84 protein-coding genes (2 of these 84 cut by a window edge) are annotated in these 87158 nt (G+C 62.5%); 38 read left to right on the top strand and 46 right to left on the bottom strand.

Annotated features, from left to right (window positions below; genetic code table 11):
* Positions 1-369, top strand: partial view of a heavy metal translocating P-type ATPase gene (locus tag AXF13_RS03335; RefSeq protein ID WP_062251640.1) — the 3' end only. Its footprint begins 1581 nt before the window's first position; 369 of the gene's 1950 nt are visible here — the last part of the coding sequence; its start codon lies beyond the left edge, outside the window; its stop codon occupies positions 367-369.
* A gap of 75 nt (positions 370-444) precedes the next feature.
* Here AXF13_RS03335 and AXF13_RS03330 read toward each other — a convergent pair whose 3' ends face one another.
* The 7 genes from AXF13_RS03330 to moaA all read right to left on the bottom strand — a co-directional run bounded on the left by AXF13_RS03330 (position 445) and on the right by moaA (position 6451).
* On the bottom strand, positions 445-1674 hold the full coding sequence (locus AXF13_RS03330; protein WP_062251639.1) for a metallophosphoesterase: 1230 nt from the start codon (positions 1672-1674) through the stop codon (positions 445-447).
* A 66-nt stretch (positions 1675-1740) separates the two neighbouring features.
* On the bottom strand, positions 1741-2106 hold the full coding sequence (locus AXF13_RS03325) for an ACT domain-containing protein (RefSeq protein ID WP_008685992.1): 366 nt from the start codon (positions 2104-2106) through the stop codon (positions 1741-1743).
* Between the two features lie 226 nt (positions 2107-2332).
* Positions 2333-2995 (bottom strand): YczE/YyaS/YitT family protein, encoded by a 663-nt coding sequence (locus tag AXF13_RS03320; RefSeq protein WP_062251638.1) that lies wholly within the window; start codon positions 2993-2995, stop codon positions 2333-2335.
* Between the two features lie 13 nt (positions 2996-3008).
* Positions 3009-3983: a Holliday junction branch migration DNA helicase RuvB gene (gene ruvB, locus AXF13_RS03315; protein WP_008685996.1), complete on the bottom strand. Its 975-nt coding sequence runs from the start codon at positions 3981-3983 to the stop codon at positions 3009-3011.
* Between the two features lie 41 nt (positions 3984-4024).
* Entirely contained in the window at positions 4025-4636 is a 612-nt protein-coding gene (gene ruvA / locus AXF13_RS03310; protein ID WP_062251636.1) for a Holliday junction branch migration protein RuvA, read from the bottom strand.
* 382 nt (positions 4637-5018) lie between these two features.
* Positions 5019-5432 carry an EamA family transporter gene (locus tag AXF13_RS03305; RefSeq protein ID WP_008685998.1) on the bottom strand — a complete coding sequence of 138 codons (414 nt, stop codon included), beginning with the start codon at positions 5430-5432 and terminating at the stop codon, positions 5019-5021.
* Positions 5433-5437: 5 nt separating this feature from the next.
* Positions 5438-6451, bottom strand: coding sequence for a GTP 3',8-cyclase MoaA (moaA, locus tag AXF13_RS03300; protein WP_062251635.1), 1014 nt, complete (start codon positions 6449-6451; stop codon positions 5438-5440).
* 65 nt (positions 6452-6516) lie between these two features.
* On the opposite strand from moaA, the gene AXF13_RS03295 reads away from it, so the two are divergent.
* Positions 6517-6795 carry a DUF5334 domain-containing protein gene (locus tag AXF13_RS03295; RefSeq protein ID WP_008686000.1) on the top strand — a complete coding sequence of 93 codons (279 nt, stop codon included), beginning with the start codon at positions 6517-6519 and terminating at the stop codon, positions 6793-6795.
* A gap of 551 nt (positions 6796-7346) precedes the next feature.
* Here AXF13_RS03295 and AXF13_RS03290 read toward each other — a convergent pair.
* On the bottom strand, positions 7347-7925 hold the full coding sequence (locus AXF13_RS03290; protein WP_062251634.1) for a hypothetical protein: 579 nt from the start codon (positions 7923-7925) through the stop codon (positions 7347-7349).
* A gap of 220 nt (positions 7926-8145) precedes the next feature.
* Here AXF13_RS03290 and AXF13_RS03285 point away from each other — a divergent pair, with 220 nt between their 5' ends.
* The 5 genes from AXF13_RS03285 (at position 8146) to AXF13_RS03265 (ending at position 13293) form a co-directional block, all read left to right on the top strand.
* A complete protein-coding gene (locus AXF13_RS03285; protein ID WP_062251633.1) occupies positions 8146-8520 on the top strand; it encodes a hypothetical protein in 375 nt (124 codons plus the stop codon).
* Positions 8521-8846: 326 nt separating this feature from the next.
* The gene (gene miaB, locus AXF13_RS03280) at positions 8847-10196 is read left to right on the top strand and encodes a tRNA (N6-isopentenyl adenosine(37)-C2)-methylthiotransferase MiaB (protein WP_062251632.1); all 1350 of its coding nucleotides are present in this window, start codon (positions 8847-8849) and stop codon (positions 10194-10196) included.
* On the top strand, positions 10190-10807 hold the full coding sequence (locus AXF13_RS03275) for a bifunctional nuclease family protein (protein ID WP_062251631.1): 618 nt from the start codon (positions 10190-10192) through the stop codon (positions 10805-10807). The genes miaB and AXF13_RS03275 overlap by 7 nt, the downstream gene beginning before the upstream one ends.
* Before the next feature lie 301 nt (positions 10808-11108).
* Positions 11109-11516, top strand: coding sequence for a hypothetical protein (locus AXF13_RS03270; protein ID WP_062251630.1), 408 nt, complete (start codon positions 11109-11111; stop codon positions 11514-11516).
* 232 nt (positions 11517-11748) lie between these two features.
* Complete coding sequence (locus AXF13_RS03265) at positions 11749-13293, top strand: response regulator (protein ID WP_062251629.1); 1545 nt, start codon at positions 11749-11751, stop codon at positions 13291-13293.
* 353 nt (positions 13294-13646) lie between these two features.
* Here the strand turns inward: AXF13_RS03265 and AXF13_RS03260 are convergent, their stop codons facing one another.
* The gene (locus AXF13_RS03260; protein WP_062254700.1) at positions 13647-15077 is read right to left on the bottom strand and encodes an MATE family efflux transporter; all 1431 of its coding nucleotides are present in this window, start codon (positions 15075-15077) and stop codon (positions 13647-13649) included.
* Between the two features lie 513 nt (positions 15078-15590).
* The gene (locus AXF13_RS03255) at positions 15591-16436 is read right to left on the bottom strand and encodes a 1,4-dihydroxy-6-naphthoate synthase (protein WP_062251628.1); all 846 of its coding nucleotides are present in this window, start codon (positions 16434-16436) and stop codon (positions 15591-15593) included.
* A gap of 89 nt (positions 16437-16525) precedes the next feature.
* Here AXF13_RS03255 and mqnE point away from each other — a divergent pair, with 89 nt between their 5' ends.
* The 3 genes from mqnE to AXF13_RS03240 are packed head-to-tail and all read left to right on the top strand — an operon-like array spanning position 16526 to position 19649.
* The gene (gene mqnE, locus AXF13_RS03250) at positions 16526-17683 is read left to right on the top strand and encodes an aminofutalosine synthase MqnE (protein WP_062251627.1); all 1158 of its coding nucleotides are present in this window, start codon (positions 16526-16528) and stop codon (positions 17681-17683) included.
* On the top strand, positions 17680-18807 hold the full coding sequence (gene mqnC / locus AXF13_RS03245) for a cyclic dehypoxanthinyl futalosine synthase (RefSeq protein ID WP_062251626.1): 1128 nt from the start codon (positions 17680-17682) through the stop codon (positions 18805-18807). The genes mqnE and mqnC overlap by 4 nt, the downstream gene beginning before the upstream one ends.
* A gap of 2 nt (positions 18808-18809) precedes the next feature.
* A complete protein-coding gene (locus tag AXF13_RS03240) occupies positions 18810-19649 on the top strand; it encodes a menaquinone biosynthetic enzyme MqnA/MqnD family protein (protein WP_062251625.1) in 840 nt (279 codons plus the stop codon).
* Between the two features lie 101 nt (positions 19650-19750).
* Here the strand turns inward: AXF13_RS03240 and AXF13_RS03235 are convergent, their stop codons facing one another.
* Both AXF13_RS03235 and AXF13_RS03230 read right to left on the bottom strand, forming a co-directional pair.
* Positions 19751-20614, bottom strand: coding sequence for a hypothetical protein (locus AXF13_RS03235; protein ID WP_062251624.1), 864 nt, complete (start codon positions 20612-20614; stop codon positions 19751-19753).
* 215 nt (positions 20615-20829) lie between these two features.
* Positions 20830-21639, bottom strand: a complete 810-nt coding sequence (locus AXF13_RS03230; RefSeq protein WP_008686015.1) for a sirohydrochlorin cobaltochelatase — start codon at positions 21637-21639, stop codon at positions 20830-20832.
* A gap of 188 nt (positions 21640-21827) precedes the next feature.
* Here AXF13_RS03230 and rfbD point away from each other — a divergent pair, with 188 nt between their 5' ends.
* Both rfbD and AXF13_RS03220 read left to right on the top strand, forming a co-directional pair.
* Complete coding sequence (gene rfbD / locus AXF13_RS03225) at positions 21828-22718, top strand: dTDP-4-dehydrorhamnose reductase (RefSeq protein ID WP_062251623.1); 891 nt, start codon at positions 21828-21830, stop codon at positions 22716-22718.
* The gene (locus AXF13_RS03220) at positions 22715-23941 is read left to right on the top strand and encodes a DUF3179 domain-containing protein (RefSeq protein ID WP_062251622.1); all 1227 of its coding nucleotides are present in this window, start codon (positions 22715-22717) and stop codon (positions 23939-23941) included. The genes rfbD and AXF13_RS03220 overlap by 4 nt, the downstream gene beginning before the upstream one ends.
* 25 nt (positions 23942-23966) lie before the next feature.
* On the opposite strand, the gene AXF13_RS03215 is transcribed toward AXF13_RS03220, so the two are convergent.
* Together AXF13_RS03215 and AXF13_RS03210 are read right to left on the bottom strand one after the other, a co-directional pair.
* Entirely contained in the window at positions 23967-24446 is a 480-nt protein-coding gene (locus AXF13_RS03215) for a hypothetical protein (protein WP_223299967.1), read from the bottom strand.
* Positions 24439-25224: an HD domain-containing protein gene (locus AXF13_RS03210; protein ID WP_062251621.1), complete on the bottom strand. Its 786-nt coding sequence runs from the start codon at positions 25222-25224 to the stop codon at positions 24439-24441. Before AXF13_RS03210 ends, AXF13_RS03215 begins: the two co-directional genes overlap by 8 nt.
* Positions 25225-25401: 177 nt before the next feature.
* On the opposite strand from AXF13_RS03210, the gene dnaE reads away from it, so the two are divergent.
* Positions 25402-28881, top strand: a complete 3480-nt coding sequence (gene dnaE, locus AXF13_RS03205; RefSeq protein ID WP_062251620.1) for a DNA polymerase III subunit alpha — start codon at positions 25402-25404, stop codon at positions 28879-28881.
* Between the two features lie 98 nt (positions 28882-28979).
* Here the strand turns inward: dnaE and AXF13_RS03200 are convergent, their stop codons facing one another.
* Complete coding sequence (locus AXF13_RS03200; protein ID WP_223299966.1) at positions 28980-30767, bottom strand: sensor domain-containing diguanylate cyclase; 1788 nt, start codon at positions 30765-30767, stop codon at positions 28980-28982.
* A gap of 423 nt (positions 30768-31190) precedes the next feature.
* Here AXF13_RS03200 and AXF13_RS03195 point away from each other — a divergent pair, with 423 nt between their 5' ends.
* Positions 31191-31430 (top strand): hypothetical protein, encoded by a 240-nt coding sequence (locus AXF13_RS03195; protein WP_223299965.1) that lies wholly within the window; start codon positions 31191-31193, stop codon positions 31428-31430.
* Between the two features lie 23 nt (positions 31431-31453).
* On the opposite strand, the gene AXF13_RS03190 is transcribed toward AXF13_RS03195, so the two are convergent.
* Positions 31454-31900 (bottom strand): DUF6056 family protein, encoded by a 447-nt coding sequence (locus AXF13_RS03190; RefSeq protein WP_062251617.1) that lies wholly within the window; start codon positions 31898-31900, stop codon positions 31454-31456.
* A gap of 136 nt (positions 31901-32036) precedes the next feature.
* Between AXF13_RS03190 and AXF13_RS03185 the strand changes: the two genes are divergently transcribed.
* The 6 genes from AXF13_RS03185 (at position 32037) to AXF13_RS03165 (ending at position 35797) form a co-directional block, all read left to right on the top strand.
* Entirely contained in the window at positions 32037-32495 is a 459-nt protein-coding gene (locus AXF13_RS03185) for a hypothetical protein (RefSeq protein ID WP_062251616.1), read from the top strand.
* Between the two features lie 245 nt (positions 32496-32740).
* A complete protein-coding gene (locus AXF13_RS17005) occupies positions 32741-32908 on the top strand; it encodes a hypothetical protein (protein ID WP_008686038.1) in 168 nt (55 codons plus the stop codon).
* Positions 32905-33336 carry a 6-pyruvoyl trahydropterin synthase family protein gene (locus AXF13_RS03180; RefSeq protein ID WP_062251615.1) on the top strand — a complete coding sequence of 144 codons (432 nt, stop codon included), beginning with the start codon at positions 32905-32907 and terminating at the stop codon, positions 33334-33336. The genes AXF13_RS17005 and AXF13_RS03180 overlap by 4 nt, the downstream gene beginning before the upstream one ends.
* Positions 33317-34192, top strand: coding sequence for a WcbI family polysaccharide biosynthesis putative acetyltransferase (locus AXF13_RS03175; protein WP_223299964.1), 876 nt, complete (start codon positions 33317-33319; stop codon positions 34190-34192). The genes AXF13_RS03180 and AXF13_RS03175 overlap by 20 nt, the downstream gene beginning before the upstream one ends.
* Positions 34193-34218: 26 nt before the next feature.
* Positions 34219-35055 carry a hypothetical protein gene (locus AXF13_RS03170; protein WP_062254696.1) on the top strand — a complete coding sequence of 279 codons (837 nt, stop codon included), beginning with the start codon at positions 34219-34221 and terminating at the stop codon, positions 35053-35055.
* A 118-nt stretch (positions 35056-35173) separates the two neighbouring features.
* The gene (locus tag AXF13_RS03165; RefSeq protein WP_008686042.1) at positions 35174-35797 is read left to right on the top strand and encodes a flavodoxin family protein; all 624 of its coding nucleotides are present in this window, start codon (positions 35174-35176) and stop codon (positions 35795-35797) included.
* A 274-nt stretch (positions 35798-36071) separates the two neighbouring features.
* Here AXF13_RS03165 and AXF13_RS03160 read toward each other — a convergent pair whose 3' ends face one another.
* Positions 36072-36539, bottom strand: a complete 468-nt coding sequence (locus AXF13_RS03160) for a hypothetical protein (protein WP_062251613.1) — start codon at positions 36537-36539, stop codon at positions 36072-36074.
* Between the two features lie 169 nt (positions 36540-36708).
* Here AXF13_RS03160 and AXF13_RS03155 point away from each other — a divergent pair, with 169 nt between their 5' ends.
* A complete protein-coding gene (locus tag AXF13_RS03155) occupies positions 36709-37404 on the top strand; it encodes a potassium channel family protein (RefSeq protein ID WP_062251612.1) in 696 nt (231 codons plus the stop codon).
* Between the two features lie 118 nt (positions 37405-37522).
* On the opposite strand, the gene AXF13_RS03150 is transcribed toward AXF13_RS03155, so the two are convergent.
* The 6 genes from AXF13_RS03150 to hlyD all read right to left on the bottom strand — a co-directional run bounded on the left by AXF13_RS03150 (position 37523) and on the right by hlyD (position 47702).
* Positions 37523-38671 carry an ABC transporter permease gene (locus AXF13_RS03150; protein ID WP_062251611.1) on the bottom strand — a complete coding sequence of 383 codons (1149 nt, stop codon included), beginning with the start codon at positions 38669-38671 and terminating at the stop codon, positions 37523-37525.
* Positions 38672-38673: 2 nt separating this feature from the next.
* Complete coding sequence (locus tag AXF13_RS03145; RefSeq protein WP_062254694.1) at positions 38674-39801, bottom strand: ABC transporter permease; 1128 nt, start codon at positions 39799-39801, stop codon at positions 38674-38676.
* 190 nt (positions 39802-39991) lie between these two features.
* Complete coding sequence (locus tag AXF13_RS03140; protein WP_062251610.1) at positions 39992-44032, bottom strand: MFS transporter; 4041 nt, start codon at positions 44030-44032, stop codon at positions 39992-39994.
* Positions 44033-44059: 27 nt separating this feature from the next.
* The gene (locus AXF13_RS03135; protein WP_008686052.1) at positions 44060-44395 is read right to left on the bottom strand and encodes an ArsR/SmtB family transcription factor; all 336 of its coding nucleotides are present in this window, start codon (positions 44393-44395) and stop codon (positions 44060-44062) included.
* A gap of 500 nt (positions 44396-44895) precedes the next feature.
* On the bottom strand, positions 44896-46710 hold the full coding sequence (locus AXF13_RS03130; protein ID WP_062251609.1) for an ATP-binding cassette domain-containing protein: 1815 nt from the start codon (positions 46708-46710) through the stop codon (positions 44896-44898).
* On the bottom strand, positions 46707-47702 hold the full coding sequence (hlyD, locus tag AXF13_RS03125) for a secretion protein HlyD (RefSeq protein ID WP_062251608.1): 996 nt from the start codon (positions 47700-47702) through the stop codon (positions 46707-46709). Before hlyD ends, AXF13_RS03130 begins: the two co-directional genes overlap by 4 nt.
* A 172-nt stretch (positions 47703-47874) precedes the next feature.
* Here hlyD and AXF13_RS03120 point away from each other — a divergent pair, with 172 nt between their 5' ends.
* Positions 47875-48357: a hypothetical protein gene (locus AXF13_RS03120; RefSeq protein WP_150116059.1), complete on the top strand. Its 483-nt coding sequence runs from the start codon at positions 47875-47877 to the stop codon at positions 48355-48357.
* A 76-nt stretch (positions 48358-48433) separates the two neighbouring features.
* On the opposite strand, the gene AXF13_RS03115 is transcribed toward AXF13_RS03120, so the two are convergent.
* The 10 genes from AXF13_RS03115 to AXF13_RS03070 all read right to left on the bottom strand — a co-directional run bounded on the left by AXF13_RS03115 (position 48434) and on the right by AXF13_RS03070 (position 59138).
* Entirely contained in the window at positions 48434-48697 is a 264-nt protein-coding gene (locus AXF13_RS03115; RefSeq protein ID WP_062251606.1) for an RNA recognition motif domain-containing protein, read from the bottom strand.
* 162 nt (positions 48698-48859) lie between these two features.
* Positions 48860-49117, bottom strand: a complete 258-nt coding sequence (locus tag AXF13_RS03110; RefSeq protein ID WP_062251605.1) for a CBU_0592 family membrane protein — start codon at positions 49115-49117, stop codon at positions 48860-48862.
* Positions 49118-49202: 85 nt separating this feature from the next.
* Positions 49203-50222 (bottom strand): ABC transporter substrate-binding protein, encoded by a 1020-nt coding sequence (locus AXF13_RS03105; RefSeq protein ID WP_062251604.1) that lies wholly within the window; start codon positions 50220-50222, stop codon positions 49203-49205.
* A gap of 84 nt (positions 50223-50306) precedes the next feature.
* Positions 50307-51089, bottom strand: a complete 783-nt coding sequence (locus AXF13_RS03100; RefSeq protein ID WP_062251603.1) for an ABC transporter permease — start codon at positions 51087-51089, stop codon at positions 50307-50309.
* 99 nt (positions 51090-51188) lie between these two features.
* Positions 51189-51998 (bottom strand): ABC transporter ATP-binding protein, encoded by an 810-nt coding sequence (locus tag AXF13_RS03095; RefSeq protein ID WP_062251602.1) that lies wholly within the window; start codon positions 51996-51998, stop codon positions 51189-51191.
* 27 nt (positions 51999-52025) lie between these two features.
* The gene (locus AXF13_RS03090; RefSeq protein WP_083521932.1) at positions 52026-52853 is read right to left on the bottom strand and encodes an ABC transporter ATP-binding protein; all 828 of its coding nucleotides are present in this window, start codon (positions 52851-52853) and stop codon (positions 52026-52028) included.
* A gap of 250 nt (positions 52854-53103) precedes the next feature.
* Positions 53104-53907, bottom strand: coding sequence for a sulfotransferase-like domain-containing protein (locus AXF13_RS03085; RefSeq protein ID WP_062251600.1), 804 nt, complete (start codon positions 53905-53907; stop codon positions 53104-53106).
* A gap of 247 nt (positions 53908-54154) precedes the next feature.
* Positions 54155-56014 carry a sigma 54-interacting transcriptional regulator gene (locus AXF13_RS03080; protein WP_062251599.1) on the bottom strand — a complete coding sequence of 620 codons (1860 nt, stop codon included), beginning with the start codon at positions 56012-56014 and terminating at the stop codon, positions 54155-54157.
* Positions 56015-56709: 695 nt separating this feature from the next.
* Entirely contained in the window at positions 56710-58176 is a 1467-nt protein-coding gene (locus tag AXF13_RS03075; RefSeq protein ID WP_009303843.1) for a catalase, read from the bottom strand.
* Between the two features lie 206 nt (positions 58177-58382).
* Positions 58383-59138 carry an SPOR domain-containing protein gene (locus tag AXF13_RS03070; protein ID WP_062251598.1) on the bottom strand — a complete coding sequence of 252 codons (756 nt, stop codon included), beginning with the start codon at positions 59136-59138 and terminating at the stop codon, positions 58383-58385.
* A 222-nt stretch (positions 59139-59360) separates the two neighbouring features.
* Here AXF13_RS03070 and AXF13_RS03065 point away from each other — a divergent pair, with 222 nt between their 5' ends.
* Positions 59361-60335 carry a hypothetical protein gene (locus AXF13_RS03065; protein ID WP_062251597.1) on the top strand — a complete coding sequence of 325 codons (975 nt, stop codon included), beginning with the start codon at positions 59361-59363 and terminating at the stop codon, positions 60333-60335.
* Between the two features lie 499 nt (positions 60336-60834).
* Here AXF13_RS03065 and hypB read toward each other — a convergent pair whose 3' ends face one another.
* Together hypB and AXF13_RS03055 are read right to left on the bottom strand one after the other, a co-directional pair.
* The gene (gene hypB / locus AXF13_RS03060) at positions 60835-61494 is read right to left on the bottom strand and encodes a hydrogenase nickel incorporation protein HypB (protein ID WP_062251596.1); all 660 of its coding nucleotides are present in this window, start codon (positions 61492-61494) and stop codon (positions 60835-60837) included.
* 106 nt (positions 61495-61600) lie between these two features.
* Positions 61601-61945: a hydrogenase maturation nickel metallochaperone HypA gene (locus AXF13_RS03055; RefSeq protein WP_223299963.1), complete on the bottom strand. Its 345-nt coding sequence runs from the start codon at positions 61943-61945 to the stop codon at positions 61601-61603.
* A gap of 93 nt (positions 61946-62038) precedes the next feature.
* Between AXF13_RS03055 and AXF13_RS03050 the strand changes: the two genes are divergently transcribed.
* Together AXF13_RS03050 and AXF13_RS03045 are read left to right on the top strand one after the other, a co-directional pair.
* Positions 62039-62806: a tetratricopeptide repeat protein gene (locus tag AXF13_RS03050; protein ID WP_062254692.1), complete on the top strand. Its 768-nt coding sequence runs from the start codon at positions 62039-62041 to the stop codon at positions 62804-62806.
* Between the two features lie 41 nt (positions 62807-62847).
* Positions 62848-63690: an AMIN domain-containing protein gene (locus AXF13_RS03045; RefSeq protein ID WP_062251594.1), complete on the top strand. Its 843-nt coding sequence runs from the start codon at positions 62848-62850 to the stop codon at positions 63688-63690.
* Between the two features lie 261 nt (positions 63691-63951).
* Here the strand turns inward: AXF13_RS03045 and AXF13_RS03040 are convergent, their stop codons facing one another.
* Entirely contained in the window at positions 63952-65178 is a 1227-nt protein-coding gene (locus AXF13_RS03040) for an MFS transporter (protein WP_062251593.1), read from the bottom strand.
* Between the two features lie 632 nt (positions 65179-65810).
* Between AXF13_RS03040 and AXF13_RS03030 the strand changes: the two genes are divergently transcribed.
* The gene (locus tag AXF13_RS03030; protein WP_062251591.1) at positions 65811-66272 is read left to right on the top strand and encodes a MarR family winged helix-turn-helix transcriptional regulator; all 462 of its coding nucleotides are present in this window, start codon (positions 65811-65813) and stop codon (positions 66270-66272) included.
* Between the two features lie 78 nt (positions 66273-66350).
* Here the strand turns inward: AXF13_RS03030 and proC are convergent, their stop codons facing one another.
* The 5 genes from proC to AXF13_RS03005 all read right to left on the bottom strand — a co-directional run bounded on the left by proC (position 66351) and on the right by AXF13_RS03005 (position 71390).
* Positions 66351-67157, bottom strand: a complete 807-nt coding sequence (proC, locus tag AXF13_RS03025; RefSeq protein WP_062251590.1) for a pyrroline-5-carboxylate reductase — start codon at positions 67155-67157, stop codon at positions 66351-66353.
* Positions 67158-67160: 3 nt separating this feature from the next.
* Complete coding sequence (gene ndk, locus AXF13_RS03020; RefSeq protein WP_062251589.1) at positions 67161-67580, bottom strand: nucleoside-diphosphate kinase; 420 nt, start codon at positions 67578-67580, stop codon at positions 67161-67163.
* Positions 67581-67686: 106 nt separating this feature from the next.
* Positions 67687-69009, bottom strand: a complete 1323-nt coding sequence (locus AXF13_RS03015) for a divergent polysaccharide deacetylase family protein (protein WP_062251588.1) — start codon at positions 69007-69009, stop codon at positions 67687-67689.
* A gap of 57 nt (positions 69010-69066) precedes the next feature.
* Positions 69067-70395, bottom strand: a complete 1329-nt coding sequence (locus AXF13_RS03010; protein ID WP_062254689.1) for a S41 family peptidase — start codon at positions 70393-70395, stop codon at positions 69067-69069.
* A gap of 491 nt (positions 70396-70886) precedes the next feature.
* Complete coding sequence (locus AXF13_RS03005) at positions 70887-71390, bottom strand: rubrerythrin family protein (RefSeq protein ID WP_008686080.1); 504 nt, start codon at positions 71388-71390, stop codon at positions 70887-70889.
* A 254-nt stretch (positions 71391-71644) separates the two neighbouring features.
* Here AXF13_RS03005 and AXF13_RS03000 point away from each other — a divergent pair, with 254 nt between their 5' ends.
* Positions 71645-72184, top strand: a complete 540-nt coding sequence (locus AXF13_RS03000) for a cupin domain-containing protein (RefSeq protein WP_223299962.1) — start codon at positions 71645-71647, stop codon at positions 72182-72184.
* Complete coding sequence (locus AXF13_RS02995; protein ID WP_062251586.1) at positions 72184-72813, top strand: YigZ family protein; 630 nt, start codon at positions 72184-72186, stop codon at positions 72811-72813. The genes AXF13_RS03000 and AXF13_RS02995 overlap by 1 nt, the downstream gene beginning before the upstream one ends.
* Positions 72814-72850: 37 nt before the next feature.
* Here the strand turns inward: AXF13_RS02995 and AXF13_RS02990 are convergent, their stop codons facing one another.
* Entirely contained in the window at positions 72851-73954 is a 1104-nt protein-coding gene (locus tag AXF13_RS02990; protein ID WP_062251585.1) for an efflux RND transporter periplasmic adaptor subunit, read from the bottom strand.
* A 449-nt stretch (positions 73955-74403) separates the two neighbouring features.
* On the opposite strand from AXF13_RS02990, the gene speA reads away from it, so the two are divergent.
* The gene (speA, locus tag AXF13_RS02985) at positions 74404-76320 is read left to right on the top strand and encodes a biosynthetic arginine decarboxylase (protein ID WP_062251584.1); all 1917 of its coding nucleotides are present in this window, start codon (positions 74404-74406) and stop codon (positions 76318-76320) included.
* Between the two features lie 67 nt (positions 76321-76387).
* On the opposite strand, the gene AXF13_RS02980 is transcribed toward speA, so the two are convergent.
* The 3 genes from AXF13_RS02980 to cobT form a co-directional block, all read right to left on the bottom strand.
* Entirely contained in the window at positions 76388-77356 is a 969-nt protein-coding gene (locus AXF13_RS02980; protein ID WP_062251583.1) for a radical SAM protein, read from the bottom strand.
* Positions 77357-77423: 67 nt separating this feature from the next.
* Positions 77424-78389 carry an ABC transporter ATP-binding protein gene (locus tag AXF13_RS02975; RefSeq protein ID WP_062251582.1) on the bottom strand — a complete coding sequence of 322 codons (966 nt, stop codon included), beginning with the start codon at positions 78387-78389 and terminating at the stop codon, positions 77424-77426.
* Positions 78390-79514 carry a nicotinate-nucleotide--dimethylbenzimidazole phosphoribosyltransferase gene (cobT, locus tag AXF13_RS02970; RefSeq protein WP_062251581.1) on the bottom strand — a complete coding sequence of 375 codons (1125 nt, stop codon included), beginning with the start codon at positions 79512-79514 and terminating at the stop codon, positions 78390-78392. It abuts the gene before it with no gap.
* 174 nt (positions 79515-79688) lie between these two features.
* On the opposite strand from cobT, the gene AXF13_RS02965 reads away from it, so the two are divergent.
* From AXF13_RS02965 to AXF13_RS02935, 7 genes are all read left to right on the top strand, one after another.
* Positions 79689-79931 carry a hypothetical protein gene (locus AXF13_RS02965; protein WP_008686094.1) on the top strand — a complete coding sequence of 81 codons (243 nt, stop codon included), beginning with the start codon at positions 79689-79691 and terminating at the stop codon, positions 79929-79931.
* Between the two features lie 2 nt (positions 79932-79933).
* Entirely contained in the window at positions 79934-81316 is a 1383-nt protein-coding gene (locus AXF13_RS02960; protein ID WP_083521930.1) for a trypsin-like peptidase domain-containing protein, read from the top strand.
* Between the two features lie 189 nt (positions 81317-81505).
* The gene (locus tag AXF13_RS02955) at positions 81506-81694 is read left to right on the top strand and encodes a ferredoxin (protein ID WP_008686096.1); all 189 of its coding nucleotides are present in this window, start codon (positions 81506-81508) and stop codon (positions 81692-81694) included.
* A 346-nt stretch (positions 81695-82040) separates the two neighbouring features.
* Positions 82041-82709 (top strand): YkgJ family cysteine cluster protein, encoded by a 669-nt coding sequence (locus AXF13_RS02950; protein ID WP_009303857.1) that lies wholly within the window; start codon positions 82041-82043, stop codon positions 82707-82709.
* An 84-nt stretch (positions 82710-82793) separates the two neighbouring features.
* Positions 82794-83186 carry a hypothetical protein gene (locus tag AXF13_RS02945; protein ID WP_008686099.1) on the top strand — a complete coding sequence of 131 codons (393 nt, stop codon included), beginning with the start codon at positions 82794-82796 and terminating at the stop codon, positions 83184-83186.
* Positions 83183-83809, top strand: a complete 627-nt coding sequence (locus AXF13_RS02940) for a tetratricopeptide repeat protein (RefSeq protein ID WP_062251580.1) — start codon at positions 83183-83185, stop codon at positions 83807-83809. The genes AXF13_RS02945 and AXF13_RS02940 overlap by 4 nt, the downstream gene beginning before the upstream one ends.
* 188 nt (positions 83810-83997) lie before the next feature.
* Positions 83998-84309, top strand: a complete 312-nt coding sequence (locus tag AXF13_RS02935) for a hypothetical protein (RefSeq protein WP_008686102.1) — start codon at positions 83998-84000, stop codon at positions 84307-84309.
* A gap of 155 nt (positions 84310-84464) precedes the next feature.
* Here AXF13_RS02935 and AXF13_RS02930 read toward each other — a convergent pair whose 3' ends face one another.
* On the bottom strand, positions 84465-85271 hold the full coding sequence (locus AXF13_RS02930; protein ID WP_062251579.1) for an exodeoxyribonuclease III: 807 nt from the start codon (positions 85269-85271) through the stop codon (positions 84465-84467).
* Between the two features lie 389 nt (positions 85272-85660).
* On the opposite strand from AXF13_RS02930, the gene AXF13_RS02925 reads away from it, so the two are divergent.
* Together AXF13_RS02925 and hflX are read left to right on the top strand one after the other, a co-directional pair.
* Positions 85661-86251 (top strand): IMP cyclohydrolase, encoded by a 591-nt coding sequence (locus AXF13_RS02925; RefSeq protein WP_008686106.1) that lies wholly within the window; start codon positions 85661-85663, stop codon positions 86249-86251.
* Positions 86252-86507: 256 nt separating this feature from the next.
* Positions 86508-87158: the 5' portion of a GTPase HflX gene (gene hflX / locus AXF13_RS02920; RefSeq protein WP_062251578.1), read on the top strand. The gene runs 999 nt beyond the window's last position; the window shows 651 of its 1650 coding nt (coding positions 1-651); it begins with the start codon at positions 86508-86510; its stop codon lies off the right edge, out of view.

Genomic DNA, 87158 nt, shown 5'->3' with positions numbered 1-87158 from the left:
GCCAGCGCCCTGGAAGCCCTGGGCCCCACGCGCCAGACTCTGATGGTGGGCGACGGCATCAACGACGCGCCCGTGCTGGCCACCGCCGGAGTGGGCGTGGCCATGGGCGGCCTGGGTTCGGAAGCGGCCATTGAAACCGCGGACGTGGTCATTCTGGATGACAATCCCCTGCGCCTGCCGGAACTGCTGCGTATCGCCCGGCGTACCCGGCGCATTGTCTGGGAAAACATCGTCCTGGCCCTGGGCATCAAGGGCCTGTTCATGGGACTGGGCATTGTGGGCCTTTCCGGCCTGTGGGAAGCGGTCTTCGCGGATGTGGGCGTGGCTCTGTTGGCCGTGCTCAACGCTTCCCGCGCCGGGCGGATCTGAGCGCGGCCACGGCCGTGGCGGTTTGCGTGGAAAAGGGCGGGGGTTTTGGTCCCCGCCCTTTCTTCATATCCGGCCTCACATCCGGCTCCCCGCTGAGGCGGCCCCGGCCGGACCGCGCCGCAGCGTGATAAGCGCGATTTCCGAGGGCACATCCACGCGCAGGGGAAAGCCGTTCCAGAGCCCCGCGCCGGAACTGACATACAGAGGCATGCCCTCAACCCGGTACCAACCCCGCACATACCCATGATTGAACAGGGCCACCAGGGCGCTCAAGCCCGGCGCGTGACCGCCGTGGGTATGGCCGGAGAGCTGCAAATCCACATCTTGCCGGGCGTTGCGTGGGGCATTACCCGGCCTGTGGTCAAGCAGAATGCGCGCCGTCCTGTCCGGCGCTCCGGCCAGGGCCGTAGCCAGGTCCGGTTCGGGCAGGCCGAAGCGGGCGGCCACCGGGTCGGTGACGCCGGCCAGCACCAGCTCCCGGCCGCGTATGCCGAGCACCTGATGGCCGTTCAACAGCATGGTGATGCCCAAATCGGAAAAAATCTCCGTCCACGCTTTGAATCCACTGTAATACTCATGGTTGCCCGCGCAGGCCAGCACGCCGTGCCGGGCGCGCAACCGGCGGAGCTCGGCCGCGCTCTCAGCGCGCGCCGCGGGCAACCCGTCCACGAGGTCGCCGGTCAGAACCACCACATCCGCAGCCTGGGCGTTGACCCTGTCCACCACGGCCCTGACCCAGTCCTTGCCCAGCAGCGGGCTCATATGCAAATCGCTGATCTGCGCCAGCCTGAGGCCGTCCAGGGCTTCGGGCAACCGGGGCAGGACGACTTCCCTTTGGCGGACCTCGGGGACGGCCACGGCTTCGTAAACCCCGTAAGCCGTGGGGGCCAAAACCAGCCCGGCCAGCGAGGCGCGGCCCAGAACGGAAGCCGGAGCGGCGGCCAGACCCGAAGTCAGAAAACGTCTTCTACCGACGGAAAAAGCCGGGCCTTGCCGTTTGTCCCGCCGCAAAGCGCGCCTCATCAGGCGCACGAGCCGGACGCCCAGGCAGAAAACATCCCGGACCAGCACCAGCACGAAAAGAAAAAGCAGGCTGGTGAACAGCCAGCCCTGGAGCATCAGCACCCACGACGGCAGATCGGGCGCGGACAATCCCCCGAAAAAAAGCCCGTTCAAAAGATGCTCCTGCGAAGCGAGAAAAAGCGCGGCTCCCGCCGCGGCCTTACCCGCACGGCTCAGGCCCGACGGCAGCACCAGCCGAAAAAAGAGATACAGAAAAAGAAATGCGGCAGGCAGATAGAGCATCACAGTGCGGCCTCCTCGACGGGGCAGGATCAGGGGTTTAGCCGAAGGCTGGGAACAACAACACGTTCAAACCAACCCGTGGCCAGCTTGTTCCAGGGCGGCCAGAGCTTCGGAGAATTTCTCCCGCTTCACCAGGATGTAATCCGTGGCATAGGTGGACACGGCAAAAATGCTGATGCCGCGACGCGCCAGCAATCCGGCCAGTTCCGCCAACACGCCCACCAGAGAGAAATCCAGCGCCCCTTCGATGCGGAAGGCTTTCCAGCCGTCCTCACGGGCCAGGGCATTGTCCGGCGCTGTTTCGCTCCGGCAGACCAGGGAAAGTTCCTGATCCGTCTTGCCCAGAAAAAGGAAATCGTCCGCAAAGGAAATGCCTTCCGGGCCGCCGAGTTGGCAGACGGAAAAATCCCCGTCCAGAACCTTGATGATCATCCCGACTCCCGTCTGTTTAGAGCGTTTCAACTTTGAAAATGTTGAAGTGCTCTGGTGGCCGAATGAGCGGACGCCCGCGCCTGAAGCCAAGGCGGGACCACGTTCCCGCCGCGCGTCAGCCGTTGCCGCTGGCGGCTTGCGGATGACGACAGCAACGATAGGGTGAGGGCAGCGTCAGCTTTGAAATTGGCACAATTTCAAAGCGAATTCGCTCTAAAAACAGCCTCTAGTGCCGGATCAGTTTCCGGCAGTGGAAAAAAGGCGTCAGATGCCGGGTCCAGCGGGAAAAGAAGCGCACGCAGAAGCCGGTCAGCACGGCGGCGATCACCGTGCCCTCGCGCAGCCCCACCACATTGTGCAGTACGGCAAAGGACAGACCGGCGGCCAGGGCAACCAGGGAAAGGTCAAAGAGCACCTTGATGTTGCCGAAAATTTTACGGGCACGGTAGGCAATGGCGATGACGATGCCCTCACCGGGCTGCACTGTGGCATTGCTGACGATCTCCAGGCTGATGCCCAGGCCCAGCACGCCGCAACCGGTCAGGCAGAGCAGAATCTGCAGGGGGTAGACATCGGTGACCAGAGGTCTGGTCAACCACATGCAGATGTCGATGAACACGCTGAACAGCAGCACCGCCGGTAGTTGCAGGAGATGGGCCGGGGAGAATTCCTTCCGGAGCAGTACCTTCTGCAAAGCCACGAACAGCAGGTTGAGCAGAAAGGTGGCCGTGCCCAGGCTGAGCGCGAAAATGGCCCCCAGGGCATACGGCAGGCTGGTGATGGGTGTAGTGCCCAGATTTGAATTGGTAACTAGGGCGATGCCCAGGGCCATGACAAAAGATGCAAAGCAAAAACCCGTGTAACGTCGAACGAATTCTTTTTTCTTCATAAAGGCCAGTCTTTCAGGAAAGCAGCAGCTTCAAATGCTTATAAGCCCTAGCTGTGGCCATGCGGCCGCGCGGGGTGCGCTTGAGAAAGCCGCACTGAATCAGATAGGGCTCATAAATGTCCTCAATGGTCCGCACTTCCTCGGAGCAGGCCACGGCCAGGGTTTTGATGCCCACGGGCCCGCCGTCATAGTGGGTGATCAGCACTTCCAGGAGCTTGCGGTCCATCTGGTCCAGGCCGTGCTCGTCCACGTCCATGCGCTTGAGGGCCGCCGAGGCCTCCCCGCCCGTGACCTGCCCGTTGCCGCGAATCAGGGCGAAATCCCGTACCCGGCGCAGCAGGCGGTTGGCGATGCGCGGCGTGCCGCGCGAACGGCGGCCGATCTCCTCCGCGCCATCCGGGGTCACTTCCACGCCCAGAATGCGCGCCGTGCGCCGCACCACCCGGGCCAGATCCGTGGGGCTGTAGTACTCCAGTCGGGCCACAATGCCGAAACGGTCCCGCAGGGGCGAGGAAATCAGTCCCATGCGCGTGGTGGCCCCCACCAGGGTAAAGGGTTCCAGGTCGATCTTCACCGTGCGGGCCGCCGGGCCCTGGCCGATGACCAGGTCCAGCTTGAAATCCTCCATGGCCGGGTAAAGCACTTCCTCCACGGCAATGGGCATGCGGTGGATTTCATCCACAAACAAGATGTCGTGGCGGCCGAGATTGGTCAGAATGGCCGCCAGATCGCCGCTGCGTTCCAGCACCGGCCCGGAGGTGCAGACCAGATTGACGCCCAGTTCGGAAGCCATGATCTGGGCCAGCGTGGTCTTGCCCAAGCCAGGATTGCCGTAAAACAGGGTATGGTCCAAGGCCTTGCCCCGCTCCCGCGCGGCGTCCAGATAGACGCGCAGGTTGGCGCGCAATTCGTCCTGGCCGATGAAATCGTCCAGACTGCGCGGCCTGACGCTCTCGTCCAGACCCGCTCCGGAGTCCGGGGCGCTCATGCCGCACTCCGGCCCCGGCGGCGTCCCATCCCATTCCGCCATCACGATCTCCCCTTGGCCAGCGCCTTGAGCGCGGCCCTGAGCGCGCCGGTCACATCCAGATCCGGCTCTTCATGCAGGATCTTTTTGACCAGAGGCGCGCATTCCTCTTCGGCATAGCCAAGATTGGCAAGGCCATCAAGCACATCCCGGAAGACCGAGCCGGGCCGCCCGGAGGCGGCCAGCACGGCGGCCTGGGGCACATCCTCAACCTTGAGCTTGTACTTGAGCTCCAGAAAAACATGCTGGGCCGTCTTCTTGCCGATGCCCGACACGCGCGTGAGGGCCAGCACGTCGTCCTCCAGCACCAGACGGCGCAGATCGTCGGGTCGGAAAATGGACAGGATGGCCAGGGCCGTGCGCGCCCCCACCTTGGAAATGGACACCAGCACCTCAAAGGTCTGGCGTTCCTCAAAACTGGCGAAGCCGAACAGCTCCAGGGCGTCCTCGCGCACGGCAAGGCTCGTGTACAGGGCCAGCGGTTCGCCCCGGTCGGGCAGGGCCGCCAGCGTATGGGCGGGCAGGGCCACTTCATAGCCCACGCCCCCTTCAGTGACGATGAGGCAGGCATTGCCCCAGGTTTCGGCCAGGCGGCCTTCAAGATAGGCGATCATACAACTCTCGGATTAAGGTCCCACCTCACGGCAAAAGCCGCGCGCCCCCAGAGCAGATTAACTTTGAAATTTTACAAAGTTCAAAGTTGGCATTCTGGCGAAAAACGTGGTTTTCGCCAGAATCCACGCCGCGTTGCTCTCGATGCCTGTACGCCCTTTGGGCTACAGGCACGGCCCTACGGGCCGCCCGTCGGGTCGGTCTTCGTGGCGGCTGCCGCCTTCGCGTCAGCAGAGCAATTTCAAAGTGAAATTGCTCTAAGAAGCGCGGCCGCAATGCGGGCGTGGAGACCGCATTAAATGAATGCAAAACAATGGTTTTGGCAAGTCCCCTGCACAGAGCTCCCGTTTCCGGCCCCGGATTCCACGGGCGGCGGAGGCGGGCTCAGAACAGAAGCAACAGGGAGCCCGCAGTGATCAGCAGACCGCCCGCAATGACCTTCAGGCTGACGGGCTCGTGCAGAAAGACCATCGCCAGTATCATGGCCAGGGGGACGCTGAGCTTGTCCACGGGCGCGACCCTGGAAACGTCGCCCAGCTGCATGGCCTTGAAATAACACAGCCAGGAAAGCCCCGTTGCCAGGGCCGAAAGCAGCAGAAAAAACAGCGTGTGGCCGTCAAGGCTTCTAAGGCCTCTGGCCGCGCCGGTACAGAGCACAATACCCCAGGTCAGCACCAGGATGAAACTGGTTCTGATGGCCGTAGCCAGGTTGGAATCCACATTTCCGACGCCGAGTTTGGCAAAAATGGCGGTCAGGGCCGCGAAGAAGGCGGCGCCAACGGCATAGACGCTCCACATGGACGTCAGCCTCCGATGCCCACCATCTGTCTGTCCGCCACAGCCGCGCCCGCGCGCCGCGTGCGCAGCAGATCCGCGCCCACGGGCTTGTCCGCGCAGGCCCGGCGGATCACTCCCGCCAGGATCTCGTCCGTGATCCGGGGATGGCGCAGCAGGCCGCGCAAACGGTATTCCTTGTCCGCGAACAGACAGGTGCGCAATGCCCCCTCACTGGTCAGGCGCAGGCGGTTGCAGGTCAGACAGAAATGATTGGTCAGGGGCGAAATAAAGCCCAGCCGCCCTTGGCCGCCCTCAATGCGGTACATGCGGGCCGGGCCGGATTCGGCCTCCGCGCCGGGCTCGTCGGGGGATACGGGAATCAGGCGCGCGCGGCGCGCGGCTTCCTCCCGGATGTCATCGGCGGACCAGAAATTTTCCGGGCTCCAGAGCGTGCCGCTGCCCATGGGCATGAATTCGATGAAGCGCAGATCCAGGGGCATGGTCCGGGCCGCGTGCACAAAATCGTCCATCTGCCCGTCGTTGACGCCCCGCATGGCCACCACATTGATTTTCACCCGCACGCCCGCAGCCAGCAGGCCGTCCAGCGCGGCCAATACCGGGGGCAACAGGTCCCGGCCCGTGACCCGCGCGAAGGTTTCGCGGTCAAAGCTGTCCAGGGAAAGGTTGACCGCGCTCACGCCGATCCGCCTCAACAGGGGAATATGCGGCTCCAGCAGGGTGCCGTTGGTGGTCACGCGCAGATCCATGTCCGGAAAACGCGCGTGCAGCATAGCCAGGAACTGGCCGCACCCCTTGCGGGCAAAAGGCTCCCCGCCGGTCAGGCGCACTTTGCCGATGCCCAGGGAAGCGGCGATGCCCACCATGCGCGCCATTTCCTCATAGCGCAGGACCTGCTCATGGGGAATGCAGCGCTGTTTGGCGTTGCTGCGGCAGTACAGGCAGCGCAGATTGCAGCGGTCCGTCACTGAAAGGCGCAGATAGCGCACGCTGCGGCCGTGGCCGTCATGCAAGGCGCGCATAAGCCTCCCCGCCGCCCGGAAGCGGCCAGTTGCCAAGAACGCGAAATGGATTTACATCTGCCTGCATGAAACACCTGCTGCTTTGGGCGGCCATCGCGGGCTGCCTGGTTGTGCCGCTGACGGTTCTGGCCTGGGACGGTTTTGACGCCGCCACCACCGATCTTGTGGAAATCACGCCCGACAGGCTGCCCTCCCAGGGCGACACAGTGGACGTCCGCAACTACGATACCGACACCAGCCAGACCTGCCTTGTGGAAACCGTGACCCGCAACGCCCGCACGGTGGAGGTGGTGGTGCGCACGCCCAAGGGGCTCAAGCGCACCCTGGTCATGGAAGGCCGTTAGGGAAACACTGATTAACGGCCTTTTTGCCCTCTGCCTGCGTCCGGCCCACTCCGTGCGAAGGTTGAATATGTTTTGAATATACGCCCTCCGTCCGGAGTTCCCCGTCCTTGGCAGAGAACAAACATCTTCATTAATCAGCGCGCCCTTAAGAGCATTCCAACGTTGGCATTCTGGCGAAAAACGCGGTTATCGTTGTTGTCGATCCCCGTATGGTTCTGTTGTCGCCAACGGGGACAGCCCTTCGGGAGGCCTTCGGTCGCTTCGCCGGAATCCACGCCGCGTCGCTCTCGATGCCTGTGTGCCCTTTGGGCTACAGGCCCGGCCTTACGGGCCGCCCGTCGGGTCGGTCTTCGCGGCGCGCCGCACCGTATGCGGCGCTAGGGTCTGTTAACACTATAGAATTTTTGTTCGCCTGCAAGGAAGATAAACCTGCTTTGAGGGAGTGTACTCTTCTGGTACTCGACCGAAAAAGCAGGTGAAATCTGACGCGGCAGGAGGGCAAAAAGGCATAGCGTTAACAGACCCTAGAGCAATTTCACATTGAAGTTGCTCTAGCTTTTCCCTTCTTCCTCTTCTTCCCGCTCATAGCCCGGCAGCAGTATGCTGGCGCTTTCGGTCTGCCCCTGGCCCTTGGGGCAGTGGCTCTGCATGTGGCAGATCTCACAGCCGCCCCGGAAGGGGAAATGGGTCACCACCGCGTAGCGGCGGCTGAGCAGGGATGATTCCTCACTCTTGTAGGGCAGCCCCAGACCGACCAGAGCCTCGCGCAGCGCCGACGTGGGACGCGGCGACGGCGCGCAGCCCCCGTCCTCCACCTCGGGCAAGAGTTCCTGCACGGCGGCCATGCACAAAAACTGGGCCAGATTATTGATCAGAAAGCCGTCGGACGGGGATTTGCCCCAGGCTTCATCCACGGCTTGTTCCACGCTCTCCGGCAGCCAGATCGCCAGATAGGAAATCTTGCCCGTGCCCACTTCATACGCCTTCAGCTCCGGCAGCCATTCTCCCCAGAGCTTCACAAGCCGTTCCAGAACGGCTCCGCCCAGGCGCGTTTCCCGGCTCATGTTCATGAAGGCTTCCATGTCGAAATACGGCTGGATCTGACGCTCGGCAATGCTGGTCTCGCTCACAGGATCTCCTTAAAAGAAGAGGACAGGATTGGAGTTCAAAGCGTGCCGGAAGCGGCTGACTGCGGGCACGCCCTCTCACGCTATTGTAACCAAGGGACGGGCATCGTCAAGAGCGCGGGCGCGGACAATCCGCCGGGGCGCGTCGGCTTTACTTCCCCACGCGCCTTGCGTATTTATGGGGCGCATGTATTCCGGCGACCTTTCATCAAAAGGAACTTCCATGAACAAAAACGACGCTCCGCCCTCCAAAATCCGCTACAAATATGAAATGGCGTCCGAAGCCCGCCTGCAGACAGCCCACGGCGTCTGGGGGGGGATCAACCCCCAGGGCGAAATCGAGATGAATTTCTACCATGAGAGCGATTGTCTGCCCGCCTATTCCGAGCGGCTGATCGCGCCGGACGGCTCCATCGGCCACGAAATCACGCCCGAGGATGACGAGCAGCGCGGGGTCACCCGCCATATCCACAGCCGCGTGCTGCTTAATTACCACACGGCCCGCGCCGTTCTGGAATGGCTGGAAGACCGGGTGGCCGCCCTGGAAGAGGAAGGGCCGCCGGACATGTACGATACGGACTCGGGCATTGAACAGTAGGGGCTGTTTCTAAATTGTCCTTTCGCCCCCTGCCTGCGTCAGGCTCGCCCCGTGCGACGGTCGGGTTTGAATATGCTCCCTCCGCCCAGGACTCGCCTTGCTTTAGCCGCAGGCGAACTTGTGAGCCGTACGGATAACGGCGGCAATTGGTTACGCAAAATGTGATCCGGGGAAATTGCAGTCGCTATCCGTAGTGATGCTGTCTTGATCCGCAATACGGCTGCGCCGTGAACGGCTCAAGCAAGCCGCCGGCGCGGCAGCGGCCAGCGCCCTTGGCAGAGAACAAAAATCCTCATTTAGAAACAGCCCCTGGCAAACGTGCGACCATGACTGAAAAAAGTTTCCATATTATCACCTTCGGCTGCCAGATGAACGTGCACGATTCCCTGTGGCTCGCGCGCGCCCTCACAGCGCGCGGTTTCACGGAAGCGCCGCTGGAAGAGGCCGGGGTGGTGGTGGTCAATACCTGCTCGGTGCGCGAAAAACCGGAACAAAAGGTCATGAGCGCGCTGGGGCGGATACGCCAGGTCACGGGCGGCAATTCCGGCGTGCTGGTGGCCGTGGCCGGCTGCGTGGCCCAGCAACTGGGCACGGCCTTTTTCGAACGTGAAAGCCAGGTGCGCCTGGTGGCGGGCAGCGACGGCATCAGCGGCGCACCCGCGGCCATTGAGCGCCTGCTGGCCGAACCGGATCTGCGCCTTTCCCTGCTGGACTTCACCAGCCATTACGTGGAGCGCGAGCCAGGCGCGGACGGCCCCTCCGGCCCGGTGGCCTACGTGAACATCATGCAGGGCTGCGACAATTTCTGCGCCTACTGCATCGTGCCCTTCACCCGAGGCCGCCAGAAATCACGCGCCACCCCGGCCATTCTGGACGAATGCCGGACCCGCCTGGACCAGGGCGCGCGCGAAATCACCCTGCTGGGCCAGAACGTCAACGCCTTCGGGCACGACAAGAGCGGCGACGGCGTGAGCTTCGCTCAACTGCTGGCCCAAGTGGCCGCCCTGCCCGGCCTGGAACGCCTGCGCTTCGTGACTCCGCACCCCAAGGACATGGGTCTGGAGGACGTGGCCGCCTTCGCGGAACTGGCCCCGCTCTGCCCGCGTCTGCACCTGCCCCTCCAGGCCGGTTCCGACGCGGTACTCACGCGCATGCGGCGCAGATACGACCGGCGCGGCTTTCTGGAACTGGTGGACAGCCTGCGCAACGCCCGGCCGGACCTGGCTCTTTCCACGGATCTGATTGTGGGCTTTCCCGGCGAGAGCGAGGAAGATTTTCAGGCGACTCTGGAGATGATGGAAGCCTGCGGCTTCATGTCCAGCTTTTCCTTCTGTTACTCGGACCGCCCCGGTGCGCGGGCCGCGCTTTTCCCGGACAAAATTCCGCCTGAAGTCCAGCAGGAGCGTCTGCTGCGCCTTCAGGCCCTGCAGGATCGGCTCAGCCAGCGCTGGCTGGACGCCCGCGTGGACCGGGAAACCTGCCTGCTCATCGAGGGCAGAAGCCGCAAGGATGGCCCGGACGGGGAAAGCAGCTGGCAGGGGCGCGATCCCTACGGCGCGTTGGTCCATATGGCCCTGCCGCCGGAGGCGGACCATACCGGGCGCATGGTGCCGGTGCGCATCATCGAGGCCAAGAAGCACAGCCTCATGGCCCGACGGGCGGGTGATATATGGTAGAAATGCGCGTATTCGGCCTGACCATTGATCCCCAGACCAAAACGCCCATCGTCATCCTGCGGGAGATGGACGGGGATGTGGTGCTGCCCATCTGGGTGGGAGCCATGGAGGCCATGGCCGTTTCCCTGGTGCTCAACAACGAGCGCCTGCCCCGCCCCCTGACCCACGACCTGCTGCTGATGAGCATCAGCGCGCTCAAGGCCGAGTTGGTCAACGTGGAAATCACAGACCTGAAGGACGGCGTCTACTACGCCCTGCTGGTGCTGCGCGGCCCCGAAGGCCGGGTGCGCGTGGACTGCCGCCCCTCGGACGCCATTGCCCTGGCCCTGCGGGCGGGCGCGTCCATCCTGGTCAATCCGGATGTGCTGCGCCGCTCGGCTGAAGCCCAGAGCAAAGCTGAAGAGCGCCTGCGCGAGGAGACCCCGCCGGTCCAGCCCGCCGACGCGGCCACGGACATGGTGCGCAAGGCCGGCGCGCGCAAAGAGGTGGACATGCTCAACGGCCTGTTGAGCCGCCACGGCAGCCTGCCCGGAGAGGATGACACTACCGAGGACCAGAAATTCCGCGACCTTCTGCGCTCCCTGGACCCTGTTTCCCGCCGTAAAATGTAAGGCCGCCCCCTCCGCCGCTGCCGCCGCTTTCCGCGCGTCCTTTCCGGCTCGCCAGGCCGCGCTTCTCAATGCCGCCGGACCATATCCGGCGCGCGCCGCTTCAGAAAAAATTTACTTGGCCGCCAGGCCGCGCCATATGCCCTTACCCCTCCAATACTAGTTTTTTTCTAGAAAATTTCAAATATTAATATATTGATATAATTATTTATTTTAGTCTTATCAGACTCCCGCCCCATAGCCGTCCCTAAAGATTTTACCCTTATATTCCGATAGGCAGGGCATACCACGGATGGAAAAAACTATGTTGGATTACCGCCGTTTTAAAGAAATCAACGACCTCTTCGCCTCCGGCCAGCCGGAAAAAGCCCGCCGCCTGCTCATGGAGATGCAGTCCCGCTGCATCGCCCTGCGCGATGAAATGAGCATGCTCAAAATCCGGCTGCAAACCCTTGAGGATATTCTCTACCTCTCCCAAAATCTCTATGAGGAAAACGGTTTTTACTGGTTGCGTACCGCCGGGGTCAAACAGGGACCGTTCTGCCCGCATTGCTATGAAAGCGAAGGCGGCCTGATCCGCCTGGAAAAACAGAGAAAAGGCCTGAGCTGTCCCTACTGCAATGCCGGATACAAAAGCCGCATCAGTATCATAGCCGAAGCGGACGAGCCTTTTAGCGGCCGCCAGGCCCGAATACTTCCCTTCGCCAGATAGAGCATGTAACGCTTGAAGTGCTCGTTTGCGGCGAGCAAAGCCGGTTTATCCGCGTTTCGCGGCGAGAAGCCGTAGACAAACTTGCGGAGCCGAAGCCCCGCGAGAACAGGCGGCGAAAAAGCCGGGTCCGGCACTTGCCGGACGACAAAAGCGGCTATACTATTATGTATAAGGTAAAGGCCACGGCGGCCGATGCGGCGCCGTGGCCTTTCGTGTATGCAAGGAAGACCCCATGACCAGCCGAAACAGCAGCCTGCCCGGCGTTCTTCTGCTCAGCGAAAGCGAGGCTCTCGCCGCTCTGGACAGACGCGCCCTGCGCGACGCGGGCGTGGCCCGGATCCGGGTCATGACCTCGGGCATCCAGGCGGCCCGCATTCTGGCGGGCCTGGCCACGGACAGCCAGGGCTTCCAGCCGGACATCATCGTTTGCGGCCAAAAACTGGCGGATATGGACGGTGAACAATTCTGCGCCATTCTGCGTCTGCATCCCCGCCTGCTGGCCGTGCCCATCCTGCTGATCTTGCCCAATGACAGCGAAGTGGAGCAGCTCAGAACCCTGGGCTGCGGCGCCAGCGCACTGCTGGGCAGGCCCTATTCGGTGACTTCGCTCAAGGAGCAGCTGGTCACGCTCGCCGCCTCGCAGCCCCGCCTGACGCAATTGCAGCAAGCCGCGCGCTATACCGACACCAAGGCCTTTGACGCGGCCGTGGCGACCTATGGCATACTGCTCAAGCCCGTACGCCAGCCCGAGGATTATTTCCGCGTGGGCATGCAGTGCCTCCAGCAGAACCGCTGGAACAACGCCATCAATGCCTTTCAACGGGCTTTGCGCAACGCCCAGATCAAGGGCGAGGCGGAGCTGGGCATGGCCGTGGCCTGGAAAGGCAAGGGCGACCTTTCGCGCTTCCGCGCCTGGCTGGCCAAGGCGGCCGCCACTTTCGTACGCGCCCGCCGCTGGCACCGCGCCCGCGCCGCTTACGCCCGCCTGCTCCAGGAAGATCCCACGGCCAAAAGCCCCTTCCTCAGCCAAGCCCGGCAGCTCATGCGCCAAGGCCTGTACGACGAGGCCGCCGACACCTTGGCCCAGGGTTTCGAAGTGACGCCCAAGGCCCAGGTCTGCGACAAGATAGCCCAGACCTGCCTGGCCGCAGACGAGCCCGAGCGCATGCTGCGGGATCTGGAGGCCAGTCTGGGGCGCGCCATGGGCGCGCGGGGCAACCGCCTGAGCGACGACATTCGCGACAGCCTGGAAGCCCTGGTCCGCGAGCAGGAAAACCGCCGCCGCCAGGCTGCGGCGGAACGGCAGTGGAAAGTGTCGCGCCTGCTGGCCGGGCAGAAGGAAGACGCGGAGGAAACAGAAGCCGCGCCCGCTCCGGAAGCCACGGCGGAAAGCGAAACAAAACCGGCAACCGAGGCACAGGTGGAGACGCCGGAAACAGAGACTCCGGAACAGGCGGCGCCCAAATCTCCGGCAGCGGGCCGGGCGCGCACCAGCCGGATTATTGCCACCAGCGTCATGCCGCCGGAGGAAGGCGCTTCCCGCCCCGCCCTGGATCTGGGCCTAGACGAACTTCCGCCGCCCGGCGGTGCCCGGCCCGGAGCAGGAGCGAACGGACGCGGCGCGAACCGTTCCGGTTCGCCGGATCAGACCGGGATTCTGTCTCCCCTCAGTGAAGCCGAGGCCACCAGCGGGCTCTTCACGGGCCGCCCCAGACTCAATGAATTCCTTTCGGTCATGAAGCTGACCTGGAAGCTGGCCCGCCGCGACAAGAAGTAAAGCTCAACTCCAGGGGCTATTTCTAAATCAGGATTTTCGTTCTCCGCCAAGGGCGCAAGCCGTTGCCGCGCCGACGGCTTGCTTGAGCCGTTCACGGCGAAGCCGTGTTGCTTTAGCTGTAGCCGCAGGGCGGCGTACAGATAGGGACAGCACCGCTACGGATAGCGACAGCAATTTCCCTGGATCACATTTTGCGTAACCAATTGCTGCCGTTATCCGTAGGGCTCACAAGTTCGCCTGCGGCCAAAGCAAGGCGAGTCCTGGGCTGAGGGAACATATTCAAACAGATCCGGCCTTCGCACGGGGCGAGCCTGACGCAGGCAGAGGGCGAAAGGACAATTTAAAAACAGCCCCTAGCGGCGCACGCGCGCCCGAATGGCCGCATCCCCCAGATGGTGCAGAAAACGCACCCGCCAGAGATAGCAGCAGGCCCCAAAGCTCAGCGCCGTAATGTAGGCGATCCAGAAACCCGCCGGGCCCATGGCCGGAACGATCCAGTTCGTGCGGGCCAGGGTAAAGCCCAGGGGCAGGCCGATGACCCAGTAGGCCAGAAAGCAGATCACGCTGATGATCCGCGTGTCGTTATAGCCGCGCAGGACGCCCAGAGCCACGGTTTGCAGGCCGTCCACCACCTGATAGCAGGCCGCGTAGAATAAAAGATGCGCGGCCAGGGCCGTGACCACGGGATCATCGTTGTAAATCCGCACAATGCCGTAACGGAAGGCCACCGTGCAGACGGCGATAGCCAGAGCGAACAGCACGCTCAGGCCCAGGGCCGTGCGCGCGGCCACCCGGGCCTGCTCCATTTTGTCCGCGCCCAGGCAGTGCCCCACCCGGATGGTGGCGGTCATGCCCAGCGCCAGAGGAAACATGAACATCAGGGTGCTGAAGTTGGTGGCGATCTGATGCCCGGCCACGGCCACCGTGCCCAGTGGGGCCAGCAGGATGGCTGTCACGGCAAAAAGCGAGACTTCAAAGAACAACGCCAGAGCGCTGGGCAGGCCGATGCGCAGGATACGGAGAATCAAGGCCGGGTCGAAACGCGGATAGTCCGGGGCGGAACCGTCCCTTTGGCGCGCGGCGCGCCGGGAAAATAGAGGCGCGTAGATGGGGTGCAGATCCCGATACTGCGGGTCGCGGCGCAGATAGTAGAACATGGCCAGGGCCATGAACCAGTAACAGAGCGCCGTGGCCACGCCGCAGCCCACCGCGCCCAGGGCGGGCAGGCCGAATTTGCCGTAAATCAGCACATAGTTGCAGGGCACGTTGAAGGTCAGACCCAGCATGCCGATGATCATGGCCGGGCGCGTGCGCGAAAAGCCCTCCAGGAAGCTGCGCTGGTTGACGAAAAGCATGAAGCCCGGCATGCCCCAGAGAATGGCCCGCAGATAGCCCCCGGCTAGGCGGGCCAGCTCCGGCTCCAGACCGAAGGCGGCCATGTGCCAGGACACGGCGTAAAACAGACTCATGAACAGCACGCTGATGCCGCAGGTGAGCCAGATGCCCTGGCGCAGCAGATGCGCCGCGCCGTTGCGGTCCCCCGCGCCCACCATCTGGGCGGTCAGGGGCGGCAGCGCGAACAGGCTGCCCAGGCCCAAAAGGGAAAGCGGCGCCCAGATGGAACCGGCCACGGCCACGGCGGCCATATCCTCGGCGCTGGCCTGGCCGGTCATGGCCGTGTCCGCGAAGTTCATGCCCACCTGGGAAAGCTGGGCGATAAAGATGGGCAGACCGATGGCGTAGAAACGCCGGGCCTCGGTCCAGGAAAAAAAGCGTCGGCTCATATGCGGGGCCTCTGAAAAATAAAGTGTACTTTCCGGCCAGCGCTCCGGCCAGTCGGCGGCAATGCGCCGCGGTCCGCGCCTGCCGTGAAAAAATCGGGCGAGATCCACAGGGCTCCACAGGACGATGACGAGCATTGCCTTGTCAGGCCATATGGGTGGGCGGTTTGTCCGAAGGCGCTTTGCGGGACAAATTCCGGGGCCGTCTCCCAAAAGACGGATCAGAGCAGTGCAAGTGTCAAATACTCTGGGCTCAGCTCTCCCTGCAAGAAAACAGCCAGGCACGGCCTAAGAGGCAAAAGACGCTCTCAGGAGAAGCCCCCTGGGGCTGTTAACACTATAGAATTTTTGTTCGCCTGCAAGGCGAGATAAACCCGCTTTAAGGGAGTGTACTCTTGCCTCAGTCGTTGCAGCGAAGCTGCTTACGAATGAGGACAGAGCGATCTGGTACTCGACCGAAAAAGCAGGGAAAATCTGACGCAGCAGGCGGGCAAAAATGCATAGCGTCAACAGATCCTAACGCAAAAACAACCCCTCATCGGGAATCCGTCGCCCTTCCAGGGCGGCGGCGCGGCCCACCAACAGTTCAATGGCTTTCCGGCCCGCCTCGCCGAGATCAAGGCTGTAGTCCGTGACAAAGGTTTCGATATGGGCCCGGGTCACGGCGTCGTCCAATTCCTGGGCGTGGGAGCGGATAAAATCCCGCGAGGCCGCGGGATGGGCGCGGGCGTAGCGCAGGCTTCCGGCTATAGCCGTCTGCACGGCTTTGGCGGTTGCCGGAGGCACGTCGCGACGCACGGCAATGGCTCCCAGCGGCAGCGGCATGTGGAACGCGCCTTCCCACCATTCCCCCAGATCCAGAATCCTGGTCAGGCCCATGCGCTGATAGGTGAAACGCCCCTCGTGGATGATCACTCCCAGGTCCGCGTCGCCGCGCGCCACGGCGGGCATGACTTCGCTGAAAAGCATCTCCCGACGCGGCCCCTGAAAACCGCCATGCAGGGTGAGCAGCAGGTTGGCCGTGGTCAGCAGGCCGGGCACGGCCACCCGCGCCGTGGCCCAGGCTTCCGGCTGCAGCGCTTCGCGGGCCACCACCAGCGGGCCGCAGCCCCAGCCCAGGGCCGCGCCCGAGGCCAGCAGGGCGTAGTCGTCCATGATCCGCGCGGCCGCGCCCAGAGACATCTTGGTCACATCCAGTTCTTTGCGCCGGGCCAGGCCGTTGAGTTCCTCCACATCGGCCAGATGCGGCCTGAAGGCCACGGGCGCGGGCACCAGGCCGTGCAGCAGGGCATGGAAAATAAAAGTGTCGTTGGGACAGGGCGAAAGGCCCAGGGAGAGCGTTTCAGACATAGGGGCGGACATTTTTTCCCTCACATTGACAGCGCACGCCGGGCGGGCTTAGTCTTGCCGACGGCCGTTTTGGCCGCCACTCCAGCGTACAGGACTTGCACATGCTTGACGCCGCACACTACGCCGCACTGGGCCTTTCGTCCATCCATGAAAAAGTGCTGGCCGGCCAGCGTCTGAGTTTCGACGACGGCCTGGCCCTGTTCAGCTGTCCGGACATCACCGCCGTGGGGGCCCTCGCCCTGCACGTACGCCGCCGCCTGCACGGCGACGCGGCCTTTTACGTGGTCAACCGGCAGATCAACTATACCAACGTCTGCGTCAACGGCTGCACGTTCTGCGCCTTCCGCCGCGACGAGGACAGCGAGCCCGGCGCGTTCCGCCTGAGCAAAGAGGATATCCTGGAGCGGCTGCGCGCGGCCCGGCAAGGCTCCCTGCACCTGGACGAGCTGCACATCGTGGGCGGCTGTCATCCCAAACTGCGCCTGGGCTGGTTTGAGGACGTGCTGCGCACGGTGCGGGAAGTCTACCCCGACCTGCCGCTCAAGGCCTTCACGCCCGTGGAAATCGAGCATTTCGCCAGGCTGGAGGGCATCAGCAGTCTGGAAGTGCTCCAGCGCCTCAAGGCCGTCGGTCTGGTCATGATGCCCGGCGGCGGCGCGGAAATTTTCGACGAGGAACTGCGCCCGCAAATCTGCCCGCACAAGGCCGACGCCAAGGCCTGGCTGCGCATTTCCGGCGAGGCGCACGGCCTGGGCATCAAGACCAACTGCACCATGCTTTACGGCCATCTGGAAAATCACGCCCAGCGCGTGGACCATCTCTGCCGTTTGCGCGAGCAGCAGGACAAAAGCGGCGGCTTCACCTGTTTCATCCCGCTGCCCTTCCTCACTGAAAACAGCCGCCTCAAGTTGCCCGAGGACCGGCTGGGGCCCCAGCGCGGGCTGGACCAGCTGCGCACCGTGGCCGTGTCCCGGCTGATGCTGGACAACATTCCGCACCTCAAGGCCTACTGGATCATGATGGGGCCCAAACTGGCCCAGACCGCGCTCTGGTACGGGGCCGACGATCTGGACGGCACCATCGTGGAGGAGCGCATCGGGCATATGGCCGGGGCCGAATCCGCCCAAGGGCTGACCATCCCGGAGCTGGAAGACATGATCCGCCAGTCGGGCTTCAGGCCGGTGCGGCGTAACGCCGTTTTTGAAACCATGTTGCCGGACGCCCCCGGCGAAAGCAGACACGCGGAGGCGCGCTCATGAATTTCGCTCCCGCCCACAGCCCTTTTGAGGAAAACGCGCCCGAATTTGCGGATGTCCGCGAGGCGGCCGCGCTGGCCGCCGCCGGCCAACGCCTGGACCGCGCCGCCGCCGAAGCCCTCTACTACAAGGCCAGCCTGCACACCCTCGCCGCTCTGGCCCACGCCATGCGCCTGCGCCTGCACCCCGAGCCGGTGGTGACCTATGTGGGCGACCGCAATATCAACTATTCCAATGTCTGTGTCTGCGGCTGCCGTTTCTGCGCCTTTTTCCGTCCCCCGGAAAGCGGCGAAGGCTATGTCATCAGCCGGGAGGAACTGGCCGAAAAGGTGGAGGAAACCCTGCGCCTGGGCGGCACCCAGATTCTGCTCCAGGGCGGGCACCATCCGGACCTGCCTCTGGAATGGTATGAAGACCTGCTGCGCTGGCTGCGCGAAACCTGGCCGGAACTGCACATTCACGCCTTTTCGCCGCCGGAGATCTTTTTCTGGTCCGAAAAATTCGGCCTGACCGTGCCTGAAGTGCTCCGCCGCCTCAAGGCGGCCGGGCTGCACTCCCTGCCCGGCGGCGGCGCGGAAATACTGCATAACGAAGTGCGGGCGCGGGTTTCGCCCAACAAATGCACGGCCGACCAGTGGCTGATGGTCATGGAAGAAGCCCACAAACTGGGCATGCGCACCACGGCCACCATGATGTTCGGCCATGAGGAGGAACCCTCCCACCGGCTGGACCACCTCTTTGCCGTGCGCGCCAGCCAGGACCGCACCCACGGCTTCACGGCCTTCATCCCCTGGACCTTCCAGCCCGCGCACACCCGCATCCACTGCGCGTCCCTGCCCGCTCCCGCCTATCTGCGGCTGCTGGCCGTTTCGCGCCTGGTGCTGGACAACGTGCCCAATATCCAGTCCTCCTGGGTGACCATGGGGCCGCAGGTGGCGCAGCTGGCGCTCTTCTACGGGGCCAATGATTTCGGCTCGCTGATGATTGAGGAGAACGTGGTGGCCGCTGCGGGCGTGTCCTACCGCCTGAGTCGCGGGGAAATCCACAAAATCATCCGCGCGGCGGGCTTCACGCCCGTGCAGCGCACCATGAACTACACGCCCGTGCGGCCTCAGCCCGAGGTTTAACCATGAGCACCCCCCACGTCCTGCGCATGGGCCGCATCAGCTATCTGAACGTGCTGCCCGTGTATCATCCCCTGGAAGCGGGCATCCTGCCCCACGACTTCGAGCTGGTCTCCGGGCCGCCCGCCCTGCTCAATGAGATGATGTCACGGGGCGAACTGCACGTCTCGTCCTGTTCCTGCTTCGAGTATGCCCGGCGGCCCGAGCGTTACTATCTGGTGGGGGATCTCTCCATCGGCTCGCGCGGCCCGGTCATGAGCGTGCTGCTGCTCTCGCGCCTGCCTGTTGAAGAGCTGGGCGGGCACGAGATTCTGATCAGCGGCGAAAGCCACACCTCCGTGGCCCTGCTGCGTTTGCTCATGCGCGACCGCTACAAGCTCGACGTGCGCTTTTCCACCGGGCCGGTCACTCCGGCCCTGCGCTCGGACAACCCGCCCACGGCCTTTCTGGCCATCGGCGACGAAGCCCTGCGCCTGCGCAACCATCCGGACTATCCCTACCGCCTGGATCTGGCCGAAGCCTGGCGTGACTGGACAGGCCTGCCCTTCATTTTCGGGCTCTGGGTGGTCAGCCGGGAAGCCGCGGAACAGGGCCTGTTCAGCAGCGACCCCGGCGCCCTGCTACGCCGGGGGCGGGACTGGGGCCTGTCCCACATGGATGTGATTCTGGATCTCACCGGCCTGGGCTGCCCGTTGTCGCGCGAGGAACTGCGCATCTATTACCGCGACGGCCTGGTCTACAGCCTGGGCGAAGAGGAATTGCAGGGCCTGCGACTCTTTTACAAAAAACTCGCATTCGCGGACATGATCCCCGCCGCGCCGCCCCTCCGTTTTTTCAGCATGTAACATTGCGACCGCCATGACAAAGAAGCCGGGAGCGCTGATATGCGTCCCGGCTTCTTGTCGTACAGACCGCGTCTCCGCGTCCGTCGTCTTGCTTTTGGCGTCTACTTCATGGCATCGACAATGGCCTTGGCGCTGACCTGTCCCAGCACCTTGCCGTCCACCACCACTGCGGGCAGGCTTTTGACGCCGTAATAGCGGCAGAGCTGAACCGTCTGGTACATGTTCACATTGCCCGCATTATAACAGTATTTGGCCACCGCCAGTTCATCCTTGGCGGGCACGGGCGGGCGCAGTTTGGACAGGTACCCGTAATGAATGGGATAGTCCGTAGCCGTGGCCGTGGCGTCGTATTCATTGGTAAAGGGCTTCACGTCGCCGGAACGCTTTTGCGCCGCCTTGACTGCGTTCCAGCGTTCAAGGGCGTAGCTCAGGTAGGGCATGGCCTGGCCGGGCCGGGAATAGGAAACCCAGATGGCAAGGCCCATCAGGTCCGTGCCGTAATTTTCCCGGCTGTTGCCGAACACGGCGATCTTACACTGCTTGGGCGATAAAGAGCGGCTGGCCTCAACCACCGCATGCCAGACCTTTTCGCTCTGGGGCGCGGAAAAATCGAGCAGGACCAGGACTTCATGAGGGGCCTTGGGATCGCCGAAAACCACGGGATAGAGTTCCTGACGCCAGTGCCCGCGGTAAGCGGCCTCGCCCTCGATGCTCTGAGTGTGCGCGCCCATCTTGCCGAGCATCTGCGAGGCTTCGGCGGACATCAGGCGGGTGTTGGGCAGGCGGTCATGCATATACGGGTTGAAGGCATTGGCCCCGCCGCCCGGCGTTCCCGGCGCAAGGGCGGCTTCCGTTTCCGCGCCGGGGGCGGGATCGCCCGATGCGGCGGTTCCGCCGGTTCCGGCCGCGCCGCAACCGGCCAGCAACAAACCCAGAAGCACTGTGGACACAAGAAGTCCGCGCATGATTCACCTCTTTGCTTAGAAAAATGACACAAACGCGCCGTCCGGCCCTGCCGGGGCGCGGTTCCGGATCAGATTAACTTTGAGATTTTACAATCTCAAAATTTTGAAGACGCCCGCTTCGGCATTCAACAGCGCAAATAAATTGCGCTTATGCCTCGCGGCGGCCGTCTGCTCATGCAGTCGCCGGAGCAATTTCACTTTGAAATTGTTCCGGATCACGCTTCAGATCCAGCTGCTCCGTTGTCTGCCGCCGCGTCGAAAGAACGCGCGGCGTCCTCAAGATGGCGCAGCCAGATTTCGGCAAATCCGGCATATTCCGCCGTGCCCTTGAGCACCGGCACACATTGGCGGCCGTCGGCCTCAATGCGTGAACGCCAGGATTGCGCCTGTTCCCCGGCCATGTCCTGCAGGGCATGACGGCCCACCACCGAAAGCAGGGGCATAAGCCAGACCCGTTCCGACGTAAGTCGGGGCAAAATATCTTCCAGCACCACCGCGCCGTTCATGGTGCCCACATGCACGCGCGGGTCCAGGGCGCTCACGGCCTGTGCCAGGTCCCCATAACGGGCCACAGCCGCGTGCCGGGCTCCGTGCCCCATGAGCACCACATCCTCTCCGGGCGCGCGTTCCGGCGGCAGATGGCGCGTCAGGGCCAGAGCCGCCTGGGCCACATCCTCCGGCTCGGCCAGCAAAGGCGCGCCCACCCGGCAGACAAGGCCTTCTTGCGCGGCCACCTCATCCACTGCGGCGCAGACCTCGGCATGCTCGCGCCCGGGAATGGTCTGGAGCGGCTGCACGGCCACTTCGGTAAATTTTTCAAAACACAGCCGCCGCAAGGCCTTGAGCACGGAATCGCTTTTCTGCCTGGCTTTGGCCAGGCGTTCGCGCAGCAACAGCGAGGTATAGGCCCAGCGCACCGGCAGACCGGGAAAACGCGCGCGCACGCGGGCGTCAAAATTTTTCAGGGCGCTCTGGCCCTGGGCGCTGCTCGCGCCGAAAGCCACCAGAAGAATTGCGCGTTTCATACCGCTGTGTTGTACGTCACTTGCCCGGGTCAGGCAAGGCGACTCGTGCCGCAACAGCGCCGTCCGCCGGAAACTCTCAGATATTGACCCGGCTCCCCCAACAAGGCTACAGTGCCCGCAACATGGTTACTCCGCCCGTTCCGTCGCGCCGTCAGGCCCCGGGGGCGGGAGAAGCCGGGGAGGTTCAGATGGCTAAGGCCTTGGTTCTGGGGGGCGCTACCGGTCTTTTGGGTCAGGCGCTCACACGCGTGCTCACGGAACGCGGCTGGCAGGTGGAAACCCTGGGCCGCGCCGACGGCAATCTGCTGGAGATGCCCTTTCTTGAGGAACGCCTGGCCAAGGCGGACGCGGACGCGGTGTTCAACGCCGTGGCCTGGACGCAGGTGGACGACGCCGAGGACCATCCCGAGGACGCCCTGCTCATGAACCGCACCCTGCCCGACGCTCTGGCCCGCGTGCTCAAGGCGCTGGGGCGGGGACATCTGGTGCATTTCAGCACGGATTTCGTCTTTTCCGGCCCGCATCAGACCCCCTGGCGCGAGGACGACGCGCCGCATCCGGCCGGGGTCTACGGCCGCACCAAACTGGCCGGCGAGGAAGCCGTGCTGCGCGTGCTGCCCGAACGAAGCTGCGTGGTGCGCACGGCATGGCTGTTCGGACCGGGCCGCAAAAATTTCGTGGACACCATTCTGGCGGCCTGCCAGAAACGCGACGCCATCAGCGTGGTGCACGACCAATTCGGTTCGCCCACCTACAGTCTGGATCTGGCCCAATGGAGCGCAAGCCTGGCGGAAAAGGAGGCCACGGGCATCTGGCACGCGGTCAACAGCGGCCAGGCCAGCTGGTGCGAACTGGCCTGCGAGGCCATTGCCCTGACCGCCGGTCCCTGCCGTCTGGAGCCCATCGCCAGTTCCCAATGGCCCCAGAAGGCGCAGCGCCCGGTCTATTCCGTGCTGGACACCAGCAAGCTCAGCGAATTTCTGGGCAAGAAGCCACGCCCCTGGCCCCAGGCCCTGCGCGATTTTCTGTTCAGCGAATACGTGCCCGGCGCGCACGCCGACAAAGAGGGCACGCATTGAGCCGCAAACGTCCTTCCGGCGCCTGCGCCGCATGGAGGCGGCGGCTGCCCGCCCCGGCGGTTCTGGCTACACTGGTCTGCCTGATGTGGGGTCTTTGGGCCACGCCGCTTTCAGCCCGCCCGCAAAATCTGCGGCAACTGTCCGAGATCACCAATAAACTGACCGAAACCAGCGTCAGTTACGGGGCCATTCCCGCGCTCTACCGCCCGCGCTACGACCGCGTGCAGGACGCGGATCTGAACATGAGCCAGGAGGACGTGGTCTTTGTGGTCATGCTGCCGGGCGGGCCGCGCATTTATCCGCAGCGCTTCATGGTCTGGCATCAGGTGGTCAACGAACTTATCGACGATGTGGCCTATGCCGTCACCTACTGCCCGATCACCGGCACGCTGATGGCCTACAACGCCTCCATGAACGGCCTGAACCTGATTTTTGATCTGGAGGGTCGCCTCTATGACGGCAACAGCGTGCTCATTGACCGCAATTCCGGCAGCCTCTGGCTCCAGGAGACGGGCATGGCCTTTGACGGACCGCTGCTGGGCCGGGGCATGCCCACCATTCCCGTGTTCTGGACGACCTGGGGCGCGGCGCGCCGGGTCTACCCCGACGCCCCGGTGCTGGCCCAGCCGCGCGGCAGCCGCCCCTACGGCCGCGATCCTTACGGGAGTTATCTCAAAAAAAACACATACTACAACAACGATATCCTGGTCTATCCGGTGCAGCGTCTGGACCGGCGTTTTGCCCGCAAAACGCCCATGCTCTGTCTGGAATACGAAAATTTTCTGTTGGCTGTCGATATCGCCTACGTCAAAAAGAAAGGCGCGGTGAACTTTTTTCTGGGACCGTCGGCCCTGCTGGCCGTGCATGATCCCCAACTGGACGTGGTCCGCATCTATAACCGCCAGATCTGGGCCGAGCCCTTTCTCTTCGTAAGCCAGTACGGCCGCCTTATGGACATCAATACGCGCAGCGTCTGGGATCCGGCCACGGGCAAGGCCCTGGACGGCAATATGCGGGGCGCGTCCATGAAGCAGTATTTCGGCGGCTATTCCATGTGGTTCGCCTGGTACAGCCTGAACCCGGAAACCCTTGTGATTCCCGGCCCCGGCGAAGTGCCCGCCGATCTGCTTTCGCTCACCCCGCCGGGCGTGGATGATCCGGCCGGGAAGAGCCCTCCAGCGAAGAACGGCGATGCGGCGGGTACGAGAAGCTCACAGCCGTAGGCTATCCGCTTCAGTCATCCACCAGTCAGTCTGCCAAGCGCAACAAAACCGCCGCGCCGCCCAGCAGGGGCCGACGTTCCGACACGCGCAGGCCCGCCCGCTGGACGCAGCCTTCAAGACCGCCCTGCTTTAGAAAAGACGCAAACGCCGCGCCGCCACGCCTACTTGGCCACAGGTCAGGCCAGAAGCCCAGCAAGGCGCGCGCCAGCAGACAGGCGGGCAGTTCCAGATTGCGCTCCGGCGGTTTGAAATCCGCCGCCAGCACTTCCCCCCCTGTCCGGGCGGCCAGGTTCAGCAGGGCCGCGCCCTCATCCAGAGGCAAGTACCACAGAGCGAATGCCAGGCGGATGTACGCCGCGCTTCCCGGAACCGCGGCCTGCAACCATGCCTTGGAAGGATTGAGCGGCCCGCTCGTCGGCATGTCCAGCGCCGCCTTTGGCCAGGGCACGCGCGCGGCAAGAAAATTTCGGGGAAAGCGGGGCGGCGTGGAGAGAGTGTCAGTCACGCTTACGGGCTCCGTCAAGCCGCTTCAGCAGGGCCACGCGCACGGGGCCGTAGGTCGCGTTTTGCGGCAGGCCTTCCAGAAGCCGCCGGGCATGGCCGTCCTCCACAAACTGACGGCGGCTGGCCGCGAAGTGCATGTCGAAAAACCAGGTGCCGAGCAGCACGCGAAAGTCATTGACGCTGCGCAGATCGGCATAGGCCGCCACCTGTCCCGCCAGGGCCGCGCGCAACACCGCCTCTCCGGCCAAGGCGGGATCATCCGGCAGATTCAGGACCACGGTGGGACTGTACGGGCCGGGACCGCCCAGATGTTCATCCATGACCCGCAGAATATCCAGCTTGTCCGCGTCGCGCACCACATGGGCGGCCAGTTCCGTTTCGCGCGGCAGATGCGCGGGCAGGGAAAAGCGGTTGTGCATGCCCACGGCGGCCGGCACGATCTTGCGCGTGGCGTTGTCTTCCCCGGCCAGACGCGCCTCGCGCTTGAGGATTTTCACGCCCAGCAAGCCGTGATTGCAGGATTCCCGGTCCCGGAAGGTATGATAGAGCAGATACTGCTCAAAGCGGGCCACGTCGTGATACAACGCGGCCAGCAGGCAGGCACGGGTCAGGGCGGCGTCAAAGCCTTCGCTGGCCGTTACGCGGCGGGCGTTGTCCAGCACGGCCATGGTGTGCCTGAGCTTGAGATCCATGGGCGCGGGGTCGCCCTGTTCCTTGGCGCGCTCTCGCGCGGCATAGGCCGCGAACCACTGTTCATGCGGGCTGATATCCGGATTCATGGCCTTGGATGTACGCCGGGGCGGCCCGCAAGGCAAGTCCGGGCCGTCTTGAGTCTGCGTCTCTGATCTGGTATAGAACTGTCTCCGCTTCCGGCGCTCATGGCCAGGACGCACGCCCTGCCGCAGCCGCCGTCATCCCCGCACCAGTGCGTTTCAGCCCCCTTTCAGGAGCCTCCCATGTCCGATTTCGTCCATCTGCATTGCCATACCGAATACAGCCTGCTGGACGGCGCCATCCGCATCAAGGATCTCTGCGCCCGCGCCAAGGATTACGGCATGCCCGCCTGCGCCATCACCGACCACGGCAACATGTTCGGCGCGGCCTATTTCTACGCGGCCTGCAAGGATTTCGGCATCAAGCCTATTTTCGGCTGCGAGGTTTACGTCTGCCACGATCATACGGACAAGACCTCGGAACTGGCGCGCCGCCGTCACCACCTGATCCTCCTGGCCCAGAACGAGCAAGGCTATCATAATCTGGTCAAGCTGGTCAGCCACGGCTTTCTGGACGGTTTTTACTACAAGCCGCGCGTGGACAAGGAGCTGCTGCGCCGCTACGCCGAGGGCCTCACCTGCCTTTCGGCCTGCATCGCGGGCGAAATTCCCCGCGCCATCCTGGCCAAGGACATGGACAAGGCCTTGAGCCTGACCAGGGAATACGCGGACATCTATCCCGGCCGCTTCTACCTGGAATTGCAGTCCAACGGTCTGGCCGAACAGGAAGTCGTCAACAACGCCCTGCTGGAGATCGCGGAGACCGCCAACCTGCCCCTGGTGGCCACCAATGACTGCCACTATCTCAACGCCGACGACGCGGATGCCCATGAGGTTCTGCTCTGCATCCAGACCCAGACCACCATGGACGACCCCAAGCGCATGCGCTTTGAAACGCGCGAGCTCTACTACAAGTCCATCGAGGAGATGGAAAAGCCTTTCGCCCATGTGCCGGAGGCCCTCGCCAATACCATGCGCATCGCGGAAACCTGCAATGTGGAGCTGGATTTCGGCCACCACTACTTCCCGGTCTACCAGCTGCCCGAAGGGGCCAGCATGGAGTCCGAATTCCGCCGCCTGGCAGAGGAAGGCCTGGAAAAACGTCTGGAAAAGCACCCGGATCGCGAAAATATTGATCCGGCGCGCTACCGCGAGCGCCTGCAATACGAGCTCGGCGTCATTCTGGAAATGGGCTTTCCCGGCTATTTCCTCATCGTGCAGGAATTCATCAACTGGGCCAAGAACCACGGCATCCCGGTGGGGCCGGGGCGCGGCTCGGCGGCCGGTTCCCTGGTGGCCTGGTCCCTGCGCATCACCAACCTGGACCCCCTGCCCTACAATCTGCTGTTTGAACGCTTTCTGAACAACGAACGTGTCTCCCTGCCCGATATCGACGTGGACTTCTGCGAACGCCGCCGTGGCGACGTGATCCGCCACATGGTGGACACCTACGGCGAGGGCTCGGTGGCCCAGATCACCACCTTCGGCACCATGAAGGCCAAGGGCGTGGTGCGCGACGTGGGCCGCGCCCTCGGCATGACCTTCGCGGAGACGGACCGCATCGCCAAGCTGGTGCCCGACGACCTCAAAATGACCATCAAGAAGGCTCTGGACCTGGAGCCGGACCTGAGGAAACTCTATGAGGAGGACCAGCAGGTCCGGCATCTGCTGGACACGGCCCGCCGCCTGGAAGGCCTGGCCCGGCACGCCTCCACCCACGCCGCCGGGCTGGTGGTCTCTGACAAGCCCATGGAGGAATACCTGCCCCTCTATCTGGGCAAACGCGGCGAACTTGTGACCCAGTTCGACGGCCCCATGACCGAAAAGGCCGGGCTGGTCAAATTCGACTTTCTGGGCCTGAAGACCATGACCCTGATCCAGGACACCCTGGACAACATCAGCCTGCAGGGCCAGACCCCGCCGGATCTGGACAACCTGCCGCTCACGGACGCCGAGACCTACGAACTTTACGCGCGCGGCGACACGGACGGCGTCTTCCAGGTGGAAAGTTCGGGCATGCGCCAGTATCTGCGCATGCTCAGGCCCACCTGCTTCGAGGACGTCATCGCCATGCTGGCCCTTTACCGGCCCGGCCCGCTGGGTTCGGGCATGGTGGACGAATTCATCAAGCGCAAACACGGCCAGGTGCCGGTGGTCTATCCGCATGACTCGCTCACCGAATGCCTGCGCGATACCTACGGGGTCATCGTCTACCAGGAACAGGTCATGCAGATCGCCCAGATTATCGCCAGCTACACGCTGGGCGGGGCCGACCTGCTGCGCCGGGCCATGGGCAAGAAAAAAGCCGAAGCCATGGCCAAGGAGCGCGTAACCTTTGTGGCCGGGGCGGAAAAGAACGGCATCGCCAAGGAAAAAGCCAACGAAATCTTTGACTTGATGGAAAAATTCGCCGAATACGGCTTCAACAAGTCGCATTCGGCGGCCTATGCCCTGATCTCCTACTTCACGGCCTATCTCAAGGTGCACTATAAGGTGGAGTTCATGGCCGCCCTGCTCACCTCGGAAATGGGCAACCAGGACAAGCTGCTCAAATACGTCTCCTGCTGCAAGGACATGGGCATCGACGTGGTCCAGCCCTCGGTGAACCAGAGCCAGCGGGAATTCACGGCCCACGGCGGCCAGGTGGTCTTCGGCTTGGGCGGCATCAAGAACGTGGGCGACGAAGCCATTCGCGAAATTGTGGAGGCCCGCAAAGAAGGCGGCGACTACATTTCCCTGCTGGATCTCTGCTGCCGGGTCAATCTGCGCAAGGTCACCAAGCGCGTGCTGGAATCCCTGATCAAGGGCGGGGCCTGCGACTGCTTCAATGTTTCCAGAGCGGGCATGCTGGCCGCCCTGGAAATTGTGGTGGCCCGCGCCCAGAAAAAGGCTAAGGACAAGAGCTCCAACCAGGTTTCCCTGCTGGCCATGGCCCCGGTGGTGGAGGCCGCGCCCCAGCCCGGCGTGGGCCTGGACTGCCCGGAAGCCATGCTGCCGGAAATGGAGGACGACCTGAAACTGCGGGCCGAAAAGGAAGCTCTGGGCTTCTTCCTCACCAGCCACCCCCTGCAGCCTTACAGCCGCGAGATACGCCGCCTGCGTCTGACCACTCTGGAGGACGCGCGCGAGCTCTTCCCCGGCGCGGAAATCAACTGTGCCGTGCTGGTGACCACCATCAAGGAAGTGCTCACCAAGTCCAAGGGTGAGCGCATGGCCTTTGTGGGCGTGGAGGATCTCACCGGCCACGCGGAAGTGACTTTTTTCCCGCGCTCCTATGCCGAGGCCCGGGAGCTGATCCGGGCTGAGCAGCCCCTCTGTCTGACGGCTCGCCTGGACAGCCAGGGCGACGCCGCCCAGGATGCGGATGAGGAAAATACCGAGGACGCCCCGCGCGAACTCAAGCTCCTGGGCCAGAGCGTGCGGTCCCTGGCAGAAGCCTGCGGCCAGAACGACACGCCGGTCTGCGTGCAGATTCCGGCGCACCGCCTGGGCCGTGAGGATATGCTGGCCCTGAAAAACATTCTGGAAACCTACCCCGGCCCGGTGGAAGCCGAAGCCCTGGTCTGCCTGGACGGCTGCCAGTGCCATCTGCGCCTGGACAAGGCGCTCAAGGTGCGGCCCGGGCCGGAGCTGGACAAGGCCCTGGCCGCCTGGGCTTCATAGGCTCCGACTCTTCTGAAAGGCAACGCCTGCCCGCAGTGTGGGCAGGCGTTTTATTTTCAGCCGCTCCTGAATCCCTTCGGACGGTGTACCGGTATGGCTCAGGGCCGATAGATGGTAAAGCCGTTTTTACCACGCTGTTTGGTATGGTACAGCGCACTGTCCGCATTCTTGTACAACGTTTCAAACTCCGTACCCGCCTCCGGCACCATGGCCACGCCGATGCTGGTGGAAATGGAGCAGGTGGTTACGCCGTCCGTAAAGTCATGGCGTAAATCCACCACCAGATCCCGGGCCTTTTTCTCCCCCCATTCCCGTGACGGCGCAGGAGCGAACACCACAAATTCATCTCCGCCGATCCTGCCGACGATGTCGGTATTCCGGAATTCGTTTTTGAGCATTTCCGCAAAACCCGCGATGACCATATCGCCGGCGGCATGCCCGCAGGTATCATTCACATTCTTGAAGTTATCGATATCAAGAATGAAAAAAGCGAAGAGCTTGTCGGGATGCTGCAGAAGGCCTCGCTGAATATGCTCTTGTGTGGCCACCTTGTTGTATAACCCGGTCAGGGAATCGCTCTCCATTTTTTCAACCAGATGCTGTTCATGTTCTTTTTCCTTATCCACATTCTGACGGTACACGAACATGCGCACCGAATCGTCATCATCCCAATAAAAAATACGGGCCGTAATACGCATCCAGTAATAACTCCGTCCCGCGTTATTGGAAATCATAAAATCATAGCGCAGGCATTCCCTGCCCGCCTGATAAGCCCGCAAGATATTGTCCGGGCTGAACGTATCGAGATAGCTCCGGCGATATTCGGTTTTTATATGTTTCCGGGCAATAATCCGCAGGGCTTCGTTATACGGCGTGCTCCTCGGCACGCCCAGACTTTCGAAATAGACTTCGGTAGCCTCGCTGGCCGCGCGGTTATGGGTGATGTCAATCTCATAAATATTTTCATACAGCTTTCCGGTTTCAGCCTGAAAAACCGAGCTGCGTCTTTTCTCTTGCTCCACTGCCAAGTTGACGATCCGCACATTATACTTGCGGAGAATATATGTAATAACGAATAAGACAGGGACTACAACCCCAAAAACAACCATAACACCTGTAAAAAACTGCTGTCTTGTCTGTTCCGTCAAGACAGATGCATCATTGTCGACAATCAAATACCATTCTAAATTCTGCACATATTGTACAACAAGATAGCCTTTTCGTTCTTCTTTACCATACCAAAAATATTGGTATTTTTCTTTTTCAGAGATAATCCGCTCTCGCAAGCAACTGAAGTCGCAGAAAGAAAATAAATCCGTCTGTTGATAACCTGTCTGATCCGAAGAAACTTCAATCATTCCATCTCCATTGACCAAATAGGATTTGACGCCGAATTTAGTTTCGTATTGCTTGAATATTTCCTGCAAATAATCGACATGGAAGCCGACTCCCACAACTCCGATTGTCTTTCCAGCCTGATCTGTAATCTTACAGTTAATAAAAATCACTATTTCATTATGGGCTGCTTCATCGTTGTCAATATTCAATGCGTAATCCGCAGGATTTTTTAAAAAAGAATAATACCATACGTTTTCTGGATTATCCGGCGTCAGGATCCGATTGATACCGTTAAAGTTGTAATAGCGGTTCGTTCCAGTGGACACCAGAAACACGGAATCATAATGATATTTATTTTTGTAGGCCAAAAGATAACTCTGAAGTGTTTGTATAAATATTCCTTCGTCCGCCATTTGTTCTTCATCAATAAGGAAGTTCTTCAGCAGATTGTCATTGGCCATTGTCAATGAGATATTGATAGGTTTTACAAAAATTGAATCTATCTGATGGTAGATTCCCTCTGCCGTCAGCAGGGCAATATGCTCCATATCCTGCTTAAAAATTTTTCTATTGTATTGATAATTATAAATCGATATGAGAATAAATCCTGAAAGAATTAGTATAAAAATAAGAAGATTTGTTCTTAGCAGAACATGCCTTTTCATATCCCCCCCATATCAGCAGGAGTCCCCTTTTGCGCGGACACGACGTACCGCCCCATGACCTGCCCCCCCAATATCCGCTCATATCCTTGATTCCCTATCACGTTCAGGATATTTGCGGACGATGTAAATTTTGTTTTTTACACTATAAATTTTACTCTGTGTATCACTCTCGTTCCATCGTAGGCAGGTGTATATCTTCCATAGACAGTAAGACATAGACAAAGAGATGGCGTTATTGTGCGGGTACAGCCCGGCGACGCCATGTGCCCCCGCGTACATGGCTTTTACTTTCCCTTGAATGACGCCATGTCCACCTGCATTATGACGCAGGCAGTGAGCAGTGCCCTGTATTTCCTTTTTGACGGAATATGGCAGATGCCATTTGCGCTGCTGTCAGCGCCTGAAGCGGAAAAGAGTGGAGAAAACCGGAAGGATGGCGATGTCTGGCGGGATTCGGGAAAATATATGCCGGTCACTTGCCAAAGGCGCTTGGGAGACAAAAATATGCGGCTCAACGATAAATCAGTGACAGGCTATATTTCATAATTACAATCATTGTACACCATATTTCAGACAATATCGCTATAATTCATGCACTCCTGAATCGCCGCCACAACGACGTGTGGACATACCGAAAACCGGTCTATTCCACCGGCGGAGAATACGGGAATGAATCCGGAAAACGCATGACCGCGTTTCTCCACAGTCTCCCGAGTCTGGCGGATTTTCTCGCGCCAACCCACCCCCAGACTCAGCAGCACCCCGGAAAAAACAAGGTCCGTGAAAATGACGGACGTCAGCAGCGGATGCAGCCAGGCGGGCCCGTGCAACAGCACACGCGCCATAAAGTGCCCTGCGAATTTCCCGCTCCAGCTCCTGTACTCCTGAATCTGGGCCGCGAACATGGTTCCCGGGCCGCCGTCACCCGCCCCATAATTGAAATCATCATAGCCCCAGGGCGTCATGGCGCAAAAAAAAGCCATCACCGCCGTGATACCTATGGCGGCCCCCAACACAGGGACATATCCAGACTACACAGGAGCCTCCTCATTGCATCCGCACCATTGCCTCAAGGCCGGGGGCAGGCCAATTTATATATGAAACTTTTAATGTATCAATGTGTTTCATAAAGTTTCATGGCAATCTGCGGCAATGAAAGAACTGCTGGCGGCATTGGGGGATCTTGTAGCGCTGGAGCGCCTGAACAGGAACAAGCTGGCCGAAAAGATCGGACTGAGCCGCCCTAACATGATTTCGGCCTTCAGCGGACGCCGGGCTATGCCGGACACGGCCCTCCCCAGATTGCGGGCCGCCCTGTCCCTGGATGAGCGCTATCGCCTTGATCCGGCGCGGATCCATTGCCTGCAGGCACGTGCCGGGCATTACGACGCCGCTTCCATCACGGCGGTGGCCAACCGTTTCGCAACGCTTCCACTGCGCATTCGCTGGCTGGTGCGCGGCGTGGGGGAACTGGGATATGAGGGCCTGGCCCTGATTGGGAAGACGCCGCCCAGGCCCTGCTTCTGCTTCGCAATGACGATGCCGTGCTTGTGGAGGCAATGCTGTCTGCCCAGGGAGGGCCGGCGCCCGAAGAGAGGGAAATTTCCCTGAAGGATTTTTCCAGAATCACACAGGGAGAAATTTCTCCCCACGCGGCAAGGGAGCTTCTGGACAGGCGGACTGAAGTGTGGACATGGGCGCGGGTGCGCGACCATGCGGAACAGCGCGGCCTCTCGCCCCGGGATGTGGTGGAGGCCATTGCGGCATGGAGGCGGATACGGCCTTTTGACAAAAAACGGCCACTTGATATGTTATAAGCCTAACGCGCGCTGTGCAAACCATCCTGTGGAAAAAGCATGTCCTTTACATCCTGGCTGCAACGCATGTTCAGCCCTCCCTCCACCGGCGATCCCGATCTGGAGGATGAAATTTCCGGCTTTGAATGGAACCAGAACGTCCGCATCGTTCTGGCGATTCTTGTTGTCTTTATTTCGGCCCTGGTGGTCTGGTGGATTGTCTCATGACAGTACGGCATTGCTGGCGCCTTACGGTGCGCGACGAATTTTCCGCAGGGCATGCCCTGCGCCACTATCAGGGCAAGTGCGAACGCCTGCACGGTCACAACTTCGGCGTGGAGCTCTGTGTGGAGGGCCGCGATCTTACGCCGGGCACCGAACTGCTGCTTGATTTCAAGGTTCTGAAAACTGCGCTCAAGGATGCGCTGCGCGAGCTGGACCACTGCGTGCTCAACGACACGCCGCCCTTTGACCGCATCAACCCCTCCTCGGAAAATCTTTCCCGCCACATCTGGCGGAACGTGGCCGCCCGTCTGGCCGAAAGCCCGGACCCGCAGGCCCGCGCCGTGCGTCTGGTCAGCGTGAGCGTGTCGGAAAAGGGCAGCCAGAGCGCCACATATCTGGAGTGGGCCGAGGGTGACCCTCCGGTCCGCTGATGCCATGCCCCAGGCCCTCTGCCTCCTGCACGCCAACTGCCAGGGCGACGCCCTGCGCCCCCTGCTGGAAACCGCCCCGGCGTTCGCCCGGCATTTCCACATCCGGCAATATCTAAACTACACCCGCCAAAGCATCGCCGAAGCGGATCTGGAACAATGCGCGCTCTTTCTGTATCAGCGTCTGGCCCCGCGCTGGGGTACGCTGTCCACGGAGCAGATGCTGCCGCGCCTGCCCGCCGCCTGCCCGCGTATTGAAATTCCCAACCTTTTTTTCAAGGGCTACTGGCCGTTCTGGACCAATGCGGCACAGGGCATCGACTTTGCCGACAGCCTGCTGGAACGCTTGCTGTCTCAGGGCCTTGCGCCCGAAGAAGCCCTGAACCTCTATCTGCGCGGCGATCCGGCCCTGTTGGGCGATGTGGCCGCCGTGGCCGAAGCATCCCTGGCGCGGGAGGAAGGCAAGGAGGCGGATGCTCTTATTCGTTGCGCCCCCCTCGTGCGTGAACGCTGGCGTGAGGAACAGCTCTTCATCACCGTCAACCATCCGGGCAGAAGCCTGCTTTTTCATGTGGCGGACAGCCTGTTGCGCCTGCTGGGCCTGGGCGGCCTGCCGGAAGAAACACGCCGCGCCTACATCCATCCGCAGGAAGATTTCTGGCTGCCCATTCACCCCGCGCTGGGACCGTTGCTGGGCCTGCCCTTTGCCCACCGCGACCGGCGATACCCGGCCTTCGCCGCCCGGCTTACCCATCGGGAATACACTTCCTGCTATCTGGCCTGCCGCCGCCACGGGGTGGACGACCTGCTGACCCTGCTGCGCAACCTGCCGCCCGGATGCGCCAAGCGGACGGCCTGAGGCCCCGGTCGCGCCCCGTGTCAGCCATGCCCGCCGCCCGCCCGCCGCATCCGCATGCTCCGCTTCGGGCGGCGCTCTGCCTGTTTCTGCTCGCTCTGCTCCAGCTTCATGCCTGCGCCGGAGGCGATTCCCGGCAGGCGGCCCGCGCGTTGGGCGCGTCCCGAGGCTTTGCCGAAACGCTCTATCCCACGCCGTATTTTATCCTCTACGGCCAGTTCCGGCCCGGCACCGGGGATGTGCTGCGCGTCTACATCGAGGGCGACGGCCATGCCTGGCAAAGCCGCACCCGGCCTTCCGCCGACCCCACGCCGCATAATCCCGTGGGTCTGCGCCTGGCCCTGGCCGACCCCTCGCCCGCGCCTCTGCTCTATCTGGCCCGGCCCTGCCAGTACGCGCGGGGCGAGGTCCTGCGCCACTGCGCCACGCGCTACTGGACTTCCGCCCGCCTGAGCGAGGAGGTCATCAGCAGCCTGGATGCCGCCGTCAGTGCGGCAAAGGCCCACAGCGGCGCGCGACACGTGGCGCTGGTGGGCTTTTCCGGCGGAGGCGGCGCGGCGGCCCTGCTGGCGGCCCGGAGGCGGGACGTGGTTTTTCTGGGCAGCGTGGCGGGCAATCTGCATCTCTCGGCCTGGACCGGCCTGCACAGGCTGAGCCCGCTTTCGGAATCGTTGGAGCCCTTTGCCGTGGCCCCGGCCCTGCACGGCCTGCCCCAGCGCCATCTGAGCAGCCGGGGCGACAAGGCCATGCCGCCGGAACTCAGCGCGGGCTTCTGCCGCGCCGCCCGGCAGCCCGAAAGCTGCCGCGTGGTTGAAGGCATCCCCCACAGCGGTCCCTGGACCCAAGCCTGGGACTACACATACTGACGCCTTGCTCCTTGGCCCGCCATTCCGTAAACTGAGCGCCGGTTCACAATCCATATGCGGACCGTTTCCCATGGACAGGCGCAAACGCCCATACCAGCACTATTGCAAGGAGATTTTCATGAAGGTTCTTTTGATCAACGGCAGTCCGCACCCCAAGGGCTGTACCTATACGGCCCTGTCAACGGTGGCGAAGCAGCTGGAAAAACACGGCCTTTCCACCCAAATGCTCCACATCGGGCATAAAGCCGTGCGCGGCTGCATCGCCTGCGGCAAATGCGCGGAGACCGGACGCTGTATTTTTACGGACGATCCCGTCAATGAGGGTATTGACCTGTTGCGCGAGTCCGACGCCCTGGTGGTGGGTTCGCCGGTCTATTACGCCGGGCCCAACGCCACCCTGTGCGCCTTTCTGGACCGGGTGTTCTACATGAAATCCGCGCCGTACGCCTTTAAGCCCGCGGCTGCCGTGGTCAGCTGCCGCCGGGGCGGGGCCAGCGCCTCTTTCGACCGGTTGAACAAATACTTCACCATCGCCCGCATGCCCGTGGTCTCTTCCCAATACTGGAACTCCATCCACGGCAATACGGCGGAACAGGCTCTCCAGGACAAGGAAGGCCTCCAGATCATGCGCACTTTAGGCGACAACATGGCCTGGCTGGTCAAATGCATTGCCGCGGGCAAGGCCGCCGGGATCGACCATCCCACGCCGGAACCCTGGGAAGCCACCAACTTCATTCGCTGAGCGCCTTTTTCTCAAGAAACGTCAACGCGCCTCATCCGGCCGGATGGGGCGCGTTGACGCGCTCAGAACAGCTCTCCGCTTTTCAGCGACAGTCCCTGGAGCAGATTAACTCAAAAGTTAAACCGCTCTAGGGTCTGTTAACACTATAGAATTTTTGTTCGCCTGCAAGGAAGATAAACCTGCTTTGAGGGAGTGTACTCTTCTGGTACTCGACCGAAAAAACAGGTGAAATCTGACGCGGCAGGAGGGCAAAAAGGCATAGCGTTAACAGGCCCTAAGGTTGATGAGGCATCAACGCCTTATACGGCCCGCGCATTTTATAGATGAAATCCGCCTGCCGCACGTCGCCGCTGACGATGAGCACCAGCAGCAGTTTGGAAATCGGGTCTTCACGCACCACGCTGTAGCCCTTGATGCCCTTCTGTTCAAAGCTGAACTGCAACTGGCCGTCGCGGGCCACGGGCTTGCTGCCTTTCAGGCGCTGGGAACCGGCTTCAGCCGCTTTTTCGGCGTCGCCCGGCTTGGCGGGCCCCACAATGATGGCCGCCGAGGTTTTATGGTCCTTCTGGCCCAGCAACACCTGCACCGCGTCATTCTGTTTCGTGGGGCCGTTGACCACTACCCAGTCCGGCGGCAGATCCAGGCTGTAATACTTGGTGGTCAGCGGCGCCGCGGAAATCCGCCCGGCAAAAGCGGGCAGCAGCAGGGCCAGCAAAAGGACGACACGCGCGACTATTTTCATGACAACTCCCTGTTCGTATTCGTAACCACACGCGGCAATACGCGCATCAGCGTTATGACAAAAACCGCTTCGCGGCCTCCGCGCCGCCACCTGCCGCGCGGCCCGCGAAAAACTTGCCCCCTTCCGGCAAGCCTTGTACCATGCACAGCCAGATTCACGAGGCATAATTATGAACAAAACTACTCTTCCGACCTTTCGGGCCAAGCTCTACTCCTACCGTTTCGAGTTGCTCATGGCCTCACTTCTCTGCGTGTTTGTACTGAATATCTTCTTCCCAGACAACATTTACGGCGGCATGGCCCAGGCCGTGTACCTGCCCTTCCAGCTCCTGGCCGCCACAGTGCTGTTTGAATCCAAACGCAATCTCCTGCGCCTGGTGCTGCTTTTCGCCGTGCTGCTGGTGATCTGCCGGGCTCTGGATCTTTTTTTCATCAAAAATATCCAGAACGAGCTGCTGCTGCTCTATATCTGCTTTTTCGGCAGCGTCATGCTGGAAGTCTTCCGGCAGATCTACCGCGCCCATCTCATCACTACCAAGATCGTCTACGCCGCTGTCTGCGGCCTGCTGCTCATCGGCTATTGCGGCTTCTACATCTTCCTGACCATTGAATTCCACGAACCCGGCTCCTTCAACGGCCTGGGCCAGGGCGTGCAGGCCATGAACGACCTGTTCTACTTCAGCTACGTCACCATTCTGACCGTGGGCTACGGCGACATTACCCCACACACCTGGATCGCCAAAAACGCCACGGTGCTGGTGGCTTTCACGGCCTACATCTATTCCCTGGTGGTCATCGCCACCATCGTGGGCGAGGCAACGCGCTCCAAAAAGAAAAACGGCAACGGGGAAACGGGAAATTCCTGATCCGCGCCCTGCCGACCGTACTTCAGGAGGACAGCAGAGCACAGCGCCGGACGCGGCCTCCCGGCCGGTGATGCTCTACCGGCCGGGCGAAGCCGACCCTGCGCGCTTTTGCGGCCGCTTACGTCCGGCGCTTGAACATCCACACGGCCACGCCCACGGTGGCCATGCTGATCAGGGTGATCTTGCCCAGGCTCAAGGCCGCCGCCGCAAAGGTGATGTCCTTCAGAAAGACGCCCTGGCTGATGACCGTAAAGTGCCGCAGGGGGTTGAGCTGGCTGGCGTGCTGCAAAAAGACCGGCATGTTGATGATGGGCGTCACCGCGCCGGAAATCAGAATGCAGGGCACGCCCACGGTGAAGGCCCCCAGAAAGGCCTGCTGCTGGGTGGAGGACAGGGAGGAGACCATCAGCCCGACCCCGCCCGAAGCCACGGCGAAGATCAGCATGGCGAGGTAGAGTAGGGCCACGGAGCCCGTGAAGGGCACGCCGAAGCCGAAGACCGTGATCAGCAGAAAGATGGTGCCGTGGACCAGACCCACAATGCAGCCCGGCACCAGCTTGGCCAGGGCGATTTCCGTGGGCGTGGCCGGAGAAACCAGAAGCTGGTCAAAGGTGCCCACCTCCCGCTCGCGCGCCACGGACAGGCCCGTGACCACCAGGCCCAGCATAAGGCTGAGCATGCCGATGAGATTGGGCAGAAAAAACCACTGAAATTCCAGGTTGGGGTTGAACCAGCAGCGCATCCGCACGTCCAGGCGGGGCGCGCTGGCCGCCGCCGTGGCCGCGGCCCGACCCAGCGGCGTGTCCCCAGCCATGCCCTCGATGATCCGGTTGAGGTAATAGGCCGCGATCTGGGCCGCGTTGGAGCGCCGCCCGTCCAGAATCACCTGTGCCTGGGCGGATTCGCCTCTGTCCACTCGGCGGGAAAATTCCTGGTCAAACACCAGGATGAAGAGCGCCCGCTGCCCTTCCAGTACGGGCCGGATGCTCTCCTCCGCCGGGAGAAAACGCACGCTGCGGAAGGTGGGCGAGCCCTCCAGGCGGTGGACGATCTCGCGGCTCCAACGCCCGTTGTCGTGATCCAGCACGGCCACGTCCACATTGCGCACCTCCATGGTGGCGGCCCAGCCGAAAATCACGATCTGCATCAGAGGCGGCACGATGATCAGGACGCGCGAAACGCGGTTGCAGAGCAGGACCAGCAGTTCCTTGCGCACGATGGTGACCACGCGCCGCCAGTTCAGCCGGGGAAGCTCGAAAAAAGCCATATTCAGACATCCAGACGTTTGACGAGATTTTTATACACCAGGCCCAGCAGCACGGCGGCCAGCAGGCCCATGAACAGCAGGCTCGGCCCGAAGATGCTCCAGACGTCGCCGGTCAGAAAGATGGTCCGCAGGCAGGTGTTGAAATAGCTGGCGGGCAGCAGTTTGGTGATAGCCTGGAGAATGGGCGGCATGCTGTTGATGTCGAAAACAAAGCCCGAAAGCAGCAGGGCCGGGAGAAAGCCGGAAAACAGCCCGGCCTCGGCCGCCACCAGTTGGCCGCGCAGGCTCACGGAAATAAACAGGCCCTGGCCCAGAGCGCTGAGCATGAACACCGAGGACAGAAGCAGCAAGGCCCAGAGCGAACCCCGGAAAGGCACGGCGAACAACGTCACCGCGGCCACAGCGCAGAGCGCCATGCTGAACATGCCCATGCAGAAATAGGGGATCAGCTTGCCCAGCAGCAACTGCATGCGGCTCACGGGCGTGGCGAACATGGCCTCCATGGTGCCCCGCTCCCATTCGCGGGCAAAGACCAGGGAGGTCAGCAGGGTGCCGATGAGGGTCATGATGACGGTAATGGCTCCCGGCACCAGGAACTGCACGCTCTTGGCCGTGGGATTGTACCAGAAACGCGTTTCCAGATTGACGGGCGGCTCCAGGGCCGTGCCGCCGGGCAGGGAGGTGCGTTGCCAGTTGGAGATCAGGCCCTGGCTGTAGCTCTGGATGAACTGGGCAGTGTTCGGCTCGGAGCCGTCCACCAGAAGCTGCAGGCTGCCCGCGCCGCCGCGCGCCAGCTCCTGGTCGAAATCCTGGCGGATGACCAGAATGCCCAGCACGTCCGAATCGCGCATCAGGCGCGCGCCCTGCTCCATGTTGCCCACGGGACGGGTTTCAAACCAGGGCGAGTGGGCGAAATCCGCCGCCAGCGTCAGGGAACGGCTGCCGCCGCTCTGGTCCAGCACTGCCAGACGCAGAATGCCCGCGTCCAGCGTGATGCCGAAACCGAACAGCAGCAGAAAGATCAGCGGCAGCACCCCGGCCACCAGGTAGGATGAGGGATCGCGCGCGATCTGCTGAAATTCCTTGCTCATCAGGGCCATAAGCTGGCGCAGCCAGAGATTCCGCTTCATGCTTTTACCGCGCCTCTCCACCGGCCTGTTCACGCCTCCCGTCCGCGCCCCCATATTGCACTCCGCCACGGGCGGAATGCCTGCCCTTTCTTGTGGTAGACCGAATCGCCGCCGTCTTCAAGAGGCTGTGCGGCCCCGACCGCAATAAGCCGGGGCCGCCCCATAACCGAATCCGGGACAGAAGCATTCGTCACTCCCCGTCCGCCGCCAGCGCCTTGAGCGCGCGATAGTCGGTCTTGCCCGTGCCCAGCACCGGGACGGCCTCGAGCCGCAACACGCGCCGCACGACATACAGGGCGGACAGCCCGGCCTCGCGCAGGGCCGCATTGGCCTCCTCACGGGTGAAGGGCACGGCGCTGCACAGCACGATTTCCGGCAGGCCGTCGCGCTCCACGCTTTCCACGGCCAGAGCCGGACCGCTCTCACCGGCCAGATGCGGCGTTGCGGCGTCGCGCCGGGCCTGATAGTCCAGCAGGGCATTTTCCATCTGCGGCAGGGAAATCATTTCTCCACCGAGCTTCACAAAACGGCCCAGGCGCCCGGCAAAGGTCAGACGCCCTTGGGCGTCGGCCCGGACGAGATCGCCGGTGCGGTACCAGCGCAGGCCCTCAAACGCCACAAAGGGATCAGGCGGCGTCTGCCCCGGTCCGGCCAGGTACCCCGCAAAGACATTGGGGCCGCGCACCAGCAGCATGCCCGCCTCGCCCCCGGCCACCCGGCGCAGGGGGCCTTGGGTGCTGACCAGGGCCACTTCCACCGAAGGCAGGGGCAGGCCGATGCTGCCGGGCACGGGATCTTCAGGGCGGTTGACGCTGACGGCCGGAGCGCATTCGGTGACGCCGTAGCCTTCGCACAAAACCCCGCCGCTCTGCGCCGCAAAGGCGTCATAAATCCGTTGCGGGCAGGCTTCCGCACCCACAAAACCCAGACGCAGCGAGGCCAGATCGCCGGGCGCGGCCTGTTGCAGCATGCCGTCCAGAAACGTGGGCGGAGCCACGGTGAGCGTGGGCCGCCAGCGGCGGCAGATACGGTTGAGGCGGGCCGCCTCCGTGGGATTGGGGTGAAAAACCACGGGCAGGCCGAAGCACAGCGGCATGGCGATATTGCCGGTGAGCCCCAGGGAATGGAAAGGCGGCAGCATGCCCAGCATACGATCCTGCCCGGTCACGGAAAGCACCGCGGCGATGTCCCGGCAATTGGCCAGAATATTGGCATGGCTCAGGGGCACGCCCTTGGGCGCGGTCTCGGAACCGGAGGTGAACAGCACGGCCGCCGTTTCGGCCATGCGGCCCGGCATGGCCGCCCGCTCCCAGCCCAGCAGGGCCAGACGGCCGCGCACCAAGGCCGCGAGCTTGAGCCCCCAGGGCATGGCGGCGGCCGCGTCCTCCAGGCAGAGCCACGTCGCGCCCGCCCGCGCCGCCGCATGGGCGTCAAAGCCCTGCCCGTCCAGACGCTCCAGCAGTTGCCGGGCCGTGAGAATGGTCCGGACTTCCGCCAGCCGCGCGCAATGGCTGAAATTGGCCGGGCCGGTGGTCCAGTTGAACATCACCGGCGTCTTTCCGGCCAGCAGCACGGCCAGCCAGCTCATAGCCGCCGCTCCGGAAGCGGGCAGCATCACGCCCACGCGCTCCTGCCCGGCGCAACGGCGGCGCAGCAGCAAGGCCAGAGCCAGGGCGCGCGTCCAGAACTCGCGCCAGCTCACAGCGCCGCCAGCGTCGGCCAGGATCAGGCTCGTGGGGCTGCGCCGGGCCTGGCGCAGAATCGCCAGGGGCAGATGCGGGGCGTCGGGCACGTCCAGACGCCGGGCCGGAGTATGGGAAGCGTCCGCGGCCCAGCCTTCGGGCGCGGGGGCCGCGTCCTCGCCGTCCTCCAGCAGCCCGGCGGCGGCCAGCGCGCAATCCCCGGCAGTGAGCAGCAGGTCCAGGCGGCTCACGCTGTGCCCGGCCACGTCCTCCAGCTTCAGGCTCAACTCGGTCAGGGCCAGGCTGTCGATGCCCAGATCCGCCGCCAGCCGCGTTTCAGGCGTCAGGGAGGCCGGGTCCGCCTCCACGGCGGCGCTGTCCGCCAGGATGTCATAGACCTGTTCACGCACGACCCTGTCCACGCTGTGAAGCGCGTCCGCCGGATTCCGGACGGAACCGGCTTCCGTTTCCACGCGCGGCAGGGGCCGGGGCGCGTCGCCCTGCCAGAAATAATAGGGCACGGCCCTGGCTTCTTCCGGTTCCGCGTCGTACCAGGCCTCCAGGATCCGGTTCAGGGCCGGAGCTCCGCCTTCGGCGGCGGGCAGGTCCCGCAGTTCATGCAGGCTGATGCGCACCTCGCGCCGGGGCATGAAGAAAAGCAGATTGCAGAGCAGACGCCGCGCGCCGCGCGCGAGACCGCGCAGCATGTCGGGATGCTTCCCCGCGGCATGGCTGAACGAGGAGCCCCAGAGGCCCCGGCTGCGCACCAGCACCACCCGACAGTGGGGAACCTGCTGCAACAGCCAGTGCGCCCCGCTGTTGGCGCCGAGATGCTCCTGTCCGTCACGGCTGAGGCCGCCAGCCGGGTAAAACAGCAGATTGTCGCCGGCCTTGAGCGCCTCGGCGCAACGCGTGAGGGCCTCCAGCACGGCTCCGCGCGCAGTGCGGCCCTGGGCCCGCAGATCGGGCAGGGGCACGGGCCGGGCCAGGGGCGCGATGCGGCGCACCAGGGGGCGGCTGATCTGCCACTCGTCGGCCAGGGGCCGGGGGCGGAAGGCGATCAAATGGCTGTAAACCAGCACGGGGTCCATAAGAGCCGGATGGTTGGGCATGAACAGAATGGGCCGGTCGTCGTTGGCGGCGCTCACAGCTTCCAGACCGTCCACGCGCACACGGTAGCGCAGGGACAACAGCCCGCGCAGCAGGGCGGCCAGAATGTCCAAGGCCCGCCCGCCGCTATTGCGCTTTTCCGAGCCGGACGCGGGCGGCATGCCGCCCCGCTCCGCCGTTTCCGGTTCGCCGGAAGGCTCGCTGCCATCGGGAGCGGGCAGGGAACGCAGCCCCCAGGCCAGGCAGACGGCCGCCGCCAGAGCCATGCCGCCCAGGATCATGTGCCCCGTGGAGGGCGCAAAGAATTCCAGGCCCCAGTACACGGCGCTGGCCAGAAGAATGCCGGAAAACACCAGGCAGTTGTCCGTGCCGAGCACGCGGCCCTTTTCCTCGGGAGCCGGGCGCACCTGAATGAAGCTGGACACGGGGATCAGATACAGGCCGCCGCACATGCCCGCCGCGCCGTACATCAGCAGCAGGCTCCAGAAGCGCGCGCCCTGGGGCAGCTGCGGCGCGAAGCCCGCCGCCAGCAGGGCGCAGCTGATGCCGCAGCAGGAAGGCACGAGCCAGCGCCGCCAGCTCCGGGGCGTGCCGCGCGCGGCCAGCAGCGAACCGGCGCAGATGCCCAGCATCAGAGCCGTGGGCAACAGGCTGGTGACGGTTTTGCTGAAGCCCAGCTCACGCACGCCCAGGGCGTTGATTTCCAACAGCACCAGAGTGGAAATAAAGTAGAAAAAGGCATCGGCCGCGATAACCAGGGCCAGAGCCCGGTCCCGCCGCAGCCGCAGAAAATCGTTCAGGGAATCCCAGGTCCCCAGCCAGGGGAAAGGCGGGCGCTCACGGCAGGGCACGGCCGGACGATACGGAACCAGGGCCGCCCCGGCAAGGCCCAGCACGGCCACCAGCACCACGCCCACGGCCACCAGCCAGCGCCCGAAAGGAATCAGGGTATCCACCCACTGCCTGTCCAGGGCCGCTCCGGCCAGCATCACGCCCAGCAAAATGGACGCCGTGGTGAAGAGCTTGAACAGCGCATTGACGCGCGGCACGCTGTGAGGCGGAAATATTTCGGGGATGGAGCCGTTGAGCGCCGGGCTGAACAGGGTGGAGCTGGCCCCCATGCAGAACAGCATAAGCAGCATGGCTGTCCAGTTCAGGGACAGAATGCCCCAGGCCCCGGCCAGCATGGCGGCCAGTTCCAGGCACTTGGCCGCCGTCACCAGATACTTCTTGGGGAAGCGGTCGGCCAGCCAGCCGGCCCAGGCGGAAAACAGCACGAACGGCAGGGCGAACAGAAACGTGCCCCAGGCCTGAAAGCCGCTGTAGCCCAGGCTGACCGCCAGCAGCAGGGCCGCCTGCTTGAAAAAGTTGTCGTTGAACGTGCCCAGCGTGTAGCTGGCCCCCAGAGCCGCCGCCTGCTTCAACAAAACGCCTGCCATCCGCTTTCCCTCCGCGGAGAGGCGGGCTCAGGGCATTTGTTCCCCGGAAGCCGCCAGCATCTCCGCCGCATAGGTTCTGACCTTGTCCAGGGCCTCAATAGCCAGTTCAAGATCAAGACTGTAGTAGACTTCCCGCCCTCGTTTCGAGGGTTGCAGCAGTCCGGCCCGCACCAGGGTGGTCACATGGTGGGTCACGGCCGTCCGGCTCAGGGGCAGGAGTTCGGTCAGACTTTTGAGGCTGATGCTCTCCCCCGGTTCGAACAGGAGCAGAATTTTCTGCCGCGTGGCGTCGCCAAGGGCCGAAAATACCCGGGCCACGGCTTCCCAGTCATCCGGCAGGGTTTGCAGATATTGCGTGTTCATGCCCTGTCATAGGGAAGCCGTCCGGCTGCTGTCAAGAAAAAACTATAAAACTAGTTTTTAATTGTCAACTAAAAAATTAGTTTTATAGTTTTATTACGAAGATCACCCGGATGCCCGGCTCCTCACGCGGTCGGGAGATGCGCCGCCGTGAGGGAGAGAGGAGGTATCCCGGAGACTGGAAAAGGCCGCTCCATGAGGAACAGCCTTTTACTGGAAGCGGCAATATACTACGATATGGCACTAGGGTCTGTTAACACTATAGAATTTTTGTTCGCCTGCAAGGAAGATAAACCTGCTTTGAGGGAGTGTACTCTTCTGGTACTCGACCGAAAAAGCAGGTGAAATCTGACGCGGCAGGAGGGCAAAAAGGCATAGCGTTAACAGGCCCTAGCGCGTTGATATATTTTCAATATCAAAGCACTCTAAAAAGCGTGAAGGGCATAGTGCGAAAGCCGTGGATGCACATCACGTCTTTTCTGTACCCGGCTCCGCCTGCGGCGCTACAGGGGATGCTCCTTGTCATAGCGCTCAATGCTGGCGATAAACGCTTCCTCCAGCGTGGGGTCGGTGAGGCCCGTGGCCGAGGCCTTGAGTTCGTCCGGCGTGCCCACGCTGATCATGGCTCCCCGGTAGATCAGGGCGATACGGTCGCAGTATTCGGCTTCTTCCATGAAGTGGGTGGTCACCAGCACGGCGGCCCCGGCCGAGGTCATGGCCAGGATGTGTTTCCAGAAGTCGCGCCGGGTGCGGGCGTCCACTCCGGAGGTGGGTTCGTCCAAAAAAAGCACCGGCGGTTCGTGCAGGGTGGCGCAGAGCAGCGCCAGGCGTTGCTTCAGGCCCAGCGGCAGGGCCCCGGTGCGGCTGCGCAGAAAATCCTTGAGCTCCAGGGCCTCGGCCAGCACGGGCAGCAGTTCGTCCCGGCGTTTTTTGTCCAGGCCGTAGAGATCCGCGAAAATGCTGATATTGTCCTTCACCGCGATGTCGGGATAGAGCGAGAATTTCTGGGCCATATAGCCCAGGCGCGAACGCGCGGCGCTGCCCGCGCTGAGCAGATCCACGCCGTCCACCGCGCAGTCGCCCGAAGTGGGCCGGGACAGGCCGCAGAGCATGCGGAAAGTGGTGGACTTGCCCGCGCCGTTGGGCCCCAGCAGGCCGAAGATCTCACCGGCCCGCACCTCAAAGCTGATTTCATGCGCTGCCGTGAAGTCCCCGAATTTTTTGGTCAGCTTGTGGGCGGCGATGCGCGGCCGCGCCGCGTCCCCGGATTCGCGGGGGCCGTGGCCGTGATTCACGGCAATACGGCCGTAAGGCGAGGGCTTCTGGTTGATGCCGCCCACGGCGCTCATATAGGCGTCTTCCAGATCCGGGGGCGTGGGTTCCCCGCCCTGGGCCAGCACCTCCTCGCGCAGGGCGGCGGGCGCGTCGGCGGCCAGCACCAGACGCAGACGGCTGCCCTGAATCAGGGCGTCCTCCACGCCGGGGCGCATGCTCCAGCGGGCCAGGGCCTCGCGGTGCCCCCCGCCGCGCTCCCGGCCCCGCTTGTCCGCAGCGCCGCGCAGCAGAAACACCCTGCCCTCGGCCCGTCGGGTCAGATCCTCCGGCGGCCCGGCAAAAAGCACCTTGCCCGCGTCCAGCATGATCACGCCGGGACAGCGCGCGGCCTCGTCCAGATAGGCGGTGGACCAGATCACGGTCATGCCGCCGTGGCTCAGTTCCTGCACCATGCTCCAGAGTTCACGGCGCGACTGCGGGTCCACGCCCACGCCCGGCTCGTCCAGCAAAAGCAGGCGCGGCGAGCCCAACAGGGCGCAGGCAATGCCCAGCTTCTGCTTCATGCCGCCGGAAAGCCGCCCGGCCAGCCGTTCGGTGAACGGTCCCAAAGAGGTAAAGCCCAGCAGCCTGGCAAAAAGTTCGTCCCGGGCCTGGCCCGTGAGCCCGCGCAGGCTGGCGTGCAGGCGCAGATTCGCCATGACCGTGAGATCTTCATACAGGCCGAAGCGCTGGGGCATGTAGCCGATGCTGTTGGGCTCGCGCCGGGCCAGCTCCATGGCCGGGCGGCCGAACACCAGAGCCCGGCCGCCGGTGGGCTGCATCAGGCCGGCCAGAATGCGGATCAGGGTGGTCTTGCCCGCCGCGTCCGGCCCCACCAGTCCGGTGATCCGCCCGGCGGGAATACGCGCGTCGATGCCTTTGAGCGCTTCCACCGCCGTTGCGCCCTTGCCGAAACTCATGCCCAGATCTTCCAGGCGCACCGCGATGCCTGGTTCGTCCGGCCCCGGCTTTTCCGGCGTGGCGGGCCCGACGGCGGGCCTCATGGCGTCACCGGCTCCAGGGTAATGGTCACGGGCATGCCCTGGCGCATGACGTTTTCCGGATCCTCAACCTGGACACGCAGACGGTAGACCAGAGCCGTGCGCACTTCGCGGGTTTCCACGGTCTTGGGGGTGAACTCGGCCGTGGGCGAAATAAAGCCCACCGTGCCGGGGAACGTCTTGCCCGGCGCGGCGTCCACGGCCACGCGCACAGACATGCCCGGCTTGACCTTGCCCAGATTGGGTTCGTCCACATAGGCCCGCAGCCAGACCGGATTGGTCAGGGTGAGGGTGTAGACGGTCTGTCCCGCCTGGACAATGGCCCCGGCCTCGCGGGCGCGCGTCAGAATAATGCCCTTCTGCGGCGCGGCGAGCACCGCGTCGCGCACCTGGATTTCCGCGTGGTTCAGTTCGGCGTCCGCAGCGGCCACGGCGGCGCGCTGGGCCAGCACGTCCTCCTCGCGGTAGCCGGAGGTAAGCATATCCAGCTGGTCCTGGGCCGAACGCAGCTTGGCCGCCGCCTCCCGCTCCGCCGCGCGGGCGTTGTCCAGTTCCTTCTGGGAAATGGCATTGGAGGCGCGCATGGCCGCGACGCGCTTCAGATTGATGCTCGCATTTTCCGCCACGGCGGTGGCTGCCACCACCGAGGCGCGGGCCTGAGCGATTTCCTCCACGCGGTAGCCGCGTTCCAGGCGGGCCAGATCGGCCTTCTGCCCGGCCAGTTTGGCGGCGGCCTGGTCCCGCTGCTGGCGCAGCAGATCATCGTCCAGCCGGGCCAGGGGCTGGCCCTCGCTCACCGCATCGCCTTCATCCACCAGCACCGCGGCGATACGCCCGCCCACGCGAAAGCCCAGATCCACCTGCCGGATATCCACATTGCCGTACAGGGTCAGATCGCCGCTCTGCCGCGCTCCGAACAGGTGCCAGGCCAGGAACCCGGCCCCGGCCAGAATGGCCAGAACGGCAATGACTTGTATTTTACGGGGAATATGCATGCCTTTTATCCCGGATAATATAATTAACGCTGCCGCCTTCCGTGCCCGGATGGCGGTATGGCGGGGCGTCGGCCCGCTTTTCCGAAATATAACGCCGGAAACAGGGAGCGTCCAGCCGCGCGCCCGGTTTCCGTCCTTGACAGCGCAAGCCGGGCATGCTGTGCTGCCCTCCATGATTCCTCTTTTCCGCGAAATTCGCCCCTTCTTCCGCCTGTCGGGCATGCTGCTGCTTCTGTCGGCCGCCATACCGGCTTCAGCACAAGACTTCGGCTGGTTTGAACTTGATATTCCGCCGGGCTGGCAGGTTGAAGAGCCCCGCCGACTGGGCGGAACCTGGGTGCTGAGCCTGCGCAACGCCGAGGCCGGTTCACAGGTGAGCATTCTGGTGGGCAAAACCGCCGGGCCGCCGGACGCCGCCGACGTAGCCGGCCTGCTGCGCGCGGCCACGGGCGTGCCTGAACCCGCGCGCCGCCTGAACGGGCGCTGGCTGTTCGCGGGCAAGGACGTCCAGGGCGTGGACACGGCCTGCGTCGTCAGCGCGGACCGCAAGGCCGGGCTCTATCTCGCCGTGCTGCGCTCCGGCGGGGCGGCCCCGGCAGAGGCCCTGCTGGCGGGCCTGCGCAGCAAAAAATATCCCGCCCTGCTGCCGCGCTGAACGGCATTCTCCCTCAAAAACAAAGAAAAGGCCGTGGAAAAAATCCACGGCCTTTGAGATTACTTTGGGAACAGGCTTACCAGCGGCGGGGCGCGGGACGCTTTTCAGCTTCGTTGACGCGCAGGGTACGGCCTTCAAATTCCACGCCGTTGAGACCGGCGATGGCATTGCGGGCGTCGCCCTCTTCCATTTCCACAAAACCGAAGCCGCGCGGGCGACCGGTGACGCGGTCCATGATCAGATTCACGGACAGCGGCGTGCCGTACTGGGAGAAAAGATTCTCAAGACCGGCCTGGGTGCTGGAAAAAGACAGATTACCGACATAGATAGAAGTAGCCATGGTAAAACTCCAAACGTTACGGGGATGTACACTTTCCGCTTGAAGCCTTACCCATGCAAAGTCTCTGGCAAAAAAGAAATACGTACGCCCAATCAATCAACGGCGGGAATATACATGCGGATGGAAAGCGGGTCAAGTTTTTTTTGTGATATGCTCTTTTTTTCACTGTCGGGCCGACCGACGGCGCAGGCAGTTGATGATGCCGTACAGGCTGATCACGAACCAGAAGGCCTCCACCAGAAAAGCGGACATATTGAAGGCGAAAAGCAGGGAAACGCCGATCAGCAGCGCGGCCAGCGCATTGAGCAGAGAATAGAGCGGCCGTGTACTGTCGATTTTGCCCATTTGCAGCAGCAGATAGGTTCCCAACAACAGGACAAGGCCGATATTGCCGATAAAATCATGAAAGGCATAATGCATGACAACCTCGCGCTCCGCTCTCTCCTGTCCCGCCGGAACGCGGGGACGGCAACCGCCCGCCGCGTTCCGGCGTCCGGAGGAGGGTTTACTTTATATTCCGTCCGTCGCGCAGGGCCTCAAGGAATTCCGGATGCAGGAAGTCCTCGGCCTTCTGTCGCGGCACCTCATTCTTGATACGGCCCTGTTCCAGCAGGAAGGCGGCCACATTTATGATATCCCCGGCCGACCGGCCCTTGTGGGCGCTGGTGCCCAGGAAAGCGGGACTCAGCTGCTCGTCCAGGCCGATGAGCCGGGTCCCGGCCATCATGCGCTCGGCGTCCTCCACGGAAATGCCGCCCAGCTCCTTGGCAATGATTTTTGCCGCCTCTTCCGGGTGCTCCCGCCAGTACTCCATGGCCGCCAGTTCGCTTTTGATGAACTTCATGACCAGTTCGGGATACTTCCGGGCAAATTCCGGTTGTACGCTGATCACATCCCAGGTCAGATGCCCCTTTTCGGCCATCTGCTCGCTGGTCAGCAGGATCTTGCCGCCGTTTTGCACCACCAGGCCGAGGCCGGGCTCCCAGATATAGGCGGCGTCGATGTCGCCCCGAATAAAGGGGGCCAGGGCTTCGCCGGGGGCCATGTCCATGATCTTGACCTTGCCCATGTCCACCCCGGCCTCGCGCAGGGCTTTGATCAGCAGATAGTGGGTGGTGGAGCCGAAGGGGGCCACCACGGTCTTGCCCTCCAGATCCTTGAGACTGTTGATGTCCTTGCGCACCACCAGGGATTCCACCGCGCCCAGCACATTGGCGTTCATGATGCCCCAGTAGTTCATGCCTCCGGCCAGGCCGATCGTGGCCGGGGGCAGGCCCACATTGCCGAAGTCGATGCTTTTGGAGGCCATGGCCGTGTTGACGTCCCGCCCGGAATTGAAGCGGAACCACTCCACGGGTACGCCCATTTCTTTCTCATGCAGTTGCAGGTACTTGGAAAGAAGCTGCCCGTTGACCAGGGAGAGATAGCCGATGCGCACCTTTTCCGGTTTGTCCGCCGCTTGAAGCGGCTGAGCGGCCGACACAACGAACAGCGCCAGGAACGCCAGGCAAATGAATTTCTTCATGGCAGTACTCCCGATAGGTTTATGTGCATGAATGTCCGCGTGACCTTTACAGACGGATTTTGTTTTTCGGCAGGGAAACAGGCGCTACTGCCGCTTCCAGCGCAGAAGATGCTTCGCCGCAAAGCGCAGGCAGGCGTCCAGGCCGATGCCGGTGACGCCCATGGTGATGATGCCCACAAAAATGATGTCCGACCGCATAAACTTGCTGGCGTCCCAGACCATCCAGCCGATGCCCTCCGTGGCGGCCACGATTTCGGCGGCCACCAGCACGGTGTAGGTAAAGCCCAGGCTGATGCGCATGGAGGTGATGATGGCCGGGGTGGTGGCGGGCAGAATGATCCTGCAGAAGACCTGCCGGCTGTCCGCGCCCAGGGAGCGCGCGGCCTGGATCACCGAAGGGCCGACCTCCTTGACGCCTTCCACCGCGCCGATGGTCAGGGGCGGAATGGCCGCCAGGAAGAGCAGCAGAATCTTGGAAAATTCACCGATGCCGAACCAGAGCACCAGCAGGGTGTAATAGGCCAGAGGCGGCAGCGGACGGTAGAACTCGATGAGATAGTCGAATACGGCCCGCACCTTGGAACTCAGGCCCATGGCCAGGCCCAGGGGGATGGCGATCACGCAGGCGGCCAGCCAGCCCAGCAGCACCCGGCCCAGGCTGACCATGCAGTGGTAGAAAAGCCCTCGGCCATGGTAGCCCTGGAAAATGGTTTCCTCAAATCCCTGCCAGACATCATAGGGCGAGGGGATGAAAATTTTGGGCACAACGCCCCGGCGGGTCACTTCATACCAGGCCAGAAAAATAATCAGCAGGGTCGCCAGGGTGATCCAGTTTTCCACCCTGAACTTGAAACGCGTGCCGCTCATAGCTACCTCCGCAACGCCGCAGCTTGTCAGATTTTGCCGTCCGGGCAGGCGGCGAGCCAAGCCCGGAGCGGACAGATTGCAACCGCCCTTCCCCGGGGCTCAGCGCCCGCCGGGAACATGCTCGAAGGATTTCAGCGCCTCGGACTCCAACACCTCAAAGGCTTCGCCCTGAATCTCCGCGAATTCCGGGCAGGTCTGGTGCTCCACCAGGCGCGGCCGGGGCAGATCCACGCGCATTTCTTTCTTGATGGCCGTGGGCATGGTGGACAAGAGATAGAGCACGTCGCCCATGAACACGGCCTCATCCAGCTCCGAGGTGATCAGCAGCATGCTGATGCGCGTGCTTTCAAAAACCCGCAGAAAATATTCCTGCATCATGCCCCTGGTCATGGCGTCCAGGCCCCGGAACGGCTCGTCCATGAGCAAAATCCTGGGCTCGTTGATCAGGGCCCGGATCAACTCGGCCCGGCGCTGCATGCCGCCGGAAAGCTGGCCGGGGAACTTGCCCTCAAAGCCGTCCAGACCGGTAAGGTGAATAAGCTCCCTGGCCTTTTCCCCGGCTTCTTTCAGGTTTTTGCCCTGAATACGCGGGCCGAACAGGGTATTGTCCCAGAGGGTCATCCACTGGAAGAGCGTATTTTCCTGAAAGACGACCAGGCGGTCCGGGCTGGGCCCGCTGACCGGCTGCCCGTCGAAGAGGCAGGAGCCGCTCTGCGGCGCGAGATAACCGGCCAGTACGGACATGATGGTGGTTTTGCCGCAGCCCGACGGGCCGCAGATGCAGGTGAAGTTTCCCTCTTCCATGCTGAAGGACAGATCGTCCAGAATTTTCCTATCGCCGAAGCTGACGCTGACATGGTCAACCCGCATGATGGCCGGCGTCGCCGCCGCCTGAGCCGCATCCGACATGGCTTTTCCTCCGCTTGTTCCCGCAGGTTACGCGCCCTCGCGCTCGCCGCGCTCAAAGGATTTCCGGGCTTCCTCCCGCACCGCTTCGATGGTCTGGCGTTTGTAATCGAGAAATTCCGGCATCTTCTTGGTGCCGAAAGTACGCGGCCGGGGCAGATCCACATGAATCCATTTTTTGAAACGGCCCGGCCGGGTGGTCATGATGCCCACCTTGTCCGAGAGATAGATGGCCTCATCCAGGTCATGCGTGATGAAAAGCACGGTCTTGTGCACCCTGTCGAACATATCCAGCAGAAACTGGTGCATCACTGATTTGGTGATGGCGTCCATGGCCCGGTAGGGCTCGTCCAGCAGCAGGGTCTTGGGTTCATTGATCAGGGCCCGCAGAATTTCCACGCGCCGCTTCATGCCCGATGAAATGCGGATGGGGTAGGCGTCCTCATAGCCTTTCAGCCCGGCCATGCGGATCAGCTCCATGGCCCGCGCTTTGGCCTGGGCCTCATTCATGGCGCCGGTGGACAGCGGGCCGAACATGATGTTCTGCCGCACTGTCATCCAGTCGAACAGGGCCCCGGCCTGAAAGACCACCACCCGGTCCGGGCCCGGCTGCGGCCTGCGGCCCGGCGCGGCAATGACCTGGCCGTCCATGCGGATCTCGCCCCTGGAGATGTCCTCGAAACCGGCGGTCATGTTCAGCAGCGTGGTTTTGCCGCAACCCGAAGGCCCCACAATGGCTACAAATTCCCCGGCCCGGATCTCAAAACTGCAATTGTCCACCGCGAGCACATTGACCCCCTCGGGATCGTAGATCTTGCTCGCATTGATGATCTCCAGATGTCCTTCCTTGGTGTCCACGGCATTCCCCCTGATGGTTCAGGCACGGCCGGGTCTGGGCCCGGACGGAATATGGCGGGAAGAAGCTCTGCGCCCCCTGCTCCACCTCCTGGAACGAGGTAAGCGGATCGGACGAGGGGCAGTCCCTAAAATGATGCATTTTGTTTCCCGGCAAGGAAACAGGCGGTTGCAGGCCAGGGATAGTACTCTAATGGTACAGCCCTGGCCCGCAACCGCCTGTTGACGCAGTCCAGGGGACAAAAGACGCTTTTTAGAGACTGTCACTGATTTTTTTGGGCTTCAGGCGATACTGATGCAGCTTTTCGTAGTACGGCAGGCAATGCTCGTAGAGCATTTTGAGCATGGGCAGATCCTCGAAGATGGCGTCCACCACCTTGTCATCGTAGAGGAAGGCCTCCATGTTCTTCTGGATGCCGGTGCTGCCGCTCACATCGTAGTAAAAATCCTTGCAGTGGTCGTATTCGGGACGCCATTCCGGGACCCAGCGCAGGGTTTCGGGCTTGAATTCCAGGCCCACGGCCTCGCACCATGCGGCCATGATGCCCGCCGGGTCGTTCTGGAAGTCGTCGCCGTCAATGACCAGCGGGGTTTTACCGTTGTCCAGGGCATGCAGGCCCAGCTCGCTGAGCCGGTTGAAGACCCTGTCCGAGGCTAGAGGCCCTATGTCCTCAATACGCATGGAGCGTTGCGAACCGATGACCTTCCAGAAAGACAGAACCACATACTTGGGGTTGCGGATCTGGAACATGTGGGTGCAGCGGCGCAGATAATTTTCGTCGGCCAGGTAGTTGTCGATGGCGTGGTAGGGGCATTCCTTGATGAAGGTGGGCGTCTGTTCCGCGATGCCGTAGATCTTCCGGATGATTTCCTCATAGACCACGGGCCAGCCCTCATAGTCCTGATGCGACTGCACGCCGGGCTCGTTTCTGTTGCGCCAGTATAAAGGCAGAGTGGGTTCAAAAATAGTGTGGAAATCCCCCCGGTTGGTGATGGCCCGCATAAAGACCGTGGTGAGCGAGCGCGGGTACATCCAATTGACGATGATTCTGTTCATGCCAGCCTCCTGAAGTTTCCTGTAAATACGAGCTCCGGAATCAGGCGGGCGAATAAAAATCCGGACCGATGCCGCCAGCCGGGCTCTGCACGGGGAAGAGCAAGGAGCATGCCAGGAGCATGGCCTGGAACTGAAAAATTATTTAGTTATTTTAATGGATTATAAAATAAAGATAAAAAGCGCGGCACCAATGCTTGTGCGACTGTAGCAATCCGCACACTTTTGGTGCAACAAAAGTGTGCGAATGCTACAGTTCTTCGCCCGGCCGCTCCAGACCATGGCGAAGCAGGCGGCGGTAGAGGGTCCAGCGACTGACGCCCAGCAGCCGGGCGCTCTTGCTGATATTCCAGGCGGCTTTTTCCAGCGCGACCAGGAGACGCTGTTTTTCATCGGCGGGCGACGCCGCGACCGTTTCCTCCCGCCGGGCCGGGCGCGCGGCGGCCTCCAGGGCGATATGCTCGGGCCGGATCATTTCCCCGCCGCAGAGCACAAAGGCCCGCTCAATGACGTGTTCCAGTTCGCGCACATTGCCCGGCCAGGGATGGCCCATGAAGATCTCCATGACCTCCGTGGACACCCCGGCAATGGACTTGGCGTACTGGCCGTTGAATTTGAGGCGGAAATGCTCCGCCAGCAGGGGAATGTCCTCCACCCGATCGCGCAACGGCGGAATGCGGATGTTCATGACGTTGAGCCGGTAGTAGAGATCCTCGCGGAAGGTTCCCTCGGCAATGGCTTTTTTGAGATCGCGGTGGGTGGCGGCCAGAACGCGCACATCCACCTTGCGGGGCGTGGCTTCGCCCACGCGTTCGATCTCCTTTTCTTCCAGTACCCGCAGCAGCTTGAGCTGGATCAGCGGCGAAATGTCGCCGATTTCGTCCAGCAGAATGGTGCCGCCGTGGGCGGCCTCAAAACGCCCCACACTCTCCCGGTCCGCGCCGGTAAAAGCCCCTTTGGCATGGCCGAACAATTCGCTTTCCAGCAGGCTCTCGGCCAGGGCCGAGCAGTTGACCCGGATGAAGGGCCGCCCGGCCCGTCGCCCGCCGTAGTGCAGGGCGTGGGCGATTTTCTCCTTGCCGGTGCCCGATTCGCCGGTGATCAGCACCGTAGTGTTCATGTCCGCCAGCGTGTGCAGCAAATCATAGACTTTCTGCATTTTCTCGCTTTGGCCGATGATGCCCTGGTAGTTGCGTCGTTCGCGCAGGGCGTTTTCCAGGCGAGCCAGGCGGGTGATGTCGCGGATGACCAGAACCCCGCCCAGAAAGCCGCCTTCGCCGTTAAGCAGGGGGGAACAGTTGACCGCCGCCATCTGTTCCCTGCCTCCGCCCCGGAAACAGCAGATCTGCGAGTCGCGCAGGCTGCGCTGTGTCTGCAGGGTTTCCTTGAGCAAGGCGAGACAGGCCCTGGTGCAATCGCTGGCGCAGAGATCAAAGCGCTTGCCCGCCGCGATATTCCTGTGGCAGATGCCGGCGGCCGCGCGGTTGGCGGTGATGATGCGCAGAGAGGCGTCCACCGTGATGATGGCGTCCTGTACGCTGCCGAAAATGGATTCCAGCAGATTTTTGTTTTCGACGAGCTCACGCTCGTAAATCTTGTTTTCAATGGCCCGCGACAGGATCTGGGCCGCCGTGGTCAGAATGTAGAGGTCGGAATCGTGCCACTGGCGGTGGAATCTGTGTTCGTCAAAGCCGATGAAGCCGTACATGCTTCCGTAGACGAAAAGCGGCACGTTCAGGGTGGATTTCACCCCTGAGGCGAGCAGATGGTCCCTGTAGTTTTTGAAGGGCATGGTCGCCGTATCAGGATAATTGAGCACCGTGCCGGAGGTCAGCTCCCCGGCGGCGTCGGGAATGTGCAGCACAATGCCCCCGGAACCGCGCCTGACGCCCAGTTCCGGGTCGTCCCAGCCGCAGCGGCAGGCGAAGGTGCGGTCTTCATGCTGATAGCCGAACATGAACACGCGGCTGACATGCAGCGTTACACCCATGCGCTGTAAGGCCTGTTGCAGAAAGGCGTCCATATCATTGACGCGTACGGCCATTTCAGAAATCTCGGCAAGCATTTTTTCATAGGAAATACGCTTTTCCAACATTTCTTTACTGTGCATGGCTCACCCCGTTCGCAGTGCGCTGCGTGAAACCATCTTTATATATAGAATAATAATTATGTAAATAATACAATTAAAGAGATACAGAGGTCAAATCCAGCGCCACGCACAGAGCGTTTTGATATTGAAAATATCTCAACGCTCTGTGCGGATTTTCCGTGAAAAGCCGTACCGCGAAAGTATCGCAAGGCGAATTTACTTCGCCGTTAAGCGATAATTTCAAGCGCAAACCGCTCTAGGGCCTGTTAACGCTATGCCTTTTTGCCCTCCTGCCGCGTCAGATTTCACCTGCTTTTTCGGTCGAGTACCAGAAGAGTACACTCCCTCAAAGCAGGTTTATCTTCCTTGCAGGCGAACAAAAATTCTATAGTGTTAACAGACCCTAACGCCGCACACGGTGCGGCACGCCGCGAAGACCGACCCGACGGGCAGCCCGAAGGGCTGTCCCCGTTGGCGACAACGGAGCCATACGGGGATCGACAGCAACGATAACCACGTTTTTCGCCCGAATGTTAACTTTGAAATTTGTAAAATTTCAAAGTTAATCTGCTCTAGTCCGCGCGGCACGAAAAACCCCTCCGGAAAAATCCGGAGGGGTTCGGGGATCAGCGCCGGCGGCGCGGGCATGCCGCCGCGAGAGCAATTCATGTTTGAAATAAGTGAATTGCGTTAAGGAGAGCTTACGCTGAAAAGGCTCAGATTTCGCTTTCAGGAATGCCGCAGGCCTTGGCCACACCGGCGCCGTAAGCCGGATCGGCTTTGGCGCAGTTGCGGATGTGGCGCAGCTTGATTTCCTTGGGCGCGTCGCCCAGGGCACGGGCCGTATTGCCGAACAGGGCTTCTTTCTGTTCCGGGCTCATCAGCCGGAAGAGCTTGCCGGGCTGTTCAAAGTAGTCGGCATCGTCGCAGGGATAATTCCAGCGGGCCGCATCGCCGCTGATCTTCAGCGGCGGCTCGGCGAACTCGGGCTGTTCCTGCCAGGCGCCCTCGCTGTTGGGCTCATAGCTGGTGTAGCTGCCGTAGTTGCCGTCCACGCGCATCTGGCCGTCGCGGTGGAAGCTGTGATAGGGGCAGCGCGACTTGTTCACCGGGATCAGATGGTGATTGACGCCCAGGCGGTACCGCTGCGCGTCGCCGTAGGAGAACAGGCGGCCCTGAAGCATCTTGTCCGGCGAAACGCCGATGCCGGGCACCAGATTGGAGGGGTTGAAAGCGGCCTGTTCCACTTCCGCGAAATAGTTTTCCGGATTGCGGTTCAGTTCCAGCACGCCCACTTCCATGAGCGGATAATCCTTGTGGTACCAGACCTTGGTCAAATCAAAGGGATGGTAGGGCAGCTTCTCGGCGTCTTCCTCGGGCATGATCTGGAAGTACAGGGTCCAGCGGGGATAGTCGCCCTTTTCGATGTGCTCGTACAGATCGCGCTGATGGCTGTCGCGGTCGCGCCCGATAAGTTCCTGGGCCTCGGCGTCCGTGAGATTTTTGATGCCCTGCTGGGTTCTGAAGTGGAATTTGACCCAGAAGCGTTCGTTTTTGGCGTTGATCAGGCTGTAGGTATGACTGCCGAAACCGTGCATGTGCCGGTAGGAAGCCGGAATGCCCCGGTCGCTCATGACCACGGTGACCTGGTGCAGGGCTTCGGGCAGCAGGGTCCAGAAGTCCCAGTTGTCCTTGGCGCTGTGCATATTGGTGCGCGGGTTGCGCTTGACCACGTGGTTCAGGTCCGGGAAATTAAGCGGGTCGCGCAAAAAGAAGACCGGCGTGTTATTGCCAACCATGTCCCAGTTGCCCTGATCCGTATAAAATTTGAGGGCAAAGCCGCGGATGTCGCGCTCCGCGTCAGCGGCGCCGCGCTCGCCCGCCACGGTGGAGAATCGGGCGAACACATCGGTTTTTTTGCCGATTTCAGCAAACAGCGAAGCCCTGGTGTATTTGGTGAGGTCATGGGTCACCGTAAAGGTGCCGTACGCGCCGGAACCACGGGCATGCATGCGCCGTTCCGGAATCACTTCACGGTCGAAATGGGCCAGCTTCTCCTGAAACCAGACGTCCTGCATAAGCATGGGGCCGCGCGGACCGGCGGTCAGGGCATGATTATTATTGGGCACCGGCGCGCCGGCATTGGTGGTGAGCGAGTCTTTATTTTTCATATTATCTGCCATGATGCTTTTCTCCTTGGTTTATCCGAAGGGATCGGGTGAGAAAAAACGGCTCCGTACCTGCTTGTATTGCGTTGGAAAAAGCATGGCACGGCTGACGATTTTTGTAAATAGTAATTGTTACTATTTTTAAGAAAAAATCGATCTCCGCTTGGTTTATTGAAAAATCTCTATTGCTTATGAAGGAAATCTTATTTCATGGCCCCAGCTTAAGGCATGGCTGGCTTGCGGCTGCGCACAATGGGCTGCCCCAGATGCAGCTCCTGCATGATCTGCGGCACTTCCGCCGCGCGGGCGGCGTCGCCGCGCAGCAGCACCAGGACCAGAAAGAGCTTGCCGTCGCGTTGCATACGGGTGCGCAGCCCCCGGCCCTCCAACCGCTGACGCAGGCTGTCCACGCTGTCCTCATCCTTGAAGGCCGCTACCTGAAAGACGTAGTCGAACATGGTGGCCGCCGGAGCGGGCGGCGGGGTCTGGCCTTCCGGCACGGCCGGGGCGAAGGGCGAGGCGGGAACGCCGCCCGGCGCGTTTTGGCCGGGTTGCGTGTTTTGCGCGCCCTGGCCGGGCGCTGCGGCGGTCGCCTGCGGCATTGCCGGAGCGGGCCGGGCCGGGTCCGGCTCGGAGGCATTGGCGGAATCATTGCGCAGAGCCCGAGCGAAACGCAGATCTTCCGGAGCCAGTATCCGCTGGCCCGCGTCCGCGCCGTCCTGTACCGCTTCCGCGCCCTGGCTGATGAGGTCCACGGGCTTTTCACCGGCGTCCGCCCGCGCGCCGGGCTGCGTCGCCGCAGCCGGAACCGCGTGCCTGACCGCGTATGCGCGCCCACTCATAACCCCGCCCACATAGGCCAGGGCAACGGCCGCCAGCACCAGAAAACACGCCGCCACCAGCGACGACGGGCGCAGGCGCGGACCGGTTTTGGGGCTGTCTTGCCCGGATGCGGACGAACGGGAAGCGGAGGCCATAGATTCTCCTTGTATTCTTACTGATATACTACTGCCCGCGCGCCATCCGGCACGAGCAATGCCAGCACCATAGCAGTCCGGCCCGCCAGCGTAAAGGGAGGAAAACCCGGCGCGCCCTGCACGGCTCCGCACCGGGCCGAGCCCCTGCGCATGCCGCCTTGACAGGCGGCCCCCGCACTCTGCTACAGTACGGGCGTACCCATCTCCAACCGGAGTTCCGCCATGAAAAATACGCGTTGCCGCATTGTCGCGCTTCTGCTGCTCGCCCTTCTCTGCGTCTTTCCGGCGCGCGGCTCGTCGGCCGCCGAAACGCCTGCCTGCCTGACCGTCAGCAATCAGACCAGCCGGGACCTGCTTAATATCCGCTTCCGCCAGGGCCGGACCACATATTTCGTGCGTCTGGACATGGCCCCCGGCGCACGGGACGATATTGAAAATCCCGGAGTCACGGCGGACCTGCGCGTGGATACGGGCCTGGCCTTCTGGTTTTTCAAGGCCGTGCCCCTGGCCCAGGCGCGCCGCCTGACCTTCTGCGGCGACCATACGGCCTGTCTGATTCTGGAACAGAAGAACAATATCTCACGGCATATCAACGGCAATGCCCAAAGCCTGCTGCCCGGCGAACTCAGCAGGCCGGTCTGCACCCTGGACCAGTTCCGCCCCGGCATGACCATGAATGACGTCTGTTCCCTGCTGGAGCCCGATCCCCCTCGGGACGACAATGACGCGGTGCTGACCAGCCTGGGCTTTGCGGGCATGGTCTGGGCCGCGCGCCTCGCGCCGAGCCAGTCCTCCGGCGGAAGCGGCACCCTTTCCGGACGCGACCGCCTTGGGCATCTGGAGCTGCGGCAGCACCTGACCGACGCCAATCTGGCCGCCCTGCTGCGGACGCTCTACAGCCAGGGCTATGCGCCCTGGCAGGCTGAGCTGCCCGGCCTGGACATGAATTTTACGGAAATGACGGATATGGATACGGCCAAGCAGAAGGACATCCTGCAACGGGCCCTGGAGTATTTTCTGCAATCCGGTCGGGGTGAGGCCACCCTGATGCTGGCCCCGGCCGCCATGCTGCCCGCTCTGGCCGACGCCGACGCGCCGCAGCGCGACGTACAACTCTTCACGCTGACCCTGCGCCAGAGTTCCAGAACCCTGGTCGTGGATGTGGCGGCCTATCAGGGCGGCGAAGGCGGCCGCTAGGGCCTGTTGACACTACGTTCTTTTGCCTGCGGGCTTTGTTGAACTTCGCCTTTTATTCCAGTCGAGTACCATAGCTCTGCTGTCCTCATCCGTAAGCAGCTTCGCCGCAACGGCTGAGGCAAGAGTACACTCCTTTCATGCTTTAGCCGTTATGCGAGGAACGAGCATTACGGATAAAGACAGCAGCGATAAAAGGCTCGTTCTCCTCGCCAGCGAACAAAATCTCAGTAGTGTCAACAGGCCCCAGAGCAATTTCACTTTAAAATTGCTTTGGCGGCTGCATAGGCAGACGCCCGCCACGAGCGTCAGCCGCTGGCGGCTATGCCGCCTTACGGATGACGACAGCAGAGCGAGCGGCTTAAAAACTTTGGGAATGCCAACTCTCAAAGTTAATCTGCTCTAAAAACCGTTGGCGCTCTGGAAAATTTGCTTTCCTTGCCGGAGAACAAATTTTCCAGAGCGCCAACGGTTTTTATAAAATCGGCGCGGCTTCGTCTCGCTACGACGCCTTCTTCTCCGCACGCATCTTGCGCAGCCAGTCATACCATGCATCAAGGCCCTCACCGCTGCGGCAGGAAACCTCAAGCACGCGAAGATCCTTGTTCAGCTTGGTGGCAAAGGCGCGGGCGCGGTCCATATCGAAATCCACATGGGGCAGCAGGTCCACCTTGTTCAGCACCATGGCCTTGGCCAGGTTGAACAGCAGGGGATATTTCTCGGGCTTGTCGTCGCCCTCGGTCACGCTGAGCAGGGCCACCTTGGCATCCTCGCCGCAGTCGAATTCCACCGGGCAGACCAGATTGCCCACATTTTCGATGAAGAGGATATCCAAGCCGTCCAGCTCCAGATTGTCCAGAGCCGTGAGAATCATATTGCTGTCCAGGTGGCAGCCGCCGTCGGTGTTGATCTGTACGGCCTGGGCCCCGGTCGCCGCTACCCGGCGGGCGTCGTTGTCGGTCTGCAGGTCGCCCTCAATGACCGCCATGCGGAATTCCCCGGCCAGGTCGCGCAGAGTGCGCTCCAGGAGAGAGGTTTTGCCCGCGCCCGGAGAGCTGATCAGGTTGAGGGTCAGAATCTTGCGCCCGCTCAGCTGCCGCCGCACATGGGCGGCCATTTTTTCATTGGCTTCCAGGACGTTGCGCACCACAGGAATCTGCATATTTTTCTCCTTATCTCCAAATTCTGCCGGTATCCGAGTGAGATATACATTTTGCGGGCTTCAGCTCCCGCCGCCGGAGCATTGCCGATTTCAACGCGAAAATATTTTAGCGGGCTTCCAGGCGGCTCAAAATCAATTCCTTGCCCTGCTCCACCACATGCCCGAACTGCTCGCCGCAACCGGGGCAGGGCTGCCAGAGAGCGTCCTGCCCTTCGCCGCCGAACACTTCGCCGCAAAACGGACAGCGCAATCGCAAAGGCAGACAGATCAACTCCAGTCTGGCCCCTTCATGGGGCGTGCCCTTGATCATGGTTTCAAAACAGAACTGCAACGATTCGGGCACCACACCCGAAAGCGCGCCGTATTCCACGCGCACCAGTTCAAGACGGCTGCAATTCCGGCGGCCGATTTCTTCCTCTGCCATAGCCAGAAGGCTTTGTGCAATGGCCATTTCGTGCATCCCCCATGCTAGCCCAAAGGCCCGGCTGCGTAAAGGGCGCGGGGGGAATCTTGCCATTCGGCGCAAATGATGTACATTTCGCCTATGCGTCCTCCCAAATATCTTGGCGTATATTCCCAGCCTTTGGCCAAGGCGGACGGCACCCGCAAGACACTCTTCTTCGCCTGGGACCTGGCGGAGCAAGGCTACGCGGTGCAACAACTGGACAATGCCTTCCAGCCCAAGGCGGAGGCGCGACGCGTCAGCGCCGCCCAGTTTGCCGCGCAGTTCCGGTCCGAGCCCTCCATCCTGGCCATGCCCATGACCATGCTGGACGTCCGCGCCCTGGCGGACCTTCCGGACGCGCGCGCCGTCGCGCCCGCTCCGGTTGCGGATGCGCCGGAACTGGACGACGAGCTGCTGCGGCATTTGGACACGGCGCGCCGGACCAAACAGGTGGAAATCACTCTGCGGGAGAGTTTCCGCAAGGCTCTGCTGCGCCTGAAGCGCCCGCGCGAACGGCAGGCCGCCATTACCGCCCTGGAACAACTGGCGTCCACCACGGAGAATATCTCATCCGCCCACAAGCATATGTTCCGCGATTTCGGCGCGAAACTGCGCAAAAACGCCATGCCGGATCTGGCCCTGCGTTTCGGCAAACGGGTTCTGGAACTCTCTCCGGAGGACGACCACGCCCATTTCAACCTGGCCCGCATCCTCTGCGCCATGGGCGCATACGACGAAGCCGCTGAACACGTCCGCACGGCCATGCGCCTGGACGCCCGCGAAGCAGTCTACCCCAGGATGCTGGCCCATATCAGCAAGGAAAAACAGCTTCGGCCCGGCAAAAACCGCCCCCGGCGGCTACGCTGAGCCCGAGCGAGCAACTCGCCTTTCGGCAGGAGCCATACGGCATGAACAAAGTCATTCTCAGTCTTCTTCTGGCGGTCTGCATCTTGGGCATGGCGCTGATCATGCTCAATGAACGCCTGGGCCGCAAATCCGAACCTGTTCCGGCCCCCACGGCGGAAGCCGGCGAACCGGCCGCGCCGGACAGCGGCGCCGGTCTGCCTCCCCTGTCGACGGATGCCGCCCGGAACGGTTTTACCGCGCCCGCCGCACCGCAGGAAGCGGCCCGCGAAGAACCCAAATTGCCGCCCCTGCCCAGGGACGACGCCGCCGAGGCCGCGCCCGTGGTGGAAGATGTCAGCGAACGGGCCCAGATGCCCCAGGCCGCGCCCGTGGCCCCCGGCCCGCAGGCCGCCACACGTGAGAATATGAGCACGCCTCCGGCGATGGAGCGCACGGCCCAAAGCGCCAAAACGGAAAGCAGCGCCCCGGCCCGCGCCGAAACCCAAAAAGAAGAACGCCCGGCTCAGACGGACAAGCCCAAAGCCGAAAAGGCAAAGACCGAAAAGCCCAGGGCGGAAAAAGCCGCCGCGCCGCGTGAGCGCAACATCAGCCGCTTTGTGGTCTTCGCGCGGGACAAGGGAGCCACGGTGCGCCTGGAGGGCAACGCGCCTCTCCGCTACAAGAGCATGAATCTGACCAATCCCGACCGCGTGGTGGTGGACCTGGACGGCCAGTGGCAGATCAAGGCTCCGGGCGTGCCCAAGAATCCCCTGGTGAGCAATGTGCGCATCGGCAAAATGGCGGACAAGACCCGTGTGGTCATCGACCTCAAGGCAAAGCCCCAAAATACCCGCTTTGTGCTTGCCAAAGACGGCAACACCCTGGACGTGCGGGTGGATCAGTAAACTCGTTTTTCCGTTTACAGCACCAAAGCAAAGCCCTTCCGAATGCTCGGAAGGGCTTTGCTTTTTTCGGCGTATCCACGTTCTCAGAACAGATTAACGTTGAGAATTGGCACTTTCAGCATTGACGCCGCCTTCAGGCTATCATTGCTGTCGCCACCCGTAAGTCCTTCGGACAACGGCTGCCGCACGTAGCGAGCGGGCAAAAAGGGATAGTGCCAACAGGTCCCACAGGATTCCGGGGAGTGCCGTTCGGGATGACGTTCAGGCCCCGCCGCCCGCGAGCCTCCCGTGCAAAACATAGTAAAGGCCCAGCCCGGCAAGCACGGTGAAGGCCAGGGACTGATACATGCCGTCATAGCCCAGAGTGGGGACGAGAAAACCGAAAATATAGGGCCCCAGGCCGATGCCCAGGTCAAAAAATATGAAGAAAGTTGTGGTGGCCTGGGCAAAACGCGAACGCGACACCAGCGAAAGCGATACGGCCTGCCCCACGGACTGGAAGTTGCCGAAGCCCATGCCGAGCACCAGGCCGGAGAGCAGCAGCATCCAGCTGCTGTGCGCGCGGGCCAGCATGATCAGGGAGAGCGCGGTCAACAGCAGAATGGGATAAAAAATGACGTTCTCGCCGCGGGTATCGAACAGGCGGCCCGTCAGCGGGCGGGTAGCCAGGGCCGCCACGGCATACAGCAGAAAGAAGAGACTCGCCGGGCCGGAAAGGGAGCGCACGGCGGCAAAGGAGGTCATGAAGGCCTGCACGCAGCCGTAGCTCAAGCAGACCACCAGTGCCACCAGGGAAAAACGCACCACACGCGGGTCAATGTAACTGTTGAGGCTGAAGAGCGAGCGATGTCGGTGACGCATGAAAGGCAGGGCCGCCAGCCCGAAAAAGATGAGCAGGCAGACCAGGGCAATGCCCACATTGATCCGCATCAGCGCCGCATAACTTATGTGGTTGCTCAGGCTGATGCCGAGAAACGGCCCCAGGGCCAGGGCCAGAGCCGTGCTCATGCTGAACAGGCTCACGCCGAGCCCGTGATGCCGCTGCGGGATCACATAGGCCACAATGGTTCCCGTGGCCGTGCCGATGACGCCGACGCCGACGCCCGCCCAGAGGCGTTGCACGAACAGCCAGGGCAAGGAATCCACCAGGAAAAAACCCGCGATGCTGGCCGTGTACAGCACGATCCCGGCGAGAAGAACGGCGCGGCAACCGAAAAACGAAAGCAGATTGCCGGTGACGAAACGCCCTGCCAGGCAGCCGATGACCATAATGCCCGCGGTGAAACCAGCCGTGCTCAGGCTTGCCAGATAAGCCTCTCTGGCATAGGAGGTGCTGGTGACGAAGATCAGGTAGTAGGCCGTCATGACCAGAAGGTTGATCAGCGTCACCACATTGAAGTTGCGATTGCAAATCTCCCGCAACGCCCCACCGGCCCCCACGTTGGATACGCCCGCCGTTTGCTTGCGGCGGATGCGGCGATCAAGCATCTCATATCTCCTGTTCATAAAAATCGTTGCGTGGGCAACGATTATGTGTTTTCTCTCTCGTGTCAAGCAGAGGTTTGGAGCTGTCGTCCGGCCCGGCCTGGAGGGTCTCGTCATGAGATGGATTTTTGTGTTATATCAAGGAGAACGAGCCTTTCAGCGCTGCTGTCTTTATCCGTAATGCCCGTTCCTCGCATAACGGCTAACGCATGGAGGAAGTGTACTCCTGCCTCAGTCGTTGCAGCGAAGCTGCTTACGAATGAGGACAGCAGAGATCTGGTACTCGCTTCAGCCGTTGGACGAAGGAGCTATAGCCGTAGGCGAACTTGTGAGCCGTACGGATAAAGACAGCAACGCCAGCACGGATGAGGACAGCAATGAGTTACACAAAACCCCTCTCATCGAAATCACTGTCGCTATCCGTAACACAGCAGAGCTGTGAACAGCCAGCGCGACCGGAATAAAAGGCGATGTTCGACGTAGAGATGACCGAGAAGACACTCATGACGTGACGACACCCGCCAAGGATTCATCCGCAACTCCTTGCGGACAAACCCTTGCCGCGAAATGCGAACAGGCGGGCTTTGCCCGCCGTAACCGAACATTTCAAGTGTTAAATGCTCCGGGAGCGTACTTTGGAACTGACCTGCAAATGGATCACCCTGGCCAACCGCTATTACTACATGTATCTCGCCAAGGCCCTCGCGCCATACGGCATCAACACCAGTCAATATCTCTTCATTGCCGTGCTGTGCAGAGAGCCGGGCATCACGCAGGACAAGCTGCCCGAGCGTATCGGCATCAACAAGAGCAACGTGACGCGGGTGCTGGCGCAACTGGAGGAGGCAGGCTTCATCCGCCGGGAAAGCAATCCGCAAGACAAGCGCACGACCACCGTGCATCCGACGCAGCGTGCCTATGAGGCATATCCGCATATCATGAAAGTCGTTGCGGAATGGGATGCCGCCACCACCAGCATGTTTTCCGAAGAGGAAAAACAGACGTTACAGGCGCTGTTGCGACGTCTGGCGCAATCCGCCAGGGAATACAGGGGACAAGGCGAAGCGCGCACCGGCGGCGAGGTGGAGGAAGGTTGAAAAAAACAGGAGGGAATCTGACTACTCAGATTCCCTCGGCGGAGTTGACGGTCCGAGCAAACGCCAGGGCTCACAGATTCAGCTTTCCATCTCCCGGCCCCGCGCATCGGCCGCCAGCACGGCGTCCACCAATTGGCCCAGCAGGCCCACGCGATCCAGGTGATTGACCCCGGCGATGGTCAGGCCGCCGGGCGAACAGACTTCGTCACGCAACTGCATCAGCGGCGCGGGGCTCTGCTCGGCCATGCGCGCCGAACCCACAAACAGGGCGGCCACCATGCGCTTGGCCTCCTTGTGCTGAAAGCCCAGGGTCACCCCGGCCTGCACCAGGCCCTGCATCATTTCGAAAACATAGGCCGGGCCCGCGCCGATCAGCGCGGAAAAGGCGGTAAAGCGTGCTTCGGGCATTTCCAGGCAAAGGCCCAGAACCCCGAAAAGTTCCAGTAATTCGAGTTTGCCTTCCCGGTCCAGCGCCGGGTCCTCAAAGCAGAGGGCAAAAACCCCCTCCCCCACCAGCGCCGGGGTATTGGGCATGCAGCGGACCACCGGGCACTGCCCGCCCACGGCCTCGCGCAGGCTCTTCAGGCTCACGCCCGCCGCCACGGAAACCAGTACCTTGCCGCCGTCGAGGGCCGGACGCATTTCCTCCAGCACGGCAGCCACCTGGTATGGCTTGACCGCCAGCAACAGCACATCGGATTTGCGCGCGGTTTCCAGAACGTCGGGCATGACCCGCACGCCCTTGTCCGCCAAGGGGCGCATGCGTTCCGGCGTGCGGTTATAGCCGCAGAAGCTATAGCCCTTGTCCCCCAGCCTGTCCGCGAAACCGGCCAGAATGGCCCCGCCCATATTGCCGCAGCCAATGCAGCCGATTGTTCTGCTCATACGTTACTCCGTCATTTCCAAGGCATTGAAGAAATATGCAAGCTCAACAGCGGCGTTCTCCGGGCAGTCGGAACCGTGCACGGCGTTGGCTTCAAGGTTCTGCCCATATTTGCGGCGCAGGGTGCCGGGCTCGGCCTGGGTCGGATTCGTGGCGCCCATCAGCGCCCGGTAGCGGGCCACCGCGTCCTCGCCGCGCAAGGCCGCGCAGACCACCGGTCCGGAAGACATATAGTCCATAAGGCTGTCAAAAAAGGGGCGCTCTTTGTGCACGGCATAAAAGCCCTGGGCCTGGGCCTTGCTCAACCGCAGCATTTTCAAAGCCACGGGGCGAAGGCCCTCAGCTTCCACGGCGGCCAGAATTTCCCCGGCAAGGCCGCGCGCCACGGCGTCCGGCTTGATGATGGCAAGAGTGGTTTGCAGCATGTCCGCTCCTTAGAGTTTAACACTTGAAATGTTCACTTACGACGAGCAAAGCCCGCCTACCCGCATTTCGCGGCAAGGATTTGTCTGAAGCCGTGTTCGTAAAAAATCAACGCTTGCCGCCGCGCGCTCCGTCCCGCGCCTGAAGTTGCGCCAGGTACCAGACCAGACGGCGCAGAGGCACCACGGCCACACCTGCCTTGTCCTGCCAGCGGCGCAAAGCGCTCAGAGTTTCCGCGTACGGATGGCCGATGGCGACGGCGAAACCGGCACTGCGGGCTTTGGCCGCCGCCGCGTCCAAGGCGGCCAGTACGGCGGAAACATCCCGGCGCGTATCCAGAAAAACAGCACGGGCCACGCTGACCAGCCCGGCGGCACGGGCTTCCTCCGCCAGCCGGGAATGGGGCTGGGTCAGACTGTCCAGCACAAAGAAACCGCGCCCGGCCAGTTGCGCGCTGAGCAGGCGGCAGGCGGCGGCGCTGCCCGTAAAACGGGAACCCATATGGTTGTTCAGCCCCAGTGCCGTGGGCAGTGCCGCCAGATCCGGTTCCAGCACGGAGGCCAGGGCGTGCTGGCTCATATCCGCGAACAGCGCGCCCGGACCCGGCCTGGGACGGAAGCCGTCGGCGCGGGGCTGAGGCTCCATGGGCAGATGCACCAGGCAATCCAGGCCCATCTGTCCGGCTAGGTCGGCCGTCGCGCCCGCCCTGGGCGCGTGCGGCCAGACGGCCAATGCCACGGGAAAGGGCAAGGCGGCCAGATCCTCGGCGGGCTCCAGGCTCTGCCCCAGGTCATCAATGACCAGAATCAGGGCGGCCTGAGGCAGGGGGCGGGCCAGATCCGCCAGAGCCCGTTCCTTGCCGGGAAAATGAAAACGGTGCGTCGGCCGCCCGTTCAGGCGAATTTCCAGCGCGCCTTGGTCCGTCCAGGCAAGGCGCGGGCGGAAACGCTCCGGGTCAACGGCGGAAAGATGAGGAAAATCCGGATCAGCGGCGGAGCGCAACTTTTCCAACAGGGCCACACCCAGGCGCAGCGGCGCGCAAGACCCTGTAACCCGGTAAGCACGGGCAGCCGCTCCTTCGTCCTCCACGGGCAGCCCTTCTTCGCGCTGCCAGCGGGCGAGCGGCAGGGCCAGGGGCAGCGTCTGGATAACCAGAGCATCCAGGCGGGCCAGTATCATTCGCTCGGCCCGCGCCTCAGGCTCCTCGGTCGCGTCCCGTCCTCCGCCGGTTTGCTGGAGCGACAGCGCGCGACCGGCGGAACCGGAAAAATTCCCCGGCGACATGGACCCGTTGCCCAGCCAGAGCGAAAAGGCCAGGGAGCACAGCAGCCAGGCCAGACCACCCAAGCCCAGGCGAGTGGAAGCGCGCAGCCCCCCGCCGGACCCGTGGGGTCCGGTCAGGGGGCCGGTATCTGTTCCTTTATTTTGCACGCTGAACGTATGCCGTCTCGCGGAACCCGCCCCGGCAAGGGGATCGGGCCACGCGCCCTAGTTTCTGATCTCCCGCATCTTGGGCAGACTCTTCACGACCTGGAGGGCCATGCGCAACTGGTTGTCACGGGCCAGCTGCTCCTTGCCTTCGTCTTTTTTGACCTTGCTTTGGCCGCCCTTCTTGTCCTTGCCGTTTTCCAGATGGCGGTTGAGATCCTGTTCGCGCAGGAGAAAACGCGGATTGTCCTTGTCATCGGTGCGCGGCGGCTCGAAGACCACTTCCAGGTCGGGCACGATGCCCTCGGCCTGGATGGAGCTGCCGTTGGGCGTGTAATACAGGGCTACCGTGAGCTTGAGGCCGGACCCGTCGGACAGGGGAATGATGTTCTGCACCGAACCCTTGCCGAAGGAGCGTTCGCCCAGAATCAGGGCGCGCTTCTGGTCGCGCAGCGCACCGGCCACGATTTCCGAGGCCGAGGCAGAACCGGCGTTGACCAGCACCACCATGGGCACGCGCACGTCGTCGGCCTGCTTTTTGGCCTCATAAACGCGGTCCGTGCTGTCCCGGCGGCCCTTGATGGAAACGATCACGCCCTTGTCCAGGAAAGTGTCGGACACGCTGACCGCCTGGTCCAGCAACCCACCGGGATTGTTACGCAGATCCAGCACAATGCCCTTGAGCCCGCCCGTGGCCTTGCTTTCCTTGGCCGCATCCTTGAGCGCGTCCTTGAGTTCCTCGGTGGTGCGTTCGGAGAAACGGGTCAGGCGCACCCAGTAGTAACCGTCTTCCAGCTTTTTGGACTTGACGCTGATCAGGGGGATGGCGTCGCGCACGATGCGCACGGTCTGCGGCGTCTTGGCGTCGCTGTGCAGAATGGCCAGCTCCACTTCCGTGCCTTTGGCCCCGCGGATGCGCGACACCACTTCCTGCAGCGAAAGTTCCTGCGTGGCCTGGCCGTTGATGGACAGGATCACGTCGCCGGACTGAAGACCGGCGCGGAAAGCCGGGGTGTCCTCAATGGGCGTGACCACCACAACCTGGCCGTTTTCCATGGAAATTTCAATGCCCACCCCGTAGAATTCGCCGGAGGTGGTTTCCTGCATTTCCTTGTATTCTTCGGCATTCATGAAGGTGGAGTGCGGGTCGAGCCCCTGCAGCAAGCCCTTGACGGCCCCGTTGATCAGGTCGTTCTGGGTCACATCCTTCACATAATAACGCTCCACCAGATCAAGCACCTGACTGAAACGCTTCAAGGCCTCGAATTTGCTGGGAGCTTCCTTGGCGGGCTCTTTTTTGGCCTCCGGCGCGGACGCGGCCTGGGCCGCGGTCAAGCCGCACAGAGCCAGAAGCAATGCAAGAATGCAGGAACGGACAAAAACGCGCATAAGAAGGCCTCCGCGGCGCTGCGCATGCCCGGTTTCCCGGAATGAATCCGGGGGGCCGGAGTGCGGGCGGACGCCCGCGCCGCCGCCGTTAGTGTTGGTATAACCGCGCCAAAAGCGCTGATGGCTGCAAAACGCCATGCGGATACTGACTCTTTTCAAGCCAAAATGCAATGCCGCTGGCAGCGCTCCGGAGGCGGCGCAGCCGTGCCCGTCAGCCCACAAGGGCTACGGGCATCGAATCCGTGCGGCTCGAAGACTCGCCAACGGCTGTCGCTTCCGCGGCACGCGGGCGGCACAGCGTTTGAAATATGTCATGTTTCAAACGCTCACTCCATGTCGCGGAATCGAGGACTCGCCATACCCGGACCATCGCGGCCCCGGAATGTCAAATGACAAAGGAGCCGCCTTACGGCGGCCCCTCCAACCATCACAGTCGCGCATCCGGCGTCAATGCCGCCCCCAAAGCGGCATGGAGCGGCGCGCGGGATCGGTTACTTGCAGCATTCTTCCACTTTGAAGAAAGCCGCCGCGCCCGCGCCGCACACGGGACAGGCTTCACAGGGGCCTTCGTGGGTGTAGCCGCAGATCTTGCAGACGTAGTAGTCCACATTGGCAAGAGCGGAAGGATTGGCAATGGCCTTCTTGTACAGATTGGCGTGCACTTCTTCCACCTTGTTGGCGAATTCAAAATACTTGGCAACGGCGGTCTTGCCTTCGGCCTCGGCGTCCTTGATCATTTCGGGATACATCTTGGTGAATTCGTAGGTTTCACCTTCCAGAGCGGACTGCAGATTGGCGGCCGTGTCGCCGATCTTGCCCGCGTTCTTGAGATGCGCGTGGGCGTGAATGGTTTCAGCGGCGGCGGCAGCGCGGAACAGCTTGGCGACCTGAGGCAGGCCTTCCTTGTCGGCCACCTGGGCGAAAGCAAGATATTTGCGGTTGGCCTGGGACTCACCGGCGAAAGCGGCCATCAAATTTTCCTGGGTCTTGCTCATTGTTTGCTCCTTTTGCGTATCTGAAGTTTATTGTTTCCATTAATGCGAACGATTACTGTTTATAGAAAGCCGTCCGCCTTGTAAAGCCTTTTCTGCGCATTTCCTCGAAAAAATTGGAGAGAATTAGATAACCTATTAATATAATGTAATTTTATAAAAATCCTTCCATTACAACTTTCCAGCACCGCATTTCGCCCTCCCTCGCGAGCCTGGACGAAAAAGAAAAGCCTATTTTCCCATTGCCCTTGGCGGCATTGCACGCTACTAAAATTCTGATGAACCCCGAAGAGCTGATCGCCCATTTCGCGCTTGCCCCCCATCCGGAAGGCGGTTTTTACCGCCGCACGTATTGCAGCAGCGGCACTATTCCTCAGGCCGCCCTGCCGCCGGGCTTTGCCGGGCCGCGCCCGTTCGGCACGGCCATCCTCTTCCTGTTGCGCGAAGGCGACTATTCCCGCCTGCATCGCATCCGGCAGGACGAGATCTGGCATTTTTATCTGGGCGGCCCCCTGCGTCTGGCCCTGCTGGGGCCGGACGGCGCGGCGCGGGAAGTCATGCTGGGGCAGAAGCCTTTGGACGGCCAGCACCTCCAGTACGCCGTGCCCGCCGGTTTCTGGTTCGGGGCCACGCCCTGCCCCGGTTCCGGCTTTTCCCTGGTGGGCTGTAGCGTATCGCCGGGCTTTGACTTCGCGGACCTGAAGTTGGGCCGCAGAAAAGAACTGCTGGCCACATTTCCGGCGGCCGCGGCCTGCATCCGCGAATTCTGCCCGGCAAAAGACAGCGAAGCGGACTGATGACGCGCTACCCCATTCCCGCCGCCGGACCGGACCGGCCCCACCGCACGGAGCTGCTCATCCGCCGCAGCCGCTTTCTGGCCCAATGCGCCCACACGCCGGGTCCGGAGGCGGCACGGGCCTTTGTGGAATCCATCCGCCGCGCCAATGCCGACGCCACTCATAACTGCTGGGCCTACGCGGCGGGCGCGCCGGGGCAGACCGCCCGGATCGGCTCTTCCGACGACGGCGAACCCCACGGCACGGCCGGGCGGCCCATGCTGCAGGTGCTGCTGCACTGCGGCATCGGAGAAATCTGCGTGGTGGTGACGCGCTGGTTCGGCGGCGTCAAGCTGGGCACCGGCGGCCTGGTGCGGGCCTATCAGGATTCGGTACGCGAAAATCTCAGCACGCTGGCGCTGGCCGAACAGGTGCCCCTGGCCCATCTGGATCTCACGCTGGAATACGCCCATCTGGACGGGTTGCGCCGCCTGCTGCCGACGTTTGAGGCCCGGATTACGGATGAGGACTATCAGGCCACCGCCGGTCTGGGGGTGAGCCTGCCGGAGGAGCGCCTGGCGGCTTTCCTCAAAGCCGTGGCCGGAATGAGCAACGGCGCGGCCGTCTGCCGGGTCAGAGAAGACGGCTGAAGCCTATTCACGGGGAAACGCTGATGAGTAAAGACCATTACTCAGCGCTTCCCTGAATCCGCACCGCCACCCCTGGCACCAGACGCACCTGGCCGTCCACCACCACCCGGTCGCCCTCGGCCAGTTCGCCTTCCACAACGCTGGCGCCCTGATGCTCGAAAAGAACCTTGACCTTGCGGTAGACGGCGCGACTGTCCTTATCCACCAGATAGACGTAGGATTCCTCGCGGCCGGACTGCACGGCGCGGCTGGGCACGGTCAGGGCTTTGGGGGCCATGCCCAGGGGCAGTTCCACTTCCACGAACTGACCGGGCCAGAGGCGGCGGTCCTCATTTTCAAAGCTGCCGCGCAAACGAATGGTGCCGGTACGCGTGTCCACGCTGTTGTCCACCAAGGTCAGCAGGCCGTTTTCCACTGTCCCGCCCGCAGGGGTGGCCGTGATGGACACGCTCCCCCGGCGCATGCGCTCCAGAATCACCGGCAGATGGACCTCGGGCACGGAAAAATTCACATAAATGGGCGAAAGGGTGTCGATGGTCACAATGGGCGTGTCGTCCGTGGTTTTGATCATATTGCCCTTGTCCACATTGAGCGCGCCGACCCGGCCGCTGATGGGCGCGGTCACCGTGCAGTAGGAAAGATCCAGGGCCGCGCTTTCCACAGCCGCCTTGTCCGACTGCACCGTGGCCTTGAGGGCCGCCGCCTCGGTAGCGGTCTGCTCATAGGCCTCGCGGCTCACATAGCCGCCGCCCACCAGCTTGCCGTAGCGGCGCATGTCGTCATTGGCTTTGCTCAGCTGGGCCTGGGATTTTGCCAGCAGACCGCGCTTTTCACGCAGGGCGGCCTCAAAGGGGCGCGGGTCGATGCTGATCAGGGACTCCCCTGCCCGCACGTCCTGACCTTCCTTGAAATGGACTTCCTGAATTTCGCCCGTGACCCGTGGCTTGACGCCCACGGTGGCCGAGGCTTTGACATTGCCCACCACGTGCAAGAGGCGCGGCACGTCGGCGCGCGCCACGCTCTGCACATGCACGGGAGCGGGCGGCGGGCCGACGGTCTTGCCGTCGTCGCCGGAACAGGCGTTCAGAAGGGCCGCCAGCAACGGCAGCAGGATCAGACACCAGCGCGAAAAATGCTTCATGATCGTCCCCGAAACAGGTGCGCGGAAGCGCGCGTCAGCATCAGCCGCGCGCCGGTCCGGTCATTTGCTGAAAGTGAATCATGCCCCGCGCTTCGTCAAGAGGACATTACGGGAACGGCAGGACAATCGCATGAACAGAGCTAAAAAAAATACTCTTGCGGCAGACTTGCTCTAACTTTGCGGTTATTTTACAAAATCCGCCTTTTCCGCGCGGGCGGCGTTATCGGCGCGTTCGCGGGAATAAGGAAGGAAGACTCACTTAATGAAAGCAAATGAATACCCGGCTATTGAAGCATTCATACGATTACCCTGACGGGAGGGCCTGGGGCACGCCGGGGCCGCAGCGCCCGCAAACATTGACTTTGCGCGTTTTCACGGCATAATGACGCCGCTTCGGGGCGCATGCCCTCATTGTTTCCCGCCGGGCGGCGGCATCCAAGGAGAACACGTTGGCCAAAAACCGCGCATTGCAACAGTGGCGGGTGGAAGATTCCATCGAACTTTACGGCATCCGCAACTGGGGCGCCGGCTATTTCAATGTTTCGGACGCGGGCGAAGTGGTCGTCTGCCCGCAGGGCCCCAAGGGCCCCCAGATTCCCCTGCCGGAAATCATCGCCGGTCTGCATGAGCGCGGCTATGACATGCCCGTGCTGCTGCGGGTGGAAAATATTCTGGATTCGCGCATTACCAGTATCCACGAATCATTCCGCAAAGCCATCAAAACCCTGAATTATACCGGCGAGTACCGGGGGGTGTTCCCCATCAAGGTCAACCAGCAGCAGCAGGTAGTGGAAAAAATCGCCCAGTTCGGGGCGCACTACCATCACGGGCTGGAAGTGGGTTCCAAGGCCGAACTCATCGCCGCCGTCTCCCTGATGCGCGACACCGAGGCCTGCATCGTCTGCAACGGCTACAAGGACGCGGAATTCATCGACCTGGGCCTCCAGGCCCTGCGCCTGGGTTTCAACGTCTTTTTCGTTCTGGAAATGCCCGGCGAGCTGGACGTGCTGCTGGAGCGCGCCAAGGTGCTGGGCGTGCGCCCCAACATCGGGGTACGGGCCAAGCTGGCGGTCAAGGCGGGCGGCCACTGGACGGATTCCGGCGGGGAGCGTTCCACCTTCGGCCTGTCCCCGGCCCAGATCGTGGACGTGGTGGACACCCTCAAAGCCCACGACATGCTGGACTGCTTCCGTTTGCTGCACTACCACCTGGGCTCGCAGGTTTCCAACATCCGGGACATCCGCACCGGGGTCATGGAAGGCGCGCGCCTGTACGTGGGCCTGGTGCAGGAAGGCGCGCCCATGGGCTATCTGGACCTGGGCGGCGGTCTGGCCGTGGACTACGACGGCTCGCACACCAATTACATTTCCTCGCGCAACTACAACCTGGACGAATACTGCGCTGACGTGGTGGAAGCCATCATGAGCATCCTGGACGAGCAGCAGGTGCCGCATCCGCACATCATCACCGAGTCGGGCCGGGCCACGGTGGCCTATTATTCCGTGCTGCTCTTCAATATTCTGGACGTGAGCGTGGTGGAGGAAGTGCAGCTGCCCGACGAGCTGCCCGAGGACGCGCCGGAACCGGTGCGCAACCTGCGCGAGGTTCTGTCCGGCATTTCCCTGCGCAATCTTCAGGAATGCTACAACGACGCCATTTATTACCGCGATGAAATGCGCCAGCTCTTTTCCACGGGCCGGGTCAATCTGCGCCAGCGCACCCTGGCCGAGCGCTTCTTCTGGGCCATCATCATGCGCATCGCCCAGGAAAAAACCCGGCTCAAGAACGTGCCCCGCGATCTGGCGGACATCGACGTGAGCCTGGCGGACATCTATTACGGCAACTTCAGCGTGTTCCAGTCCCTGCCCGACTCCTGGGCCATTGACCAGCTCTTTCCCATCATGCCCATACACCGGCTCAAGGAATTCCCCTCGCGCCAAGGCATTATTTCGGACATCACCTGCGATTCCGACGGCCGCATCGACCACTTCATCGACCCGCAGGGCATGAAATCCACCCTGGACCTGCATCCCCTGCGCGACGGCGAGGAATATTATCTGGGTGTCTTTCTGGTGGGGGCCTACCAGGAAACCCTGGGCGATCTGCACAATCTGATGGGCGACACCAACGTGGTCTCCATCCGGGCCTCGGAGGACGGCAGCTATGAATACGTGCGCGAAATCCGCGGCGATTCCGTGGCCGACATCCTGAGCTACGTGGAATATGACCCGCGCCGCATCCTGGAGGATCTGCGCAGCACCGCCGAGCAGGCCGTGCGCCAGGGCCGCATCTCGCCCAGCGAGCGCTTCGCCGTCATGCAGGCTTTTGAGGACGGCCTGCGCGGCTATACCTATTTTGAGAGGTAGGCCTTCCGACAGCGCCTGATTTGACTAAACACAAGGAAGCCCCGCCGCCGGCGGGGCTTCCTTGTGTTTAGGGCAAGGAGCGCTCCACGGCTCCGGAAAAGTGCCGCTGTTCCAGTTCGTCAATGACGGACAACCAGCGCTTGGGAATAAAAAACGGCACGCAGGCCATGCCCAGCGACGCGGCCCGGTGCCGGAAAAAAGCCGCCCCGAGCAGCGTCTTGGGGGCGGGCCCCGCGCCGTTCAACTCCTGAAAATTAAGGGAAAACTGCACGGAGGTGACGTCCAGCGCCCGGCAAAGGGCGAAAAAGCGTTCCAGTTCCGCGACGGCGTTGTTCTTTTCAAAAATGATGTACTTGAGATGGATGAGTCCGGCCTCGCGGGCCGCCGCCCGGTAGCGTTCAATATTGGCGGTCACCCGTGTGAAACCGTCCACCCCCTTGACCGCCCGGTAGACTTCCGGCGAGGCGCTGTCCAGACTGACGTTGACGCCGCCCTTGCCGTCCCGCAGCAGAGCGGCAATGGCCGGGGAAAAACGCAAGGCGTTGGTATGCACGTATTGCGGCCAGCCGTTATGCAGAATCCATTGGCTGGCTTCCTCAAAATCCGGCAGGATGCCCGGTTCGCCGCCGCCCCAGCTGAAAAAGCAATCCCGGCGCAAGACTTTCTGCTCTTCAAGGCTCCGGAGCACAGGCAGAATGGCGTAACCCGCGCCGTGGCCTCGCCACAAATCGCAGTACACGCATCGGCAATTGCACAAATGCCTGTGCATATTGATGCTGACCGACCTGAACAGCAGCCGCGCGGCTGAATCCTGCGGCGCGTTAATCTCGATACATTCCGGACAGCCCCGGCACACTGCGCCCCCTTTCTGCAATTGCTCCACGACATTCTGGATATGCCTGGCGTAGGCGGCCATATCCAGCCTGCCGCCCGTAAAAGGAAAGCGCGGCACGGCAATGGCGTGCACATTGCAGCAGGGCTGCACCGCATCCGGCTCAAAATTAATGTCATTGCAGAGATTCAGACAGAATTTCATGGCGCACCCACTCCTCGGGCTGCCGGGCCGAAAACCTTTGGCCGCCCGGCGCGGGCCTGTCCCGTGCTCACAACAGATGGCAGCGCGCCCGCCAGCCGGGGGCAAGTTCCTTCCAGGCCGGGGGCTCGCGGCGGCAGATATCCACGGCTTTGGGGCAACGCGGGTGAAAGCGGCAGCCCGCGGGAGGATTGAGCGGGCTGGGCAGCTCGCCTTCAAGAATCCGGGGCAGGCGGCTTTCTCCGTCGCCGGTGGGCATGGCGGCCAGCAGGGCCTGGCTGTAGGGATGGGCCGCGCCCGCGAACAGGCGTTCGCGCGGGGCCTCCTCCACCACCTGGCCCAGATACATGACCAGAATGCGCGGGCAGATGAAGCCCACCACCGCCAGATCGTGCGAAATGAAAAGATAGGACGGGCTGAAACGCTCCTGCACATCGCGCAGCAGATTGAGCACCTGCGCCTGCACCGAAGCGTCCAGGGCCGAAACCGGCTCGTCGCAGATGACCACGTCCGGCCTGGTGATCAGGGCGCGGGCCACGGCGATGCGCTGGCGCTGGCCGCCGGAAAATTCATGCGGATAACGCCCGCCCATGCCTTCCAGGCCCACGGTGGCGAGCATTTCATCCGCCAGACGGCGGCGCTCGGCGCGGGGCATATCACGGGCCGCCAGAGGCTCGGCCACGGAGGCGCGCACGGAAAGGCGCGGGTTGAGCGAGGAAAAGGGGTCCTGAAAAACCATCTGAATCCGCCCGGCGGCCCAGCTGGCAGCACCCGCCGTGGGCAACTCCCTGCCCTCCAGCAGCACCCGCCCTTCCGAGGGCGTGAGCAGGCCGCAGGCCAGGCGGCCCAGTGTGGATTTGCCGCAGCCGGATTCGCCCACCAATCCGAGGCTTTCACCCCGGCGCAGGCCGAGACTCACCCCATCCACGGCGGTAAGCTGTTGCGGTTCCCCGAACCAGCCGCGCCGCACCAGAAAACGGCGGCTCACGTCCTCCAGGGCGAGCAGCGGGGCTGCGGAAGTCGTGCTCTCCGCCATTTACGCCGTCCTCTCATCAACGCCCGCCGAGCTGAAGGTCGCCATTTCATTATAGACGGCCGCCGCGCCGCGCAGCAGATGGTAGGCCAGGGCCCCGCCCGTGCCCTCGCCCAGGCGCATGTTCAGGTGCAGCAGGGGTTCGCCGGACATCCCCCCGGACACCCCGCTATCCAGGCGGGCCAGCGCCGGGCCGTGGCCCGGTTCGGCCGAGGCGTGGGACAGCACGGCATATCCCGCCAGGTCCGGACAGATCGCCAGGGCCGCAACATAGGCCGCGCTGCAGATAAAGCCGTCCACCAACACGGGCAGGCGCTGCGAGGCCGCGCCCAGCATGATGCCGCTCATGACAGCGATTTCAAAGCCGCCCACGGCGGCCAGAATAGTTACCGGATCGGCGGAGGCCAGGGTGGCGGCGTTAACGCGCAGGGCCTCGCGCACAATGCCCGCCTTGTGCCGGACCATGGCCGGATCGGAACCCGCGCCGGGGCCGGTGATATCTTCGGGCTCCAGGCCCAGCAAGGCGCAGTACAGGGCCGTGCCCGCCGTGGAATTGGCGATGCCCATCTCGCCCGTGCCCAGGCAGCGGTAGCCCTCACGGGCCGCACCGGCGGCCAGCTCCAGACCCAGCCGCAAGCCGTGCAGGCAGGTTTCGCGGCTCATGGCCGGGCCCCGGCTCATATCCGCGGTGCCGTCGCCCAGGCGGCGGTCCAGAAGCATGGGGTGCGGCGCAAACGGGCCGCCCGCGCAACCGGCGTCCACCACCCGCAGATCCAGTCCCCCGCAACGGCAAAGCACGTTGACCGCCGCCCCGCCGTTGCAGAAATTCATGACCATCTGCCTGGTCACGGCCTGGGGAAAGGGCGAAACCCCCCGGGCGGCCACGCCGTGGTCTCCGGCCACGGTCAGCATCAGGGCCGGACTGACCGAAAGGGGCAGCCGCCCCCCGCTCATGGCGTACAGGCGGGCGGCCAGTTCTTCCAGCCGTCCCAGGCTGCCGCGCGGCTTGGTCAGATTGTCCAGATGGGCCTGGGCCGCGTCCAGATCTTCCCGGCGCACGGCCTCAATGCGCAGTCCGGGGAAAAGCGCTTCCAGATCCGCCGAAGTAAAACTGATTTTCTTGTCCATCGGCGGTTTGTAGCCTGTCCGGAACGGCGGCGCAAGGGCCGTTGCCCACCGCTTCCTTTACAAGTCGGCCACGATGATTACCTAGTAAATGACTCTGAAATTCCGGATTTCCGGACAGGCCGTTCAAACTGCTGCCCTGCGTCATACGGGCGGCGAGACTTTACGAGGTGAATCATGTACAATATATATCGCAACGCCCGCCGGGCCGCCCTTTTCTTTTTGTTCTGCCTGCTGACCGCCCTTGTGGGCCTGCCCATCAGGGGCGCCCTAGCCACGGCCGCGCACGAAAGCGCCGGGTTCGCCACGGTTCAGGCCGAACAGCGCGCGGATGCGGCCATGCCGCGGTCCGTGGCGGCAGTGCTTCCCGCCGCGCCGGGGCAGAACATACCGCGCGGTGAAACGTATTGCGGAAGGTAGTCATGCCGAACTGTGCAGTTCAGAGCGTCCGTAGGTTTCTCCCTTTCCTCTTCGTCTGCCTGCTGGCCGGGCTTCCCGGACAGGTCGTCCGGGGAGCCCAGGCCGCGCCAGCGCCGGACAGCCCCCGCCTCACCCCCGTGGTCCGCGCCGTGCAGGCCGTGGCCCCGGCGGTGGTCAACATCACCAGCACCCATATTATCGAGGGGCACCGCGTCTCCCCGCTGGAGCGCTTTTTCGGGCCCGGCTTCGGCCCCGGCTTTCCGGATTCCAACGGCTTCGGCGCGCAGCCCCGGAAGCGGAAACGCGTCAGCCTGGGTTCCGGCGTCATTGTGGACGGCCGCAAGGGTCTGGTGCTGACCAACGCTCACGTCATTGCCGGCGGCGACGAAGTCATGGTTCACCTGCTGGACGGACGCGAATTCCCCGCCACGGTCAAGGGCGCGGAACCGGATTTCGACATCGCGGTGCTGGAAATCAAGGGCGCGCATGATCTGCCCGCCGTGCGCCTGGGCGACTCCACCGACATCATGCCCGGCGAGACGGTCATTGCCATCGGCAATCCCTTCGGCTTCAACCATACGGTGACCACGGGCGTGGTTTCCGCCCTGGGCCGGACTATCCGCAACGACGGCGGCGTGTTCACGGATCTGATCCAGACCGACGCGGCCATTAATCCCGGCAACAGCGGCGGCCCGCTGTTGAACATCGAGGGCAGCCTCATCGGCATCAACACCGCAGTGGACGCCCGCGCCGAGGGCATCGGCTTTGCCATTCCCATCAACAAGGCCCGCCGGGTCATGGCCGACCTCATGGGCCAGGGCCGCGTGGCCCCGCTCTGGCTGGGGCTCATGGCCGAGGACCTGGACAGCCGCATGGCCATGGCCTTGGGGCTCAAGGAAGCGCGCGGCGTGCTGGTGGGCGCGGTGTTTGAAGGCACGCCCGCGGCCAAGGCGGGCATCGAACCCGGCGACATTATTGAAAGCATCAATGCCTCGCCCGTGCGCGACCGGCGGGATTACATCAATGTGCTGCGCAACCAGACCGGCGGCGAAAGCCTGCGCCTCAACTTGCGCCGGGGCGAAAAAGTGCTCGCTCTGGACGTGACGCCCGTGCCCTTTGAGGACGACACAGCCCGGAAACTCATGGAACGGCGCTGGGGCCTTGCCGTACGGGAAGGCAAACAGGGTCTGGTCATCCAGAGCGTGCGCCCGGACGGCCCGGCCGCCTTTCTGCGCAAGGGCGATCTGATTACCGGGGTCGGCGGCATGCGCGTCAAGAATATGAGCGAACTGCTCCAGGCCTTCCGCAAGGAACGCCTGGCCGGACAAGTGCTTTTACAGGTGGTGCGCGGCGACCGGGGCTATTACGCGCGCCTTGTGCTTTAGGCCCGTCCGCGTGCTCTTGCCAAACGGTGCAACGGCCTTATTTGTATGACGAACCCGCGGTTCAGGCCGGGCCGGGCAAAAAGGCCGGAGGCACTTGACAGGGCGGGGGGCTGACGCTATCCATTTCACAAGCGGTGTTCAGCCGCGGCCTGCATCCGGCAGGACACAAAGTTACTTTGGGAGGAAACAATGGGCTACAATGTGAGTGTTGATAACGACAAATGCGTGGGTTGCGGCGAATGCGTGGACGTTTGCCCCGTGGAAGTCTATGAAATCAAAGACGGCAAGTCCGAACCCGTGAACGCTGAAGAATGCCTCGGCTGTGAATCCTGTGTGGAAGTCTGTGAAGCCAGCGCCATCACTGTCGAAGAAGCCTAGCCGACAGCGTGATGCCCGCGCGGCATTCCGCGGCTGATCCGTTTACAGAACTCGTATTCTTTCCACAGTGCCGCCGGGCGTGTGCGCGTCTGGCGGCACTGTTGTAATCCGTCCCGTTGCCCGGGCTTTCTCTCTTGCGGAGAAAATGCTCCGGCTGCCCGGCATGGGCAGGCCCGTGCGCAAGCAAGCGGGCTCGCCTGTGGCGCAGCCGTTCGCGCGCAATGGGAAACGCCGACAGACGGCACATGGTTCCTGATACCGCTCCGGCGGCTGACGCCGCCATGATTGAGCACAACGCCCGCGCAGGGGCGGTTTCGCTGCTGCGCGAACTACGCCAGGTATAATCATGATCCCTGATCTGAGTCCCATATTTTCCCGCTATGAAAGTCTGCGGGCCGAGGCCGACGCCCTGTTCGCGCGGGTGCGCGAGACGCAGCCCGGCTGCGTGACCTGCAAGGAAGGCTGCAGCGACTGCTGTCACGCCGTATTCGATCTTTCGCTGGTGGAGGCCATGTCTCTGAACCGGGCCTTTGAGGCGGCCTTTGCCCACGGGCCCGAGCGTTCGGCCATTCTCACCCGCGCGTCGGAAACCGACCGCCGCCTCACCCGCCTGAAGCGGGAACTCTTCCGCGCCGAAAAGGACGGAGAAAGCCCGGAGGCCCTCATGGCCCGCGCCGCCCAGATCCGGCTGCGTTGCCCGCTGCTGGACGGGGAGGACCGCTGTCTGCTCTACGAGGCCCGGCCCATCACCTGCCGTTTGTACGGCGTACCCACGGCCATCGGCGGACAGGGGCACGTCTGCGGCTTTTCGGCCTTTGAGAAGGGCAAGGCCTATCCCACCGTGCATCTGGACAAAATCCAGGCCCGGCTGGATGAACTCAGCCGGGAGGTGGCCCGGACCGTGGAATCCCGCTTCTCGGAGCTGCACGAGGTGTACGTGCCTCTTTCCATGGCCCTGATCACCCGCTACGATGAAGCCTATCTGGGCATCGGCAAGGCCAAGCCCGAAGAGTGATTCCGGAATTTTTGCCCGGAACCCGGGCGCGACAAGAATGTCGCGCCCAAGCTGACGAACCAGAAACAGGCCGAGGCGCTCCCCATGTTTGACAGCATCCCCGCCACTGTTTTCCGCGACGGCACACCGCAGGCGCTTACGGACGAGCAGGAAAAACTCAAACGCGAGATTTACGAAAAAATGAATCCGCGCCGCCGCAAGTTTGTGGACCGTATCGGCTATGAAAACTGGGATCCGTTCCAGAAGCCCAACGATCCTCTGGACCTGCGCATGGATGTGAGCAAGCGCACCACCCAGCAGCTGGTCAATGAATTTCTGCGCGAAGCGGCCCGAAAAGGGCCGTACAGCAACGACTACGGCAAGGGCGCCATGGAGTGCGCCTTGGGCGTGGTCAACAAGGACGAAAAATACCAGGGCATTTTCGACTTCTGCCTCTGGTACCATGATCTTTTGAAAAAAGAAGGGCATATCGCATGAAAGAGCGTTACGACGACCTGGATGAATATATCGCGGACCTCAAAAAGGAAATCGAGGCCAACGCGCAATGCGCGACACATTACTACAACCTGGGCTTGGCCCTGCTGAGCAAGCGTGATTTTGTGGCCGCCGAGGAAGCGCTGCTCAATGCGGTGCGCAACTCGCCGCATCTGGCCGAAGCCTATGTGCAGCTGGGCGGCATCTGCCTGGAACGCGGCGATCTGGAAGGCTGCCTGCACTATAATGAGGAAGCCGCCAACTGCCGGGCCAAATTCCCCATTCCCTGGAGCAACATCGCCTTCGTGCATCTGCAGCGCGGCGAGCCGGACAAGGCCATCGCGGCTCTGCGCAAGGCCCTGAAATGGGACCCCAAGTTCATCCAGGCCAAAAACGCCCTGGCCACGGCCTATTACATGAAGGGCGACTTTAAGGCCAGCGTGGAAGTCTGCCGGGAACTGCTGGCCCAGGAGCCGGGTTTTGCCCCGGCCTGGAACAATCTGGCCCTGGCTCTCTTTGACCTCAAGGAATACGATCAGGCCGTGGAAGCCGCGGACAAGGCGCGCGAACTGGGCTTCGAGGTGTCGGAGGGCTTTTTGGAGGAGCTGAAGCCCCACAGGAAGTAAGCCGGGAGCGGACTCCTTTTCCCGAACCAGCGGCATATTTTTTGCTTATAAAAACGCGGACGGTCAATTTTTCCACCGTCCGCGTTTTTTCGCGTCCGGACTCCGGGTTCGCCCCGGGCCGCGACGCCACCGCATAACAGCCATGCGGATGCAGGCCGTTATGCGGAAACAAAGCAAGGAGCATACGCATGGAACTGGAATTCCGCTTTCGCAATAATGATCTGGGGCCGCATTTTCCCACCTTTCAGGAACGGGTCAACGCCATGTTGCCCGCCCGTCCGGCTGAGCCCGAAGGCATAAGCGCCGAGGCCGCCGCCCCGGTTCTGCCCACCCTGGAGGAAAGCGCCCCGCTCACCCCGCATATGCCCAATTCCGAGGAAGTACGGCAGACCCTGGCCCAGGTGGAAGAAGAAGCCGTGCTGCAGAGCCGGGAGCTGATCCAGGCGCACTCCGGCCTTAACGAGCAGCGGGTGGCGCGGCTGTTGGGCCTGCTGGACTAGAACCTGTTGACACTACTGGGATTTTGTTCGCTTTAGCCGTTAGGCGGCTTGGCTGCCCTACGGATAAAGACAGCAGCAATAACAAATCCAGCGGGCAAAAGAACGCAGTGTCAACAGGATCTAGCGCAGAGTACCTTTGAAACGCCCTCCGGCTTCTACAGCTCCAGCTCCAGCCCCACCGGGCAATGGTCCGAGCCGTAGACGCTGTTTTCGATCCAGGCGTCGCTGACGGCCGGGGCCAGCTCTTCGGAAACAAAGAAATAGTCAATGCGCCAGCCGATGTTCTTTTCCCGCGCACGGGTCTTGTAGGACCACCACGAATACTGGTCCGGCTGGTCGCCGTGCACCTTTCGGAAGGTGTCCACATAGCCCATGGCCGTGAAACGGTCCAGAAAAGCACGTTCCTCCGGCAGAAAGCCGGTATTTTTCACATTCTGCTTGGGCCGGGCCAGATCTATGGCCTGGTGGGCGATGTTGAAATCCCCGCAGACCACAATGGGTTTGCTTTTGCGGCACTCTTCCGCATAGTTCAGAAAGGCTTCGAAGAAACCCATCTTGTAGGGCACGCGCTTGAAGCGTCCCGTGGGCTTGCCGTTTTCATCCAGCTCCTCGGCCCCGCCGTTGGGGAAATAGCCGTTGAAAAAATGGAAGTCGGGAAATTCCAGGTGCAGCAGGCGTCCTTCGCCCTGCCACTGGGGATCGGGCAATTCCGCGCGCACGGCCAGGGGCGTCATCCGGCTGAAGACCGCCACTCCGGAATAGCCCTTTTTCACATGGCTTGAGGACCAGTGGGCCTCCCAGCCCTCGGGGCTGGCCAGTTCTTCCTTGAGCTGTTCCGGGTGGGCCTTGGTTTCCTGCAGGGCCACGATCTGGGCGTCGGTGCGCGTGAACCACTCCCACTCCGGCTTGGCGGAAAGCGCGCGCAGGCCGTTCACATTCCAGGAGACGAGTTTTATCCGCATATGTCCTCCACGGGCCGCAGCATAGCCAAGGCCGCTGCCGGGGGCAAGCCGCCATGCTCGGGGCCGTTGTGCCGCTGCGCCCCATTGCGCGCAATCCGCTTTTCCGGTACACAAAAAGTGCTGCCGGACAGGCCCGCAGAGGACCTGCCGGGCGGATATTTTTAGAGCGGCTCACGTAGTAAATGCTCCAGGGAAGTGCTGAGTAATGAAGATTTTTCTCTGCCAAACACGGAGAACTCCGGGTGGAGGGCGTATATTCAAACCCGCCCTTCGCATGGAGTGAGCCTGACGCAGGCAGAGAGCAAAAAGACCATTGATCAGTACTTTCATAGGAGCCGGACGGCTCTGCCCGCCTGTGTCCGATCCACTTTTTAAGGAGTCCCTGCAGTATGGAAGTTCTGCCAATCCGCCGCGCCATTCTGAGCGTTACGGACAAGAGCGGCCTTGTGGATTTCGCCACCTTTCTCAGCTCCCGCGATGTGGAGCTGATTTCCACCGGCGGCACCCAAAAAGTGCTGGAGGCGGCGGGCCTGCCCGTCACCGCCGTCAGCACGGTGACCGGCTTTCCGGAAATTCTGGGCGGGCGCGTCAAAACCCTGCACCCCAAAATCCACGCGGGCATCCTGGCCAACAAGGATGACCCCTTCCACATGCAGACCCTGGCCGAAAAGGGCATCCGGCCTTTTGACCTGGTCTGCGTCAATCTCTACGACTTCGCCGGTGCGGTGGAGCGCCACCTCTCCCTGGAAGAAGCCGTGGAGGAAATCGACATCGGCGGCCCCTGCATGCTGCGCGCGGCGGCCAAAAATTTCCACAGCGTCCTGGTGCTGCCCTCGCCCCAGTGGTACGGCGCGGCCATGGACGAGCTGCGCCAGCACGATATGAATGTGAGCCTCAACTTCCGGCAGGTCATGGCCTCACGGGCCTTTGAGGCCACTTCGCGCTACGATGCGCTGATTACCTCCTACCTGCGGCCCTAGACCGGATACCTGTGAAACGCTTTGCGTTTCACAGGGTTATTCAGCCGAAGACCGCGGCCATCGCCGTTCGTATGTCTCCGTTGTCGCCAACGGAGACAGCCCTCCGGGCTGCCTTTGGTCGCTTCGGCTGGATCCACGCTGCTTCGCGGCGGGCGGCCCGACCTGCTCGCCGCCAGGCATTCCAACTTTCAAAGTCGAAATACTCTCACTGCACGCCGCAGAAAGGAGACGCGCCATTCCCAAGCCAGAAGGCAATGTGCAGGGGCTCAAGCCGAGCCAGCTCAATGCCCTGAACCGCCTTTTCAACCGCCGGTTTCCGGCGGAGGATGTCTACACCATTGAGCAGGCCCGCGAGCTGGCTCTTCTGTCGCGCGCTCTGGGGCGGCAGGTGGGTCTGCTTATCGACCGCAAGGGCCGAGTGCAAATGGTTCTGGTGGGCGAGGCGGGCAGCATCCTCATTCCCGAACTGCCGCGCGGCCGCACCGGCCAGGAGCGGTTACGCGGCCTGCGCCTGTTGCACACCCACCTCTCCCCGGACGGCATCAGCCAGGAAGACCTCATGGATATGCTCTTCCTGCGCCTGGACGCGGTCATCGCCCTCAACGTGAATCCCACAGGCGATCCCGTGCAGTGGCAGGCCGCGCACCTGCTGCCTTCCGGCGCCGCGGGCAAGCCCTACCACCTGGACGCCCCACAGCCCTGGGACCGCACGGCCGCGCAGTTCACGGCCACGGCCGAAGCCCTGGAAGAAGAGCTGGCCCGGCGCGGCGAGGATGCGCGGGAAGCGGCGGACGCGCCGCGCGCCCTGCTCGTTTCCGTGGCGGCCCAGCCCCGGATTCTGCAGGAGCGCAATCTGGACGAACTGGCCGAGCTGGCCCGCACCGCCGGCCTCACCGTAGCCGGGCGC

The organism is Desulfovibrio fairfieldensis, from assembly GCF_001553605.1.
Classification (GTDB): domain Bacteria; phylum Desulfobacterota; class Desulfovibrionia; order Desulfovibrionales; family Desulfovibrionaceae; genus Desulfovibrio; species Desulfovibrio fairfieldensis.
This window is presented reverse-complemented; position numbering and strand designations above follow the sequence as displayed.

Bases quoted from the DNA above. Each gene is read 5' to 3' on its own strand.
- AXF13_RS03330 (WP_062251639.1), bottom strand. From the start codon at position 1,674: ATGCTCTATCTGCCTGCCGCATTTCTTTTTCTGTATCTCTTTTTTCGG.
- AXF13_RS03325 (WP_008685992.1), bottom strand. From the start codon at position 2,106: ATGATCATCAAGGTTCTGGACGGGGATTTTTCCGTCTGCCAACTCGGC.
- AXF13_RS03320 (WP_062251638.1), bottom strand. From the start codon at position 2,995: ATGAAGAAAAAAGAATTCGTTCGACGTTACACGGGTTTTTGCTTTGCA.
- ruvB (WP_008685996.1), bottom strand. From the start codon at position 3,983: ATGAGCGCCCCGGACTCCGGAGCGGGTCTGGACGAGAGCGTCAGGCCG.
- ruvA (WP_062251636.1), bottom strand. From the start codon at position 4,636: ATGATCGCCTATCTTGAAGGCCGCCTGGCCGAAACCTGGGGCAATGCC.
- AXF13_RS03305 (WP_008685998.1), bottom strand. From the start codon at position 5,432: ATGTGGAGCGTCTATGCCGTTGGCGCCGCCTTCTTCGCGGCCCTGACC.
- moaA (WP_062251635.1), bottom strand. From the start codon at position 6,451: ATGCGCGCCTTGCATGACGGCCACGGCCGCAGCGTGCGCTATCTGCGC.
- AXF13_RS03295 (WP_008686000.1), top strand. From the start codon at position 6,517: ATGAAACACCTGCTGCTTTGGGCGGCCATCGCGGGCTGCCTGGTTGTG.
- AXF13_RS03285 (WP_062251633.1), top strand. From the start codon at position 8,146: ATGAACAAAAACGACGCTCCGCCCTCCAAAATCCGCTACAAATATGAA.
- miaB (WP_062251632.1), top strand. From the start codon at position 8,847: ATGACTGAAAAAAGTTTCCATATTATCACCTTCGGCTGCCAGATGAAC.
- AXF13_RS03275 (WP_062251631.1), top strand. From the start codon at position 10,190: ATGGTAGAAATGCGCGTATTCGGCCTGACCATTGATCCCCAGACCAAA.
- AXF13_RS03270 (WP_062251630.1), top strand. From the start codon at position 11,109: ATGTTGGATTACCGCCGTTTTAAAGAAATCAACGACCTCTTCGCCTCC.
- AXF13_RS03265 (WP_062251629.1), top strand. From the start codon at position 11,749: ATGACCAGCCGAAACAGCAGCCTGCCCGGCGTTCTTCTGCTCAGCGAA.
- AXF13_RS03260 (WP_062254700.1), bottom strand. From the start codon at position 15,077: ATGAGCCGACGCTTTTTTTCCTGGACCGAGGCCCGGCGTTTCTACGCC.
- AXF13_RS03255 (WP_062251628.1), bottom strand. From the start codon at position 16,436: ATGTCCGCCCCTATGTCTGAAACGCTCTCCCTGGGCCTTTCGCCCTGT.
- mqnE (WP_062251627.1), top strand. From the start codon at position 16,526: ATGCTTGACGCCGCACACTACGCCGCACTGGGCCTTTCGTCCATCCAT.
- mqnC (WP_062251626.1), top strand. From the start codon at position 17,680: ATGAATTTCGCTCCCGCCCACAGCCCTTTTGAGGAAAACGCGCCCGAA.
- AXF13_RS03240 (WP_062251625.1), top strand. From the start codon at position 18,810: ATGAGCACCCCCCACGTCCTGCGCATGGGCCGCATCAGCTATCTGAAC.
- AXF13_RS03235 (WP_062251624.1), bottom strand. From the start codon at position 20,614: ATGCGCGGACTTCTTGTGTCCACAGTGCTTCTGGGTTTGTTGCTGGCC.
- AXF13_RS03230 (WP_008686015.1), bottom strand. From the start codon at position 21,639: ATGAAACGCGCAATTCTTCTGGTGGCTTTCGGCGCGAGCAGCGCCCAG.
- rfbD (WP_062251623.1), top strand. From the start codon at position 21,828: ATGGCTAAGGCCTTGGTTCTGGGGGGCGCTACCGGTCTTTTGGGTCAG.
- AXF13_RS03210 (WP_062251621.1), bottom strand. From the start codon at position 25,224: ATGAATCCGGATATCAGCCCGCATGAACAGTGGTTCGCGGCCTATGCC.
- dnaE (WP_062251620.1), top strand. From the start codon at position 25,402: ATGTCCGATTTCGTCCATCTGCATTGCCATACCGAATACAGCCTGCTG.
- AXF13_RS03200 (WP_223299966.1), bottom strand. From the start codon at position 30,767: ATGGAGCATATTGCCCTGCTGACGGCAGAGGGAATCTACCATCAGATA.
- AXF13_RS03195 (WP_223299965.1), top strand. From the start codon at position 31,191: ATGTCCACCTGCATTATGACGCAGGCAGTGAGCAGTGCCCTGTATTTC.
- AXF13_RS03185 (WP_062251616.1), top strand. From the start codon at position 32,037: ATGAAAGAACTGCTGGCGGCATTGGGGGATCTTGTAGCGCTGGAGCGC.
- AXF13_RS17005 (WP_008686038.1), top strand. From the start codon at position 32,741: ATGTCCTTTACATCCTGGCTGCAACGCATGTTCAGCCCTCCCTCCACC.
- AXF13_RS03180 (WP_062251615.1), top strand. From the start codon at position 32,905: ATGACAGTACGGCATTGCTGGCGCCTTACGGTGCGCGACGAATTTTCC.
- AXF13_RS03170 (WP_062254696.1), top strand. From the start codon at position 34,219: ATGCCCGCCGCCCGCCCGCCGCATCCGCATGCTCCGCTTCGGGCGGCG.
- AXF13_RS03165 (WP_008686042.1), top strand. From the start codon at position 35,174: ATGAAGGTTCTTTTGATCAACGGCAGTCCGCACCCCAAGGGCTGTACC.
- AXF13_RS03160 (WP_062251613.1), bottom strand. From the start codon at position 36,539: ATGAAAATAGTCGCGCGTGTCGTCCTTTTGCTGGCCCTGCTGCTGCCC.
- AXF13_RS03155 (WP_062251612.1), top strand. From the start codon at position 36,709: ATGAACAAAACTACTCTTCCGACCTTTCGGGCCAAGCTCTACTCCTAC.
- AXF13_RS03150 (WP_062251611.1), bottom strand. From the start codon at position 38,671: ATGGCTTTTTTCGAGCTTCCCCGGCTGAACTGGCGGCGCGTGGTCACC.
- AXF13_RS03145 (WP_062254694.1), bottom strand. From the start codon at position 39,801: ATGAAGCGGAATCTCTGGCTGCGCCAGCTTATGGCCCTGATGAGCAAG.
- AXF13_RS03140 (WP_062251610.1), bottom strand. From the start codon at position 44,032: ATGGCAGGCGTTTTGTTGAAGCAGGCGGCGGCTCTGGGGGCCAGCTAC.
- AXF13_RS03135 (WP_008686052.1), bottom strand. From the start codon at position 44,395: ATGAACACGCAATATCTGCAAACCCTGCCGGATGACTGGGAAGCCGTG.
- AXF13_RS03130 (WP_062251609.1), bottom strand. From the start codon at position 46,710: ATGAGGCCCGCCGTCGGGCCCGCCACGCCGGAAAAGCCGGGGCCGGAC.
- hlyD (WP_062251608.1), bottom strand. From the start codon at position 47,702: ATGCATATTCCCCGTAAAATACAAGTCATTGCCGTTCTGGCCATTCTG.
- AXF13_RS03120 (WP_150116059.1), top strand. From the start codon at position 47,875: ATGATTCCTCTTTTCCGCGAAATTCGCCCCTTCTTCCGCCTGTCGGGC.
- AXF13_RS03115 (WP_062251606.1), bottom strand. From the start codon at position 48,697: ATGGCTACTTCTATCTATGTCGGTAATCTGTCTTTTTCCAGCACCCAG.
- AXF13_RS03110 (WP_062251605.1), bottom strand. From the start codon at position 49,117: ATGCATTATGCCTTTCATGATTTTATCGGCAATATCGGCCTTGTCCTG.
- AXF13_RS03105 (WP_062251604.1), bottom strand. From the start codon at position 50,222: ATGAAGAAATTCATTTGCCTGGCGTTCCTGGCGCTGTTCGTTGTGTCG.
- AXF13_RS03100 (WP_062251603.1), bottom strand. From the start codon at position 51,089: ATGAGCGGCACGCGTTTCAAGTTCAGGGTGGAAAACTGGATCACCCTG.
- AXF13_RS03095 (WP_062251602.1), bottom strand. From the start codon at position 51,998: ATGTCGGATGCGGCTCAGGCGGCGGCGACGCCGGCCATCATGCGGGTT.
- AXF13_RS03085 (WP_062251600.1), bottom strand. From the start codon at position 53,907: ATGAACAGAATCATCGTCAATTGGATGTACCCGCGCTCGCTCACCACG.
- AXF13_RS03080 (WP_062251599.1), bottom strand. From the start codon at position 56,014: ATGCACAGTAAAGAAATGTTGGAAAAGCGTATTTCCTATGAAAAAATG.
- AXF13_RS03075 (WP_009303843.1), bottom strand. From the start codon at position 58,176: ATGGCAGATAATATGAAAAATAAAGACTCGCTCACCACCAATGCCGGC.
- AXF13_RS03070 (WP_062251598.1), bottom strand. From the start codon at position 59,138: ATGGCCTCCGCTTCCCGTTCGTCCGCATCCGGGCAAGACAGCCCCAAA.
- AXF13_RS03065 (WP_062251597.1), top strand. From the start codon at position 59,361: ATGAAAAATACGCGTTGCCGCATTGTCGCGCTTCTGCTGCTCGCCCTT.
- hypB (WP_062251596.1), bottom strand. From the start codon at position 61,494: ATGCAGATTCCTGTGGTGCGCAACGTCCTGGAAGCCAATGAAAAAATG.
- AXF13_RS03055 (WP_223299963.1), bottom strand. From the start codon at position 61,945: ATGGCCATTGCACAAAGCCTTCTGGCTATGGCAGAGGAAGAAATCGGC.
- AXF13_RS03050 (WP_062254692.1), top strand. From the start codon at position 62,039: ATGCGTCCTCCCAAATATCTTGGCGTATATTCCCAGCCTTTGGCCAAG.
- AXF13_RS03045 (WP_062251594.1), top strand. From the start codon at position 62,848: ATGAACAAAGTCATTCTCAGTCTTCTTCTGGCGGTCTGCATCTTGGGC.
- AXF13_RS03040 (WP_062251593.1), bottom strand. From the start codon at position 65,178: ATGCTTGATCGCCGCATCCGCCGCAAGCAAACGGCGGGCGTATCCAAC.
- proC (WP_062251590.1), bottom strand. From the start codon at position 67,157: ATGAGCAGAACAATCGGCTGCATTGGCTGCGGCAATATGGGCGGGGCC.
- ndk (WP_062251589.1), bottom strand. From the start codon at position 67,580: ATGCTGCAAACCACTCTTGCCATCATCAAGCCGGACGCCGTGGCGCGC.
- AXF13_RS03010 (WP_062254689.1), bottom strand. From the start codon at position 70,395: ATGCGCGTTTTTGTCCGTTCCTGCATTCTTGCATTGCTTCTGGCTCTG.
- AXF13_RS03005 (WP_008686080.1), bottom strand. From the start codon at position 71,390: ATGAGCAAGACCCAGGAAAATTTGATGGCCGCTTTCGCCGGTGAGTCC.
- AXF13_RS02995 (WP_062251586.1), top strand. From the start codon at position 72,184: ATGACGCGCTACCCCATTCCCGCCGCCGGACCGGACCGGCCCCACCGC.
- AXF13_RS02990 (WP_062251585.1), bottom strand. From the start codon at position 73,954: ATGAAGCATTTTTCGCGCTGGTGTCTGATCCTGCTGCCGTTGCTGGCG.
- AXF13_RS02980 (WP_062251583.1), bottom strand. From the start codon at position 77,356: ATGAAATTCTGTCTGAATCTCTGCAATGACATTAATTTTGAGCCGGAT.
- AXF13_RS02975 (WP_062251582.1), bottom strand. From the start codon at position 78,389: ATGGCGGAGAGCACGACTTCCGCAGCCCCGCTGCTCGCCCTGGAGGAC.
- cobT (WP_062251581.1), bottom strand. From the start codon at position 79,514: ATGGACAAGAAAATCAGTTTTACTTCGGCGGATCTGGAAGCGCTTTTC.
- AXF13_RS02965 (WP_008686094.1), top strand. From the start codon at position 79,689: ATGTACAATATATATCGCAACGCCCGCCGGGCCGCCCTTTTCTTTTTG.
- AXF13_RS02960 (WP_083521930.1), top strand. From the start codon at position 79,934: ATGCCGAACTGTGCAGTTCAGAGCGTCCGTAGGTTTCTCCCTTTCCTC.
- AXF13_RS02955 (WP_008686096.1), top strand. From the start codon at position 81,506: ATGGGCTACAATGTGAGTGTTGATAACGACAAATGCGTGGGTTGCGGC.
- AXF13_RS02950 (WP_009303857.1), top strand. From the start codon at position 82,041: ATGATCCCTGATCTGAGTCCCATATTTTCCCGCTATGAAAGTCTGCGG.
- AXF13_RS02945 (WP_008686099.1), top strand. From the start codon at position 82,794: ATGTTTGACAGCATCCCCGCCACTGTTTTCCGCGACGGCACACCGCAG.
- AXF13_RS02940 (WP_062251580.1), top strand. From the start codon at position 83,183: ATGAAAGAGCGTTACGACGACCTGGATGAATATATCGCGGACCTCAAA.
- AXF13_RS02935 (WP_008686102.1), top strand. From the start codon at position 83,998: ATGGAACTGGAATTCCGCTTTCGCAATAATGATCTGGGGCCGCATTTT.
- AXF13_RS02930 (WP_062251579.1), bottom strand. From the start codon at position 85,271: ATGCGGATAAAACTCGTCTCCTGGAATGTGAACGGCCTGCGCGCGCTT.
- AXF13_RS02925 (WP_008686106.1), top strand. From the start codon at position 85,661: ATGGAAGTTCTGCCAATCCGCCGCGCCATTCTGAGCGTTACGGACAAG.